Below are 81,671 nucleotides of genomic sequence, written 5' to 3'. Positions count from 1 at the left end.
AGGGTAAAACCGATAACTGGGGCTAAGTCGTAACAAGGTAGCCGTACCGGAAGGTGCGGCTGGAATACCTCCTTTCTGGAGCAAGACTAACTGCCCGATCTGCGTAAATGATATAAATGACAATAGATCTCAAAAAGAAACACCCATAGGATGAAACACGGTATAAGTTGTTCGCCCTACTGAAGTAAAGACAAATAGTCCCGTAGCTCAGTTTGGTTAGAGCACTACACTGATAATGTAGGGGTCAGCAGTTCAAATCTGCTCGGGACTACATTAGGAATACAAACCATTCTACGGGGGATTAGCTCAGCTGGCTAGAGCGCCTGCCTTGCACGCAGGAGGTCAACGGTTCGACTCCGTTATTCTCCACCATCACCCTGGCTTAAGATAGAAGGCCAAACAAAGTAGGAAACCAGCGATGGTAACCGGGGATAGAAAAGTTCTTTGACATATTGGAAGAAGTTAAAAGAAGAGCAAACAACAATAGAGACGTTGTTAGCACTTGGTTGATGAAAGGAAGATAAGCAATTATCGGAGAAGAAGAACAAAAAGGTTAACGACTTATATTAAAAAAGCATTTCCATAGGCGCAAAAGGCTATGGAGAGAAGAAAGTAAGAAAGAGTACACAGGGGATGCCTTGGCTCTCAGAGGCGATGAAGGACGTGATAAGCTGCGATAAGCTTCGGGTATTAGCAAATATGAATTAATCCGGAGATTTCCGAATGGGGAAACCTGGCTGATTGAAGATCAGTCGCACTGCGGTGCGCAAACCTGCCGAACTGAAACATCTAAGTAAGCAGAGGAAGAGAAAATAATAATGATTTCCTAAGTAGTGGCGAGCGAACGGGAAAGAGCCCAAACCAGTTATGTTACGGCATAGCTGGGGTTGTAGGACTACGATGTGGTATTAATGAATTGAAGTGGAACAGGATGGGAAGCCTGGCAATATAGCGTGAGAGCCGCGTACACGTAAGGGACATTAGCCTAGTAGTATCCTGAGTACCGCGAGGTCGGAGACGCCTTGTGGGAATCTGCCGGCACCATCCGGTAAGGCTAAATACTCCTGAGAGACCGATAGTGAACCAGTACCGTGAGGGAAAGGTGAAAAGAACCCCGAACAGGGGAGTGAAATAGAACCTGAAACTGTGTACTTACAAGCGGTCGGAGCGTCCAGGTGGCGTGACGGCGTGCCTTTTGCATAATGAGCCTACGAGTTACTCTTCTCTGGCAAGGTTAAGTGTTTCAGACACGGATCCGAAGCGAAAGCGAGTCTGAATAGGGCGTATAGTCAGGGGAGGTAGACGCGAAACCTTGTGATCTACCCATGGACAGGTTGAAGGTGCGGTAACACGTACTGGAGGACCGAACCGATAAACGTTGAAAAGTTTCCGGATGATCTGTGGGTAGGGGTGAAAGGCTAATCAAACTGGGAAATAGCTCGTACTCCCCGAAATGTTTTTAGGAACAGCGTCGTGGTTAAGTTTGATAGAGGTAGAGCTACTGATTGGGTGCGGGGGAGTCAAATCCTACCAAATCCAGACAAACTCCGAATGCTATCAAATATACACGGCAGTGAGGCCCGGGGTGCTAAGGTCACGGGCCGAGAGGGAAAGAACCCAGACCATCAGCTAAGGTCCCTAAATTACTACTAAGTTGAACTAACGAGGTGCGATTGCACAGACAGCTAGGATGTTGGCTTGGAAGCAGCCATTCATTTAAAGAGTGCGTAACAGCTCACTAGTCGAGCGATCGTGCATGGATAATAAACGGGCATCAAGTAGTATACCGAAGCTATGGGTAGAATGTAAATTCTACGGTAGGGGAGCATTCCAGCGGCAGCGAAGATATGGCGTAAGCTGTGTTGGAGCTTCTGGAAAAGCAAATGTAGGCATAAGTAACGATAAGGCAGGCGAGAAACCTGCCCGCCGAAAGGATAAGGTTTCCTGATCAACGCTAATCGGATCAGGGTTAGTCGGGGCCTAAGGAGAACCCGAAGGGGAAATTCGATGGACAACTGGTTAATATTCCAGTACTTTTTATAACTGCGATGTGGGGACGGAGTAGTGACACTGCCGCGATCTGACGGAATAGATCGTTAAAGACTGTAGGTATTGGAGAGGTAGGCAAATCCGCCACTCTAGCTGAACGTCGATAGTACCGCAAGCCTTCGGGTAAGTGGATAGCGCAGGTAATCAGACTTCCAAGAAAAACCGCTAAGCTTCAGGTTATAAAAACCCGTACCGCAAACCGACACAGGTATCCGGGAAGAGAATTCTAAGGCGCTCGAGTGAATCATGGCTAAGGAACTCGGCAAAATGGCCCTGTAACTTCGGGAGAAGGGGCGCTGGCAGTAATGTCAGCCGCAGTGAAAAGGCCCAGGCGACTGTTTAACAAAAACACATGGCTTTGCAAAATCGAAAGATGAAGTATAAGGCCTGACACCTGCCCGGTGCTGGAAGGTTAAGAGGGGATGTCATTCGCAAGGAGAAGCATTGAATCGAAGCCCCAGTAAACGGCGGCCGTAACTATAACGGTCCTAAGGTAGCGAAATTCCTTGTCGGGTAAGTTCCGACCTGCACGAATGGTGTAACGATCTGGGCGCTGTCTCAGCCATGAGCTCGGTGAAATTGTGGTCCCGGTGAAGACGCCGGGTACCCGCAACGGGACGGAAAGACCCCATGCACCTTCACTACAATTTAACATTGACATTGGATACAGGATGTGTAGGATAGGTGGGAGACTGTGAAGCGGCATCGCTAGGTGTTGTGGAGTCAACGTTGAAATACCACCCTTTCTGTATTCGGTGTCTAACCCCTTTCAGGGGGGGACATTGTTTGATGGGTAGTTTGACTGGGGTGGTCGCCTCCAAAAAGGTAACGGAGGCTTTCAAAGGTAAGCTCAATACGCTTGGTAACCGTATGAGGAGTGCAATAGCATAAGCTTGCTTGACTGTGAGGCAGACAAGCCGAGCAGGGTCGAAAGACGGATATAGTGATCCGGTGGTTCTGCATGGAAGGGCCATCGCTCAAAGGATAAAAGGTACGCTGGGGATAACAGGCTGATCTCCCCCAAGAGCTCATATCGACGGGGAGGTTTGGCACCTCGATGTCGGCTCGTCACATCCTGGGGCTGGAGAAGGTCCCAAGGGTTCGGCTGTTCGCCGATTAAAGTGGCACGCGAGCTGGGTTCAGAACGTCGCGAGACAGTTCGGTCCCTATCTGTTGTGGGCGTAGGAATTTTGAGTGGGGCTGACCTTAGTACGAGAGGACCGGGTTGGACTAACCTCTAGTGAATCTGTTGTTCCGCCAGGGGCATTGCAGAGTAGCTACGTTGGGAATAGATAAGCGCTGAAAGCATCTAAGTGCGAAACTAGCCACGAGATGAGAATTCCATATAGGACCGTAGCAGACTACTACGTTGATAGGTTACAGATGTAAAGTTGGTGACAACATAGTCGAGTAATACTAATCATCCGAAGCTTTCAAGAGCAAAAAATTGTTGTTTGTTCTTCAGACTAACTTCTTTCAATCATTGTCATTGTTTAGGCCAAGGCGACCGGTACTGATCCAACTAGCGAGAGCGAATAGGGATACAGGCAAAGGGAACCGAAAGCATAAACATTATAAAAATATTATATCAAGTAAATCATCGCTAAAGTAGTTATACAGAAGCGAGCTCGATAAAGACATTTAGGTGCCTATATCGGTGGTGTCCACCTCTTCCCATTCCGAACAGAGAAGTTAAGCCCACCAGAGCCGATGGTACTGCGGTAACACGTGGGAGAGTAGGTCGGTGCCAAATCTTAAAGAAAGCCTTTCAGGAAACTGAGAGGCTTTTCTGGTTTAAAGCCTTTTTACTGGCATACTCTTTTATTGAATATTTGCGCTTAAGCTAATTTCATGATGAGTTGAGTTGAGCGTAACTCTATTTTTGTACCTTAATTTATAACTTTCTTTATTCTTGCAAATTCCATGTGTTGCCTGATCTTCCGAAAATACGATGTTTAATTATTTATCCTCTTCACTGCTAATATGATTTGATGAATGGTGACCCGGGCTGATTTTTTAAATTAATTAACTTGTAATGGTTTTCAACAGTTGATTTTCCTGTTTGATTTGGGATAGTCTTCAAAACAATTTAGGTGTTTCCCCGTTGTTTGTATAGGTAAATTAATTATTTTCATTGTTCAATCGAAAAACGAAAATTATTGCTCCATATTCGCCATTAAAATGGCATCCGAAAGGCTTTATGAAATAATTTTGGTTATCTTTGGAGCTAAACTAAAATACAGATATAATGAGCTTTTTTGCTGAAAAAAGAAGGGAAGTAATGCTTCATATAGAGCAGTATATGCTTGATATGATGGATACTTACCTGAAACCGATTGATACAAATTGGCAGCCTACTGATTTTTTGCCTGTTTCTACCAGTGACACTTTTATTCAGGATATTAAATCCCTTCGGGAAACCGCGAACAGTCTTTCTTATGATCTTGTTGCTGTATTGATCGGGGATACCATTACAGAAGAAGCATTACCAACATATGAATCATGGTTAGCTATGGTTGAAGGTGTAAGTCGTAAGGAAGAAGGTGGATGGATGAGATGGAACCGTCACTGGACTGCTGAAGAGAACAGACATGGTGATTTGTTAAATAAGTACCTTTACCTTTCAGGCCGGGTAGATATGCGTCAGATGGAGATTTCTACGCAATATCTGATAGCTGATGGTTTTGACATCGGTACAGGACATGATCCTTATCGCAATTTTATTTACACCAGTTTCCAGGAACTCGCTACAAATATCTCCCATCGCAGGGTGGCATCTTTAGCTAAAAAAGATGGTGATACCTTACTTTCTAAAATCTGTGGTACTATAGCTTCCGATGAAGCTAGACATGCAAAAGCCTATAAAGACTTTATGTCTAAAATATTTGAAGTAGATCCAAATGAAGCCCTGATCGCATTTGAAGATATGATGCGCAAGAAGATTGTTATGCCTGCGCATTTCTTAAGAGAAATGGGCTTAAAAATGGGACAGACATTTGGTCACTTCACTGATGCCGCACAGCGTTTGGGCGTATATACGGCAGTTGATTATGTAGAGATCATGCAGCAGTTGATTGAAGAATGGAAGCTGGAAAGCATGCGTGATTTAAATGAGACTGGTGAAAAAGCCCGTGATTATATTATGGCTTTACCAAGCAGGTTATTACGCGTTGCAGAGCGTATGAAGACACCTACAATAGACTATAAATTCAGCTGGATCCACGCTTAACTCATCGTATCAAACTATAAAAAAAGCGCAAATAGCCCGAAAGCTGTTTGCGCTTTTCTATTTATAGCCTATTTATTATCTGGCCTTTCATTTATCCAATGGAAGTTTGTATCCATTAATCTGAAACTTTTTTTGCTAAGCTCTACTTTAATGGAATCGCCATAAAGTTTTCCTTTTATTAATAAGCGTCCTTTTCCAGGGATTTCATAGTACAGTATCTGTTTAGCTTTTGTTGAATCGGCATCAAAAATGAGTGTTAATTTTTTCAGTTTCGTATCCGCACTCATATCAATGGTTTGTAAACTATCATTCATTAAACGAATGGACGCCCTTGAGACGCCCCCTATAAATAAGGCTTTCCAACGTTTTTGCTGTCTGGTATCCGGAGGTATAGTGTCTTTGTTTAACTTGTACATTTCAACGGTATAGGTTCCGTATAAAGGTGATTTAGGAGCGGCATCTCCATATTGTTTTCTACCCTGGAGTAGCTGAATAATGTTAACTACTATTACAAAGCTTATTAACAGATATTTAAATGCGATTTTGGTATAACGCAACCATTTCTTTTTAATATACGGCGGATCTATTGTTTGAAGTTTTATGGCCTCACCCCGGATAAACAATTGGTACAGCCGGTCGAGATTTGGGGAAAGTAAAAAGATAGAAAGTGTAACCAGTCCTGTAGATATTATTTTTACCGGTACATTGTAAAAGTAATTCACAGCCATCACATTGACGCTTGCCATTAAGGTAAATATAGCCCCGATGGCCACTGTCCTCCTAAAGAGGAGAAATCCTGCCATCAATTCAGCAATGCCCATAAATAGATTATAACCGGTAGAGAAACCGAGGAATGTCCATGCGAGACCCATCGGTGTTGAATCGCCATATGCTTCATTTAAACGGTATTGAGTAGGGCTTGAAAATTGAAGTTTGATCACTTTAATTGAGCCATACTGGATCAGCATAAAACCCACGTAATATCTTGCAGCAACAGTAAGCCAGTAATAGAGATTGTAATAATTTAGCCTTTTCCTATCTGTAAGACTCCATATGAGGGTACCAGGAATTGCAGCAAGGGCAATAACCAGCAGTATCAGGTAATCGTAGGTAGTGTCGCCACTACCATTCGTAAAAACTGTAATTTCGTACCCGGGATGTATAAAGTTTTTTGCCATCCAGGGTATAAAAAGATGCAAACCCTGGTCGATATACCTCGACACCATTCCTAGTAAGGGATAGGCTCCATTATTCTGCAGAATAATAAATAAACCGAAGGAAATAAAGACATATCGAAATATTATTTTCTGAGTAAGTGTCCATTGTTGTGAGATTACGGTCATTCAGATGATTGATTATTGTTGAAATTTCTTTTTTTAAGAATTATTTCTACAATATAATAAAAATCGTAAATGATAGTTATGGGTACTTTATTTTATTTACATGTTTCTTCTGTATTGACCGCCAACTTCGTAAAGGGCTTTTGAAATTTGTCCGAGAGAACAAATTTTGCAAACTTCCATTAGTTCTTCGAATATGTTTCCACCCGCTACTGCCGTTTGCTGTAGCTTTTTAAGCGCCTGGGCCATATGTTCATCATTGTGCTGATGAAATGCCTTTAATGCTGCTATCTGACCGGTTTTCTCATCTTCTGTTGCGCGGATGATCTCGCCCGGTACAATAGTAGGGGATCCTTTTTTATTCAGAAATGTATTTACTCCTATAATTGGATACTCACCATTGTGCTTGAGCGTTTCATAGTATAAACTTTCTTCCTGGATCTTTCCGCGCTGATACATGGTTTCCATTGCGCCTAGTACACCACCACGATCATTGATGCGCTTAAATTCCATCAGCACCGCTTCTTCAACCAGATCGGTCAGATCTTCTATAATAAAAGCACCCTGCAATGGATTTTCGTTTTTAGCTAAGCCCAGTTCCCGGTTAATGATCAGCTGTATAGCCATCGCTCTCCTTACCGATTCTTCGGTAGGTGTGGTGATGGCTTCATCATAGGCGTTGGTATGTAAGGAATTGCAGTTGTCATATATGGCATAAAGTGCCTGTAACGTTGTCCGGATATCATTAAAGTCAATTTCCTGCGCATGCAGCGACCTGCCTGAAGTTTGAATATGATATTTAAGCTTTTGCGAACGGTCGTTTCCCTTGTATTTATTTTTGATGGCTTTGGCCCATATCCTGCGTGCTACACGACCTATAACTGCATATTCAGGATCAATGCCGTTAGAGAAGAAGAAGGAGAGGTTAGGTGCAAAGTCGTCGATGTGCATTCCACGGCTCAAATAGTATTCGACAAAGGTGAATCCGTTACTCAGTGTAAATGCCAGCTGTGATATGGGATTAGCACCAGCTTCAGCGATATGATAGCCTGAGATAGATACAGAATAAAAGTTTCTGACTTTTTCGTCAATAAAATATTTTTGGATATCGCCCATCATCCTCAGCGCAAATTCTGTGGAAAAGATGCAGGTATTTTGCGCCTGATCTTCTTTCAGGATATCAGCTTGGACGGTTCCACGAACTGAGCTAATGGCATAAGCCCGTATCTTTTGGTATACCTCAGCAGGCAGAACCTGATCACCTGTAACACCTAATAATAATAAACCTAATCCGTCATTTCCTGCAGGAAGCGCTCCATTGTAGACGGGTCTTTTTTGCTGCTGGTAGATTTTATTTATTTTTTCGTTGACCTCCTGCTGAAGCCCATGTTCTATAATGTATTTTTCACATTGCTGATCAATGGCCACGTTCATGAAAAACCCTAATAACATTGGAGCGGGCCCATTGATGGTCATGGACACAGAGGTAGAGGCGGCACAAAGGTCGAAGCCGGAGTATAGTTTTTTTGCATCATCAAGCGTAGCGATACTCACTCCTGAATTGCCAATCTTGCCATATATATCGGGGCGGATATGCGGATCTTCACCATACAGCGTTACGGAATCAAAAGCTGTGGATAAGCGGTGCGCTGGCTGTCCGAGCGAAACATAATGAAACCTTTTGTTTGTTCTTTCAGGCCCTCCTTCGCCGGCAAACATCCGGGTAGGGTCCTCACCTTCACGTTTTAATGGAAACACACCGGCAGCATATGGAAATTCACCAGGTACATTTTCGGTTAATAACCACCGAAGAATGTCTCCCCAGTCCTGGTACCTTGGGAGTGATACTTTCGGTATTTTAAGCTGTGAAAGAGATTCATAAAATAAAGGCTGCTTAATCTCTTTATCCCTCACCTTGTAGATGAAATATTCTTCTTTATATTTTTTGACTGTTTCCGGCCATTCCCTGATCAGCCTTCGGTTATGTCCGTCCAGTTGCTCTTCAAGATGGTTGTATAACTGCTGAATGGCAGCTACCGTATTTTCTTCGTCAGCAGAAACTTTTTTCTGATCCTTTAAAAGGTCAAGCACACCGCTCAATTGATAAAGTTTCCTGGCAATAGTAGCTTGTTGCTCTACCCATTCATTATACTGCTGGCTTGATTCAGCTATTTCGGCCAGGTACCGCGTTCTGTCGGGAGGGATAATGTATATCTTTTCGGAAGTTCCTGTAGTGAGGATCTTTTGTGCATTAAAGTCTATTCCCGTTTTTGTTTTTATCTTCCCGATGAGCGCGGCAAACAGATGATTCATACCGGGATCGTTAAATTGAGAAGCCATGGTGCCGAAAACAGGAACTTCGTTATCTTTTGCCTCGAACAGATGATGATTTCTTTTATATTGTTTTCGTACATCACGCAGCGCGTCCAGTGCACCTCTTTTATCAAATTTATTGATGGCTACCAGATCGGCAAAATCCAGCATATCTATTTTTTCGAGTTGTGTAGCGGCGCCAAATTCAGGCGTCATTACATAGAGTGAAACATCGCAATGCTCTGTGATTTCTGTATCAGACTGGCCTATTCCGGAGGTTTCCACAATAATCAGATCATATCCTGCGGCTTTACAGATGTCTATGCTTTCCTGTACATTTACGGATAGTGCTAAATTTGCTTGTCTTGTGGCGAGTGACCGCATATATACCCTTGGTGTATCTATGGCGTTCATCCTTATCCGGTCGCCCAGCAAGGCACCGCCGGTTTTTCTTTTAGAAGGATCAACAGATATAATGGCTAAGGTTTTGTCCTTAACTTCCATCAGGAAGCGTCTTACCAATTCATCTACCAGCGAAGATTTTCCGGAACCTCCGGTGCCAGTAATACCCAATACTGGTGCCTGATTTTTAAGGGTAAGCTTTTTAAGTTCATTTACAAAATACTGGGCTGCTTTAGGATCATTCTCTGCTATGGTAATGGCAGAAGCAATACTTTTTAAGTCTTTTTTGGGGATCAATTCCAGCTCATTGGTAATCTCACTACTGGTGATATAATCCGTTTGCTCCAGCATATCATTGATCATCCCCTGAAGGCCCATGGTACGGCCATCATCGGGGGAATAAATCTTTGTTATCCCATAATTTTGTAATTCGGTGATTTCGGACGGTAATATAACCCCGCCGCCGCCGGCAAATATTTTTATGTGTTTTGAATTGCGTTCCTGCAGCAGATCATACATGTATTTGAAATACTCTATATGTCCGCCCTGATAGGAGGTCATGGCTATGCCCTGTACGTCTTCCTGAATGGCGCAATTGACCACTTCCTCTACTGATCTGTTATGTCCAAGATGGATTACTTCTGCTCCGGAAGACTGCAGGATGCGTCTCATGATATTGATGGTAGCATCATGCCCGTCAAACAGTGCAGCAGCGGTAACAAAACGGATCTTATGTTTAGGGACGTAGGCTTGAGTTGGCTCCATTGGTAAATTTATATTTGGTCTGTAAATTTAGTAAAAACTAAACAGGAAGCGTGCTACAATATATGCACGGGACGATGATGCAGAAAGCCGTATAATGATTGTTCCAAAATTTAGAGTGGAGACAATTATCATACGGCTTTTACTATTGATTTGCTGTTATTTTATAAGTTCTGTAATCGGTTCCCCAACACAGCCGCTTGGCATCTGGATATGGAGCATGGCCGCGAGGGTTGCTGCGATATCTGTCATATAATGTGTTTTATTAGTAGATCCATGCTTCACGTTCCATCCCATAAAAACCAATGGAATATGTGCATCATATGGATTCCATGCACCATGTGTAGTACCTGTTTTACCACCATCAAAATGATTTGGCTGCAGGATGAAATAAATGTCTCCGCTAAGGCGTGCATTATATCCGTTGGTGATCATTTCTTTTTGTATAGCTGGTAATGTGCTTTCTGAAATTCTTGCTAAATCAACTGCATCGGCAATTCCGTCCACTGTTCTCAGGTAAGCGATTGCAGCAGCTTTCATAGCAGTGAAATCAATGTTCTGCATATCATGGTTTCTGTGATCGAAGATGATCTGATTGTTCATCGCCATCATGGCTGGTTTTTTAACCTTAAACCTATCTTCTAAATAGGTATTTAATCCATCAGTAATTCCCTTATTACTGACTACACCACCTGGTAACTTGTTTTCTTTCATAAAACCGGGAACATGTGCTGCTCCGTGATCTGCAGAAAGGAAAACCAGGTAATTACCTTTGCCTACGGTTTTGTCTAAATAATCAAAGAAGCTTGCCAGATCTAAGTCCAGACGAAGGTAAGTATCTTCAGCTTCCATAGAATTGGGACCATACTGGTGACCCACATAATCTGTAGAAGAACAGCTAACAGCCAGGAAATCGGTAATATTGTCTTTACCCAGCCCCTCAGCTTTAATGGCTTCTTTAGCTAAATCCAAAGTAATTGTATTTCCGTAAGGGGTACTCCTGATCGCATCGTAGTTTTTCCCCACATATCCTTTAAGTGAATGCGGGAAAGTCGGTAATTTCTCTCCATTTGTAATACCTTCATAATCTTTATTATCTGCTGTACTTTGTGCATAACTATCCGCAGGATATAAAGTATTCCAATCCATATTATAATACTGATTGGCTATTTTCTGTTTGTTATATTGTTCAACCCATGAAGGAAGCTGTTTCATATAATAAGTACTGGTGATCCAGTTACCTGTTTTACCGTCATACCAGTAAGCGCCGGTAGGCGTATGGCCGGCTGGGAGGATAGACCCACGGTCTTTTAAAGACAGACCGATCACTTTTCCCTGGAAGTTTGTTGCCAGGCGTAATTCATCAGTTATGGTAGTGCTCAGCAGGTTTTTTGGTGACATTTTGCCGGCAGCATTGTCGGCACCTACTCCGGTTACCGTGCTGTCATCTGTACAGTATACATCTTTATTGGTTTGAGGGTCATACCAGTTATTTCCGATGATGCCAGTAATAGCAGGGACTGAACCGGTATAAATTGAGGAGTGACCAACAGCAGTATAAGTGGGCGTATAAGGAATGAGTGTATTTTCTACGGAGAAACCTTCGTTAAGGAGACGTTTAAACCCACCATCAGAATACCTGTCATAATAGCGGTACAGGTAATCCCATCTCATTTGATCGACCACCAGGCCGATAACCAGTTTTGGGCGATTGAGAGCCGCAGAATGTGCTGCTGGCGGGGTAATAGCTTTTGTTTTTTTCTGTGCCTGAGTAACGCTGCATATGCAGCAAAGTGCCGCAAATAGTAAATACTTTTGTTTCATTATGTGTATTGGTTTGATCTGTAATAAAACGCATTTTACCGATTGCAATTGAATGCTAGTTCACGTAAATGTTATCATTACATTATTTTGCTCAAGATAAAGAAAAATCTAAAGAACCTCGGCAACTACAAAAGTACTTCCACCCACGAAAATAAGGTCATCCGAATTTGCATGTTGTTTTGCAGCTTTTAACGCTGCAGCAATAGTTTCAAAGACCTCACCCTGTAAACCATTTTTGCCTGCTTTTTCGGCCAGTTCTTTGGCCGGCATTGCCCTTATCAGATCAGGCTGAGAGAAATAATAAATGGCATTTTTTGGTAACACCTGTAGTACACTGGTGATGTCTTTGTCCTTCAACATACCCATTACCAGGTGTAATTGCACATGGGGAGTTGCGTTTATGTTTTCAAGTACTTCTTTGATGCCGGCAATATTATGTCCGGTATCTGCAATGATCAGGGGTTTTTCACCCAGCGTTTGCCACCTGCCTTGCAGGCCGGTAATTTCCACTGTATGTTCCAGTGCTTCACGGATGGCTTCATCACCAATAGTGAAACCATTTTGACGGAGGGTATTGACAGCTTGTATAACCGTCAGTAAGTTTTTTAGCTGATAGGTACCGGTAAGGTCCAGTTTCAGATCTTTAAAAAGACAGGTCTCATTTTGATAAACAGAAGTCACCAATAATCTGCCTTCACGATGGGTATCAGTTATTCTGAGCACAGTGCTGGCAAATACCAGTGCACTGGATGTTTCTTTAGCTTTGTTCAAAAAAACAGCTGTTGTTTCTTCCTGTTTTTCTCCTATCACTACAGGAACCCCGGGCTTGATAATACCTGCCTTTTCCCAGGCAATTTTCTCCAGGGTATTACCCAGCAGATCAGTATGGTCGTAACTGATATTGGTGATCACCGATAATTCTGGTGTAATAATATTGGTAGAATCCAGTCTTCCTCCCAGTCCCACCTCAATGACAGCTACATCAACTTTTTCAGCAGCAAAATATTCAAATGCCATCGCTACGGTAACCTCAAAAAAAGAGGGACTGATATTTTCTATCATTTCTGTTGCCCGGGCAGTAAAATCTACAACAAAAGATTCAGGCATCATTTTGCCATTCACGCGTATACGTTCCCTGAAATCTTTTAAGTGCGGAGAAGTATATAAGCCGGTTTTGTACCCTGCTTTTTGTAAAACAGCAGCCAGCATATGGGAGGTAGAACCTTTACCATTGGTGCCGGCAACATGAATAGTTTTAAATTTTTGCTGTGGGTTTCCCAGCATTTCGCATAGCAGTACCGTGTTATGAATATCTTCTTTTATCGCAGCTGCGCCAAGACGGTTAAATATGGGCAGTTTATGATATAAATAATCCAGCGTTTCTGAATAAGTCATGCTATTAATTCTGAATGTATTTGAAAGCGTTATTTCACTTTAAAGTTAAATACAACTACTCCAACCTGAAGATCTGGTGCCGAATCTGATTGGTTTAAACGTGCTCCCATTACAGCTTCTTTACATTTGGCCCAAAGTCCGAGATCCTGTAAAGTAGTGCCTTTTACACCAGGGACTGCATCTACTACAATTCCTTCTCTGTTGATCGTAATTCTAACGGCAATCTTCCCTGTTTTCTGACCGTCATCCTGAGGGGTTACCAGATTGGTAAAACGTCTCAGCGCAATAGGGGTACTGCCAAATCCTGATCCGCCAGCACCATAGTTATTGGCCAGTGGATCCCCATTAACAGAACCCTGGTTGCCGGGAGTTGTTCCTGTACCATCACCCTGTCCGGTACCTTTATTGGCTTTACCTTTGTAAAGTGCATTTTGGTTTACTGTTGGTTTAGCAGGTTTATCAACCGTTGCTGCTGTTGGTGTAGAAGGTTTAGTCGTTTTTTTTGTATTGACACTTACAGCTTCTTCCGTATTCTGAGTGGCTACTTCTTTAACAGCACTTTGAACAGATTTAGTAGGTGTAACTTTTTGCTCTGGCACTACCTTATCTGGCGCCTGATGATTTGCATTAGGATCTGCCGAAGGTTCTTCTGTACTGGTAATATCATTTCCCATTCCTTCCACAGCGGTACCATAATTAACTACCATGCCGCCCATGCCCGCTTCTTCTGCAGGTTTAAAGGTACCTATGGCAATAAAGAAGCTTAACGCAAGCAGAACAGCCAGTATCAGAGTTGATATGGCTATTGCTTTAGGGTAATTATTTTCCTCTTTATATGGGGTCATTATTTTTTTGGTTCTACTGCAAGTACAACTTTCAGTTTCAGCTGATTGGCTACATCAAATACAGCCATTGTATTTTCGATGGAAACTCCTCTGGCTACATACAAAACCAGTGTAAGATCTGGAGAGGCTTTTTGAAAGGGTTCGATAGCGGCCTTCATATTTTCCAGGGTTACAGGTTGTTTTTCTACAAAATATTTTAATTTATCATCTATAGATACCGTAACTGTTTTCTGGGCTGAAGACTGCTGTCCCGACTCAGAGCGGGGGAGCAGCAATTTAACTACCTGTGGGTTCACTACTGCCGAAGCAAGCAGGAAGAATAACATCAGGAAGAACATGATGTCATTCAGTGCAGAAGTATGTACTTCTACAGTTGCTTTATTTGTTCTTTTGCGTAGATTCATTATTTACCTGGCTCTTCTAATAGATCAATAAATTCCAGTGCATCGGTTTCCATTTTCAGGATGATTCTTTCTACCATCGCGTTAAGGATATGATAAAGCACATAAGCGATAATTCCCACGATTAAACCACTTGCTGAAGTAATCATTTTAGTATATAAACCGCCGGATATTGTTCCGATTTCAATAGCACCTTTTATAGCCACATCATGGAAAATGGTAATTACCCCAACAATGGTACCTACGAATCCCAGCATGGGAGCGATACCTGCAATAATTCCCAATATGCTGATGTTCTTTTCCAGTTTAGATACCTCGATCTTACCTACATTTTCGATTGCACCCTCGATGTCTTTAATAGGACGTCCGATACGTTTTAATCCTTTCTCCAGCATACGGCCTAAAGGGGAATTGGTATTTCTGCACAAGGTGATTGCATTTTCTAATCTGCCATCATGAATATATTGTTTGATCTGGAACATCAGGTTGACTTCGTTTTTAGAAGATTTTCTGATGGTGATATAACGCTCAACAAAAATTACCAAGCCTGCAAAAGCAAGGATTCCAAGCGGAATCATTACCCATCCGCCTTTTAGTAAAAGATCAAAAAAATGTATTTCCTGAGGAGCAGCAGTTACACCCTGTTTCACAGCATTAGCTGTATCAGCTAATTGCTTTACTGTATCTGTGGCAACCTGTAGCAATGTGATCATAGTATTATTGTTTGTTTCTGTAAATGTATATTCCGGGTATTTTTAATTTTTTTGATAAGCTGTCCTGCGTTAGTTTAGCTGTCTTCTCATCTTTTAACGTTGCAATGCTGATTTTTAGTCTTTTTCCAGCCATATGCGTCACAACTTTGGCCTTAATTCCGCTTTTAGCCATTAACTTGATAAAATTATCAGCTTCTTTCTGATCGTGCATGGAGGCACCAATAATTTCATAAGTTGATGTGGTGTCCACAGGTTCGGCCTCAACGATAGGTGCTACTGCTGGTTTTGTATGGTCTGTGATTTTTTTAGTGCTGTCAGTAACTATTGCAGAATCTGGATTAGGATAAACTTCCCGGATCTGACCTGATTTTGCTGTTTTCTGCGGAGCAGGTGTAGTAGCGACCAATCCTTTAAACCATTGAGGGTTTACAAAATAGGCAGCAGTGAGCATCAGTATGACGATAATAATGCAGAGTATAATTTTAATATAAGATGAGCTTGATGTTGATATTTCTTCTTCAGGCTGGAAAACATTGATCGGTTTAACTTCCTCAGCTGGTTTAGGCTCGGTTGCTTTATTTGCCGCTGTCTTAGCTTCCGGAGAGTTTAAATCCCAGATGGTTTCCATTGGCTCAGGAACAAAAGCTTTTGCTTCTGTTGTTTGAGCGCGGTAAAAATTGAGTGCTTCAATTTCTGCCCGCAACCTGGCTTCTTCTTTTTGAATATTTGTTCTGGTCGTTTCCTCATCACCCGGATTTTCTTCCAGGCTTTCGTTATCTGCCACAACGGATTCGATAGTCGGCTTTTCTTCAACAGTCTCTTCAGCCGGCAGAACCTCTTCGGTTATAGGAGACTCTTGTACAGGCTCTTCAGTAGCAACCTCTTCTTCGGCCGCCGGTAAGATTTCAGGAATAATTTCTTCAGCAACGTGTATGGGCTCTTCTACCACGGTTGTTTCCAGAATGATTTCTTCTGGCTGAGCAGATTCCTGTACCGGCTCTTCTGTTAAAAAGGATGCCTCTTCTGCTGCAGGAGCGTCTGCTTTGATCGGAGGAAGACCATAAAAGTCAAAACCATAATTTAACTGGTCGGCAGGCTCAAACTTTAGTTCTTCATTAACTTTATATAATTTCCCAAGACTGCCCAGACTTGCTTCCTGGTGATCATTCAGCTGCTGATGCAGTGCGGCACTAAATTCGCCGATAAAATAATTTGCGGTATCAGCAGAAACCCCTCTGTCTTTACTGATCAAATTTGTCAGTAATGCCTCTTCTTTAATTTCAGTTGTAAAATCAAGTATATAACCAGGAGGGATGAACGAGTGTGTTTCCACATGATACCTTCCAGGTTTTTTCTTTTTATACAGTGTTCCCAGACCAGCAATCCCGATTGCTTTACGGGTTTGAAGAAGTTCTGAGAGGTAAGAGAGGATATCCATTCTGGTAAAAATAAATTTTAATTCTGTATCAACCAATTATAATTTTATTTGCTTAGAATGAGTAAGAAACTCCGCCGAAGACATTTACACCAATTGCCTGGTAATATAGGTATCTGCTGTATTTAGTATTTAACAGGTTATTCGCATTAGCGAATACAGAGAATTTCTTATTGATCTTATACGTAGCTCCGATGCCCAGATCTACAAATCCTTTCACCGTGGTATCTGTTTCAATAGCCGTGTTAGGGATCACGTAAGGACTTGCAGGCGCAGCAGTATAAATTTTTGCATTGCTGGCATCCTGGATAGCTACAGAAGCATTAAAACCTAATTTATCTGTAATGCTGTATAACAGGTTTGAGCTGATGCGCAGCGAAGGTTTATACCAGCTGTAAGTTTCTGATGCAGGTTTATAATCTTCCAGGTTTAATTTTCCTGTCCATTTTAACTGATCGCTAACCTGTACGGAAAGTTCACCTTCCAATCCTAATACTTTAGTATTTCCGAAATCATAGATCACATCAAATTTGTTGAAGTCAGTGAAGTCGTTTACATACAAAGCCATGTCTGTAACCTGTTTGCTGTATACACTTACTTTATAACCGAAACCTGGTCCGCCTGTACCTTTAATACCTGCTGTGAAGTTTATTTTTTCAATAGAGTTTTTGATATTGATATTGCTGTTCAGGAAAGGGTTTATATCCGTTAAATCTTTCATTGAATTTCTGATCACATCACCCTTAACTTCTGCGAATACCTGTAAGTAATCCGGGATCAGGGTGAAATCTGCTGTTACTGCAGGGAATAAGTGTCCTGAAGAAACGGTTCCGAATTCCTGTACATAATTGATTCCGGCGGTGATCTTTACACCATTGGTTTGAAACCTGATGTAAGGATTTAAGCGCAGCAGATTATTATTTACAGTAGTTAAAGCATCTTTGGTATTACCAAATTCTGTAGATACAGCGAGGCCTACATTGAAGTCGCTGATCCTTTTATTCAAATAACCATTCAATACAACAGAGTTTTCTTTGGCATCGTATTGATCTCCCCATACATAACCGTTGATCTTCGCCGCGTAACTTAGCGCGTTTTCATCAGTATTATATTTATTTACTACTTCACCTTCTGCTTCAATAAAGTTAAAAGCCTGTTTTGCCGGTGAAGGATTTCTTGTTGGGTCGGTTTCATCATAACCATAGAAATAAAGTCCTTTCCTTTCATAATTCACACGGCCGCTGAATACAGCTTTATCCGTAATGCTTCGTCCGAAAACGCTTAGCTGCTGCTGGTTAAACTTTTGATCGCGCAGATCGCCCGATTGACTGAAATGCCTGAAAAAGGCACCCGCCTGCAAAGCTTCATCACGTCCCAGGTTTACATAAGCTTCACCCAGAATAGTACTGGCAGAACCTAAACCTCCTTTTACATAGTTATTGGTTAGTTCAGCCTGTTTTTCATCTGCTACTTCCTGTGCATATAACTTATCGATGTCTGAGTTTAGTTCCAGCTTTCTGTCTGGCAGGTTATAAGTGAAGTGCGCTTTATAGGTTTTTACGTCATTTAAATCAGGACTTCTTCTCAGTTTTACTGCTTCGGCCAAAATTGGTTTGTAGGGTCTTACTACCTCAATTTCTTCCGTTACAGCTTTGTCATCCGTTTTTTCTTCAGTTTTTTCAGGCTTCTTATCTGTAGTTTTTTTCTCCTGTGCCTTACTGGTCAGTGTGCCTGCAGAAAGTAAGAAAAGGGTTATATATATTAATTTGCTCAATCTCATGATCCTTGGTCTTATTTAATTTTTTCTAGTTTTTCTTTGGCGGTAGCAACAATTTCGTCTTTACCATCGTAGTTGTCAATAATACTTAGCAGCGTACTTTTGGCCTGCAGGTTATCTTTAAGGGCTACATAATTATCTGCCAGTAAGATGAATGCTTTAGCTACCCAGTAATCATAAGAAGCCATGTTATTGGTTAAATCAAAACAAGTTTTTTGTGAAGCTTTATATTCATGTCTGGCGTACTGAATGGCAGCAATGTTATACTTAGACTCAGCAGCAGCCAGTGTTTTTGTTTTACTCACTACATTGGTAAAGGCTTTAACTGCAGCTGAAGTATCGGCTTTTGCCAGGTAGGCTTTACCCGCATACAGATCTGAACTGTTGATTTCTTCTTCAGAAGCTTTGTCAGATTCTTTAGTCAGCTGTACATATTTAAGCACATCATCAGGCATGTTTAAAGCGCTGTACGACTGAAGCAGGTTGTTGATTGCAAATGAATAATGTGATTTGTAATCGGCTGTAGTTTCCAGTCTTTTCAGATAAACAATAGCTTCATTGTATTTTTTCTGCGCCAGGAATAATTTAGAGATACTGATCAGTGAACGTTCGGTATAATCGCTCGTCCAGTCATTGAGGATAAACTCATAATCGGGAACTGCTTCATCAGGACGGTTTAGTTTAACCAGTGATTCTGCCCTGATAAACTTCGCTTCTTTAATATGGATGGGCTTAGGGAATTTATCAAAATAAGCATTGATACTTTCTACCGCTCCTGAAGCATCTCCCTGCAGGTATCTGTTGTTTGCTGCCTGGAAAACAATATTGTCTTGGTCGGCCATGCTGTAATTACCAATTGGTGTAGTAGCAGCATAAGTGATAAAACCATTGGCATCACCACGGTCAACATAGATATTTTTAATGGATTCCAGTGCCTGTTTAGCTTCTTCAGTACTTGCGTAATCAGTAATTACCTTTTTAAAGGTTTCAATAGCGGCATCATCCTGATCCTGGTTGTATTCTACCAGTCCGATAGTTACTAATGCCCTTGGTACATAACTGCTGTGGGGATATTTGCTGATCAGCGCGGTAAGGTCATTTTTAGATTTCTCCAGGTTATCTTTGTCGCCTTTGTTAAAGTAGGTATAGGCGATCTCGAAACCAGCATCATCCGCATAATTTGAAGCAGGGAACTGCTGCAATAAACTTTGCATGGTAGCGATCTTTGTATCATCTCCTCCCTGAAGACCCTGGATCATTCCACGCTGGAAAAGCGCATAGTCTTCACCAGTAGACTTATCATTGATAATCCTGTTGTAATAGGTTAGGGCATTGTCATAGTTCTTGTTCACAAAGTATGAATCGGCCAGACGTACGGTTGCATCAACTACGGTATTCTTGTCTTTATCATCACCGTTCAGGAAACGAAGAAAATAACTGGCTGCCTTGGCATATTTTTCATCTTCAAAAGCGGCATAAGCCAGTGCATAATTAGCGAAATTATAAACCTTTGTCTTGTTCGCATCCGGCATTTCCAGGAACTTCTCAAAAGTTTTTACGGCTTCTCCATACTTACGCAGTTCATACATTGACTCCGCCATCCAATAGGTGCTTAAAGCGTTGATCTCTGCGTCGTCAGGGAAGGTGTTAGAGCGAAGGAACATTGAAAGTGCATTTGGAAAGGCACGTTCATTATAAAATTCCAGTCCCCTGAAATAAGTAACTTTCTGATAAGCTTCTTCGGCCTCCGGTGATTTTTTACTGATAGGCTCAAGGATATCAATAGCAGCCTGGTAGTTTTTGCTGGTTAGCAGGATCTCGCCCAATAAAGTTTTTGCTTCGTTGATTTTATGTGAAGCGGGGAACTGTTTCAGGAAGCTCTGTGTAGATTCCAGTGCCTGCTGGTTAAAGTCGAGTTCGTAACTCAATCTTGCATAATTGATCCAGGCATCTTCCTGTACCGTTTTATTAAATTCCAGACGGGATGCCCTGAAGAAAGCACTTCTTGCTTTTTCTTTATCATTTAATTTGATGAAGTCGCGGCCCAGGGTGTACATTCCATTTTGCAGGTATACATCATCATTGTTCAGCTGTTCTAAAACGGTAACTGACTCCTTGTATCTGTTTAACTGGAACAGGGAGTAACCGTACTGATAAATGAAAAGATTATTTTTAGTGGTTGATTTGTTTTTTGAGTAATATTCGTGGAAATAAAGCTCTGCATTTTTATAATCCGATTTGGCAAAATAAGACGCCGCTATTAAGCTGAGCATATCTGCCTCAAACTCTTGTTTTGAAGTTCTCAGAATTGGAATCGCATAAGTGATCACATCATCATACCTTTCATCCAGGTAATACATCGAAGTGATATAATAAGGGTAGCTGGCTTCGTAAGTTTTAGATCCTTTTAATTTTTCGAAATTGTTTAATGCTGTTTTATACTCCTTGTTCAGGTAGTTGATATAAGCGAAGTAATAGGTTGCGCTTTCCTGAAAAGGACCATCTGTTTTTTTTACTTCTTCAAACAGGGGCTCTGCTTTTTCTATGTTTTTAAGCATGAAATAAGAATACCCCTGTTTAAACTGGTACTCTGTACGTTGTTTTTTAGAAAGGCTGGAAGGATCTGTTTTCTCAAACCATTCCAATGCTTTGGTATAGTTCTTTTGTGCAAAATACGATTTACCTACATGGAAATAGGCCAGCTTGGTATTTGAATTGAGCGGATAATCTTTGATGAAAGTTTGAAATAAACTCTCTGCATCACTATTTCCCAACTCCAACGCGCAAACTGCAGCATAGAATTTAGCATTTTCTTTCAATAACGAAAGTTCAGCGCTGCTTTCCTGTTGTGTCCCTGGTTTTTGCCTGATCAGCTCAACCAGCCTGAACTGTTGTGCTGCAGCGACATATTTTTCATGATCGAGTAGTTCCAGACCAGTTTGATAATTTTTATTGAGGTTTACTATCGCACTTACCTGAGCATAACCTGCGGTAAGGTTACCTGCCAGTAAAAACGGAATAAAGAGGTATTTCTTTTTCATTGAGTATATGTCTGTTTTAAAGGTAATGAAGCCATTAATAGTTTATGGTTGCATTTGTTAAAATAGGATTGCTGCTAATATAAAAATAGTAATGTGTCTTATTAACATTAGAAGTTAACAAGTGTTGATAACATTGAATAACGCAAATGTATCAGGAATGTTATAAAAAAAGAAATGCTATTGTTTAATCCCGCTGTGAAGCAAGCAGATACAGTACGGCCATTCTGACAGCCACTCCATTTTCTACCTGATCGAGGATGATGGACTGCTTACTGTCGGCAACATCACTGGTGATTTCGACACCTCTATTGATAGGCCCCGGGTGCATTACCACAATTTCTTTATCTAAATTATCCAGGATCTGTTTGTTTAATCCGTACATCATTGCGTATTCTCTCAATGACGGGAAGTATTTAATATCCTGCCTTTCCAGCTGAATACGGAGCATATTTGCTACATCACACCAGTTTAAGGCTTTGATCAGGTTGTGTTCTACTTTTACGCCAAGGCTTCCTATATGTTTAGGGATTAAAGTGGTAGGCCCGCAGACCATTACTTCAGCGCCTAGTTTTTGCAGGCATAATATATTAGATATGGCTACTCTTGAATGCAGGATATCACCAACAATCACTACCTTTTTTCCTCTTACGTCACCCAGCTTTTCGCGGATAGAATAGGCGTCAAGCAGTGCCTGCGTTGGATGTTCATGTGCACCATCTCCGGCATTCACAATCTGTGCATTGATATGTTTGCTCAGGAATACACCAGCGCCGGCATAGGGATGTCTCATCACCACCATATCCACTTTCATGGCCAGTATGTTATTCACGGTATCAATCAGCGTTTCTCCTTTGCTCACTGAAGAGGAGGAGGCTGCAAAGTTTATCACATCTGCAGATAACCTTTTTTCTGCCAGTTCAAATGAAAGCTTGGTACGTGTTGAATTTTCAAAGAAGATGTTAGCGATGGTGATGTCGCGAAGTGGCGGTACTTTTTTGATGGTTCTGTTGATCACGCCTTTGAAATGATCTGTATTTTTAAAAATCAATTCAATATCATTCAGGTTAAGATCTTTGATGCCTAAAAGATGTCTTGTCGATAGTTGTTCTGCAGCCATTTCTTATTTGTTTCGTTCTGATAATAAAATTACCTTGTCTTCACCCTCTGTTTCTTTCCATGTTACCTTTACCAGTTGGGAGTCCATACTGTCTACCTGCTGACCAATATAATCTGGTTCAATAGGTACATGTCTCGAAAACCTTCTGTCGATCAGTACCATTAGCTCTACCTTGGCAGGTCTTCCATAAGCCAGCAAAGCATCCAGTGCAGCCCTGATGGTACGGCCTGTCCACAGGACATCGTCAATCAGGATCACCTTACATCCTTCTACAATAAAATCTATTGAATTGCTGCTTGCAGAAACAAAGCCGTCCTTTCTTCTAAAATCATCCCTGAAAAAGGTAATATCAAGATTGCCTTTTCTGATGTTTTTAGTTTTAAGGATTTGATCGAGTTCCAATTTTACCCTGTCTGCGAAGTAACTGCCGCGGGGTTGTATGCCAATGAGTACGGTATTAGAAAAATCATTATGGTTCTCAATTAATTGATGACAAAGTCGCTTAATTGTGATTTGGAATTTTTTACCGTCTAGCAGGGTTCGTTTTTGCATTGACTAATTAATTAGGCAAATATAAAAAATCGGATGGAATTTAGGGGCTGCAAATTGAATTAATTTCAAACAGGTGGAAAGCTCTTTACAAATTAAAGCTAATGAACTGATTTTGAATAAGAAAAATTGGGGGTGCTTACAGGGAATAAATTAACTTTGGTTTATGCCGCATGCGATAATATTTTTTGATGGTGTTTGTAACCTTTGTACCGGATCAGTTAGGTTTGTGATCAGCAGAGATAAAAAAGACCTGTTCAGGTTTGCCGCTTTACAGAGTGACACAGCCCTGCAGCAGTTGCAACCTTTTGGGTTTTTAACCGGTAAGCTCAATACGGTTATGCTGTTGGAAAATGGGCGGCTTTATCAGCGTTCTGCTGCCGCATTGCGTATTGCCCGGCGGCTGAATGGGGGATGGCCATTATTGTATGCTTTTATCATTGTTCCTGCTTTTATCCGCGACTTTGTATATGATCTTATTGCAGAGAACAGGTACAGGATATGGGGTAAGCAGGAGAGCTGTATGATACCTACGCCAGCGCTTAAAGCAAAATTCTTATAACAAAAAAAAGCATCCCGGATTCGGGATGCTTTTAATATATAAGCCTGAAGATTATTTAGCTTTGTTTTTGCTTTCTTCGCCTTCCATTTGTTCTTTCAATTGAGCAAGAACACCTAGATCACCAAGAGTTGATTTCTCAACTGAATCTTTAACTTTTTTAACTGCATTGCTGGATGCTTTAGCTTCTTTTTTCTTAGATGCTCTTTCTTCAGCAGCAACTTCAGCTTTAGCCTCTTCCCAGATACGGGCATGAGAAACAACGATACGTTTAGCATCTTTGTTGAATTCAATGATTTTGAAGTCATTGGTTTCTTCAGCTTTGATAGTAGTACCATCTTCTTTAGCCATGTGTTTAGTTGGAACGAATCCTTCTACACCATATGGTAAAGCGATAACAGCACCTTTATCAGTTACTTTAACAACAGTTCCCTGGTGGATTGAATCTAACGTGAAGATAGTTTCAAAAGTATCCCAAGGGTTTTCTTCTAATTGTTTATGACCTAAGCTTAATTTACGGCTATCAACGTCTAATTCTAAAACAACTACGTCTAATGTATCACCAACTTTAGTGAATTCGTTAGGGTGGTTAACTTTTTTAGACCATGAAAGATCAGAGATATGGATTAATCCATCAATACCTTCTTCAATTTCCACGAATACACCGAAGTTAGTCATGTTTTTAACTACAGCAGTATGTTTGCTTCCGATAGGATATCTTTCAGCAACATTTTGCCAAGGATCCTGAGTTAATTGCTTAATACCTAAGCTCATTTTGCGTTCATCGCGGTCTAAAGTTAATACTTCAGCTTCGATTTCATCGCTAACTTTCAAGAATTCCTGAGGGCTGCGTAAGTTTTGTGACCAAGACATTTCTGAAACGTGAATTAAACCTTCAACGCCAGGAATGATTTCTAAGAATGCACCGTAATCAGCTACAGTAACGATTTTACCTTTAACTTTAGATCCAACAACAAGGTTAGTATCTAAACTTTCCCAAGGGTGTGGAGTTAATTGTTTCAAGCCTAAAGCAATACGTTTTTTCTCATCATCAAAGTCAAGAACAACTACATTGATTTTTTCATCTAAGCTCAATACTTCTTTTGGATGCTCTATGCGGCCCCAAGAAATATCAGTAATGTGAAGTAATCCATCAACACCACCTAAATCGATGAATACACCGAAGTCTGTAATGTTTTTAACAGTTCCTTCCAATACCTGACCTTTTTCAAGTTTCGATACGATCTCAACTTTTTGTGACTCTAAATCGTCTTCGATTAAGATTTTGTGCGATACTACAACGTTTTTAAATTCGTGGTTGATTTTAACAACTTTGAATTCCATTGTTTTACCTACATAAACATCGTAATCACGGATCGGTTTGATGTCGATCTGAGAACCAGGTAAGAAAGCTTCAACACCCATGATGTCAACGATAAGACCACCTTTTGTACGGCTTTTAACAAATCCGTTGATGATTCTGTCATTGTCAAGGGCTTCATTGATAGATTCCCATGAACGTTGAGTTTTAGCTCTTTTACGAGATAAGATCAACTGACCATTAGCGTCTTCCGGAGCTTCCACGAATACATCAACTGTATCGCCAATTTTCAAATCAGGAGTATCACGGAATTCAGAAGTTGATACTAAACCGTCAGATTTAAATCCTACGTTTAATACAACGTCTTTATTGTTGATTGATACAACAATACCGCTGATAATTTCACCCTGATTGATTTGATTGAAAGTATCGGTATACATGTCTTCAAACTTTTTACGGTCTTCGTCAGAGTATTTTCCGAAAGCTTTGTCGTCTGCGTCCCAGTCAAAGTCTTGATCTGGTGTTGCTAATGATGATTTGATCGCTTCGATCGACACTGAATCTGCTTCAGATTCAATTGTTTCTTTTTCAGTCAGACGAGCGTCTGTACCTTGTAATTCGGCGTTTTTAGCCAATAATTCTTTTTCTGCTACTTGTTTTTTTGCCATTAATCATTTAATCTCCTTTTCCCTTTAGGGATTGCAAATATAGAGATTATTCTTTTTAATGAAAGAATTTTTAAATAAATGTTGTTGATTTTGAACTGCTTGCCTTTATTTTAATGGGATTGACATGACAATGCCTGCTAAATTGGTTTATAGCTGTTGTGGCAGGTGGGGCCTAACTTTGTTTAAGGCAAATTCCAGCTGTTCATCCGGGGTGATATCTGTATTGTCCAGTATGATTGCATCTTCCGCACGGATCAGCGGGCTTTCTTTTCGTGTAGTATCTGCATAATCGCGGTGCGCCAGGTTCTCAAAAACATCTTCCAGTGAAGTGTGATGGTCGCCTTTACTTTGTAATTCTTTGAACCTTCGTTCTGCCCGTATCTTGGGATCTGCTGTCATGAAAAATTTAACCTGTGCATCTTCAAATACGGCGGTTCCTATATCCCGTCCGTCCATTACGATGTTTTTAGATTTCCCCATGCGCTGCTGCTGTCTCACCATTTCTGTGCGGACTTCTTTTATGGCAGATACGTCACTTACTTTCTCCGATACCGGCATCTGCCTGATCTCTTCAGAAACTTCTTCTCCGTTTAGCGTAATATGTGATTCGTAATCCCTGGCGTGGAAGTTGAGCTCTATATGATGAAGTGCATCGATGATGGCTTTGTGGTTGTTGATATCAATATGGTTGCGGATAATATATAAGGTTACCGCCCGGTACATGGCACCGCTGTCAATATAAATAAAGCCCAGCTTTTTGGCGAGCGCCTTTGCCAGTGTACTTTTACCACAGGAAGAATAACCGTCAATTGCCACAACCAGATTTTTTCTCATATAGCTGCAAAGTTAATACTTTACCGGTATGGATGGATTAAATAATCTCCTGAAAATTGATTAACCCATATTTTTAAAAAAGAAGTAATTTTGCAATATGTTACCTGATAGAAATGATATTGTTAGAGCTGTTTCCTTTAAAACATCCAGAAGCGGGGGGAAGGGCGGACAAAATGTGAATAAAGTATCCAGTAAAGTAGAATTGATACTGAATATAGAAAACGCGGTATTTTTTAGTCCCGAAGAAAAGCAGCTGTTGTTACAGCGGTTGGCAAACCGGATTGACCAGGAAGGAAATCTTCATGTCATCTCGCAGGAAGACCGCAGTCAGCTGATCAATAAGGAGAAAACTGTAGATAAACTCCTGGCGCTGCTTGCCACATCACTTCATGTTGACCGGATCAGGAAGCCAACCCGTACACCGCGAAGCGTGATTATAAAAAGAAAAAGCGACAAGCAGTCGCTGTCGCGTAAAAAAGAAAACCGTAAACGTCCCCTTTCTGATCATTAGATCCAACCGTTAGTTGAATCTGTAGAACATGCTGATAGAGCCCCAGTGGTCTGCAATGGCATCACTTTTAACTTCTTTGGTTTTAAATGTTGTATTGAAGTCTATCGTGAAACGCTGAGAACTATAGTTTAAACCAAACTGCTGTGCGAATACAATTGGTTTTTGTCCGAAAGTAACGGGGCTATTGTTATTAAATATACTTCCTTCTATAGTAGTATCATATGCCACCCAGTTTAGCTGTGGTTTAGCATAAAAGAAAAACTCCCTTTTTACCAGTGCTTTTGTTTTGGCATTATTGCCGATCACCGCATGGTAGGAGGAAGAGTTAAAAAGCTGATTCAGGCTACCCGTTCTTAACAGGATACCCGCCCCTGCGCCATCAAAGGTAGTTCCGAGATTGCCATATCCTTCAAAAGAGAATTCCAGTGCATTATCTGCCACGCGTGCGAGTAACTTGCTGTATAATGCGGATGCATTTACCTGGGCTTCACCTTTGATCTGGTACTGCCATCCGTCAATACTGTAAAAATTAAAAGTACGGTGCAATAATTTCTGTCCCGCTTCACCCAGAGAGTTTTTACCTGTAGTACCTACCTGTATATTTGTCTGCAGACTGCTTTCATCACTGTAAAACCAATTCATAGCACCCTCTACATATAGATATCCTGCAAAAGGACGGTCCTGTATCGTTGGATCAGGAGCATATCCTGAATAAGGGTTAAACATTTTCTGGCCAACAGTAATTTCATAGGTCTTTTTTTCCAGTCCCTCCCGTAATTTTGACTGATCAAAAGCACGGCGGTAATTCAGAAATAAACCATTGGTATAATAGCGGTCGGAACCCTGTCCCAGGTAAGAATCATTATCGCTCTGAAAACCAAACTCATTCTTGTATGTCTGCGCATGCGTAATTGCCGATAGCAATAATAAAAAGAGAAGTAGGGAATATCCTGTATATTTCATTTGATCTTTAAAAAAAAAGCCCCGGTAATTCCGGAGCTTTAAAGGTATTAATAAAATTTATCTGTGCAATCTAGAATGTCACGGGTTTAACTTTTATACTTAAGTCCTGTGGGTTTTTCACCTTGTCTTTCATCAGGGCCAGTTCAACAACTTCCTGCATTTCGGTAACGTAATGGAAATTGAGGTCTTTAATATAACTCTCTTTAATTTCCAGGATATCCTTACGGTTGGATTTGCATAAAATGATATCTTTAATATTGGCTCTTTTGGCAGCCAGGATTTTCTCTTTGATTCCGCCAACGGGTAATACTTTTCCGCGAAGGGTAATCTCACCGGTCATCGCCAGATTAGATTTTACTTTACGCTGGGTAAAAGCAGAAGTTAAAGCAGTAAGCATAGTGATACCTGCCGAAGGCCCGTCCTTAGGGGTTGCACCAGCAGGAACGTGTACGTGTATATCCCAAAGATCAAATAATTGGTTGTCGATATGAAAGGCCGCTGCATGTGCCCTCAGATAAGCCAGAGCAATCACAGCAGATTCTTTCATTACATCGCCCAGGTTTCCTGTTAAGGTTAACTTTCCTTTACCAGGGCTAAGACTCGCTTCAATAAACAGGATATCTCCACCTACCTGCGTCCATGCCAGGCCGGTAACTACACCAGCTACTTCATTGCCCTCATACAGATCTTTATCATAAATAGGGGCACCCAGGATGCGTTCTACATCCTCTAATGTTAATGTAGGATCGTAAGTCTCTTCCATAGCAATTTTAGTTGCTACGCCACGAACCAGTGAACCGATTTTTTTCTCTAATCCACGTACGCCAGATTCCCTGGTATAATCTTCTATTACTTTTTCGATCAGCCCGGATTTCAAAAGAATGTCTTTTGTTTTGATACCATGCTGTTCCTTTTGTTTAGGCAAGAGGTATTTTTTGGCTATTTCTATTTTTTCTTCTATGGTATATCCATTAACCTCGATGATCTCCATACGATCCAGCAAGGCTGGCTGGATGTTGCTCAATGAATTTGCAGTAGCAATAAATAATACATTAGACAGATCGTAGTCAGCCTCAACGTAATGATCATTAAAAGCACTATTTTGTTCCGGATCCAGTACTTCCAATAATGCGGAAGATGGATCACCTCTGTAATCTGATCCTACTTTATCTATTTCATCCAGTACAAATACCGGATTTGCTGCGCCTGCCTTTTTAATAGACTGAATAATACGTCCCGGCATTGCACCAATATATGTTTTTCTATGTCCGCGAATCTCTGCTTCGTCTCTTATTCCGCCAAGTGCCATACGAACATATTTACGGTTCAGGGCTTTTGCGATAGATTTGCCCAGTGACGTTTTACCTACTCCGGGAGGGCCTACCAGACAAATGATGGGCGCTTTCATATCGCGCTTTAATTTTAAGACTGCCAGATATTCAATGATGCGCTGTTTTACTTTCTCTAACCCGAAGTGATCTTTATCCAATACTTTCTGTGCACGTTTAAGATCGAAGTTATCTTTAGTAAAGTCGTTCCATGGCAAATCAAGTAAGAGCTCCAGGTAATTGATCTGTACAGAATAATCCGGAGCAGCAGGGTTCATCCTTCCTAATTTTTCCAGTTCTTTATTAAAGTGATCTTTTACGTGAACAGACCATTTTTTCTTTTTTGCACGGACTTCAAGAGCTTCATATTCCAGATCGGATGAATTTCCTCCGAGTTCTTCCTGGATTGTTTTGAGCTGCTGGTTTAAAAAATAATCCCTTTGCTGTTTATCTAGGTCGGTACGGACCTTGGATTGTATCTGGTTTTTTAATTCCAGCATCTGCAATTCAAGTGTCAGTAATTCCATCACCATCATTGCCCGCTCTCTCAGGTTATTCATTTCAAGCATTTTCTGTTTATCCTTTACATCTGCATTCATATTGGATGAGATGAAATTGATCAGGAAAGAAGTGCTTTCTATGTTTTTGAGGGCCATAGCGGCCTCACTCGGGATGTTGGGAGATAACTGTATGATTTGTGAGGACATTTCCCTGATAGAAGCAACCAGTGCTTTAAATTCCTTATCATTCTTATGTTTAACCTCATTGAATTTGCTGATTGTTACCTTAATATAAGGTTCGGACTGTACTTCATCGATTAACTGGAAGCGTTGTTTTCCCTGGATAATCACGGTGGTATTTCCATCGGGCATCTGCAGCATTTTAATAATATGAGCTACGGTGCCGACTTTATTTAACTGATCAAAAGTAGGATCTTCAATAGAGACGTCCAGTTGTGACACTACGCCAATAATCTTATTCCCTTTATAGGCTTCTTTGATCAATTTTATGGATTTATCCCTTCCAACGGTGATTGGGATCACCACTCCTGGAAACAATACCGTGTTTCTCAGTGGAAGAATCGCTAATGTTTCGGGAGTTTCTTCGTTATTCATCTCATCTTCATCCTGTTGGGACATCAGTGGGAAAAATTCGGTATCTTCATTTATGATGGGTAGTGCATTGCCAAAATCAAACTGATCTTTTATACTCATTAAATAGGCCTTTCTAAATAAAAACGACAATCTGGCAGTTTGCCGTTTATAAAAATATTAATTATATATAACATGGCTTAATTTCAACTCCTGTGCCAAAGCATGAATATCGGTTTTTGTCTGTTAAAAAGGCAGAATTTAAAAATTTAATTGTCTTTCTCATCATAATTTTGCTTTTCAAACGTTTCTTAGAATATTTATAAATGCCATTTATTATAGCTACTCTTGCTATGATTTTATATCTTTATTCTTTATTAAATAAAATTTGATGAACTATATTAAAAAAGCGCTTGTACTAATTTTAGTTATTTATACCCAAATCAGCTTTGCTCAAACGGGAAGTTATGATAAATTAGGGATGCAGGCTATGATGAAAGGCGATTATAAAGGAGCTGTAGCACAATTAGAGAAAGCAGATTCAAAGAGCCCTAACAACCCAAGTGTACTGAAAATGTTGGGATATTCTTATTTTCAATGTGGTAACTTTGAAAGCTCTATAGAGACTTACAGCAGGTTAATCACTTTAAAACCGTCAGATTATTCTGCTTATTACTATAGGGGAAAGGCCAGACAGAATGTGGCCAATGATCCTAAAGAATCTTTAAATCAAATGCGGGAGAATTTTTACCTGTCTTCGATTAAGGATTTTACGAAAGCTATAGAGATCAATGGTGAAGAAGATACCCAATTGCTGCAAAACAGGGGACTGGCTTATAAAGATTATGCGATTTATAAATCTTATAAGATCAAAAAGAAAGCAGATAAGGAAGCTTGTATTGCAATTTTCAACAGCTCCATTGCTGACTTTCAGAAAGTTCTAGTCGTACAGCCTTTGCGTAAGGACATTATTTCACTGATTGATTATGTTAAAGCACAGATTTCAAGTTTGAAATAGTTACTCTTGTAAATAACTGAAAACCGCATCAGATTAGTTGGTGCGGTTTTTTTGTGGATTCAATTATTTGAAAAGGTAACGGGCTACCAATTGTAATACACTCATACCAACGATCCACATGATAGTTTGAATTTGTAACTTGTTCATACGGATTTCAACTCCATTGATCTTATTAATTAATCTAACTTCAAGAGAATTGACTTTATCAATTAGTCTAACTTCAAGAAAATTGATTTTATCAACTAATCGAACTTCTAGCGAATTGATTTTATTTTCTAATCTAAGTTCGGTTGAATTCATCTTACCTTCTAACTGGTTAATTTCACCTGCCAATGTGAGCTCAGTAGAATTGATTTTTTCAATGAGTTCAATTTTTGCTTCTGCAACTATGTTTGTTGTCTCGTTTTTAACTTTTTCTTTGATTGTTCCCTGTAGTGCGGTTACTGCGTTATAGGCAGTTTGTTCATCAGTTTTATTTTTGATAACCTCGTAAAGTGCAATTGTTGAATCTTGATTCTCCATATTTTATTCAGTTAATTAATAAGACAAAATTAACTGAATAAATTTAATTTAAAAATAATATTTACTTAAAAAGAAACTATTGAACATATTAATGACAATTCTACTTGAATTTCCCTGTAATCCTGTAGTTCTTTTCTTTCAGTAAAGTAATATGCTGAGTTTTTTTTACCTGATATAAGCTGTCAGGGAAGTAAGAAAGTGTATCACTGGAGGTATATAAAGAATTGGCATTGCTGATTAAAATTTCAATGCCATGGATCTTTCCATTCTGATAACTGACTTGTAAAGACTTTACAGGTACTTTTTCATTATCAGAAATGTACGTTTTTACATCCTGTGTCTGATGAAGTTTAAACAGCCCCTGCCATGCAGATTTATTGATGTCCGCATCAGAAAAGATGGATAATTCCTTTTGCCAGTCGGCAATTTTTAATTTTTTATGTTCAGCAGATTGATTGACCGTCACCGTTTTATCGATTTCAGGATTCAGGGATTTAAGCCGTTTAGCTTCCTTAGCGAAATAACCTTTGATATCGAAGTAAGTTAAGGGCGAAGATTGTTTTTTGGGCGCTGCAGGATTGCAGGACCCAAAAAACAATAAGATCAGTAAAAGGAATATAGTATTCCTCATTATATCAGGGAATTTCCTGTCATGATTGCGGGTTTTTCAATGCCCATTAATTTAAGAATTGTTGGGGCGATATCTCCCAGTTTACCATCAGCTATAGCTGTATAGTCAGTGCCCACCAAAATGCAGGGAACCAGGTTAGTAGTGTGTGCTGTATTGGCCGAACCATCGCCATTCAGCATAAATTCAGAATTTCCGTGATCTGCCAGGATAATGAAAGAGTAACCATTTTCAAGTCCTTTTTTTACTACAGCTTCTGCACATTTGTCTGCTGTTTCAACAGCCTTAACTACAGCCTCAAACACACCTGTATGCCCAACCATGTCTGGATTAGCGAAGTTAAGACAAATAAAATCTGCCCATCCTGTTTCCAGTTCTTTGGTAATCGCATCGGTAATTCCCTGTGCACTCATTTCTGGCTGCAGGTCATAAGTAGCTACTTTTGGGGACGGGATCATCAATCTTTTTTCATTTTCAAAAGCTTGTTCCCTGCCGCCTGAGAAGAAAAAGGTAACATGAGGATATTTCTCTGTTTCAGCGATGCGGATCTGGTTTTTATGATTTTTCTCTAAAACCTCTCCTAATGTTTCTGTAAGATCATCTTTAGTGAAGATTACTTTTACATTTTCAAAGTTTTCATCATATGAAGTCATTGTTACATAATACAGTGGTAATTTGTGCATCTCAAATTCAGGATAATCTTTCTGCGTTAACACAGAAGTGATTTCCCTTCCTCTGTCCGTTCTGTAATTGAAACAGATCACTACATCATCAGGCTGAATAGTAGCTACCGGCGAGCCATTGGTTGAGGTGAGCACGATAGGTTTGATAAACTCATCAGTAATACCTTCAGCATAGGATTTTTCAATAGCAGCAACAGCATCCTGTGTATGTTCCCCAACACCATTGACCATTACGTCATAAGCTTGTTTAACGCGTTCCCAGCGTGAATCTCTATCCATTGCATAATAACGGCCAATTAAGCTGGCAATCTTACCCGTAGAGGTTTTCAAATGCTGATCAAGGTCTTTAATAAACCCGAGACCTGAATTGGGATCGGTATCTCTTCCATCAAGGAAAGCATGTACAAAAACATCTTTTAACCCCTGTTCATTTGCCGCATCACACAGTCCTTTTAAATGATTAATATGTGCATGAACACCGCCATCGGAAACCAATCCGATAAAATGGATGGCTTTATTATTTGTTTTAGCATATTCAAAAGCACCTGCCAGTGTTGGATTAGTTTTTATAGAACCATCGCTGATTGCTTTATTGATACGTCCTAATTCCTGATAAACAACCCTGCCTGCACCAAGGTTCATGTGTCCAACCTCAGAATTTCCCATCTGTCCTGCAGGTAAGCCTACCGCTTCTCCGGAAGCTTCTAATTTTGAATTAGGATATTGTTTCAGTAAAGAATCAAAGAAAGGTGTATTGGCTGCGTAAGCTGCATCTGATTGATCTTGATTTCCGTAACCCCATCCGTCAAGAATGAGGAGCATCACTTTTTTATGGTCCATTTAAATAGAATTGATGTTTCGCTGGTTAATAAAACCTAACAAATATAAGTCTATTGAAGTTTTATCAATAATCTAATTGCATTTTTTGATCTGCTAATGGCATAATTTGTGTGCGTATTAATTGTTATATTTATCATATGCTTAAAACCATATTACCGGCACTGATTCTATTGACTCAAATACTGCGTCCTGCGGCATTTCAGAGTGATATTGTTGATACGTTATCGACATTATTCAAGTCTGCAAATTCTAAGGAAATCAGCAAAAATTTCTCGTCTTCCATAGAACTGAAGGTAAATGATGAAGAAGATGTATACTCCAAAGCACAGGCAGAACAAATTCTAAGAGAATTTTTTACTAAAAGCATTCCGGTGAATTCAAGCGTTGTCCATCTGATCAATACCAATCCAAATTATCGCTTCGGCATCCTTTCTTTGACTACCAAAAACGGAAAATTCAGAGTTGCCATCACGCTGAAAAAGACCGCTAATACATTTTTTATCACTGAATTAAGGATTGAACCTGATAAATAGTAACGTGAATTTATCTAAAAATGCTATTTTTGATCTAAAATACTTATTTTGGACAAGCAATTAATCGACCTATTTATAAAAAATGCTATCGCCGAAGACCTCGGAGATGGTGATCATACCTCAAATTCAACGATCCCGGCTGGTACCAGCGGGAAAGCAAAATTGATCATAAAAGAAGATGGTATCCTGGCTGGTATTACATTGGCGCTGGAGATATTTCATCAAATAGACTCAGAACTGCACACAGAAATTTTCCTGAACGATGGCGACGAAGTTAAATATGGTCACATCGCATTTACCGTAACAGGCAGCACACATTCAATTTTGCTAGCTGAAAGATTAGTTTTGAACTGTATGCAGCGCATGAGTGGTATCGCTACTAAAACAAATCGTATTGTTAAAATGCTTAAGCCTTACCAAACCAGGTTATTGGATACGCGTAAAACTACCCCTGGTATGAGATATCTGGAGAAGTGGGCAGTAAAGATAGGGGGAGGGGTAAACCACCGAATAGGCTTATATGATATGATCCTGATTAAAGATAACCATGTGGATTACGCAGGTGGAATAGCTAATGCAATCAATGCATCGAACCACTACCTGGCGGATAAAGGAAAACAATTGGAAATTGAAATTGAAGTAAGAAATCTGGAAGAATTGAACCAGGTACTGGAGACAGGTAAAGTACAAAGAATAATGCTGGATAATTTTGATTTTCCAGATCTTAGAAAAGCAGTTGAGTTGATTGACCATCGATATATCACCGAAGCATCGGGCGGAATTACAGAAGAGAACATCACTGAATATGCAGATTGCGGTGTTGATTTTATTTCTATGGGCGCATTGACCCACTCGGTTAAAAGTTTAGACATGAGTTTAAAAGCCTACTAAGGTATGATATCCATCTTTTCTATTTCTGCGGTTATTTTAGCCTATCTCTTCGGGTCTATCCCCACGGCGGTCTGGATTGGACAGGCTTTTTACGGTATTGATGTAAGGGAATATGGCAGTGGAAACGCCGGTGCTACCAATACTTTTCGCGTATTAGGTAAAAAAGCAGGTTTGGCTGTAATGACGATTGATATTGCCAAAGGTTATACAGCTACAAAGCTGGCTTACTTTATCGGACTTTCTGTTACAGGTCCGCATAACTCCTCTCAATTTGTAAATTACGAACTAGCCTTGGGTGTAACCGCTGTGATGGGGCATTTATTTCCTATTTTTGCTGGTTTTAGAGGTGGAAAGGGAGTGGCTACTTTGTTTGGAATGATCCTGGCTGTTAACTTTCCTGCAGCAATGCTTTGTGTGCTTGTATTTGTAACTATCCTACTGGTTACCAAATATGTATCGCTAAGTTCTATCTGTGCGGGATTCACGTTCCCCCTGGGTATTGTCTTTGTACTGCATTCGTCGATCAAATCTGAAGTTTTATACAGCATGGTCGTCTGTATACTCATATTGGTTACCCACCAGAAGAACCTGGAACGGTTACTTAAAGGTAAAGAATCTAAAGTTTACCTGTTCAGTAAAAAAAGCTAAGCTTTCAGCGTTTTAATCATCGCTGATGCTTTCAGCATGCACTCATCATATTCTGCTTCGGCAGTTGAGGCGAAAGTAATAGCCCCTCCTACCTGAAAGGACAAGTATCGCCTGGTTTTGTTATAAAGTATACTCCTGATCACTACATTGAAATCGAAATCACCATTAGGAGCGAAGTACCCTAGTGCTCCGGAGTAGACGCCCCTTCTGCTCAATTCCTGTTCTTCTATCAATTCCATCGCACGTAATTTGGGTGCTCCGGTCATGGATCCCATTGGAAAAGTATTTCTTACCGCATCTACTGGATGAAGGAGCGGATCAATTATACAGCTTACTGTAGAGATCATTTGGTGAACCTGAGGGAAGGTATAGATACCAAACAATTCCTCTACCTTAACGGTGCCTCTTAAAGCGCTTTTCGTCAGATCATTTCTTACCAGGTCTACGATCATTACATTTTCCGCCTGTTCCTTGAGATTATTTTTCAGGGCGGTTCTGATCAGTTCATCTTCCAGTTGATCGGAGCTTCGTTTAGCTGTACCCTTAATAGGCTGTGAAAATAATTTGTTGCCCCTTTTGCCTAAAAATCTTTCAGGGCTTGCCGAAAGAATATACTGATCTTCTATCTTAAAGAAGCCTGAGAATGGGACAGGAGATAATGCATTTAAATGGAGGTAAACCTGGTACGGATCTATAATTGCATTTTCTGCAAAAAATTCCTGGCAAAAATTCACTTCATAAATATCCCCTTTTGCAATGGCAGCCCTTAATTTTTCTACTTTATCCAGATAGATAGCTTTATCTAATCTGGGCTTGACATGAGGTACAACTGTTGGGGTAAGTGATGGAAGTGTAAGCTGGTTAATAGTTTCTCCTAAGTCTGCAGGGCCAATAATAACTGTTATAAAGCCATCTTTGATGGCCACAAGATATTCTGGTACAAAGAAAAAAAGATCGGGGAAATCAAGTGTGTTTTCTTTTGCGGAAGTGAGTTCTTCCAGTTCATTCTTAAGGTCGTAGCCCAATAAGCCGAAAATCCATGACTGGTGGAGGTCATAAAAGTCTTTTAATGCCTTAAAAGCGTTACCGGCAGTAAGATTCAGCTGATGCTGAGCTCCGGCAGCAAGAAGGAAATCATAATTTGAATAAGGGTCAGTGTATTCATTGGAATCAAAGCAGCAGCATATAGGAAATTGGTTTGCCCATAACAGTGCTTTCTGCTTAAATAAAATTAATTCCTGTGTATTCATTTCTGGTTAATGAAAAAGGCGGCACTGGGCCGCCTTTTTTCTAGAATTATAAGTTCTTAATGAAGAATCAGTGTTTGTACCCTGTCAGGGCCAACAGAAAGATATTTTACAGGCACTTCCAGTTCTTTTTCAAGGAAAGCGATATAATCTGCCAGTTTAGCCGGGATCTCATTGATTTCCGTAATTTTTGTAATATCAGTTTTCCATCCGTCAATCGCCTTTAAAACCGGTGTTGGCTGAATAGAAATGATATCGTATGGCATGTAATCAATCGTTTCGCCATTATGTACATAATGCGTACAAGCATAGATCGTATCAAAGTCGCTCAATATATCTGCTTTTGTCATCACCATTTCGGTTACTCCGTTCAGCATGATTGCATATTTAAGTGCGGGAAGATCTATCCATCCGCAACGGCGTGGTCTTCCTGTAGTAGCGCCAAATTCATGACCTACCTGGCGAAGATGTTCGCCAACTTCATCTTCCAGTTCAGTAGGGAATGGCCCGCTTCCTACACGTGTGCAATAAGCTTTGAAAATTCCAATAACGCTTCCTATTTTATTAGGGGCGATACCTAAACCAGTACATGCACCTGCAGTAGTAGTATTTGAAGAAGTTACAAAAGGATAAGAACCAAAATCGATATCCAGTAAAGTGCCCTGTGCTCCTTCAGCCAATACTTTTTTACCCTCTTTCAGATAACCATTTACAAAATGCTCACTATCAACATGAGGAATAGTTTTTAAGAATTCTACTGCTTCAAAGAAAGCCGCTTCTTTTTCTTCCAGATCATATTCGAAATTATAATGAGAAAGTAACTCCTTGTGTTTGGTAACCAGTTTGGTATAACGCTCTTTGAAATCTGGTAAAGTGGTATCTCCAACACGTAAACCGTTACGTCCTGTTTTATCCATGTAGGTTGGTCCGATACCTTTTAAAGTAGAACCAATTTTGTCTTTACCCATTTTCTGCTCATTAGCAGCGTCTAAAAGCTGGTGGGTTGGCAGGATCAGATGTGCTTTACGAGCAATCACCAGTTTGCCTTTAGCAATTGGATCATGGCCAGCTTTTTTGAGATTATCTAATTCTCTTTTTAAAATGATGGGATCAATTACCACACCATTACCGATCAAATTCATGGTTTTCTCGTTGAAAATACCTGAAGGAATGGTATTTAAAACAAACTTTTTGCCATCAAACTCTAAGGTGTGGCCGGCATTCGGTCCGCCTTGAAAACGAGCTATCAAATCATATTGCGGACATAATACGTCAACAATTTTTCCTTTGCCCTCATCGCCCCATTGCAGGCCAAGAAGCACGTCTACTTGCGTCATTTATTTAATTTAAGAAAAGATTATAATTGTGTTTGTTGTTAACTTGCATGTTTGATGTCCTCTTTATGCTTGATGGTAGCTTTGGCTGAGCAGTCAAAACAGCTGCCATACAAATTTAAAGAGTGATGTTTAATGTCAAATTTCAATAAATCTCCTACCATAGTCTGAATCTGATGGATACGGGGATCACAGAATTCAACTACCTTACCACAGTCGATACAAATAATATGATCGTGCTGATGGTAACCGTAAGATTTTTCGAATTGAGCCATATTCTTACCAAACTGATGTTTGGTAACCAGGTCACAGGAAACTAAAAGCTCTAAAGTATTGTATACTGTAGCTCTGCTCACCCTGTATTTCTGATTTTTCATATGAATGTAGAGGGTTTCTACATCAAAATGATCATCTCTGGAATAGATTTCTTCTAAGATCGCAAAACGCTCAGGCGTTTTTCTCAGACTTTTATTTTCGAGATAGGCTTCAAATATTTTTCTAACCAGCTCGCTGTTATGGTGTGTAGACATAGTTTTAAAACTCCTTTCAAAGGTATCAATTTTTTATAGAACTGTATGATTTATTCAATTTTTTAGGCATCAAAACGTGTAACCCCTGTTACACCCTTCACCTCTAAAAGATTTTTGATCAGGTTGTCCAGATGTTCTTTATCGTTTACATAGATCATAATCGACCCGTCAAAAATACCATTATCCGTATCCACGGTAATAGAACGCATATTTACCTTAAAATCATTTGAAATTACTTTAGTAATATTATTGATCAGCCCCACATCATCTATACCTATAATATGCAAACCGGTAAGGAAAGTTAATTCCTGTTGTTTGTTCCATTTGGCTTTCACGATGCGGTAGCCATAGTTAGCCATCAGCTGTGCTGCATTAGGGCAATTGGTACGGTGGATCTTAATTCCTTCACTTACGGTTACAAAACCAAAAACATCGTCACCAGGGATAGGGTTACAGCAGGCAGCCAGGTTATAATCAATTTTTTGCAGGTCTTCACCAATCAGAAGGATATCAGATTCGGGCCCTTTTACTTTATTCAGCAGGGTTTCAATTTGCTGTCCGTCAGTTTTTTCTGCCCCCCTGTTTTCTATTTCCTTTTCACTTGCCAGATATTCTTTCAGGTCTTTTAATTCAATCTTCCCATTGGCTACGCCGATAAAAAGTTCCTGTGTAGAAGCCAGTTTAAAGAAATAGCTTAATTTATTCAGGTTATCTGTATTATAAGTGATCTTTAATGATTTCAGCTTACGTTCCAGTGTTTCTTTACCCTGTTCGGCAATCTTTCTTTTTTCTTCTTTTAAAGAGGATTTAATCTTCGACTTGGCTTTAGCGGTAACCACTATATTCAGCCAGTCTTCCTTAGGTACCTGTTTACCGGATGTGATGATCTCTACCTGGTCGCCATTCTGTAATTTATAGGATAGTGGTACCAGTTTGTGATTTACCTTTGCACCTATACACCTTGCACCTACGTCAGTATGGATTTCAAAGGCAAAATCCAATGCTGTTGCCCCAAGAGGGAGTTGTATCAATGCTCCTTTAGGGGTAAAGATGAAGATCTCATCAGAGAAAAGGTTCATTTTAAAATCATCGAGGAAGTCCAATGCGTTGGCTTCAGGATTATTCAGCATTTCCCTTACCTTCATGATCCACTGGTCCAGTCCGTTATCGTTGCTGGATTCCTTATACTTCCAGTGTGCAGCGAAACCTTTTTCAGCAATCTCATTCATCCGCTGTGTGCGGATCTGTACTTCTACCCATTGTCCTTTTGGGCCCATTACTGTGGTATGCAGCGACTCGTATCCATTTACTTTTGGCGAAGAAACCCAATCCCGTAACCTGTCTGGATTAGGCCGGTAAAGGTCTGTTACGATAGAATAGGCCTTCCAGCAGTCGGCCTTTTCATTTTCAGGGGCGCTATCCAGTACAATCCTGATGGCAAAAAGATCATAAACCTCTTCAAAGGGAATATTCTTTTTCTTCATCTTATTCCAGATGGAATGGATAGATTTTGGTCGTCCGTATATATTGGCTACAAAGCCCTGTTCAGCTAAAATCTCATTAATAGGGTCTACAAATCGCTTCACAAACAAATTTCGCTCTGCTTTTTTTTCGTTCAGCTGTGTAGCGATAAACTTGTAGGTATCTGGTTCCAGGTATTTCATGGAAAGATCTTCCAGTTCGGACTTGATAGCATATAAACCTAAACGGTGCGCCAGCGGTGCATAGAGGTAAATGGTTTCAGAGGCAATTTTCAGTTGTTTATGCCTTGGCATGAAATCCATTGTCCGCATATTATGCAGGCGGTCGGCCAGTTTAATTAAGATCACCCTTACATCGTCTGCCAGGGTAAGCAGCATTTTTCTGAAGTTTTCTGCCTGTAGAGAACTGTTATAATCGAAGACACCTGCAATTTTAGTGAGCCCATCAATAATTTTAGCTGTTTTCTTCCCAAACTCTCTTTCAATATCTTCCAGCGTGATCTCTGTATCTTCTACCACATCATGCAGGAGGGCACAAACAATAGATGTTGTTCCCAAACCGATTTCTTCAGCAGCAATCTGGGCCACCGCGATAGGATGATAAATGTAAGGCTCTCCGGATTTCCTGCGCATATTCTTATGGCTTTCCAGGGCCATATCAAATGCTTTCCGGATTTCTTTTTTATCCCCTTTTTGCATCGTTGGCTTACAGGCACGCAGGAGTGCGCGATATCGCTTCAGGATTTCCTGTTTTTCCGCTTCTAAATCAATTACCAGGGTGCTCTTCATTGTATTATTTTCGTAATAATTATTGCTTGTCAAACGTTAAGGTTATATTAGATTTTTGTTATAAACCTAATATATAAAATTTGCTTTAACTTTGTGGGAGTATAAATTTATGAAATTTCACAGGTTAATTATTCTGTTAATTGTCATTATTACCGCTGGGACGCTAAAAGCTCAGGAAAATCCTGCGCCTTATAAATTCCCGGCAAGGGGAAAGAATGATACGATCCGGGTGGCATCCACAAATGATAATGGTGAAATGATTCCGTGGCTACCTTTAAATGAGGTAGTTATATACGGGGTGAGAATGTTTAAAACACCTGCCGACCAGGCTGCATTCAACAGGCTTCGCTATAATGTGCTGAAAGTGATGCCTTACGCACTGTATGCAAAAAGAAGATATGAAAAGCTGGAACGCGATATAGCATCAACACCTGATCGGAAGGAACAGAAAAAATTAATTAAACAATGCGATGAGGAAATCAAGCTGATGTTTAAAACACAGATCAAAGAGCTGACAATTACACAGGGGCAGATACTGACTAAACTGATCGACAGGGAGGTAGGACGTACCACTTATCAGATTGTTAAAGAAACCCAGGGAGGTGTAAAAGCATTTCTTTATCAGTCTGTCGCACGTGTAGTAGGGCATAACTTAAAAAGTACTTATGATCCCGAAGAGGACAGAGATATTGAATCCATTATCCGTTCTTCAGGGTTTTATCAACAATAAATATGGGAGAAAGCCTCAGGAGTATACACCAGTTTAAGGCGAAGTTAATAAACGGAAAAGACAAAAAGTTATCAGATTATAAGGGTAAAGTGCTGCTGGTTGTAAATATTGCTTCCGCTTGCGGATTTGCACCTCAGTTAAAAGAACTTCAGGAGTTAAGGGACGAATTGAAAGATGAAGAATTTGAAGTGCTGGGTTTCCCCTCCAATGATTTTGGTGGGCAGGAGCCTTTGGAAGGAAAAGCTATCAATGAATTTTGTGAGCTCAATTATGGCGTGAAGTTTCCTATTTTCAATAAGATGATGATCAGGGGCGAACAGGCCAATCCTATCTTTAAATTTCTAAGCACTAAAGAACTGAACGGAAATATCAAATCTACACCACGATGGAACTTTCATAAATATCTGGTGAATAAAGATGGTGAAGTGGTGGATTATTTTTTTCCATTTACCAAACCTTCATCTACTAAACTCAGAAAAAAAATTCAGCGTTTGCTTTAAGCATTTAGCTGTAGCCAAGTTCGACGACTAATAATATCAAAACAAAAGAATGGGATTTCGGTTCCTTCTAATCATATACAAGTATACCAATATAAATGAAGTTAGACATATTAGTACTGGCCGTTCATCCGGATGATGCGGAGTTAGGATGTTCAGGAACAATTTTAAGACACATTGCCTTAGGTAAAAAAGTGGGCATAGTCGATTTTACAAGGGGGGAGTTAGGTACCCGGGGTACTGCTGAAACACGTGATACCGAAGCTGCAGATTCTGCACAGATATTAGGATTGCATGCCCGTGAAAACCTGCGGTTTAAAGATGCATTTTTTAAAAATGATGAGGAGCATCAGCTGGAGGTAGTCAGGATGATCCGTAAATATCAGCCTGAAATTGTATTGAGCAATGCTCTGCGTGACAGGCATCCCGATCATGGAAGGGCCGGAGATTTGGCCAATGACTCCTGTTTTTTAGCAGGTTTATCTAAAATTAAGACCAATCAGGACGGTGTAGAACAGGAAGCCTGGCGACCAAGGTTATTGCTGCAGTATATCCAGGATTATTATATCGAGCCGGATGTGATCGTAGATATTACCCCTTATATGGAAACAAAAATTAAATCTATACAGGCATTTAAAACCCAGTTCTATAATCCTGAACTGGATGAACCTTCCACCTATATTTCATCACCCGAGTTTTTTGATAGCATGATAGGACGTGCCAGGGAGTTTGGGAAATCTATTGGCGCAACTTATGGGGAAGGGTTTACCTCACGTAAATTGCTGGGTATAGATAACCTTTTTGAACTCAGATAGTCTGTTTTTAATTTTCAGTCGTACCAATATTTTTTATATTTAACAACAAATTTGAAACCCAATGAAAAAATTGCTTTTATCACTATTAATAACCTCTCCTGCACTCGTATTTGCTCAGCAAGGAGCATTTGCACTGAATGGCAAGATAGGAACTCTAAATGCTCCTGCAAAAGCATATTTAAGTTATGCAGCGAACGGAAGTCAGACACTGGATTCAGCAGTGATTACCAAAGGCGACTTTAATTTTAAAGGTACTGTAACTGGGCCAACTATGGCAAGGGTGATCATCGATCCTACAGGAGCCGGATTAAAAAAACTGGGTAAATCTGCTGACAACACAATTATATATCTTGAGCCTGCAACGATTACTGTAACGGCAAAGGATTCTGTGAAAAACGCGGTTGTTACCGGTTCAAAGCTCAATGATGAGAATGGAAAGTTTATGAAATATCTTGCTGCACCAATAACCGAGATGAAGGCTATTAATGCAGAATACGCTGCTGCCTCTCCAGAAAAGCAACAAGATGCTGCTTTCAAAGCAGGCTTACAAGCAAGATATGACAAGGCTGCTGCCGAAATGCAAACCCTTCAGGTATCTTTTATCAAAGCTAATCCTAATTCTTACTTTAGTCTTTTGGCACTTACCCAGTCTGGCGGTCAGGGAGGGATAGATGTAGCTACCGTTGATCCTCTTTTTAAAAGCCTTTCTCCTGAATTACGCAGCTCTCCTGCTGGTGTGGAGTTTGCTAAATCTATCGAAGCTGCACGCTCAACGTCAGTTGGTGTAATGGCTCCTGATTTTACTCAAAATGATGTAAATGATAAGCCGGTAAAATTATCCAGCTTCCGCGGTAAGTATGTTTTGTTAGATTTCTGGGCATCATGGTGTGGTCCATGTCGTCACGAAAATCCAAATGTATTAGTTGCCTATAATAAGTTCAAAGATAAAGGCTTTACAGTTTTAGGTGTTTCACTAGATCAGCCAGGTAAAAAAGCCGACTGGTTAGCTGCTATTGCGAAAGATGGGTTAACATGGACAGAAGTATCTGATCTTAAATTCTGGAACAATGAAGTTGCCGTATTGTACGGTATACAAAGCATTCCTCAGAATTTCCTGATCGATCCTACAGGAAAGATTGTAGCCACAAACTTAAGAGGAGATGCTTTACAAGCCAAATTAGCTGAGTTGATCAAATAAAGAAAGGATCATTTTAAAGCGAGATCGTCATAAAATAAAGCGGCTAATCATTATGATTAACCGCTTTATTTTTATCCCCTCTATCAACCCATCAGGTGGTGGATCAGATATTATAATTATTTATTGGGCTTTCTTATTATTTAAAAGGATATTTCGTGATAATCACATCTCCTACAGCGGTTTTTTCATATAATGCTACACAGGAATTATTAAAGGAGCTGGCAAAATTAGTACTTCCGGGGCTAAGTTCTGTTGGTGCGGGTGTTCCTTCCATAAAGTAATACACTTTGGTAGTTCCTCCTTTATGGTGCGGTTTATAATTACCGAAGGTTTCTATTTCAGACCATAAGGTGTCTTTTAAAGTGGCTGTGAATACATATTGGATCGGGCCTGTATTATTCTCATTTCTATATTCAGCAACATCTTTAAAACCAGCTTTCAAAGCACCAGCACCTGGTTGGAAAAATGTACCCTTTAACATCCATATCACTAATACAAATACCAGTACAGCCAGGAAAATATTTACTTTTTTGTTTCTCATTAGTGTTTATTGACTTTAATAGGTTATGAGGCTATCACGATTTTTTTTTATTTTGAATTTTGTAAGATTATAATTCAGCCAGTATTTTATTCATTACTTCCATACCCTTGTCAATATGTTCTTTTTCAATAATCAATGCAGGGCGGAAACGAATAGTCTGCGGACCGCAACCCAGAAACATCACTTCATTTTCTAATCCTTTTTTGAGAAACTTATTGCGCATATCTGCATTGGGGAAGTCAAACGCACATAATAGGCCTTTACCTCTAACGTTGCTCATCTGATCATATTTTGTGGATAGTCTTTCAAGGTTCTCTTTTAGGTACTGACCAACCTCAGCAGCGTGATCGCATAACTTATCTTCCTCTACAATTTGCAGGATCTGTGTGGCCCTTACCATATCCACTAAATTTCCACCCCAGGTAGAGTTGATCCTTGAAGGAACCCTGAAAACATTGGTTTCAACCTGGTCTACCTTGTTGCCTACCAATATCCCGCATACCTGCATTTTTTTTCCAAATGCAAGGATGTCGGGACGAGCCTTTTCACTATAATGCTGATGGCACCAGAATTTGCCGGTTAAACCTACTCCTGTTTGCACTTCGTCATAAATCAAAAAGGCATCGTTTTCGTCTGCGATGGTGCGAAGCTGAGTAAGGAACTCTTCCCTAAGATGATTGTCGCCGCCTTCTGACTGCACCGGTTCAATAATAATCGCACAAATATCATCCTTATTGGCCGCAAAAGCTGCTTTGATCTGTGCGATCGATACTTCTTCAGTATGAATGGCTTGGGCCAGATTATCACTATCCAATGGATACGTTACCTGAGGTACGGAAACCCTTGGCCAGTCAAACTTAGCAAACCACTTGGTTTTGTCGGGCAGAGTATTGGTGAGGCTTAAAGTATATCCTGTTCTGCCATGAAAGGCTTTTTCAAAATGAAGGACTTTAAATCCTTTTTCTTCTTTATATCCTTTGGCAAAGTTTTTCTGCACTTTCCAGTCCATCGCTACTTTGATCCCATTTTCAACAGCTAATCCTCCGCCTGCGATAAAAAAGGCATGTGGAAGGTATGACGGGATACCGATAGCTCCAAAAGTTTTGACGAATTCTGCATATTGCTGTGTGTATACATCAGAATTGGAGGGGTTAGCCATAGCGGCAAGCAGCAGGTTATGTTTAAAATTTTCGTCATTTACCATCTTGGGATGATTGTAACCCAATGGTACAGAGGCAAAACAAGTAAAGAAATCCAGCAGCTTACGGTTATACTTTGAATCGTAAATATAGGCACCCTGACTTAATCCCATATCGTAGGTCAGGTCAAATCCATCGGCTAATACATGTTCACTTAAAATTTCATTAACCTGCTCCGGAGCTACGGTAAGTTGGTACATAATTTTATAATTTGGTTCGCTCCAAATGTAGTAAAAACCCCCTGAATAACAAATCCAGGGGGTATTTTGGGTAGAAAAGCAAAAACAGGGTTTAAACAGTTTAAAGTGGGTTTATCGTTTCCCCGGTGATCTTTCAAACCAAATTAGTTTTATTTTCAATGGAAAGTAGTTGATATAAGTAATCCAAATTCTCTTTTGTAAATGTATTTCGCGAATTTTTATTTTTTGGCCATGATGGCGTGGATAACTTAAATGATGCTTCCTGATCACTCAGAATTAATCGCCATGCCGGGGATCTCGAAACCTCAAATTTATAACTGATGTTAGATCCTCTAACATTAAAGATCTTCGAATTTTCTCCGGTATTTACATTATAGTAATACACAGTTACTATTCCTGCCAGTTTATCTACCAATATTTTAGTAACGAATTTACCAGTATAAGTTGAATAAAGTAAGGCTATAGTCCAAATGCTAATGATCACTAAAAGTCTTGTATGCCATTGCGGTCTCCCCATAAAATATAGTACGAAAATTACAATTGCCATATATCCAATTCCTGCAATCGTATGGCGCCATATATTTTTATACGTAGCCGCGTTGCCTTCTGCAAGAAATTCAAAATTTTGAGTATCCATTAAGATTGTTGTTAATTGAATGTTCATATATATCCCTATTAACTTTGCGCATTTCGTCTATTGAGACTATAACTTCTGCTGCTAAAGATGAATACTTAATCTTGAATAATGAAATGAACAAAACGAATAAACTTACATAAAACGGTAAAAAGTTATTCGGTTTTATATACAGTGACTGCGTATAGATGTAACTTACCTACAAAATTTTTTGCTGATTTTTAAATCTTATAAACTTTATCTAATTTTATGATTAATTAAAGTAAGCCAGGACTTTAGATAAATAATAATGAAGTCTACTTTAAAGAATTTATAGATATGCTGAAAATCAACCGACAGGAATTAACAGTAAATAAGCCCGAAAGTGTACGTTGCCTTTACGATAAGTATGGGGGAATGCTGCTAGGTTATATTTATGAAATTGTCAGGGATCGTAAATTAGCAGAAGAATATCTGGTGCAGGTGTTCTGTGATCTTTCTAAACAGATTAATGAAATGGATTGGAAGGATACCAATAGCTGGTGTCAACTGCAAAGTTTTGCCAGAAATAAAATAACATCCCTTACCACTGCTGAGCCTGTGGATATAACTATTAGAGCTGATAAAGTGGTGCATAATTTTCGCAATCGATATCTCGAACAAATGACTGCTTTACAGAAGCAGGTTTTTTATAGAGTTTATTACTATGGAAGATCAATTGCCGCAATTTCAGTTGAACTAAATGAAACAGATGATGTAATCAGAAAGACTTTAAAAGAAGCTTTCGCAATAATGAAAAAAAGTGGTGGAAATTAACGAATACATAGAAAGCGGAGTATTGGAAGCATATGTATTGGGTTCCGCCTCTGAAGCGGAAGTCAGGGAATTATTATACTTAAAAGGAAAGTTTCCCCAAATACAGGAAGCCTTGAGTGAATTGGAATGTGATATGGAAAATGTTGCTCAACATTTGGCAATAATACCTCCCTCAGATATTTGGATGAAAATTGAAGCAGGTATTAAAGAAGTAATGGATAAGTCCGATGCTGACGCTTTGATCGTAAGAAATCCATCAAAAGAGAACCGAAGTCACTATAAAAGACCTAAAAACAATCTGTTTATTGATGTAGAATCTACGTCAAGTCATATGCAGATACATAAAATATGGCGATGGGTGTTTGGCGCTGTTTTCCTCCTAGGGAAAATATTCCTGGCCTGTGCTATCTATTTTTACTTCGAAAACCGGTCTCTGCAAAAAGAAATGGAGCAGTTAGAAATAAAATTTATACAGCAAAAGGCCCGCTAAAAATTCTTAGTATAGTCATACAGATGGTAGACTCAGCTATAGGACAGATGTATTTCTAAAGTTACAAAAAAAGATCACTTTTCTATATACTTTTAATCCCTGGTTGTAACTAAATTCGTGTAAACTCAATAAGGGGATAATGAAAAAGCTATTGTTGTTAATTTTTCTTTTAGTTTCCGCGCACTGTTTTGCCCAGGATACTGCTTATTACAAAGCCACAAATGGAATTACCTATAAAATATATGGTGAGGTGAAACTTGGAAAAGGCGCTGGAGGGAATGGAGATTTTGTCTTTGTACAATCTAATCTCGGCGTTATGAACAGATTATATAATGGAGCTTCCCTAAAAATAAGAAGTATAGATGTCTTTAAAACGGGAAGTACTGAAAAGATACTTTTTGTTGTCAGGGATAGAGGGGTGAAATATGAAATCGCCATTGAAGATGCGATCGACGCATGTGAGGTTATTCCATGTAGTCCTATACAAAATTCTACAGGAGGTGTGGCCGACGAGTTAATGAAATTGAAGAAATTACTGGATGCCGGGGTCCTTACTCAGGCAGAATTTGATGCAGAGAAGAAAAAGCTGCTGACTAATTAGAATTTCTCTTTCATCCCCATGATGCCAAGCAGGCCACCTGTATGGATAGCAACGATCTTCTCCTCATTTTTAAAATAATTCTGTGTGGTCAGGTCCTGGATAGCAAAACACATCTTCGCTGTGTAAACCGGATCAATCAAAATTCCGTGGTTTGCAATAAATTGCTTCATAAATTCAAGCAAAGCAGGTTGCGTTTTAGCATAACCACCAAAATGATAATCGGTATGGAGTAACAGGTGATCGGTTACAGCTACATACTTATTGATCTCTTCACGAATAAAATTCCCGCTTTTTAATACAGGGATAACATGCAGTTTGGTTTTCCATCCGGCTTCCTGGATACCTTTTAATATTCCTGCAGCTGTGGTACCGGTCCCTGCGGCACAAAAGATATGCTCTACATCTGCAGGTAATTCTGAAATCAATTCTGCACATCCCTTAACCGCTTCTGTCGAAGCTCCTCCCTCATCTATGAAATAAGTATCTGTGTTTTCCCCAAAGTACTTCCGATAACAGGCTACCTTGTCTTTATAGGTTTCCCGATCGGTGAAGATCAACTGCATACCATATAGTTTACAAAGTACCAGCATTTCGTTGATCACTTCTTCTCCTCTTACAAAAGCTGTAGCCTGTAAACCGGAGCGGGCAGCTGCAGCAGCGGTAGCTACCAAATGATTGGAATAAGCTCCTCCAAAAGTTACCAGGTGATTTTTATTCTTTTCAGCAGCGTCCTTTAATAGATATTTAAGCTTGCGCCATTTATTCCCTGAGATATAGGGGTCAATCAGGTCATCCCTTTTCATCCATAAGTTGGATAAACGAGAATGTTTCAATTGCTGTAGCGGGCTGTTTAGATCTGTAAACATGAAACAAATATAGCGTCTTTTACCAGTGCAGTTTCGTTATATCTCGTGTCTTATTTATTTCAATCCATTTCTTTTCATAAATGTAATTGTTAAAGATTAGTTTTGCAGAATGGAAACATCATGTGCTGGGCTTTCAAAAGCGATCAATAGCCTGTATCCATAATAACCGGCGCAGGCCAGCCTGAATATAATCGATGTATATTTAATTCAGGATAAATAGGAATAAAACTAATGGAAAACAATACAAGTGCGCTGGAATTAGAAGAGCAGGATTTATATGAACATTTTGGTATCATTGTAGATAACGGGCAATCCCCTTTGCGCGTTGATAAATTTCTGATGCAGCGTTTGCAGAATGCATCCAGAAACAGGATACAAAATGCAATTGATGCAGGAAATGTATTGGTCAACAAGGCTACAGTAAAGGCGAGTTATAAGGTTAAACCTGCTGACGAAATTTCTATTGTATTTCCACATCCTCCCAGAGACACAGAAGTTTATCCGGAAGATATCGCATTGGATATTGTTTATGAAGATGCTGATCTGCTGATCGTTAATAAACCGGCAGGAATGGTGGTTCACCCTGGATTTAATAATTATACAGGCACATTGGTTAATGCTTTGGCTTTCCATTTCGAACAGCTGCCGCAATTGCCGGGTAATGAAGGGCGCCCAGGATTGGTACACCGGATTGATAAAGATACTTCTGGTTTGCTGATCATCAGCAAGAACGAAATTACCATGACCAAACTGGCTAAACAATTTTTTGACCATAGCATAACCCGTAAATATATTGCGCTTGCCTGGGGCGATATTGAAGAAAATGGCACAGTTTCTGGGTATATCGGCAGAAGCGCAAAAAACCGGATTGTAATGGATGTTTATGATGAAGAAGATAAAGGCAAATGGTCGGTTACGCATTATTCGGTTTTGGAACGTTTAAATTATGTTACTTTAATCAGCTGTCAGCTGGAAACGGGACGGACGCATCAGATCAGGGCACATATGCAGCATATTCATCATCCTTTATTTAACGACGCCAATTACGGCGGCGATAAAATTCTTAAAGGAACCACCTTTACCAAGTACAAACAATTTGTAGCTAACTGCTTTGAGATGCTGCCGCGTCAGGCCTTACATGCACAGACTTTAGGTTTTATACATCCTACCACAAAGGAATATATGGAATTTGAAGCACCTTTGCCACCAGATTTTGAAGCTGTATTGAACAAATGGAGAAACTATAGCGCACTGTCATAAATTAATGCAACAAGGATATATTTTACATAACGACCAGTTCATTGAAGTAGACCAAACTATTTTGACCGCTAAAAACAGGGGTTTCAGATATGGTGACGGGCTATTTGAATCTATGCGTATGTCTGGTGGTAAGTTGAAATTTGCAGAGCTGCATGCCGACCGGCTACAGGCAGGAATGAATGCCTTGAAGATGGAAGGAGGGATTTTGTTTGATGATTATTTTCTAAAACAAAAAACAGCAGAATTATGTAAAAAGAACAAGCTGAAAGAAAATGTAAGGTTCCGTCTTTCTGTTTATCGTGATGGGGATGGGCTGTATACACCGGATAGCAATAAATCTGGTTATGTACTGGAAGCCGGGGCGATGGAGTCAAATGGTTATGAGCTGAATAAAAAAGGCCTCATCATTAATGTATATGACGAAATCACCAAGCCTGTAAATAAGCTTTCCAATTATAAAACAAGTAATTCTTTACTATATGTGATGGCTGGTCTATATAAGAAACAGCATCGGCTGGATGAAGCATTGATCCTTAATCAGCATGGCTTTCTTTGTGAGAGCATCAGTTCTAATGTATTTGTGGTGTATGATAAACAAATATATACACCTGCACTTTCTGAAGGGTGTATTGCAGGTGTAATGCGAAATGTAGTGATGCAGGCAGCTAAATCCAATGCCATTCCTATTGTGGAGGCACAGATTAATCCTGAGGTATTAAATGAAGCTGAAGAAGTTTTTATTACCAACGCTACCACAGGTATCCGATGGGTAATGGGATATGGAAGGAAGCGTTATTTCAATGAGGTAACGAAGTCCCTAAGTTCATTGCTGAATGCATTATAGCCTAAGCTATAATCGCATTCCTCTTAGAAATTCATCTACCATCATTCTTTTTTTACCTTCATACTGCACATCCAGTACACTAATCAAACCATCTTTAGTAGCAAACTTTAAATAAGTTTTTCCGTCTGTCTGAAATTCTCCGGGTGTTATGCCTGGTTCTGTTTGTTCATAGGCAGCTTTAAAGATCTTTATGGTTTTTTCATTTAATAAGGTAAAAGCTGTAGGATAAGGGCTTAATCCGCGGATCAAATTGTAAATGTTCTTCACCGGCTGATTCCAGTCTATCTGACAAAATTCCTTGAATATTTTTGGTGCATGTTTCAATTCGTCAGAAAATACCTGTGGTTGCTCCTTATATGTATTTTCCTCAATAGCCTTTACTGTCTTCACCAGTAGTCCGGCCCCTGCTTCCATCAAGTGATCATGCAGGTCGCCGGCAGAATCATCGTCAGCAATTGTTACGCGTTCAGAAAAAATCACATCCCCTGTATCTATTTCATGTTTCAGGAAGAAGGTGGTTACACCACTTTCAGTTTCCCCGTTAATAATAGCGTGGTTAATTGGCGCTGCGCCACGATATTGCGGAAGGAGGGAGGCGTGCAGATTAATAGTTCCTTTAGCAGGCATATCCCAAACGATCTCAGGAAGCATTCTGAAAGCTACTACCACTTGTAGATCTGCTTTTAATCCCTTCAATTCTTCTATAAACTCAGGGTCTTTTAGTTTCAGGGGCTGTAATATTTTTAAACCCTTTTCTACTGCGTATTTTTTTACGGCACTTTCCTGCAGCTTCTGGCCTCTTCCTGCCGGTTTATCTGCTGCGGTAACCACACCTGCAATTTCGTAACCAGCTTCCACCAAAGCATTTAGAGAAGCAACGGCGAAATCGGGTGTTCCCATGAAAACTATTCTCATCTTTTTATGTTTGTTTTTTTATCGGTAATAAAGCTACCGTGAGTTGTATGCTATTTGATCAGCTGAAGGCTCATAAAGGTTTCCTTATACTGTGTTTTAGCAAACAAAAATAAATAAAACTTAACGCATATTTTGCTCAATCTATATGGTTCAGACTCCTGAAGAGATTAAAGAAAGTGGTTTAGTGTATGTTACCGACAGTATGCCTGGTATTTACCGAAAAGGAAAGCCTGGCAAATTTCATTATGAGGATCAGCACGGAAATAAAGTAACTGATGAAGTTCAGCTGGAAAGAATTAAGGGATTGGTTTTGCCACCTGCATGGACTAATGTGTGGATAGCGGCAAAAAAGAATGCTTATCTGCAGGCTACCGGACTGGATGCCGCAAAGCGGAAGCAATACCGTTATCATCCAAAATGGACATCGAGACAGTCTGATCACAAATATTTCAGGTTGCAGGAATTTGGAAAAGCTCTTCCGCAGGCAAGAAAAAGAATAGCCAAAGATTTAAAAAGAAAACAGTTTGATGAGCAGAAGGTACTGGCCATTTGTGTACAGGTTATGCAAAAAACCCTGATCCGTGTGGGCAATGAATCTTATGCGCAGTTATATGGTAGTTATGGTTTGTCTACGTTAAGAAACAAACATGCTAAAGTTGACGGGAATACCCTGAAGCTAAAGTTTATTGGTAAAAAAGGGGTAAAACAGGAGGTTGCGTTAAATGACAGGAGCCTGGCTGCGATGGTGAAAAAATGTATGGAGATCCCTGGGCAAGATCTTTTCCAGTATTACACGGAAGGCAAAGAGCATAGAGCTGTAGATTCCGGTAAGATTAATAATTATATCAGGGAGATCACTGGGAGTGATTTTACAGCAAAAGATTTCCGTACCTGGGGAGGGACCCTGGAAGCTTTAAGGCAACTGGCTATTTGCTCGGGTAATGTAGAAGAAGAACGGCCTAAGAAAAAGGTCATTGTGCAGGTGCTGGATTGCGTGGCCAGTAAACTGGGAAACACAAGGGCTGTCTGTAAGAGTTCTTATGTATACCCTTTATTGCTGGAAGCTTTTGAAAACGACCAGCTGGCTAAATATTTAAAAAAGATCCATACCGAAAAGCCCAATACGATAGAGGCCATGGAAAATGATGAAAAGGTGTTGATGAAGTTTTTGAAAGAGGCTCAAAAGCAACAAAATGCCTAGTTGTATTTTGTTATTAATAGGCTTACCATTAATAATTTCACAAAATTTGTTGAAATTATAGATATTCACTTAATCGTTTTAATAATTTATTTTAGCATAATTTATGTTGTGTTTTTGGCTTTTTAGTTAACTTGTATTATATTTTTTAATTTTTTGAGGTTGCTAATGTTAATTTATTTAGTGATTATTGCCTTAGTTAACCTCAAAATTATATGAACAAAAAGTTTACAAAAATTGTATTTGCGTCATTATGCGCATCAATCATGCTTAGCTCTTGTTACACCTACACAAGTGTTGTTGGTAATGGGCCGCAAAAAAATCAGGAAGTAACAAAATGGAATCACTACCTTATAGACGGACTGGCGCCAGTTGGTGTTTCTGATTCGAAAGAAATGGCTGGGGGTGCAACTGATTATTCAGTTTTTACCAGGCAGACCTTTGTTAATGGATTGATCTCTGTTATTACTTTGGGCATTTACACACCTACCACAACTACTGTTAAAAAGTAGTTAAGAAGGAACTCTTATTTGTGTTTTTAATTGTAATGAGCATTTTGGGATCAACGATCTGGTCATTCATTCTAACAATTTAGGCCTCAAATCTTTTATACAACAAAGGCGGCAATTTGCCGCCTTTGTTGTATAAAAGATTTACTGAAAATGATCTCTCTTAGGAATTAGTTTGGTCTTCTTTAGGCGGATTTTTTATGGGTTCTGTAGGTTGTTCTTCCTGTTCTCTTTGTTTGGCAGGATTTTTAAAGTTAGGATTATCTTTTGTATAATCTTTATCCTCTGGTTTCTTTACGGCTTTATTGCCCGGATCAACTTTTCCTTTTGGAGTTGGTTCCTCAAAATTACTGCTGGGTTTTTCGCTTTTCTTCTTCGGTTCGTTATTCATATTGAGTAGATTTAATTAAGGATATAGCAGGTATTTTTTGCGTATTGCTTTGTAATGACTTAATCCGGGTTCCCAGCTTTCCCTGATTTCTTTTTCAGATTTACCTGCAATGATTTGTTCTTTTAGGGAGTAAACACCGGCAAGCTTGTCAATGTTTCCCATCTGTTTGCTCAATTTGAAATTGAAAAAATCTGCTTTATCAGGATAAGCCTGGTACAATTCGATCAGCCACTTAATATTTAACGTTTTATCCTTCCTAATGTTTAAAATATCATAATTTCTCAGATCAAGGCCATAACATTCCTGATCCTGGTGCAGCGGTGTTTCTGCCATTCCTTTTATACTTTTCGGCGTAAAGTAAAAATCATATTTTCCTTTTAATGCCGGTGCTCCGAGTATTGTAAAGGGATATTCTGTACCCCGTCCCTGACTGATGTAAGTTCCTTCAAACAAACATAAGGTAGGATACAACAGTATAGATTGCTGGGTATTTAGATTAGGGGAAGGTTTAACCGGTAATTCGTAGGGCATATCATGTGTATAATTGGCCACTTTGATGATTTTGATCTTACATTTTACTTTGTTTGTTAACCAGCCCTCGCCATTTAACATTTGTGCGTATTCTCCGACAGTAAGCCCATGAACAATTGGGATCGCGTTAAGGCCTAAACCAGAAACCAGTTTAGGATCGAGCACCGGGCCATCTACATAAAAACCATTTGGATTAGGCCGATCGAGAATGATCAGTTCTTTTTTATTCTCTGCACAAGCCTGCATCACATGTTGTAAGGTGTTGATATAAGTATAGAAGCGAACCCCTACATCCTGGATATCGAAAATCATCACATCAATATCGGCAAGGTCTGCCGTGCTGGGAACTTCATGTTTTCCATACAAGGAGATTACTTTAATCCCTGTTTTTTGGTCGACCGCATCATTTACAGTAATGCCTGCGCTGGCGTTACCTCTAAATCCATGTTCCGGACCAAAGATCTTTACAATATTCAATCCCAGTGTGGTTAAACTATCCACTACAGTTGTATTTCCAATGACAGATGTAGGGTTTACTACCATACCTATCCGTTTTCCTTTAAGCAAAGGCAGGTATTTTTCTGTTTGTACTGCTCCGGTAAGGATTTCTCCATTCGTCTTTCCTATCATATCAGGCAGAGGCTTGGTCAGATATTGTCTGTCTGACCTGGCAGCATAAGCACCAAACGCCTGTACAGCAATGACAGCGATGTAAATTGAAAAGAGTATTTTTTTTGATAGTTTCATGCTGTACTTTTTTGTTGAATAATTTGAAATAATGACATCCTTAGTAGGATTTTATAACTTAAATCATGGAAATTGGAAAAGGTACAAAAAATTAATAATAGAAAGGTGTTAATTTTCATCGCATAGGAGGCTATTGAATAACCGTCTCAGCTTTTAATTTTGCTCTTACTTTTTTAACAAAACTTAAGGAAATATCCATGTAATCAGCAATCTGATCATTTGAAAAATTAAGTTTAGTGATGAGCCTGTAAACCTCATTTTCTTTAGCTTCTAATTTCCCTTTTTTTATTCCTTTCCTTTCTCCCTTAGAGAATCCAGTCATTTCGGCTTCCTCCATTAAAATTTCTTCGAATGTTATCATATTTCTTGTGTTCTTATTTGTTAATAAATTAACTTCAAGATCAAATTTAGCCTTTGTTTCTGAAAATTCAAAATCTGTATAATAAAAAAGAAAATTCATTATTGCTCTTTCTTTATAAGGTGATAATCGTCTTTCAGCTATCAGTTTAACAATCCTCAGTTTATAGGCCAATAACCGTTGGTCAAACTCCAGTCTATTCTTAGATCCCTTTTTCAAAAGCGGAGCCTTAGCAATAAGGACTACCAATGCGAAGGGGTTTGCATGATTAATGATGTAATCATCGTCCTGAAGAGCTAATTTAAAGGTGTTATATTGATAGGAAAGTTTGGTGCCCATGTATTTAATTCCGAAAATACCGGCTCTTCTAATCTCATTTGCCTCTGTGAGAATAGCGTAGGCTACTATAGACATTTTATATTTATCGTAAAGCCTGTTAAAATAAGCGTACATGCGCTTGCTAAAATCTTTACTATACTTTTCCTGAACCTCCAGGTGAAGTAATATTTGATGCCCGGCCTTGTTGTGCAATTTGACCAGTTTATCTACTATTTTTTGTTCAATTTTCCCCCCTGAAGATGGAAACTCCTGAATCAGCTCTTTATTTAAAAACTCATAACCTTTTGCTAAATCAAGTGAATCCCCTAATTCAGGGTGGATAAAGGTCAGGAAATCCTCGAAAAGTTGTTCAAGGATGCCCTTCCACATCATGTCTTTTTGTTTACGCATGGAATCTAACTTAATCCCAAAAATTCATATAATGGTAATTTATTTTAACTAAAAGTAAATTTGCTGTAAATGAATAAGATAAAACCCACTCCATCATCGTTATCCTACCCAGGACTGCGTATCTGAAACACGTTTTTTTATCAGAAGAAATAAAAAATAACTTGTAAAACACCTAATATCCCACCAGCGCTTTCGTGGAGGGCGGACATCACTCAACTCTTGCTTTTATAAGCTTTTATTAACTACAATACATTTATTATTGATTTTCTCATTTAAGTATGAACCAAATATAAGTGTGTACTTAAAAAGTGGTTTTTTAAGTAGGTACTAAAGCCTGTAGCTTCAATAATAAGAATTTGTCCCTCAACAAGCACCCAGGTAAATTACGGATTAATTGAAATAAATTCGCACTTTTACGCTTGGAAGAGGTAAATAAAATTACCATTTATTTAAAAATTGAACACAGAATACTTTATAGCCCGGCGAATTGCCATTAAATCAGAACGCACATTTTCTAAGCTGATCGTCCGGATAGCCATTTCGGGGGTGATGCTCAGTCTTGCTGTAATGATGCTTTCTGTGGCAATTATCAAAGGCTTTAAAACAGAAATCCAGGAAAAGGTAAGAGGTTTTGTAGGTGATGTAAGGATCTTTAAACTGGACCTGAACAACTCTTTCGAGCTTACCCCATTTATTCCTTCTTCCAAAACCCTGTCAGATCTTAAAAACAACAAGGACATAGCCTACTTCCAGCCCTATGCTACAAAACCTGCCATTATATCTGCAAATGATGAAGTTGAGGGGGTGAATTTTAAAGGAGTAGACAAACAATTTAATTGGGATTACATCAAAAAACATATCGTTAGCGGCACCGTTATCGACTTCGCGGACAGCACTAAAGCAACCAAACAGATACTGATCTCTGCTTTTACCGCAAACCGGCTCAAATTGAAAACAGGCGATACTTTTATTATGTACTTTGTGCAGAACCCTCCCCGTAAGCGTCCCTTTAAAATTGTTGGTATTTATGATATCGGAGTCGAAGAAATAGACAAAGGTTTTGTACTGGGAGATATTAATATCATCAGACGTCTGAATAACTGGAAACCAGATCAGATTGGTGGTATAGAAATAAAGCTAAACAACTTCTCTCAATTGTTGTCGGAATCTGACAAGATCTACTCTAATCTTGAAATCAACCTGAAATCGGAATCTGTAGAAGAATACTTCCCGAATATATTTACCTGGCTTTCACTACTGGATGTGAACACCAGGGTACTGCTGATCCTGATGATGATTGTCGGCGTAATCAATATGATCACCGCTTTGCTGATCATGATCCTGGAACGCACCAATATGATCGGTATGCTGAAAGCTTTTGGAATGACAGATTACAGCGTGATGAAGATCTTTCTTTACAATGCCTTATACCTTGTGGGTATAGGACTGTTGCTGGGTAATATTCTTGGGTTAGGATTGGGATACCTGCAAGAGTATACACATTTCTTTAAGCTGAACCAGTCTTCCTATTACCTTTCTTACGTTCCGGTAGAGATACATTTTATAGATGTACTACTGCTGAATGTGGCTACCCTTGTTATTTGTTTGATTGTATTGATCGTGCCCTCAATGCTGGTGAGCAGGATCTCTCCGCTGAAAGCGATCCGGTTTAAATAAATTCGCCTAAATTCGATCGCTAAATCGTAGTTATTCACTCTATTATACCTTACATTTATCGTTGTATATACCACTTCGATAAAGTAATGATAAAGAATAACAGCATTCTGGCATTCCTGTTTATTTGTTCTTTTAGTGTCTTCGGACAGGAAGCGCAGGAATTTGCAGGTAAGGGAAATTTAAAATATGTAGATCCCCGGATCGGTAATGTAGGACAATTACTGGAACCTACCAGGCCAACAGTACAGCTTCCTAATCAAATGATGAGGATGTTTCCTCAAAGAAGTAATTACCTTTCTGATCAGATTTCCAGCTTCCCGCTGCTGGTGGTTTCACACCGCCTAGGAGAAGCCTTTTCGATGAAACCCTCTGTAAAAGATGTTGCTTCAGCAAGCTGGAAGGAACAAATGGCCTACGATCACGACCTTGAGGTCACCCGTCCCTGGTACTACTCTACCTACCTGATCGATAATGATATCAAAGTAGAATTTACCCCGGGAAAAAAATCTGCTATTTATAGGTTCGAGTTCCCAAAAAAGGGCGATAAACATATTTTATTCGATTTATATAATGAAGGGGTTGGCAGCTGGAAGTTTGTTTCAGGGAAAGAATTGTATGCTACAGAAACTTATCATGACGATATAAAAATATACTTATACGGAGTTTTCAGTACAGCCGGCAAAGTAGTTACCGTTCAGGATCAGCAGATTTCTGAAAGTAATTCGGTAGAAGGGAAAGGCGTGAAATCTGAGATCAGTTTCCCTGAAAGCGCACCTTCATCCATTGAATTCAGGTATGCAGTTTCTTACATCAGCGCAGCGCAGGCCCGTAAGAACTTCGAATCGGAACTAAAAGATAAAAAATTTAGTACGCTGATGGCTGATGCGGAGTCTGCATGGGACAAAAATATCAATCAGATCCAGGTTGAAGGTGGAACAGAAAGCCAGAAAAGAAGTTTTTATACGGCACTTTACCGTAGCCAGGAACGTATGGTAGATATTACTGAAGACCATCAGTATTATAGTGGTTTTGACAAAAAGATCCACCAATCAGACCGGCCGTTTTTTGTGGACGACTGGACATGGGATACCTATCTGGCGCTTCACCCGTTAAGAACCATCCTTAATCCTGCTATAGAAGAGGATATGCTCAATTCTTATGTACAGATGTATACACAAAGTGGATGGATGCCTACTTTTCCCGTACTTTTTGGCGATCATGCCTGTATGAACGGTTTTCATTCTTCCATTCTCTTTTTAGATGCGTATCGGAAAGGGCTTCGTCATTATGATGTGGCCAAAGCTTATGAAGGCATGAAGAAAAATGCAGACGAAGCGACCATGCTGCCCTGGAAAAATGGCCCTAAAACAGATCTGGATGATTTTTATTACAAAAACGGCTATTTTCCTGCTTTGCAGAAGGGTGAGGCAGAAACAAATAAAACCGTAGATTCCTGGGAGAAAAGACAGCCTGTAGCCGTGACGCTTGGTGCCAGTTATGACGATTGGGCTGTGGGCCAGCTCGCAAAAGATTTAGGTAAAAACAGTGATTTTAACAGGTTCAATGCCCGTAGTAAAAACTATAAAAATCTCTGGGATAAAGACAGTCAGTTTTTTATGCCAAAAGATAGCAAAGGCAACTGGGTGAAGATAGACCCCAAGTTTGATGGTGGAATGGGAGGAAGGGACTATTATGATGAAAATAACGGATGGACCTACCTGTGGCAGGTTCAGGAAGATGTAAGTGGTTTGATTGGCCTGATGGGCGGAAAGAAGAACTTTGAAAACAGGCTCGACCAGCTTTTCAGGGAAAGCCTTGGGCGCAGCAGATATGAGTTTAACGCAAAGTTTCCTGATGCAACGGGCCTGGTTGGCCAGTATTCTATGGGTAATGAGCCCAGCTTCCATATTCCCTATTTGTACAATTTTACTGACGCTCCATGGAAAACCCAAAAGCGGATACGGTTTTTACTGGACGTCTGGTTTAAAGATAATATTTTTGGTATTCCGGGTGATGAAGATGGGGGAGGGATGTCTGCTTTTGTGGTTTTCTCTTCTATGGGTTTCTATCCAGTTACGCCTGGTCTGCCGGTATATACTATCGGAAGCCCTCTTTTTGAAAAGACAACCATAGATCTGCCCAATGGAAAACAGTTCCATGTAATTGCCAATCATTGTTCCGTAGTTAATAAGTATATTCAAAGTGCAAAGTTCAACGGGCAGCCTTTAAATGTTCCTTTCTTTACACATGATCAGTTAGTGGCAGGTGGAAAACTGGAGTTGGAAATGGGACCGATGCCTAACAAGAGCTGGGGAACCGGACAGTAAATTTCAGATCGTACCTGATATTGAGCTTATTTCCGTAAATTTGCCGAATATTAAAATTAACTGAAGAACTGTGTCATTAGATAAATTAAAACTAAGTAAGGCCCTTGTAACAGCGATGACTGATGCTGGCTACTTAACCCCTAAAGAAATTCAGGCGAAAACTATGTCGAGAATTCTTGGAGGACAAGATGTAATGGCTGTAGGGCCTGAAGGCTCAGGCAAAACTACAACCTATATTCTTGGTGTTTTAATGCGCTTGAAATATACTAAGGATGATGCACCTAAAGTGCTGATCCTGGTAGCTGATGCAGATCGAGCCATTGCCGTAATCGACCAGTTCGTATCCCTAAGCAAAAACAGGGATTTAAATATTGTAGGCCTTTATGGTACAGGTGGTGTAGATGCAGAGATCGGTGAACTGGTTTTAGGAATTGATATTGTAGTGGCTACGCCAACACGTGCAAGGGCTATTTACCTGAAGTTAGGATTGAACCTGAGTAAGCTGCAAACTTTTATTGTAGACGATGCAGAGCTGATCATCAAACAGGGAATGCAACTGCCGGTTTGTGAACTGGCCAGAAGTGCAGGCAAATGTCAGCATTTGGTTTTCACTGAAGTGGTGCATGAAAAGCTGACTAAAATGACAGATCAGTTCATGAATTTCCCAACGGTGATAGAGGTAGAGGACTTTGGAGATACAAAGACAGAAACCGTAACCCAGGTATTGTATCATGTACCAAATTATAAAACGAAAATCAACTTACTGCATACTCTATTGCGGGATGATGAGGTGTTTGATAAAGTGGTCGTCTTTGTAAACACAAGATTAACTGCTCAAAAACTAACAAAAAGCATCGCCAGCAGTAAAGAAATGGAATTTTCTATGCTGAAGCCTTTGCATTTTGATGAAGAGGGCTTTGATGATTTTGAAGACTTTAAACAAAGTCCTGAAGCCAGAGTTTTGGTAGTAGCCAATGAAGGTCAGGCGCCGCTGAACCTGGATGGTATTCCTTTTATCTTCCATTTTGAAGTGCCGGAAGAAAAGGAGACTTTTTTAAGCCGCATCATTAAAAATAAAGAGAATACCGAAGAAGTAGTGGCCATTACTTTCTCTACAGATATGGAACTTGTTCAGGTGAAAAAGATTGAGCAGGCCATTGGCCAGAAGCTGGAACCGGCTGAACTTCCTGAAGGAATGCTGATTGAAAAGAATACTGCTAAACCAAAAGGGTTAGACAAAAACCGGGTGGTAAAAGAGAAGTTTGATGAGCCTGCCGGTGGTGGTGCTTACCATGATAAAAAAGAGAGCAATTCCAAAACCTATAATTATGGCATCGGCCAAAAGGCTAAAATGACCATGAAGAAGAAACATTCCTAACGATTAATTTTTCTCTCCTCCCGCGTAGAGGAGAGAAAAATAATTATAATTTCTTTGCCTCGTTCCAATAGACATCCATTTCGGCAAGTGTCATATCCTGAAGGGCTTTACCGCTTTCCTGAGCTTTACTTTCTATATACTGGAAACGCTTAATGAATTTCTTATTCGTTTTCTCCAGGGCATTTTCTGGGTTTATCCCAATAAATCTGGCATAGTTAACCAGTGAAAAGATCAGGTCTCCGAACTCGCTTTCAGCTTTTTCAATGTCTATAGCTTCATTGTCAACTACATTGTATTCTTTTTTGAATTCTGCTAATTCTTCTTCTACCTTTTCCCAAACCTGGCCTTTATTGTCCCAGTCGAAACCAATTCCCCTCGCTTTTTCCTGGATACGCCCCGCTTTAACCAGTGCTGGCAGTGAAGCCGGAACACCGCCCAGTACAGATTTATTACCTTCTTTAAGTTTAATCTGCTCCCAATTGCGTTTTACATCATTTTCATCCTGTACTTCAACATCACCATAAATATGCGGATGACGGTTGATCAGTTTATCGCAAACACTGTTCAGCACATCTACAATGGTGAAATCATTAGTCTCTGAAGCAATCCTGGCATAGAATACCAGGTGCATCATTACATCTCCCAGTTCCTTTTTTACTTCAGTCAGGTCGCCGTCCAGTATCGCGTCAGATAATTCATAGGTTTCTTCTATTGTCAGATGGCGCAGTGTTTCCATCGTTTGTTTTTTGTCCCATGGGCATTCCGTTCTAAGGGTATCCAATATGGTTAACAACCTTGAAAAGGCGGTAGATGGATCGGCTGCGGTTACTGGAGGAATATTATTCGGCATAAATTTCAATTGAAAAGAAAGTGCTAAAATACCAAACCGATTCTATTTAAAAGAATTTATACTTTCTGCTGCTGTTTAATGATAACGTTGATCCAATATAATGAAGAGGTCACGTCTTATAGAAAAGATCAGCTGCTTTTAATAATAGCGTTGATCCAATAGATCCAGCATACCAGAAAAGAGGTCAGGTCTTATAGAAGAGAAACAGAATTTAAAGATTACTCAGGTTCTTCCAGTTTAATCTTTTTAGTGATCCGGTATACTTTCCGTTTTTTACCTGGTTTTCGCTGCTCGCCCAGTAAAACTCCCCACGGTTTTAATTCATCCACACGATCAAAAATAATCTTCAGGATGGCCAGATAAGGGATGCACAAAAACATTCCTGAGATGCCCCAGATCATTTCACCTATAACGATGCCTATAAAAGCGAATAAGGCATTGATCTTTACTTTTGAGCCCACAACCAGCGGCATCAGAATATTGCCGTCCAGGGCGTGTACAGCTACAAAACAAACAACTACAAATAATACTTTAGTGGCTCCGGCTGTAGCAAACGTGATCAAAACGCTGATCAGTAAGGCAGAAAATATCCCTACATAGGGAACAAGATTAAATATCCCGGCAATCATGCCCAGCAACAATGCGTATTTTACACCTATTAAGGTCAGTGCAAGGGTAAGTAAACTCGCTACAATCAGCATTTGAAGGAATAGCCCTAAAATATAACGTTTAATAATATACTGAATCTGTTCTACGATATCACTCACTTTTCCTTCATGTTCTTCTTTAAATACACCTTTTAAAAATTGGAAAAGTATACGGCGGTAATTCAGGAAAAAGAAGGTGAACAATAGCAAAAAGGCCAGAAATAGCAGGGTAGAGGAAAGTGTCATTAAGGTAACCCCCAATACTGTTGCACTGGTAGCTACAGCATTCGTGGCACTATTTCTTAAATAATCGATTTGCCGTTGTGCGTTTACATGAAACGTACCGGAGACCCAGTGCTGTAGATCTTCAAACGTGTGTTGCGTTTGCTGTTTTAACAATGGCCAGTCCTGCCCCAGATCACTCAGCTGATTACCCAGGAAATAAATAATGCCGGCGATAAAAGAAATCATAACAATCACCGACACCAAAGCCGCAAGGCTTCTTTTGAACCTCAGTTTTTTCTCTAAAAAATTAGCTACCGGCAGCAGCAGCATAGCCAATAGAAAGGCCGACATCATAGGGGCTAGTAAACTGTGCCCCAGTATAGCCAGATAACCCAGGCAAATAATAAAGATAAGTACAAAGGCAAGTTTGGCGTAAAAAGGTAAATTAACGGTTTTCATGGAAAATCATTTAAGGCGTTAACTTAGCTAAAAACAAATGCCCTGCCAAAATTATTTAGCAGGGCATTGGCCCGAAAACGGTTATGCTGCAAATTAATGCATTAAATCACTGCAAATACTATGCACTTGCTTCGTCGAGAATTGATATATCTTCTACATTCAGTTTTAGTGTTGCAGCTTTGGTCAGGTCTTCTAACTGGCCGGTGCTGGTTACGCTGGCAATAGGTGCTGTAACCGACGGACGGGCAATCAGCCATGCCAATGCAACACTGGCAGGAGATGAATTGTATTGTTCTGAAACTTCATCCAGTGCTTTTAAAATCTTAAAACCTCTGTCATTCATAAAGTCTTTTACGCCACCACCACGCGGACTTTTTCCCAGATCCGCTTCAGACCGGTATTTACCTGTCAGGAATCCACTCGCTAAACCGTAATAATTGATCACGCCAATGTGGTTGTCCAGACAAAAATGTTCCAGCTCTTTCTCAAAACCTTCACGTTTATATAAGTTATACTCCGGCTGAAAACTTTGGTACTTAGGCAGGCTTAACCGCTGACTAATATCCAGTGATTCTTTTAAGCGCTCAGCAGTAAAATTTGAAGCACCTATCCAGCGTATCTTTCCGGCCTTGATCAGCTGGTCGTAAGCTTCCAGTGTTTCTTCAATCGGTGTTTCGGGATCATCAAAGTGAGACTGGTACAAATCAATATAATCCGTTTGCAGGCGTTTTAATGACGCATCCACAGCTTCAAGGATATATTTTTTTGATAAACCTTTTTTACCATCACCCATGTCTGCACCTACTTTAGTAGCCAGGATGATCTTGGTGCGATTTTTTCTTGACTTCGTCCAGTTGCCAATGATCGTCTCCGATTCACCACCCTGGTTTCCAGGTTTCCATCTGGAATATACATCCGCTGTATCTATAAAATTAAAATCTGCTGCTGTAAAAGCATCCAGGATCTCAAAAGATTTTTTTTCATCTAATGTCCATCCAAATACATTGCCGCCGAAAGTTACGGGGGCAACTAATAAATCTGTATTGCCTAATTTCCTTTTTTCCATTGTTTTCTATCATGCTTATAGAACTGAACATTTATTCGTCATGCATTCTTAACACGAACAATTAAGGTAGAAACAAGTTTGACTAATTTAGTCGTGAAATTGTAATTAAAGTTCGGTCTCTTCAGCCGGTAATTTTACAGCACGCAGCATCTCCCTTTTTCCGGGTGCCCCGGGAAGTTTTTCGATCTTCATACCAACACTTTTTAAGGCACGCTTTAGTTTTCCGGTAATGGCGTAGGTAACAAATATGCCACCCGTTTTCAGTAATGTGCAAACCTGTCCAATCACTTCATCCGACCACATTTCTGGCTGGTGCTGTACGGAAAAAGCGTCAAAATAAATCAGGTCGAACAATGTGGAGGACGTAAAATCATTTAGTTTGGTATGGGCAATCGTTAGCTCCTGATAGGGGAGCAGCGTTACAGGAGTTATCAATGCCTGTTCATACTGACCGATAAAATCATTCCATATCCCTTCAGGAACAAATTGATGGTATTGTGTGGAGTTCAGTTCTTCCCTTGTTAAGGGATAAGCTTCAATGCCTGTATAATTGAGCATCAATTGGTGTTCTGCGGCATAGGCCGATGTGAGCAGGAAATTCAGTCCTGTACCAAAGCCTATTTCCAAGATGGAAATGGGCTGACCCGGAAAACTCAGCTCCGCATGTTTTAAACCTGCATCTATAAATACATGTTTGCTTTCCTGCAAAGCCCCGTGTTTGGAATGATAATGTTCACCAATGGTTTCATTATATAGCGTGTTAGAGCCGTCTGCGGTAGGAGTGATAATGTTCATTCCTGCAAATTTATCTGAATTACTTAAATTAGCTGTAAATTATTCATATGGATATTGAAATGTTTAGGGAGTACTGCCTTAATCTGCCGGGTACAACGGAAGAAGTGAAATGGGGCGACTGCCTTTGTTTTATGATTGAAAAGAAAATCTACGCCATCTATTCACTGGATGCAGCAACGCTGGCTTTGAAATGCAATCCCGAAGAGTTTGATGAACTGACTGCACAAGATGGAATTGAGCAGGCCTGGCACCTGGCAAAAAGACAATGGATTGGTTTGGCCGATCTGGAAGTGTTGCCTCTCCCTGAACTAAAAAGCAGAATTGCCGAATCGAGAAGATTTGTACTGAAGAAATTACCCAAAAAGATACAGGAGGGTTATCTATAGGATGTGTTCCTGGTCATTGCACATTCGTGAGCAACATCATGTTCCTTCATGTCAAAGCGCATTATTTTTAATTGATAGTGACTATAAATTTGTTTCAAATAAATTAAGTTATTATGAAAAGGTTAATCGTACTTGCAGCAATGATGATTGCTGGGATGAGTGTTTTTGGTCAGACTACTGATACTACTTTCTACAGGTGGAGAGTCAGACTGCGTGCTACAGCTGTACTTCCGCAGGAAAGTGCTACCCTAGGGGTGATCGGCGGAGACGCCAATATTTCAAACTCTGTAATTCCGGAACTGGATTTTACTTATTTTTTCAATAAACATTTTGCAGCGGAGCTGATACTGGGAACTACCCACCACAAGGTAAGTACCACTTCATCTGACCTGAGTGCTATCGGCGGAAGCAACAACGCTGATGTTAATTTAGGCAAGGTATGGTTATTGCCACCTACATTGACTGTTCAATACCACTTGCCAGTTGGTAAATTCAATCCTTACATCGGTGCCGGTGTCAATTACACCATATTTTACAGTGTAGATAACGGACCTGTAGTGAACAACGTAAAGTATAAAGATAAATTTGCTTTTGCCGCTCAGATAGGTACTGATTATGATATCAGCAAAAGGTTTTTTATCAATGTCGACCTGAAAAAGATCTTCCTGAAAACTACAGCGACTGTAGATGCTTCAAATTTAACACCTGCCGGCAGTCCACAACTTTCACCCGTACTGGGGAATATCAAAGCAGATGTGAAAATCTACCCATGGATGCCAAGTGTAGGAGTAGGGTATAAGTTTTAAAATTTTTACTAAAAGAAAAAGCGCCGCTCCAACATGATTTGGAACGGCGCTTTTACGTTTGTGGGTTACCAGAGTCTGATTCTGTCTTCAGGTTTTTTATATAACTTATCACCTGGTTTTACATCAAATGCATTATACCATGCATCCATATTTACAGGTGCACCAATAGTTCTGTACTCGCCAGGCGAATGCGAATCTGTTTTGATCAGCTGCGCAGCACTTTGAGGTAAAATATTTCCTCTCCATACTTGTGCCCAGGAAAGGAAGAAACGCTGATCAGGCGTAAACCCATCAATTTTCTCATTAGATTGTCCTTCTTTGGTGAGTTTAAATGCTGTATAAGCTACATTTAAACCGCCTAAATCACCAATGTTCTCTCCCATGGTTAGTTTTCCATTTACATGGATGGTATCCAGTACAGCATAGCCGTCAAATTGTTCACCCAAAGCTTTTGTTTTAGCTTCGAACTTGGTACGGTCTTCACTGGTCCACCAGTTATGAAGGTTACCTTTTCCATCATACTGGCTGCCCTGATCGTCAAATCCGTGCGACATTTCATGGCCAATTACTGCACCAATACCACCGTAATTCACTGCATCATCAGCCTCTGGTGAAAAGAACGGGAATTGTAATATTCCGGCAGGGAAAACAATCTCATTCATGGTTGGGCTGTAATAGGCATTTACTGTTGGCGGCGTCATGCCAAAACGGCTTCGGTCTACCGGTTTACCCAATTGGCCAACCATATCTTTAAATTCCCAGATATCAGTATTTCTCAGGTTTTGGAAATAAGAATTACGTGCAATCACCAAGCCATCATAGTTTTTCCATTTATCAGGATAACCTATTTTTGGGGTAAAAGCATGCAGTTTATCCAGTGCTTTTTGTTTGGTTGCATCGCTCATCCAGTCCAGGGCCTTGATCCTGATCTCAAAAGCTGCGCGCAGGTTAGCAATCAGTTGCGCCATGCGGGCTTTAGCTTCCGGTTTAAAGTATTTTGCTACATAAAGCTGTCCCAATAATTCACCAATCGAACGGTCTGTCAGGGAAGACATGCGTTGCCATCTGGGTGTTTGTATCTTTTGTCCGGTCTGCACTTGAGTAAATGCAAAGCTGGCCTTTACAAATGGAGAGCTTAAATCAGAAGCGGAATTTTTTAATACATTCCATTCCAGATAAGTTTTCCAGTCGTTTATGGGTACGCTTTTTAATAAACTATCCAGGCTCACAAAAAATTTTGGAGCACCTACCAATACGGTATCCTGTCCTTGTACCAATAACTTAGGCAGCATTGCCTTCCAGTTGATTTCTGGTGTGATGGCATTAAAAGCGGTAACGGTAAATTTATTATAGGTTTTATAAGGGTCGCGCATTTCCAAACGTGACATTTGTGCTTCAGCCAGCGATTTCTCTATAGCGAGTACCGTATTCGCTTTTTGTTGCGCTTCTGCCGCAGTACTGCCTGTTAAAGTGAACAGGGTGGTCATATAGGTGATGTAGGCTTCACGGATCTTGACTGTCCTGCTGTCATCCTTAAGATAATAATCACGGTCGGGCAAAGTTGTTCCGCCTTGTCCCAGCGAGGGGAGATACTTGTCTACATTTTTTCTATCCTGGCTTACACCAAAGCGGAAAAGCGGATCGGCCACACCATTGGTGCGCATATAAACCGATTCTTCAAGTATCCCCTGGATATTTTTAATCTGTTTGATCCTGGCCAGGTCTGCTTTGATAGGTGTGTAACCTAATTTCTCAATGGTCAGGCTGTCCATGGCTGCGGCATAAAAATCGCCCACACGCTTTTTTACAGATCCTGCAGGTGCCGATTGGTCAGCCGCAGCGTCTGTCACTATGCTTTTAACAGCATTGATATTAAAATCTCTTAATTCATTGAAACTTCCCCATCGGGTTTCTTTTGCTGGTACAGGGTTGTTTTTTATCCAGGTTCCACTTGCATATTCGTAGAAATCATCCCCTGGTTTTACAGAAAGATCCATGTTTGCGGGATCTATTAATTTTTTTGGCGCTTGTTGTGCATAAGAAGAATAGCTCGCCGCTACAATTCCCAGCATCGCAAAATAGCTTTTAAAGTGTTTAGTGTTCATCGTTCTGTTAATAAGGTGCTTTTGAACGCCCCTTTCATGATTGATGCATCATTATGATACTACAGCAGGTTATTTGAGACGTTAGTAAGTGCTCAAAATAAGAAATACGACAAACTAAATTGGTTTATATTGAAAATATTACCTGTTGAACCAGTGATAGATTTTTATTAAACCTAGTTTTTTACTGATGAATCCCGGAAGGAAGAAGGCTTTAATGGATTTCATAGCTTAAAGGTATATGACTTAAGGATTTATAGAGTATTAACATATTTTAACATAATTTATTGTGTGTATATGAAAAATAATAATACAAATTGTTTTGCGACAGGCAGGTACTGATGAGCTATGTCATAATTACTATATTTGGCCGTTAATGATCTTTATGATATTTTACGCAAATCTCAAATAATATAAATGGCCCAGTTGAAATTTTTTACCGAACGCTTAAAGTTAAGATTAGTGGAAATGGCAGATCTGGAAGCCATCCATTTATTACATCATCTTGCAGAAACAGACCAGTATAATACCTTAGGTATCCCCAAAGATCTGGAAGAAACGAATGTCATTATGGATGGATGGATCAATGACCACCAGAAAAAGAACATTAAGAATTATACCTTCACTATAGAACTGGAAAAGGGAGGTTTTATTGGGCTGATTGCATTGAAACTGTCTTCTTCTAAATTTAACAGTGCCGAAGTGTGGTACAAGATCAATGTAGAACACTGGAATAAAGGTTATGCCACAGAAGCGATTAAGGCCGTGATCAGGTTTGGGCTCGACCGACTTAAGTTACACCGCATTGAAGCGGGATGTGCCGTAGAAAACCTGGCCTCTATCCGTGTGCTGGAAAAGGCCGGGATGACAAAGGAAGGAAGAAAAAGACAAATTCTGCCTTTGAAAACCGGGTGGATGGATAGCTTTGAATTTGCCATTCTGGATGAAGAATGGAAAGCGTAAATGATTTTCCCTCAAAAACCTTATTTTTGTAATTCAACCCCGATATTTTTTTAATATAATGAGCATTTCTACTAAATACGATCCAGCCGAAACCGAAGATAAGTGGTACAGCTACTGGCTGTCAAAAGGCTTTTTTCATTCTGAACCTGATGAACGTGAGCCTTATACCATCGTCATTCCGCCACCTAATGTGACTGGTGTTTTACACATGGGCCATATGCTGAACAATACTATTCAGGATGTGATGATCCGCCGTGCACGTATGCAGGGTAAAAATGCATGCTGGGTTCCCGGAACAGATCACGCTTCGATTGCTACAGAAGCTAAAGTAGTAGCAATGCTCAAAGAAAGAGGGATCAGTAAAAAAGACCTGACCAGGGAAGAGTTTATGGCTTATGCCTGGGAATGGAAAGAAAAATACGGAGGCATTATCCTTGATCAGCTGAAAAAACTGGGGGCTAGCTGCGACTGGGACCGTACACGTTTTACCATGGAGGAAGATCTTTCTGAAGCGGTGATCGATTGTTTTATCGACCTGTACAAAAAAGGAAGAATCTATCGTGGTATCCGTATGGTAAACTGGGACCCGGCAGGTAAAACGGCTGTTTCTGATGAAGAGGTAATCCGTAAGGAAGTAAACCAGAAGTTATATTATATCAAATATTCTATTGCACCGGCAACTGCCGATGGTAAGGTAGAGTATTTAACTATTGCTACCACCCGCCCTGAAACCATCATGGCCGATGCTGCGATCTGCGTGAATCCTAATGATGAACGTTATACACACCTGAAAGGGAAAACTGTATTTGTGCCTTTAATTAACCGTGAAATCCCGATAATTGAAGATGAATATGTAACAATGGATTTTGGTACAGGCTGTTTAAAAGTTACTCCTGCACATGATCTGAACGATTATGAACTGGGTGTTAAACATAAACTTCCTGTAATTGATATTCTGAATGATGATGGTACTTTAAATGAACTGGCAGTAATCCTGGTAGGTGAAGACCGTTTCGCTGCAAGGAAAAAAATTGCGGTGTTATTGGATGAAGCCGGTCATTTGGATAAAGTAGAAGATTATAAATCGCAGGTAGGTTTTTCTGAACGTACCGACGCAGCTATTGAGCCTAAGTTATCCATGCAGTGGTTTTGCAAGATGGACGAAATGGCTAAACCTGCTTTGGCAGATGTATTAAACGGAGAGGTAAAACTGATTCCGGAGAAGTTCGTGAACACTTACCGTCACTGGATGGAAAATGTAAGGGACTGGAACATCAGCAGGCAATTGTGGTGGGGACAACGTATCCCGGCCTGGTTTGATGATAAGGGTAATTGGGTAGTTGCCAAAACGCAGGAAGATGCACTGAATGAGTTTCTGAAGTTAAAAGATATAGATGGTGCGTTCTCAGCAGAAGAAGCACATGGGTTTAAACATCAGCTGGCGCCTTTTATCAGGCAGGATGATGATGTTATGGATACCTGGTTTTCTTCCTGGTTATGGCCTATTTCTGTGTTTAATGGATTTAAAGATCCGGGAAATAAGGATGTCAATTATTACTATCCTACCAACGACCTGGTGACCGCGCCTGAGATCCTGTTTTTCTGGGTAGCGCGAATGATTATGGCGGGACATGAGTTTATGGGCAAAAAGCCTTTTACCAATGTTTACCTGACAGGTATTGTAAGGGATAAGCTGGGCCGCAAGATGTCTAAATCTTTGGGTAATTCACCTGATCCGATTGGCCTGATAGAAAAGTATGGTGCCGATGGGGTAAGGGTAGGGATGCTTTTGTGTTCTCCTGCCGGAAATGATTTAATGTTTGATGAAAGCTATTGCGAGCAGGGCAGGAATTTTGCCAATAAAGTATGGAACGCTTTCCGCCTGATCAAAGGCTGGGAAGTGGACGAAACTTTGCCTAATCCTAATGAACAGGCGATTGTTTGGTTTGAAAACCGTTTCAATGAAGCTTTAGCAGAAATTGAAGATAACTTTAAACAGTACCGCTTGTCGGAAGCGCTGATGATTACCTATAAGTTAGTTTGGGATGATTTCTGCGCCTGGTACCTGGAAATGGTTAAACCGGTATATCAGCATCCGGTAGATCCGGCTACACTGAAAGCTACAATAGGTTTCTTTGAGAAAGTGATCAGCCTCCTGCATCCTTTTATGCCTTTCATCACTGAAGAGTTATGGCATGATGAAATCTTTGGTGAAAAAGGAGAGATGGATTGTATCATTGTAGCGCCTTATCCTGTTGTTGGAGATGCGGATTTCGCTTTGCTGAAAGATGTGGATGTGGTTAAAGGGATTGTTGCAGAAGTGAGGAACATTCGTAATATAAAACAGATTTCGCCAAAAGAAGGGTTGCCTTTAAGTATTAAAGTCAATTCTTCTTTAGCTTATGATAAATGGCTAACGATCGTTACCAAGCTGGCTAATATTACTGCAGTTGATTTTGTGACTGCTCAGGTTGCCGGTGCTTCTTCATTTATGGTAGGTAATGATGAGTTCTTTATACAGCTGAATGAAACGATAGATGTAGAGGCTGAACGCGAACGTTTAAATGCAGATCTGGTTTATTTGCAGGGATTCCTGAAATCAGTGGATGCGAAGTTGAGCAATGAACGTTTTGTACAGAATGCTAAGCCGGAGATTATTCAGAATGAGAGGAATAAGAAGGCTGATGCTGAAGGGAAAATGAAGATTATCGAAGATAGCCTGGCTTCGCTGTAAAAAATGGTATGTTATTTTCTCGCTGGAATAATGCTGCGCTACGCTTGCAAGACTCCTAGGCGAGAAAATAACATACCATTTTTTATGGGGTTTATCCATTGCAGGGAGTTTATAGCAGGGAGCAGAGTGTTATTGCTTACTTCGCTTGAATAGACTCCTAAGCGAGAAATAACACACTTGTTTTTATTTAGATATCTCGTGGCAGGGTGTTTATGTCAGGGAGGCAATTGTTATTGTTTACTTGACAATCCTCTGTAAGCTACTCGATAGGTAAGGATGCAGGGATGATGAAACTTTAAAAAAAAGAGAGTTGCTATTTCATGAAACCAATTGCTGAAACGCAATTAAAGGTCATGAAATAGCAACTCTCTTTTTTATGATAGATTTATAATTTGAATTCAAGTGTTACAAAATAGCTGCGGGCATCTGAAGGGACAATACCCGGGCCGGGATAACTTTCAGCACGGCGGGTAAAATACTTCACGTTTCCTAGATTGTTAACGGAAGACGATAGTGTGAAGTGCTTATTTAATTTGTACTCAGCAGATAAATCCATAACCGTGTATGCCGTGATCAAGCCAAATACTGCATTTGGAGTGAAAACGGCATTCGTAGCATCAGAGAACTGACTACTGGTATAAGCTAGCTGGTAACTGACTGAGAATTTCTTGTACCGGTAAGAAAGCCCTGTTTTAAAGATCACATCAGGTGCAAGTTCAACTTTCCTGTTATTATAGGCGGGTTCTTTACTGTTTACATAACGGGCGTTAATCAGGGCAAGGTTAGAGAATAGGGAAAGCTTAGTGGTGGTTGATGGGCCATTAATGAAATGCAGCAATTCCAATTCTGCAAAGGATTCCAATCCTAGGTTTCTGGATTGCGAAATATTGGTGCGGTACTGATAATCGTTAAAAGTTACAGGGTCTGATCTCAAAACGGTACCAATCCTGTTGTCATAATTGATATAGAATACACTTACATCATAGTTAAACACACCCGAAATATTTCCTCTCATTCCCATATCGGCAGAATAACCTGTTTCATCCTGTAAATTTGGATCTACTCGTAAATTCGTATTTAACGAATTGGGATTTGAAGAACGAAGATCATTAAAATTAATGGCCCTGTAATTTTGGGATATGTTTCCATAAAGCTGAATAGCTTCGTTCTCATTGTAGCTTAAGCCAAGACCGGAGATCAGGAAATGCCTGTTTTCGTTTTTAACCTGATGAACCAGCTGGTTAAGGATTACATTGCCAGCACCATCCGTGTTGACGATGGAGTAAGATCCATCAGCTTTAGTGGTGATGTTTTCAAATCTGACACCCGGAATGATGCTAAACTTAGACGTAATATGGAATATGTTTTCCGCAAATAGTGCCAGGTTGTAATTTGGGAAGGTATAGGCTGAGTAATGATAATCGTTTTCTGTCGTGTGCACATATTCGAAATCTGACGAATGACCTGAGGAGCCGTCATTTCCCAATCCTTCCTGGCGGTCTGTATGCCCTTTGTAGTATCTTAATCCTACCAGAAGATACTGTGAAACATCTTTTATTTTATAGTCGTATAACAGCCTGCTTTCGTTGCCGTAATTTTGATATTTATCTTTGTATAAGGTCCTGGCCCCTCCGGGATCACTTCTGGTAATCTGATCCAGATCGCCTATGGCAGCTCTTCCGGCAGATAATCCAAAAAACCGGGAATTAAATTTCAGGTGGTCATTAAACTTATAATCCAGTATGGCGGCCCCAAGGTTCCAGTTTACTTTAAACCAGTTTCTCGCACGTATTGACTGATGCGGATCCGCTGCAAATTCTGCGTCGGTTAATCCCCCGGGCTGATGGGCCAGGTATTCCATATTCGTATACTGAAAGGTTAAGGTTAGTTTTTTAGTGACAGTATAAATCAAAGAGGCATAAGCGGTATTTACATTAAAATCTGAATTGGGCCGCCAGCCGTTACCAGATTTGTGCTGGAAAAAGGTGTAGTATTGAACTTTTCCTACGGTGCCGCCAATGCTGTTGGTGGTATTTAGAAAGCCCCATGAGCCTACGGTTTCTCTTGAGGTTACCTCGATGGGTTTGTCCGTGGCGCCATCTTTTAGCTTAAAATTAATCAGTCCGCCGAATTGGGTTCCATATTGAAGGGAGGATGCTCCCCTTAATATTTCGATACGGTCGGTGAGTTCTGCGGGTGGTGAATAGTAACTTTCAGGGTATCCCAGGGCATCTGCACTGATATCATAACCATTTTGACGGGTATTAAAATTGGTTACCCGGTTGGGGTTCAGGCCCCTGCCGCCAATACCTAACTGTATACCGGCACCGTCATTTTCCCAGATGTTTAGCCCTGCTATTTTATTATAGATCTGTCTGGTATTGTTCGTCGCGGTATTGGCTACGATATCTTTAAGGACAATCACCTCACTTTTTTTACCGGCATTAATGGTGGTACCTTCCACTGCTTTTAACCGGGTAATACCGAATGTTTGTTCTTTATCCGCCTGGATATTCACGTCATTCAGCTGACGAATGGACTCCTCTATCAGAAGATTGAAAGTCTGGTCGCCGTTAACTTTTATTGGTTTTGACAGGGTTTTATAACCGATAGCCGACACCTCAATGGTATAATTTCCTTTTTTAATATCCTTTAGCAGATAATTTCCTGCAGAATCGCTGGTCATAGCGTAATGCGTATTTTTTAAAAATACCGAAGCGTTGACTACTGCTTCACCTGAGGCAGCTTTGATAGTACCCCTGACAGTAAAAGTTTGTGCGGCTAATTTAAAGGTGCTCATCATCAGTAAGGAGAAGATGAGTATAAGGGTTTTCTTCATTCTTATTTTTTATTAAATGGAAGTATCCATTTCTTATGGTCAAAATTTTCCTGTTCTTTAGCCAGGTTTACGGTATTGTCTATGTACATTTTACTGCCGCTTCCATTTAAAGTCACATAACTGTCAGCAGTAACGACTGGATCTTTAATCCCTTTTTTTTTATATTCTTTAGCGAGGAAATGGGCGTATTGCAGGATCATATCCGGCTGTGTAGACATCATGATCTCCTGCAAGCTGGTCAGGTATTGTGAATTGATCACTTCCGATCTGCTGCCCGTTTTTGGATCTTTAACATAGAAAAATATGGTTCCGCCTTTCTCCATGAGCATTACACGCCATGAAAAGCGATACCCTTCTTCTGTCCAGTATAATTTATCCGGATACCATAAATAGCGAAAGGGGAGTGCCAGCTGAATAGTGAAATGAATGATCAGCAGGGCATAGATTAATTTCCTTCGGGGGATGGAAATAGTATAAGGATGACTGGTGACAGGGGAAACAATTTTATTGCCGGGCAGTATATTTTTTAAATAGCCAATGATCCTGAGATGGGTCTTTTCTGAAAAGAAGATAATTGTCATCAGGATCATGATATAGGGGAACATTCCAATTTTAAACAACCATCCTGTAGACAGGTGGAAAATGATCACCAGCAGATAGGCTGGTTTTCTGGTTTTTGCATTCAGCAATAAGAAACCAATGAATAAATCAAATAGGGCACCAAACCAGCTGAAAGCGTATGCAACCCATAATTTAGTCAGCAAAGTGCCGATAAGGGGTAAATGGTTAAGGGCGGGCAGCCAGATGCGGAGTGGCATAGCTGCAACCAGCCAGTCGTAATTCAATTTTGAAAGTCCCGCGAAGAAATAAACCAGTACCAACTGGAGTTTAAATATATCAATGGTCCAGCCGGGCACTTGGGTAATAAAAATACCGGGCTTTCTGAGCACATCGATAGAAAAATAACGGTGTGCAGGAACAAGTATCATTAAAAAAGCCATTACACTAATGAAATAATAATGGTTGAGATAAGTGGTCTTATCAATCAATTCCACATAGGTGAAACAGAGAAAAAAAGTAATGATGGCTATTCTATAAAATAATCCAATAGTGACGAAGACAGCACTGATCACCAAAAGGGCAAACAAGGTATACATGCCTGCTGCGCTTAAAGGTTTTACCCAGTCGAAGCCGTAAAAAGTAAAATGAAACTGGGGTTTGATATAAAAAGCATCAACCCATCCCCTCCATAAGAAGCGGATGGTGCTAACGAGCATAACTGCCCCGAATGCTATCCTGAGAACGGCAAGCGGGGCAATATGTTTTTTAGTCTCCGTCATTGTCTCCGAAATTGATCAGGATGCCTAAAGATGAAGTCATGTCTGTTTTTAACAAAACAGTTAACTTTTGGAGTTCCGTGTAAGCGGCTAAAGCAGCAGCAGGGTTCGCAGAAATATTGTCTGATAATGGATCTGTTAAAGCCTGTAGTTTAGCAGTTGCTGTAGCAAACTGCGCTTTAATCACATCGTTAAGGGAGGTGCCGTCAGAATATTTAGCATTTGCCTTGATCAGGTAATCATCAAGGCCTAAACCGTCGCCAGTGGCACTTTTCCCTAAGTAGATGTTCTCTATAGCTTGCAAGTGCAGTAATACCAGTTGCACAGACATTTTGGAATAATAAGCCTGAACTTTTGTTGGCAAGACAGTATTCATCGATTGTACGCCTGCCGGGATACCGATCTCCTGGTTTTTTAAGATTTCATAATCGAAAACCAATTGGTTAACCAATAATGAAGTAGAACTTCCTGCATCCGTTCCGGTGGAATTTATAAAAGTAGTTTTGTATGTGCCCCAGCTGGTTAAAACTGCGGCAGCTTCTGCTTTAAGTTCCGAAGACAATGCCGCCAGGTAAGTTTTCCTGTTGGCTGCTTTACTATCTGTGGTGTATTGGAGCAGGATGGCATTATTATCTGCACCAATCCCAAACAACAGATAATCCAATGCCGGAAGGCCTTTTGCGGAAAGGTTAGCCAGCAGGGCAGGATTATATGCGCCTGAAGTTACATTGGCATTGATCTGTGTTACATCTGTTGGATAAGTATTTACATTTTCCCTTAACTGGGTATTATCTGCGGGGCCGACTTCAAAAACGGAAGTAGATTGCCATTGCTGATAAGTTGTTTTAAAGGCTAGCTGCACGGCTGCCAGCGTAGTGGCGTTGGGTGTGGTATTAAATGCAGCAACCGCAGCATCTAAACTGGCTGCGTCGGCTGAAAACGAGGTATAGGCTGGCAAAATAATATTGGTACTGAGGTTGCTCAGCATTCCCTGGCGGTCGAAGGAGGTGGAGCCTGTAGCAGCAGTATTGGTATCACTTGATTTTTTACAGCCCTGGAAAATTAAAAATGTCGAAGCAGCTATTAAAGCTGCATAAATTGATTTGCGCATCATATGAATAATTAAATAGTTAAACCAACCGTAAACTGTTTACGGTTGGTTTTATTTCATTGGTTGATGAGAGCCGGTTAATTAAAGAATGTCTTTTACGCTGTCAAAACCATATTGTGTGGAAACTGCATCCCTGATCGCGTTGAGCTGAACTAAAGTCAGGTCGTAGAAGTTTGCAGGGAATAAAGCCAGTATGTTATCAATTTGTGCATCGGTAATTTTTCTTGCGGGATTATATTTCAGAGAATAAACAAAACCGTAACATTCTGAAAGCCTGCTGTTCCTGGCTATGTTGTCGTTGATTGATTCTTTTACTTCTTTAACTTCCTGTAAAGCTGCAGCACCGGTCATTTTCTCAAATGTTTGCATAATGATGGTAGCCTGTGCTGATATGGTTTTAGTATCCTTGTTATTGATGGCTGCTCTTCCTTTTAAGAAAGCACCCATCAGGATTGCATTAGCATGGTATCCAGAGTCAATCTGGGTACTGTAACTGCCCCAGTATTTTGCACCGGTTTTATTGGTAGGGAAATCAATTGGCACATTCCAATAACCGAAAGCTAAATCCCAGTTATGCTGCATAGCAGTTCCGCTGCCAGGAATAACTGCTGAATTATCAACTGAAGCGCTGATGCCTGCCTGCATGTAGTTATTTACAATCTGATAGCAGATCAATCCGCCCATAACACCTTTGTTGAATATTTGTGCGTAATTCTTGCCTGTTGCTGTTAATGCATATTTTGAAGTTGGTGCGGCTGAACTTGCGCCAACACCTGCCACACCTCTGCTTGCCGGCTGGCCCGACTGGCTGGCTAGCGTCAAACTATCAATGAAGTTGTTCATATCAGTTTGTAATAATGAAAAACACTGATCTTTGATGTTTAATCCGGAAGCGTTATAATTTGCATTGATAAATGGAGATCCGGTATTGGTAAACATGTTTTTTAGTCGCTGGCCATCTAAAGTTCCTGTTGTAGCTTTTTTCATCAGGTTAGCCATTTCAGTAACCATTCCTAAGCGGGTGGTGTCAGCTGAATAATTTACGTTTGAAAAGTTATAAGTTGTCGGGATAGTGTAGGTTGGGATGGTATCCGAATTATCTGATTTTTTGCAGCTTGCCGTAATCATTAACACTGCTGCCATACCAATTGCAGTAAAAGTTTTTTTCATCATTTCGCCTTTATAATTGTTTTTGTATGACGCAAAATTAGTTTCGCAAACAACAAGCGGCAATACCCCCCCAGGAGGTATATTATAATCAGTCTAAATAAGAACATCGCTTAAGTAACTGATCAGCAGGATCAATTCAGTAGCATTCTTAAAAGTAAAGCCTAATTTTTTGATGATATTCTTTCGGTGTGTTTTTACGGTATGGACGCTCAGGAACAGCTTTTCTGCAATTTCTTTGTTTGCCATTCCATCTGCAATAAGGTGAACAATCTCGGTTTCTCGAATAGATAACAAGGGTATCCCGTTGGTTTTATTGGGTGCGATATCGTTTCCAAAGATCGTTTGTAAGGTGTTTTTACAATAAAACTGTTCTCCTTTGGCGGTAGCGTAAACTGCATCAATAATTTCTGCAGGGCTACAATCTTTAAGCACATAATTTTTTACGCCCAGCTCAATAATTTCGAGGATCTCAGACTTCTGCCGCTTGTTCGATAAAATCAGGATGTCTGCAAAATCAAACCGACTATAAATATTTTTTATGTCATTGATACTAAAAGCATTATCATGATAGGGATCAATAACCACTATTTCTGGTTTGTATGCCGTCATTAACTCTATTAAATGAGCTGAATTTGAAGCGTGCCCGACGAAACAAATATCTTTTTGAGAAGATAAAATAGCTGTTAAGCCTTCACGGGTTAAAGTTTGGTTATCTGCAAGGAGAATGTTAATCACGATATATACGTATTGCTATTAAGTTTGATTCTAAACAATAGTACGGAAACTATTTGCGCGAGGTTGCCTGGGAATTTAAATTTATCATATTGCTAATTATGCTATGCCTTCTATAACAAACGATTTATCTGCAAATAGAAGACAAGGGGCTGATGCTGTGTATGTTTAATCCCCCTGATTGGCAAATAAGGTAATGTTCTGCACAATCGTTATATTAATCATATATAGCGGATAAGTATAAAAGATTTACAGATTGGAGTAGTCTGGCAACTCTTCAACAAATAAAAAGCCGGCAGCAACATGATCTATCTGTGCATAACAGTGTTTTAAACCATTGGTCACCACCAGCCATTTGGCTTTATGCACAGAGTTATATCTTGCCGCCTGGTCAAATACACCCTGAGA

At 40.0% G+C, this 81,671-nt stretch carries 67 protein-coding genes, 2 tRNA genes and 2 rRNA genes (1 of these 71 only partly in view); 29 read left to right on the top strand and 42 right to left on the bottom strand.

The features are described 5' to 3' along the window. Positions 1-196 precede the first annotated feature (196 nt). From GSQ84_RS08280 to GSQ84_RS08260, 5 genes are all read left to right on the top strand, one after another. Positions 197-271: transfer RNA gene (locus tag GSQ84_RS08280), tRNA-Ile, on the top strand. 24 nt (positions 272-295) lie between these two features. Then, a tRNA-Ala gene (locus tag GSQ84_RS08275) sits at positions 296-372 on the top strand. 234 nt (positions 373-606) lie between these two features. Further along, positions 607-3,488, top strand: a 23S ribosomal RNA gene (locus GSQ84_RS08270). A gap of 202 nt (positions 3,489-3,690) precedes the next feature. Next, positions 3,691-3,802: ribosomal RNA gene (gene rrf, locus GSQ84_RS08265) — 5S ribosomal RNA — on the top strand. Positions 3,803-4,297: 495 nt separating this feature from the next. Then, entirely contained in the window at positions 4,298-5,278 is a 981-nt protein-coding gene (locus tag GSQ84_RS08260) for an acyl-ACP desaturase (RefSeq protein WP_158796772.1), read from the top strand. 68 nt (positions 5,279-5,346) lie between these two features. Here GSQ84_RS08260 and GSQ84_RS08255 read toward each other — a convergent pair whose 3' ends face one another. The 12 genes from GSQ84_RS08255 to pyrR form a co-directional block, all read right to left on the bottom strand. Beyond that, positions 5,347-6,621, bottom strand: a complete 1,275-nt coding sequence (locus GSQ84_RS08255) for a hypothetical protein (RefSeq protein ID WP_158796771.1) — start codon at positions 6,619-6,621, stop codon at positions 5,347-5,349. A gap of 96 nt (positions 6,622-6,717) precedes the next feature. After that, entirely contained in the window at positions 6,718-10,098 is a 3,381-nt protein-coding gene (locus tag GSQ84_RS08250; RefSeq protein WP_158796770.1) for a methylmalonyl-CoA mutase family protein, read from the bottom strand. A 156-nt stretch (positions 10,099-10,254) separates the two neighbouring features. Next, positions 10,255-11,919, bottom strand: coding sequence for an alkaline phosphatase PafA (gene pafA, locus GSQ84_RS08245; RefSeq protein WP_158796769.1), 1,665 nt, complete (start codon positions 11,917-11,919; stop codon positions 10,255-10,257). A 108-nt stretch (positions 11,920-12,027) separates the two neighbouring features. After that, on the bottom strand, positions 12,028-13,314 hold the full coding sequence (locus GSQ84_RS08240; protein WP_158796768.1) for a folylpolyglutamate synthase/dihydrofolate synthase family protein: 1,287 nt from the start codon (positions 13,312-13,314) through the stop codon (positions 12,028-12,030). 29 nt (positions 13,315-13,343) lie between these two features. Further along, positions 13,344-14,159 (bottom strand): energy transducer TonB, encoded by an 816-nt coding sequence (locus tag GSQ84_RS08235; protein ID WP_158796767.1) that lies wholly within the window; start codon positions 14,157-14,159, stop codon positions 13,344-13,346. Further along, a complete protein-coding gene (locus GSQ84_RS08230; RefSeq protein WP_158796766.1) occupies positions 14,159-14,563 on the bottom strand; it encodes a biopolymer transporter ExbD in 405 nt (134 codons plus the stop codon). The genes GSQ84_RS08235 and GSQ84_RS08230 overlap by 1 nt, the downstream gene beginning before the upstream one ends. Next, positions 14,563-15,273 (bottom strand): MotA/TolQ/ExbB proton channel family protein, encoded by a 711-nt coding sequence (locus tag GSQ84_RS08225; RefSeq protein WP_158796765.1) that lies wholly within the window; start codon positions 15,271-15,273, stop codon positions 14,563-14,565. The genes GSQ84_RS08230 and GSQ84_RS08225 overlap by 1 nt, the downstream gene beginning before the upstream one ends. A 4-nt stretch (positions 15,274-15,277) precedes the next feature. Beyond that, a complete protein-coding gene (locus GSQ84_RS08220) occupies positions 15,278-16,711 on the bottom strand; it encodes a hypothetical protein (RefSeq protein WP_158796764.1) in 1,434 nt (477 codons plus the stop codon). 52 nt (positions 16,712-16,763) lie between these two features. Then, entirely contained in the window at positions 16,764-18,488 is a 1,725-nt protein-coding gene (locus GSQ84_RS08215; RefSeq protein ID WP_158796763.1) for a TonB-dependent receptor, read from the bottom strand. Between the two features lie 11 nt (positions 18,489-18,499). After that, on the bottom strand, positions 18,500-21,526 hold the full coding sequence (locus GSQ84_RS08210; protein WP_158796762.1) for a tetratricopeptide repeat protein: 3,027 nt from the start codon (positions 21,524-21,526) through the stop codon (positions 18,500-18,502). A 184-nt stretch (positions 21,527-21,710) separates the two neighbouring features. Next, positions 21,711-22,643, bottom strand: a complete 933-nt coding sequence (locus GSQ84_RS08205; RefSeq protein WP_158796761.1) for an aspartate carbamoyltransferase catalytic subunit — start codon at positions 22,641-22,643, stop codon at positions 21,711-21,713. A 3-nt stretch (positions 22,644-22,646) separates the two neighbouring features. Next, positions 22,647-23,195 carry a bifunctional pyr operon transcriptional regulator/uracil phosphoribosyltransferase PyrR gene (pyrR, locus tag GSQ84_RS08200; RefSeq protein ID WP_158796760.1) on the bottom strand — a complete coding sequence of 183 codons (549 nt, stop codon included), beginning with the start codon at positions 23,193-23,195 and terminating at the stop codon, positions 22,647-22,649. Between the two features lie 163 nt (positions 23,196-23,358). On the opposite strand from pyrR, the gene GSQ84_RS08195 reads away from it, so the two are divergent. Continuing rightward, the gene (locus GSQ84_RS08195; RefSeq protein ID WP_158796759.1) at positions 23,359-23,754 is read left to right on the top strand and encodes a thiol-disulfide oxidoreductase DCC family protein; all 396 of its coding nucleotides are present in this window, start codon (positions 23,359-23,361) and stop codon (positions 23,752-23,754) included. A 51-nt stretch (positions 23,755-23,805) separates the two neighbouring features. Here GSQ84_RS08195 and rpsA read toward each other — a convergent pair whose 3' ends face one another. Continuing rightward, complete coding sequence (rpsA, locus tag GSQ84_RS08190; RefSeq protein ID WP_158796758.1) at positions 23,806-25,740, bottom strand: 30S ribosomal protein S1; 1,935 nt, start codon at positions 25,738-25,740, stop codon at positions 23,806-23,808. A 147-nt stretch (positions 25,741-25,887) separates the two neighbouring features. Continuing rightward, positions 25,888-26,574 carry a (d)CMP kinase gene (gene cmk / locus GSQ84_RS08185; protein WP_158796757.1) on the bottom strand — a complete coding sequence of 229 codons (687 nt, stop codon included), beginning with the start codon at positions 26,572-26,574 and terminating at the stop codon, positions 25,888-25,890. Positions 26,575-26,671: 97 nt separating this feature from the next. On the opposite strand from cmk, the gene GSQ84_RS08180 reads away from it, so the two are divergent. After that, entirely contained in the window at positions 26,672-27,085 is a 414-nt protein-coding gene (locus tag GSQ84_RS08180) for a peptide chain release factor-like protein (protein ID WP_158796756.1), read from the top strand. Positions 27,086-27,094: 9 nt separating this feature from the next. On the opposite strand, the gene GSQ84_RS08175 is transcribed toward GSQ84_RS08180, so the two are convergent. Together GSQ84_RS08175 and lon are read right to left on the bottom strand one after the other, a co-directional pair. Beyond that, positions 27,095-28,048, bottom strand: a complete 954-nt coding sequence (locus GSQ84_RS08175; RefSeq protein WP_158796755.1) for a lipid A deacylase LpxR family protein — start codon at positions 28,046-28,048, stop codon at positions 27,095-27,097. A gap of 70 nt (positions 28,049-28,118) precedes the next feature. Next, the gene (gene lon, locus GSQ84_RS08170; protein ID WP_158796754.1) at positions 28,119-30,590 is read right to left on the bottom strand and encodes an endopeptidase La; all 2,472 of its coding nucleotides are present in this window, start codon (positions 30,588-30,590) and stop codon (positions 28,119-28,121) included. Between the two features lie 268 nt (positions 30,591-30,858). On the opposite strand from lon, the gene GSQ84_RS08165 reads away from it, so the two are divergent. Next, entirely contained in the window at positions 30,859-31,485 is a 627-nt protein-coding gene (locus tag GSQ84_RS08165) for a tetratricopeptide repeat protein (RefSeq protein WP_158796753.1), read from the top strand. Between the two features lie 63 nt (positions 31,486-31,548). Here the strand turns inward: GSQ84_RS08165 and GSQ84_RS08160 are convergent, their stop codons facing one another. From GSQ84_RS08160 to gpmI, 3 genes are all read right to left on the bottom strand, one after another. Beyond that, on the bottom strand, positions 31,549-32,007 hold the full coding sequence (locus GSQ84_RS08160) for a hypothetical protein (protein WP_158796752.1): 459 nt from the start codon (positions 32,005-32,007) through the stop codon (positions 31,549-31,551). Between the two features lie 100 nt (positions 32,008-32,107). Then, positions 32,108-32,638: a hypothetical protein gene (locus tag GSQ84_RS08155; RefSeq protein WP_158796751.1), complete on the bottom strand. Its 531-nt coding sequence runs from the start codon at positions 32,636-32,638 to the stop codon at positions 32,108-32,110. Next, the gene (gpmI, locus tag GSQ84_RS08150; RefSeq protein WP_158796750.1) at positions 32,638-34,158 is read right to left on the bottom strand and encodes a 2,3-bisphosphoglycerate-independent phosphoglycerate mutase; all 1,521 of its coding nucleotides are present in this window, start codon (positions 34,156-34,158) and stop codon (positions 32,638-32,640) included. Before gpmI ends, GSQ84_RS08155 begins: the two co-directional genes overlap by 1 nt. 137 nt (positions 34,159-34,295) lie before the next feature. Between gpmI and GSQ84_RS08145 the strand changes: the two genes are divergently transcribed. The 3 genes from GSQ84_RS08145 to plsY are packed head-to-tail and all read left to right on the top strand — an operon-like array spanning position 34,296 to position 36,230. After that, positions 34,296-34,691, top strand: coding sequence for a DUF4783 domain-containing protein (locus GSQ84_RS08145; RefSeq protein ID WP_158796749.1), 396 nt, complete (start codon positions 34,296-34,298; stop codon positions 34,689-34,691). Between the two features lie 48 nt (positions 34,692-34,739). Further along, positions 34,740-35,582, top strand: a complete 843-nt coding sequence (gene nadC / locus GSQ84_RS08140; protein ID WP_158796748.1) for a carboxylating nicotinate-nucleotide diphosphorylase — start codon at positions 34,740-34,742, stop codon at positions 35,580-35,582. Between the two features lie 3 nt (positions 35,583-35,585). After that, on the top strand, positions 35,586-36,230 hold the full coding sequence (gene plsY, locus GSQ84_RS08135; protein ID WP_158796747.1) for a glycerol-3-phosphate 1-O-acyltransferase PlsY: 645 nt from the start codon (positions 35,586-35,588) through the stop codon (positions 36,228-36,230). Here plsY and GSQ84_RS08130 read toward each other — a convergent pair. From GSQ84_RS08130 to GSQ84_RS08115, 4 genes are all read right to left on the bottom strand, one after another. Further along, entirely contained in the window at positions 36,227-37,480 is a 1,254-nt protein-coding gene (locus GSQ84_RS08130; protein WP_158796746.1) for an anthranilate synthase component I family protein, read from the bottom strand. The two genes, plsY and GSQ84_RS08130, sit on opposite strands and share 4 nt — an antisense overlap. Positions 37,481-37,536: 56 nt before the next feature. Further along, positions 37,537-38,814, bottom strand: coding sequence for an adenylosuccinate synthase (locus GSQ84_RS08125; RefSeq protein WP_158796745.1), 1,278 nt, complete (start codon positions 38,812-38,814; stop codon positions 37,537-37,539). Between the two features lie 38 nt (positions 38,815-38,852). Continuing rightward, a complete protein-coding gene (locus GSQ84_RS08120; protein ID WP_158796744.1) occupies positions 38,853-39,341 on the bottom strand; it encodes a Fur family transcriptional regulator in 489 nt (162 codons plus the stop codon). A gap of 62 nt (positions 39,342-39,403) precedes the next feature. Continuing rightward, positions 39,404-41,611: a bifunctional (p)ppGpp synthetase/guanosine-3',5'-bis(diphosphate) 3'-pyrophosphohydrolase gene (locus GSQ84_RS08115; RefSeq protein ID WP_158796743.1), complete on the bottom strand. Its 2,208-nt coding sequence runs from the start codon at positions 41,609-41,611 to the stop codon at positions 39,404-39,406. A gap of 109 nt (positions 41,612-41,720) precedes the next feature. Here GSQ84_RS08115 and GSQ84_RS08110 point away from each other — a divergent pair, with 109 nt between their 5' ends. From GSQ84_RS08110 to GSQ84_RS08095, 4 genes are all read left to right on the top strand, one after another. Then, positions 41,721-42,341, top strand: a complete 621-nt coding sequence (locus GSQ84_RS08110) for a DUF4294 domain-containing protein (RefSeq protein WP_158796742.1) — start codon at positions 41,721-41,723, stop codon at positions 42,339-42,341. A gap of 2 nt (positions 42,342-42,343) precedes the next feature. Continuing rightward, positions 42,344-42,841 (top strand): glutathione peroxidase, encoded by a 498-nt coding sequence (locus tag GSQ84_RS08105; protein ID WP_158796741.1) that lies wholly within the window; start codon positions 42,344-42,346, stop codon positions 42,839-42,841. A 95-nt stretch (positions 42,842-42,936) separates the two neighbouring features. Further along, the gene (bshB1, locus tag GSQ84_RS08100) at positions 42,937-43,653 is read left to right on the top strand and encodes a bacillithiol biosynthesis deacetylase BshB1 (RefSeq protein ID WP_158796740.1); all 717 of its coding nucleotides are present in this window, start codon (positions 42,937-42,939) and stop codon (positions 43,651-43,653) included. Between the two features lie 61 nt (positions 43,654-43,714). Continuing rightward, positions 43,715-44,851: a TlpA disulfide reductase family protein gene (locus GSQ84_RS08095; protein WP_158796739.1), complete on the top strand. Its 1,137-nt coding sequence runs from the start codon at positions 43,715-43,717 to the stop codon at positions 44,849-44,851. A 136-nt stretch (positions 44,852-44,987) separates the two neighbouring features. Here GSQ84_RS08095 and GSQ84_RS08090 read toward each other — a convergent pair whose 3' ends face one another. From GSQ84_RS08090 to GSQ84_RS08080, 3 genes are all read right to left on the bottom strand, one after another. Then, a complete protein-coding gene (locus GSQ84_RS08090; RefSeq protein WP_158796738.1) occupies positions 44,988-45,392 on the bottom strand; it encodes a hypothetical protein in 405 nt (134 codons plus the stop codon). A 67-nt stretch (positions 45,393-45,459) separates the two neighbouring features. Next, entirely contained in the window at positions 45,460-46,791 is a 1,332-nt protein-coding gene (lat, locus tag GSQ84_RS08085) for an L-lysine 6-transaminase (RefSeq protein WP_158796737.1), read from the bottom strand. 133 nt (positions 46,792-46,924) lie between these two features. Beyond that, positions 46,925-47,428: a hypothetical protein gene (locus GSQ84_RS08080; RefSeq protein ID WP_158796736.1), complete on the bottom strand. Its 504-nt coding sequence runs from the start codon at positions 47,426-47,428 to the stop codon at positions 46,925-46,927. Positions 47,429-47,743: 315 nt separating this feature from the next. On the opposite strand from GSQ84_RS08080, the gene GSQ84_RS08075 reads away from it, so the two are divergent. The 3 genes from GSQ84_RS08075 (at position 47,744) to GSQ84_RS27875 (ending at position 49,311) form a co-directional block, all read left to right on the top strand. Continuing rightward, positions 47,744-48,220: a sigma-70 family RNA polymerase sigma factor gene (locus GSQ84_RS08075; protein ID WP_158796735.1), complete on the top strand. Its 477-nt coding sequence runs from the start codon at positions 47,744-47,746 to the stop codon at positions 48,218-48,220. Further along, positions 48,210-48,710 carry a hypothetical protein gene (locus GSQ84_RS08070; protein WP_158796734.1) on the top strand — a complete coding sequence of 167 codons (501 nt, stop codon included), beginning with the start codon at positions 48,210-48,212 and terminating at the stop codon, positions 48,708-48,710. The genes GSQ84_RS08075 and GSQ84_RS08070 overlap by 11 nt, the downstream gene beginning before the upstream one ends. A 139-nt stretch (positions 48,711-48,849) precedes the next feature. Then, positions 48,850-49,311, top strand: coding sequence for an SHOCT domain-containing protein (locus tag GSQ84_RS27875; RefSeq protein WP_216848895.1), 462 nt, complete (start codon positions 48,850-48,852; stop codon positions 49,309-49,311). Here GSQ84_RS27875 and GSQ84_RS08060 read toward each other — a convergent pair. Beyond that, the gene (locus GSQ84_RS08060; protein WP_158796733.1) at positions 49,308-50,177 is read right to left on the bottom strand and encodes a 1-aminocyclopropane-1-carboxylate deaminase/D-cysteine desulfhydrase; all 870 of its coding nucleotides are present in this window, start codon (positions 50,175-50,177) and stop codon (positions 49,308-49,310) included. The two genes, GSQ84_RS27875 and GSQ84_RS08060, sit on opposite strands and share 4 nt — an antisense overlap. A 231-nt stretch (positions 50,178-50,408) precedes the next feature. Between GSQ84_RS08060 and GSQ84_RS08055 the strand changes: the two genes are divergently transcribed. Both GSQ84_RS08055 and GSQ84_RS08050 read left to right on the top strand, forming a co-directional pair. Then, the gene (locus GSQ84_RS08055; protein ID WP_158796732.1) at positions 50,409-51,437 is read left to right on the top strand and encodes an RluA family pseudouridine synthase; all 1,029 of its coding nucleotides are present in this window, start codon (positions 50,409-50,411) and stop codon (positions 51,435-51,437) included. Positions 51,438-51,441: 4 nt separating this feature from the next. Then, a complete protein-coding gene (locus GSQ84_RS08050) occupies positions 51,442-52,281 on the top strand; it encodes an aminotransferase class IV (protein WP_158796731.1) in 840 nt (279 codons plus the stop codon). A 6-nt stretch (positions 52,282-52,287) separates the two neighbouring features. On the opposite strand, the gene fmt is transcribed toward GSQ84_RS08050, so the two are convergent. After that, positions 52,288-53,196 carry a methionyl-tRNA formyltransferase gene (gene fmt / locus GSQ84_RS08045; RefSeq protein WP_158796730.1) on the bottom strand — a complete coding sequence of 303 codons (909 nt, stop codon included), beginning with the start codon at positions 53,194-53,196 and terminating at the stop codon, positions 52,288-52,290. A 145-nt stretch (positions 53,197-53,341) separates the two neighbouring features. Here fmt and GSQ84_RS08040 point away from each other — a divergent pair, with 145 nt between their 5' ends. Together GSQ84_RS08040 and GSQ84_RS08035 are read left to right on the top strand one after the other, a co-directional pair. Beyond that, a complete protein-coding gene (locus tag GSQ84_RS08040; RefSeq protein ID WP_158796729.1) occupies positions 53,342-54,397 on the top strand; it encodes a DNA topoisomerase IB in 1,056 nt (351 codons plus the stop codon). A gap of 212 nt (positions 54,398-54,609) precedes the next feature. Further along, a complete protein-coding gene (locus tag GSQ84_RS08035) occupies positions 54,610-54,906 on the top strand; it encodes a Bor family protein (protein ID WP_158796728.1) in 297 nt (98 codons plus the stop codon). 160 nt (positions 54,907-55,066) lie between these two features. Here the strand turns inward: GSQ84_RS08035 and GSQ84_RS08030 are convergent, their stop codons facing one another. From GSQ84_RS08030 to GSQ84_RS08020, 3 genes are all read right to left on the bottom strand, one after another. Beyond that, positions 55,067-55,294, bottom strand: coding sequence for a hypothetical protein (locus GSQ84_RS08030; RefSeq protein WP_158796727.1), 228 nt, complete (start codon positions 55,292-55,294; stop codon positions 55,067-55,069). 15 nt (positions 55,295-55,309) lie between these two features. Next, the gene (locus GSQ84_RS08025) at positions 55,310-56,455 is read right to left on the bottom strand and encodes an exo-beta-N-acetylmuramidase NamZ domain-containing protein (RefSeq protein WP_216848907.1); all 1,146 of its coding nucleotides are present in this window, start codon (positions 56,453-56,455) and stop codon (positions 55,310-55,312) included. 247 nt (positions 56,456-56,702) lie between these two features. Beyond that, entirely contained in the window at positions 56,703-57,659 is a 957-nt protein-coding gene (locus tag GSQ84_RS08020; RefSeq protein WP_158796725.1) for a hypothetical protein, read from the bottom strand. Between the two features lie 456 nt (positions 57,660-58,115). On the opposite strand from GSQ84_RS08020, the gene GSQ84_RS08015 reads away from it, so the two are divergent. The 3 genes from GSQ84_RS08015 (at position 58,116) to GSQ84_RS08005 (ending at position 63,041) form a co-directional block, all read left to right on the top strand. Then, a complete protein-coding gene (locus tag GSQ84_RS08015; RefSeq protein ID WP_158796724.1) occupies positions 58,116-59,336 on the top strand; it encodes an FtsX-like permease family protein in 1,221 nt (406 codons plus the stop codon). A gap of 86 nt (positions 59,337-59,422) precedes the next feature. Next, positions 59,423-61,663: a GH92 family glycosyl hydrolase gene (locus tag GSQ84_RS08010; protein WP_158796723.1), complete on the top strand. Its 2,241-nt coding sequence runs from the start codon at positions 59,423-59,425 to the stop codon at positions 61,661-61,663. A 70-nt stretch (positions 61,664-61,733) separates the two neighbouring features. After that, entirely contained in the window at positions 61,734-63,041 is a 1,308-nt protein-coding gene (locus tag GSQ84_RS08005) for a DEAD/DEAH box helicase (protein WP_174238635.1), read from the top strand. Positions 63,042-63,084: 43 nt separating this feature from the next. Here the strand turns inward: GSQ84_RS08005 and mazG are convergent, their stop codons facing one another. The 4 genes from mazG to mnmD form a co-directional block, all read right to left on the bottom strand. Further along, positions 63,085-63,891, bottom strand: coding sequence for a nucleoside triphosphate pyrophosphohydrolase (gene mazG, locus GSQ84_RS08000; protein ID WP_158796722.1), 807 nt, complete (start codon positions 63,889-63,891; stop codon positions 63,085-63,087). Positions 63,892-64,109: 218 nt separating this feature from the next. Next, entirely contained in the window at positions 64,110-65,222 is a 1,113-nt protein-coding gene (locus GSQ84_RS07995) for an AI-2E family transporter (protein ID WP_158796721.1), read from the bottom strand. A gap of 118 nt (positions 65,223-65,340) precedes the next feature. Beyond that, positions 65,341-66,288, bottom strand: a complete 948-nt coding sequence (locus GSQ84_RS07990) for an aldo/keto reductase (protein ID WP_158796720.1) — start codon at positions 66,286-66,288, stop codon at positions 65,341-65,343. A gap of 105 nt (positions 66,289-66,393) precedes the next feature. Next, positions 66,394-67,083 carry a tRNA (5-methylaminomethyl-2-thiouridine)(34)-methyltransferase MnmD gene (gene mnmD, locus GSQ84_RS07985; RefSeq protein ID WP_158796719.1) on the bottom strand — a complete coding sequence of 230 codons (690 nt, stop codon included), beginning with the start codon at positions 67,081-67,083 and terminating at the stop codon, positions 66,394-66,396. A 47-nt stretch (positions 67,084-67,130) separates the two neighbouring features. Here mnmD and GSQ84_RS07980 point away from each other — a divergent pair, with 47 nt between their 5' ends. Together GSQ84_RS07980 and GSQ84_RS07975 are read left to right on the top strand one after the other, a co-directional pair. Next, the gene (locus GSQ84_RS07980; RefSeq protein WP_158796718.1) at positions 67,131-67,469 is read left to right on the top strand and encodes an MmcQ/YjbR family DNA-binding protein; all 339 of its coding nucleotides are present in this window, start codon (positions 67,131-67,133) and stop codon (positions 67,467-67,469) included. A 113-nt stretch (positions 67,470-67,582) separates the two neighbouring features. Continuing rightward, positions 67,583-68,275, top strand: coding sequence for an OmpW family protein (locus tag GSQ84_RS07975; RefSeq protein WP_158796717.1), 693 nt, complete (start codon positions 67,583-67,585; stop codon positions 68,273-68,275). A 65-nt stretch (positions 68,276-68,340) separates the two neighbouring features. Here the strand turns inward: GSQ84_RS07975 and GSQ84_RS07970 are convergent, their stop codons facing one another. Next, positions 68,341-70,380 (bottom strand): M13 family metallopeptidase, encoded by a 2,040-nt coding sequence (locus tag GSQ84_RS07970; protein ID WP_158796716.1) that lies wholly within the window; start codon positions 70,378-70,380, stop codon positions 68,341-68,343. Positions 70,381-70,794: 414 nt separating this feature from the next. On the opposite strand from GSQ84_RS07970, the gene GSQ84_RS07965 reads away from it, so the two are divergent. Further along, positions 70,795-71,340, top strand: coding sequence for a GNAT family N-acetyltransferase (locus tag GSQ84_RS07965; RefSeq protein ID WP_158796715.1), 546 nt, complete (start codon positions 70,795-70,797; stop codon positions 71,338-71,340). A 58-nt stretch (positions 71,341-71,398) separates the two neighbouring features. After that, complete coding sequence (locus tag GSQ84_RS07960) at positions 71,399-74,074, top strand: valine--tRNA ligase (RefSeq protein ID WP_158796714.1); 2,676 nt, start codon at positions 71,399-71,401, stop codon at positions 74,072-74,074. 385 nt (positions 74,075-74,459) lie between these two features. Here the strand turns inward: GSQ84_RS07960 and GSQ84_RS07955 are convergent, their stop codons facing one another. From GSQ84_RS07955 to GSQ84_RS07930, 6 genes are all read right to left on the bottom strand, one after another. Further along, a complete protein-coding gene (locus tag GSQ84_RS07955) occupies positions 74,460-76,913 on the bottom strand; it encodes a TonB-dependent receptor (RefSeq protein ID WP_158796713.1) in 2,454 nt (817 codons plus the stop codon). A 2-nt stretch (positions 76,914-76,915) separates the two neighbouring features. After that, complete coding sequence (locus GSQ84_RS07950; RefSeq protein WP_158796712.1) at positions 76,916-78,253, bottom strand: HTTM domain-containing protein; 1,338 nt, start codon at positions 78,251-78,253, stop codon at positions 76,916-76,918. Then, positions 78,240-79,364, bottom strand: coding sequence for an imelysin family protein (locus GSQ84_RS07945; RefSeq protein ID WP_158796711.1), 1,125 nt, complete (start codon positions 79,362-79,364; stop codon positions 78,240-78,242). Before GSQ84_RS07945 ends, GSQ84_RS07950 begins: the two co-directional genes overlap by 14 nt. 78 nt (positions 79,365-79,442) lie before the next feature. Then, on the bottom strand, positions 79,443-80,534 hold the full coding sequence (locus GSQ84_RS07940; protein ID WP_158796710.1) for a DUF4856 domain-containing protein: 1,092 nt from the start codon (positions 80,532-80,534) through the stop codon (positions 79,443-79,445). Between the two features lie 90 nt (positions 80,535-80,624). Further along, positions 80,625-81,266 carry a response regulator transcription factor gene (locus tag GSQ84_RS07935; RefSeq protein WP_158796709.1) on the bottom strand — a complete coding sequence of 214 codons (642 nt, stop codon included), beginning with the start codon at positions 81,264-81,266 and terminating at the stop codon, positions 80,625-80,627. A gap of 246 nt (positions 81,267-81,512) precedes the next feature. Then, a protein-coding gene (locus GSQ84_RS07930) for a type I restriction enzyme HsdR N-terminal domain-containing protein (protein ID WP_158796708.1) crosses the window boundary here: on the bottom strand, positions 81,513-81,671 show its final stretch. It continues 303 nt past the right edge of the window; 159 of the gene's 462 nt are visible here — the last part of the coding sequence; its start codon lies beyond the right edge, outside the window — the gene reads right to left on this strand; it ends in the stop codon at positions 81,513-81,515.

The organism is Pedobacter sp. L105 (assembly GCF_009765875.1).
GTDB lineage: Bacteria > Bacteroidota > Bacteroidia > Sphingobacteriales > Sphingobacteriaceae > Pedobacter.
Note: the sequence above shows the minus strand (reverse complement) of the source record. Positions and strands in the feature narration are given on the sequence as shown.

Coding starts and splice junctions, on each gene's coding strand:
- GSQ84_RS08260 (WP_158796772.1), top strand. CDS start 4,298: ATGAGCTTTTTTGCTGAAAAAAGAAGGGAAGTAATGCTTCATATAGAG.
- GSQ84_RS08255 (WP_158796771.1), bottom strand. CDS start 6,621: ATGACCGTAATCTCACAACAATGGACACTTACTCAGAAAATAATATTT.
- GSQ84_RS08250 (WP_158796770.1), bottom strand. CDS start 10,098: ATGGAGCCAACTCAAGCCTACGTCCCTAAACATAAGATCCGTTTTGTT.
- pafA (WP_158796769.1), bottom strand. CDS start 11,919: ATGAAACAAAAGTATTTACTATTTGCGGCACTTTGCTGCATATGCAGC.
- GSQ84_RS08240 (WP_158796768.1), bottom strand. CDS start 13,314: ATGACTTATTCAGAAACGCTGGATTATTTATATCATAAACTGCCCATA.
- GSQ84_RS08235 (WP_158796767.1), bottom strand. CDS start 14,159: ATGACCCCATATAAAGAGGAAAATAATTACCCTAAAGCAATAGCCATA.
- GSQ84_RS08230 (WP_158796766.1), bottom strand. CDS start 14,563: ATGAATCTACGCAAAAGAACAAATAAAGCAACTGTAGAAGTACATACT.
- GSQ84_RS08225 (WP_158796765.1), bottom strand. CDS start 15,273: ATGATCACATTGCTACAGGTTGCCACAGATACAGTAAAGCAATTAGCT.
- GSQ84_RS08220 (WP_158796764.1), bottom strand. CDS start 16,711: ATGGATATCCTCTCTTACCTCTCAGAACTTCTTCAAACCCGTAAAGCA.
- GSQ84_RS08215 (WP_158796763.1), bottom strand. CDS start 18,488: ATGAGATTGAGCAAATTAATATATATAACCCTTTTCTTACTTTCTGCA.
- GSQ84_RS08210 (WP_158796762.1), bottom strand. CDS start 21,526: ATGAAAAAGAAATACCTCTTTATTCCGTTTTTACTGGCAGGTAACCTT.
- GSQ84_RS08205 (WP_158796761.1), bottom strand. CDS start 22,643: ATGGCTGCAGAACAACTATCGACAAGACATCTTTTAGGCATCAAAGAT.
- pyrR (WP_158796760.1), bottom strand. CDS start 23,195: ATGCAAAAACGAACCCTGCTAGACGGTAAAAAATTCCAAATCACAATT.
- GSQ84_RS08195 (WP_158796759.1), top strand. CDS start 23,359: ATGCCGCATGCGATAATATTTTTTGATGGTGTTTGTAACCTTTGTACC.
- rpsA (WP_158796758.1), bottom strand. CDS start 25,740: ATGGCAAAAAAACAAGTAGCAGAAAAAGAATTATTGGCTAAAAACGCC.
- cmk (WP_158796757.1), bottom strand. CDS start 26,574: ATGAGAAAAAATCTGGTTGTGGCAATTGACGGTTATTCTTCCTGTGGT.
- GSQ84_RS08180 (WP_158796756.1), top strand. CDS start 26,672: ATGTTACCTGATAGAAATGATATTGTTAGAGCTGTTTCCTTTAAAACA.
- GSQ84_RS08175 (WP_158796755.1), bottom strand. CDS start 28,048: ATGAAATATACAGGATATTCCCTACTTCTCTTTTTATTATTGCTATCG.
- lon (WP_158796754.1), bottom strand. CDS start 30,590: ATGAGTATAAAAGATCAGTTTGATTTTGGCAATGCACTACCCATCATA.
- GSQ84_RS08165 (WP_158796753.1), top strand. CDS start 30,859: ATGAACTATATTAAAAAAGCGCTTGTACTAATTTTAGTTATTTATACC.
- GSQ84_RS08160 (WP_158796752.1), bottom strand. CDS start 32,007: ATGGAGAATCAAGATTCAACAATTGCACTTTACGAGGTTATCAAAAAT.
- GSQ84_RS08155 (WP_158796751.1), bottom strand. CDS start 32,638: ATGAGGAATACTATATTCCTTTTACTGATCTTATTGTTTTTTGGGTCC.
- gpmI (WP_158796750.1), bottom strand. CDS start 34,158: ATGGACCATAAAAAAGTGATGCTCCTCATTCTTGACGGATGGGGTTAC.
- GSQ84_RS08145 (WP_158796749.1), top strand. CDS start 34,296: ATGCTTAAAACCATATTACCGGCACTGATTCTATTGACTCAAATACTG.
- plsY (WP_158796747.1), top strand. CDS start 35,586: ATGATATCCATCTTTTCTATTTCTGCGGTTATTTTAGCCTATCTCTTC.
- GSQ84_RS08130 (WP_158796746.1), bottom strand. CDS start 37,480: ATGAATACACAGGAATTAATTTTATTTAAGCAGAAAGCACTGTTATGG.
- GSQ84_RS08125 (WP_158796745.1), bottom strand. CDS start 38,814: ATGACGCAAGTAGACGTGCTTCTTGGCCTGCAATGGGGCGATGAGGGC.
- GSQ84_RS08120 (WP_158796744.1), bottom strand. CDS start 39,341: ATGTCTACACACCATAACAGCGAGCTGGTTAGAAAAATATTTGAAGCC.
- GSQ84_RS08115 (WP_158796743.1), bottom strand. CDS start 41,611: ATGAAGAGCACCCTGGTAATTGATTTAGAAGCGGAAAAACAGGAAATC.
- GSQ84_RS08110 (WP_158796742.1), top strand. CDS start 41,721: ATGAAATTTCACAGGTTAATTATTCTGTTAATTGTCATTATTACCGCT.
- GSQ84_RS08105 (WP_158796741.1), top strand. CDS start 42,344: ATGGGAGAAAGCCTCAGGAGTATACACCAGTTTAAGGCGAAGTTAATA.
- bshB1 (WP_158796740.1), top strand. CDS start 42,937: ATGAAGTTAGACATATTAGTACTGGCCGTTCATCCGGATGATGCGGAG.
- GSQ84_RS08095 (WP_158796739.1), top strand. CDS start 43,715: ATGAAAAAATTGCTTTTATCACTATTAATAACCTCTCCTGCACTCGTA.
- GSQ84_RS08090 (WP_158796738.1), bottom strand. CDS start 45,392: ATGAGAAACAAAAAAGTAAATATTTTCCTGGCTGTACTGGTATTTGTA.
- lat (WP_158796737.1), bottom strand. CDS start 46,791: ATGTACCAACTTACCGTAGCTCCGGAGCAGGTTAATGAAATTTTAAGT.
- GSQ84_RS08080 (WP_158796736.1), bottom strand. CDS start 47,428: ATGGATACTCAAAATTTTGAATTTCTTGCAGAAGGCAACGCGGCTACG.
- GSQ84_RS08075 (WP_158796735.1), top strand. CDS start 47,744: ATGCTGAAAATCAACCGACAGGAATTAACAGTAAATAAGCCCGAAAGT.
- GSQ84_RS27875 (WP_216848895.1), top strand. CDS start 48,850: ATGAAAAAGCTATTGTTGTTAATTTTTCTTTTAGTTTCCGCGCACTGT.
- GSQ84_RS08060 (WP_158796733.1), bottom strand. CDS start 50,177: ATGTTTACAGATCTAAACAGCCCGCTACAGCAATTGAAACATTCTCGT.
- GSQ84_RS08055 (WP_158796732.1), top strand. CDS start 50,409: ATGGAAAACAATACAAGTGCGCTGGAATTAGAAGAGCAGGATTTATAT.
- GSQ84_RS08050 (WP_158796731.1), top strand. CDS start 51,442: ATGCAACAAGGATATATTTTACATAACGACCAGTTCATTGAAGTAGAC.
- fmt (WP_158796730.1), bottom strand. CDS start 53,196: ATGAGAATAGTTTTCATGGGAACACCCGATTTCGCCGTTGCTTCTCTA.
- GSQ84_RS08040 (WP_158796729.1), top strand. CDS start 53,342: ATGGTTCAGACTCCTGAAGAGATTAAAGAAAGTGGTTTAGTGTATGTT.
- GSQ84_RS08035 (WP_158796728.1), top strand. CDS start 54,610: ATGAACAAAAAGTTTACAAAAATTGTATTTGCGTCATTATGCGCATCA.
- GSQ84_RS08030 (WP_158796727.1), bottom strand. CDS start 55,294: ATGAATAACGAACCGAAGAAGAAAAGCGAAAAACCCAGCAGTAATTTT.
- GSQ84_RS08025 (WP_216848907.1), bottom strand. CDS start 56,455: ATGATAGGAAAGACGAATGGAGAAATCCTTACCGGAGCAGTACAAACA.
- GSQ84_RS08020 (WP_158796725.1), bottom strand. CDS start 57,659: ATGCGTAAACAAAAAGACATGATGTGGAAGGGCATCCTTGAACAACTT.
- GSQ84_RS08010 (WP_158796723.1), top strand. CDS start 59,423: ATGATAAAGAATAACAGCATTCTGGCATTCCTGTTTATTTGTTCTTTT.
- mazG (WP_158796722.1), bottom strand. CDS start 63,891: ATGCCGAATAATATTCCTCCAGTAACCGCAGCCGATCCATCTACCGCC.
- GSQ84_RS07995 (WP_158796721.1), bottom strand. CDS start 65,222: ATGAAAACCGTTAATTTACCTTTTTACGCCAAACTTGCCTTTGTACTT.
- GSQ84_RS07990 (WP_158796720.1), bottom strand. CDS start 66,288: ATGGAAAAAAGGAAATTAGGCAATACAGATTTATTAGTTGCCCCCGTA.
- mnmD (WP_158796719.1), bottom strand. CDS start 67,083: ATGAACATTATCACTCCTACCGCAGACGGCTCTAACACGCTATATAAT.
- GSQ84_RS07980 (WP_158796718.1), top strand. CDS start 67,131: ATGGATATTGAAATGTTTAGGGAGTACTGCCTTAATCTGCCGGGTACA.
- GSQ84_RS07975 (WP_158796717.1), top strand. CDS start 67,583: ATGAAAAGGTTAATCGTACTTGCAGCAATGATGATTGCTGGGATGAGT.
- GSQ84_RS07970 (WP_158796716.1), bottom strand. CDS start 70,380: ATGAACACTAAACACTTTAAAAGCTATTTTGCGATGCTGGGAATTGTA.
- GSQ84_RS07965 (WP_158796715.1), top strand. CDS start 70,795: ATGGCCCAGTTGAAATTTTTTACCGAACGCTTAAAGTTAAGATTAGTG.
- GSQ84_RS07960 (WP_158796714.1), top strand. CDS start 71,399: ATGAGCATTTCTACTAAATACGATCCAGCCGAAACCGAAGATAAGTGG.
- GSQ84_RS07955 (WP_158796713.1), bottom strand. CDS start 76,913: ATGAAGAAAACCCTTATACTCATCTTCTCCTTACTGATGATGAGCACC.
- GSQ84_RS07950 (WP_158796712.1), bottom strand. CDS start 78,253: ATGACGGAGACTAAAAAACATATTGCCCCGCTTGCCGTTCTCAGGATA.
- GSQ84_RS07945 (WP_158796711.1), bottom strand. CDS start 79,364: ATGATGCGCAAATCAATTTATGCAGCTTTAATAGCTGCTTCGACATTT.
- GSQ84_RS07940 (WP_158796710.1), bottom strand. CDS start 80,534: ATGATGAAAAAAACTTTTACTGCAATTGGTATGGCAGCAGTGTTAATG.